Source organism: Rhodoferax sp. ZS1R25 (assembly GCF_056521335.1).
In genome coordinates this window covers 56,455-171,797 of sequence record NZ_JBWMAZ010000001.1, presented here as the reverse complement: position 1 = coordinate 171,797, position 115,343 = coordinate 56,455, and the positions used below count along the sequence as shown (strand labels likewise).

Below are 115,343 nucleotides of genomic sequence, written 5' to 3'. Positions count from 1 at the left end.
CGTGGGAAACACGTCGCCGGGGCCGGGGTTGCTGGCGTGGGTGTGGCCACCCAGGTGGTGGACGATGCCCCACACCGCGTTCAGCGAGGTTTGCACCGCGCCCTCCACCCAAGCGGGCGTCCATGACACATCGTCGCCGGCAATGAACAGGCCTTTCTGTTCGGCGGGAAACGCGTCCTGCATGAAGTGCGCATACATGCGCTGGTTGTAGCGATAGTGACCGGGCAGCGCACCCTTGAAGGCACCCAGAAAAAACGGGTCGGCCTCCCACGACACGCAAATGGGGTCGCCAATGATGTGGCCGGCAATGTCCACCTTGGGGTAGATCTTCTTGAGTGCCTGCAGGGCAAGCTTCACGCGCTTCTCAGGTGACTGCGGCAGCATCTTGAGCGCGTCGCCCATCCAGGCGTACGACAGGCAGATCACCGCAGGCTGGTCTGGGCCGTTGTCAAACAGGTAGGTGCCACGCGTGAGCCGGTCGGTCAGCGTCATGCTCATCACATCGCGGCCGGTCTCGGGGTCTTTGTCTTTCCAGAACGGGCGGTCCACCATCACAAAGGTTTTGCTGGATTGCATGTAGCGCGTGCGGTCCAGCGCCATCCACATCTTTTGCGAGAACAGCGACTCCTCCACCGCAATCTGCGTGGTCAGCAGCCAGCTTTGGCAGGTGGTCAACACGGCGCTGTAGTGGCGTGTGTCGCCCCAGCAGTCGGTCACGGCCAGGCGGCCATCTGCGGCGCGTGCAATGCTGGCCACCCCGGCGCGCGTAGCTCCGGCGTGCAGGCTTTCCAGCGTAGTGCCATGCGGCCAGTGCGCCAGCTGGGTCGGCGCGTGGCGCCACAGCCCGTGCGGCACCTGGTCCGCACCGCCCACAATGAGGCGTTGCGCATCGTCGCAGTTGGTCAGCACCACGCGCAAGATTTCAAGCATGGAGTTGGGGAAGTCCGAGTCCCAACCGCCCGTGCCAAAGCCAACCTGGCCAAAGACCTCGCGGTGCCGGAACGACAAACTGGAAAACGCTTGGGAACTGGCAATGAAGTCGTAAAACGTGCGGTCGTCCCACAGCGGCACCAGCGTGTTCCACAGGCGTTTGAGTGTGGGCACATCGCGTGTGCGAATGGCGTCCTGCATGTCGGCAAAGCGGGCATCGTCTTCCAGCGCCTGGGTCCAGGCCTCGGCCACCTCGCGGAACACGGCGGGCAGGTCGGCCAGCGATTGGGCGTAGTGCGTCTCGCCCTCCAGATCAATCACCGTGCTACCCGATGCGGGTGTCAGCGGGTTGGGGAAGGGGCGCGTCTGCAGGCCCAGTTGATGGACGTAGTGGTAGAAGGCCGTGCCCGAGACCGGAAAGCGCATGCCCCCCAGCTCCGCCACGGTGGCTTTTGTGCCCTCAAAAATTTGCGAGCGCAGGCGGCCACCCATTTTGGAGGCCTCGTAGATCACCGGCTTGAGACCCAGCTTCATAAGTTCGTAGGCCGCGACCATGCCCGCCATGCCGGCGCCCACAATGGCCACTTCTTCGCCCAGGCGCGCGGCGGGCAACTGGCCCAGGCCCGCAGGGTGGGCAATCCAGTCGTCAAACGCGAAGGGAAAATCCGGCCCAAAAATGGTCACCGGTGGGCGCGTGCCGGGCGCGGTGGCGGAGGTGGTGTGACCCATGGCAAGAAGCCCCGAAACAAAAACACACTATGGCATAGGCATGCGTGAATCGCAAGATAGTCGATTGGATGTCTTGGTTAAAGCCATGCGCACAGGAGGATTAAAAATGCAACGCACGCATACCTGGGTGCAAAAGCCTTGATTGTGTGAACGGGGCTCACGGGCTACCATAGCCATCCCGATTACCGCTTGGAGCCCTCTCATGCCGCACGCCGCATTCAACTGGCAAGACCCCTTTTTGCTGGACAGCCAGCTCAGCGACGACGAGCGCATGGTGCGCGATGCCGCGGCGGCCTACTGTCAGGACAAGCTGTTGCCGCGTGTGACCCAGGCTTTCCGTGAAGGCAGCACCGATCCCGCGATCTTTCGGGAGATGGGCGAACTCGGTCTGCTGGGCCCGACGATTCCCGAGCAGTACGGCGGTCCCGGCCTGAACTACGTGGCCTACGGCCTGATTGCGCGCGAAGTGGAGCGCGTGGACAGCGGCTACCGCAGCATGATGAGTGTGCAGAGCAGTCTGGTGATGGTGCCCATCTTTGAATTTGGCACCGAGGCACAAAAACAGAAGTACCTGCCCAAGCTGGCCACGGGCGAATACATCGGCTGCTTTGGGCTGACCGAACCTGACCACGGTTCCGACCCCGGCAGCATGGCCACACGCGCCCACAAAGTGGCGGGCGGCTACAAGCTGAGTGGCAGCAAGATGTGGATCAGCAACAGCCCCATTGCCGACGTGTTTGTGGTCTGGGCCAAAGAGGTGAGCGAGGGTGGCAAGGTCGGCCCCATCCGCGGTTTTGTGCTGGAAAAAGGCATGGCTGGCTTGAGTGCCCCCGCCATCCACGGCAAGGTGGGCCTGCGCGCATCCATCACCGGTGAGATCGTGATGGACGGTGTGTTCTGCCCCGAAGACAACGCCTTCCCTGAGGTGCAGGGCCTCAAAGGCCCCTTCACCTGCCTGAACAGCGCACGCTACGGCATCGCCTGGGGTGCGCTGGGTGCGGCCGAAGACTGCTGGTTCCGCTCGCGCCAGTACACGATGGACCGCAAGCAGTTTGGTCGCCCCCTCGCGGCCAACCAGCTGATCCAGAAGAAGCTGGCCGACATGCAAACCGAAATTGCATTGGGCTTGCAGGGCTGCCTGCGCCTGGGTCGCATGAAGGACGAAGGCACAGCGTCGGTGGAGATTACCTCCATCCTGAAGCGCAACAGCTGCGGCAAGGCGCTGGACATTGCGCGCCTGGCGCGCGACATGATGGGCGGCAACGGCATCAGCGACGAGTTTGGTGTGGCGCGCCACCTGGTGAACCTGGAAGTGGTGAACACCTACGAGGGCACGCACGACATCCACGCACTGATTTTGGGCCGCGCGCAGACCGGCATTGCCGCCTTCGCCAACTGAGGTTTCTGGCCTGCCGCAGCGCAGGGGCATCGCATAAACTCGTTGGGGTAATGGCATCCCCCACAGACACACCCACACCCACCGGGCCAGTCACCCTGGTCGATGTGGCGCGCGCGGCAGGGGTGTCAGCCAGCACGGTGTCGCGCATTCTGAACGGCACAGCCAAGGTAGCGCCAGAGAAACGCGAGGCGGTGGAAGAGGCCATTCGCCGCCTCCATTTCAAACCCAATCTGTTTGCACGCAGCCTGAAGACCGGCATCACCATGACGGTGGGCGTGCTCACGCAGGCGATTGAAAGCCAGTTTTATTCCCGCGCCCTCAAGGGCATCGAGATGGGCCTGCAGAACAGTGGCCATTCCCCCATCATCGTGAGCGGCCACTGGAACGCCGAGGCCGACGTGGCCAGTCTGAAGCTGCTGGCCTCACGGCGTGTGGATGGCCTCATCATCCTGACCGGCAACATTGCCGACAGCGAGGTGTTGGCCGTGTCACAACAGCGCCCTGTGGTTATCACCGAGCGGCAGCTGGAAGGCCCGAACGTGCGCTCCATCAACCTGGACCAGAAGCGGGGTGGCTACCTGGCCACACAGCACCTGCTGGCCCTGGGCCACACGCGCATTGCCCACATGGCGGGTGCCGAAGATCGGCCCGATGCGCGGCAGCGCTACCTGGGCTATTTGCAGGCGCACGAAGAAGCCGGCGTGGTACCCAACCCGCGCTGCGTGGTGCGGGGCAACTTCACGGACCAAGGCGGCTACCTGGCCGCACAAAAGTTGCTGGACAGCGGCGAGCCGTTCACCGCGATCTTTTGTGCCAATGACGAGTCGGCTGTCGGTGCGCGCCTGGCGCTGTACCAGCGCGGAATTCGCGTGCCCGAAGACGTATCGCTGGTGGGCTTTGACGACCTGCCCCTGTGCAGCTATACAACGCCGCCGCTGACCAGCGTGCGCCAACCGGTGTACGAAGTGGGCCTGTACGCGGCCCACACCTTGCTGGAGATGATGGGCTACCCCAGTGAGGCCGTGCAGGTGCCACCGTTGCAGTTCATGGTGCGCCAGACCACGCAGGCGCCGCCCACTGCCTAGCGGGCAGGTTGCTGTGCGATGAAGTCGCGCAGCCACAGCGCGCTGCTTTTGGGAATGCGCTGCTGTGTGGCGTAGTCCACATAGCAAATGCCAAAGCGGCGCGTGTAGCCGTGGCCCCACTCGTAGTTGTCCAGCAGTGACCAGGCCAGGTAGGCACTGATCGGCACTCCGGCCTCGCGCGCCTGGGCCACAGCGGCAATGTGGGACTGGAGGTAGTCGCGCCGTACCGGGTCATGCACCTGGCCGTTCTCCAGCACATCGTCCATGGCGGTGCCGTTCTCGGCAATGTAGATGTCGGGCACGCGGTAGTCTTGGTGGATGCGTACCAGCATCTCGCGCAGGCCGTCGGGCCAGATCTCCCAGCCCATGTCCGAGAACGCAGACGTGGCGCAGCGCACTTCGGCCGCATGGGGGAACGCCTTGGCATCGCTGTGCTCCACATGGCCGCGCGAGTAATAGTTGATGCCCAAGGAATCAATGGGCTGGCAGATGGTGGCCAGGTCGCCTTCGTGCACCACGGGCACGGCGGCGCCATATCCGTTCCAGATGTCTTGCGGGTAGTGGCCCAGAAACATCGGGTCCATGAACCAGCGGTTGAACACACCGTAGGCGTTGTGCGCTGCCTGGCGGGAGGCGGCGGTGTCATCCGCCGTGTGATACGGCTTCACGTCCAGCACTACGCCTAGTCGGGCTTTGCTGGTGTTGGCGCGCAGGGCCTGCATGCCCAAGCCATGGGCCAGCATCAGGTGGTGGGCGACCTGCAGGGCCTTGGCCTGGTCCATCTCGCCGGGCGCGTGGCGGCCTTCGAGGTAGCCCACGGTGGCGGAGCAGCGGGGTTCATTGAAGGTGGCGTAGCCATAGACACGGTCGCCCAGGCGATGGGCCACGACGGCAGCGTAGTCGGCAAAGGCGTGGCAGGTGTCGCGGTTCAGCCATCCGCCTTGGGTGTGCAGGCCCATGGGCAGATCCCAGTGGTAGAGCGTGGCATAGGGCGCAATGCCGTTTTCCAGCAGGCGGTCCACCAGGCGGTCGTAAAAGTCCAGGCCCTTGGCATTCACGGCACCGCGGCCCTGGGGTATCACGCGCGGCCAGGCAATCGAGAAACGGTAGGCGTTGTGGCCCAGCGCGTGGATCAGGTCCACATCCTCGCGCCAGCGGTGGTAGTGGTCACAGGCCACATCACCATTGCTGCCGTCCTTGATACGCCCGCTCTTGTGGGCAAACTCGTCCCAAATGCTGGGCAGGCGGCCGTCCTCGTTGACGGCGCCTTCAATTTGGTAGGCCGAGGTGGAGGCGCCGAAGTGGAAGTGGGATGGAAATTTCATGGGGGTTATTGAGGGGACGGGCTACAGCGCCGCAATGAGCGGTGCTGGCCGTTCGCAGGTGGTGGTGAGTTGCAAGGTTTGGCCGGCGTGTGCAGCATCGAGAGCGCGCTCCATGACTTCCAGCACATGCAGCGCCAGTTCTGCGCTACAGCGGTGGGGCCGTCCGGCCTGCATGGATTGAGCCATGTCGATGAGCCCCACACCGCGCACATTGGTGGTGTAAGGGCGCTTGCCAATGGCGCGCAGCCACGGGCCTTCGCGCTGGGCCGACTTGACGGTGCCGCCGAAGCGGTTGGGGTCGGGCAACAGGATGCTGCCCTCATCTCCATAGAACTCCATGGGCTGGTGGGCGTGCTTCCAGACGTCGAAGCTGCTGGTCAGCACCACCTGGGTACCGCTGGTAAATGCGAGCTGGGTGACGATGTGGGTGGGCACTTCCACGCGCAGCGTTTTGCCGGCATTGGGGCCCGAGGCAATCCGCCGCTCGGTGTGGGTGGTGTGGGCCGTGCCGCTGACCTGCGCCACCGGACCCAAGTGATGCACCAGATGCGTGAGGTAGTACACGCCCACATCCAGCAACGGTCCTGCGCCAGGCTGGTAGAAGAACGCGGGGCTGGGGTGCCATTCGTCGGGTCCGGCCGCCATGAAATGGGCCGTACCGTGGCGAATGCGCCCGACGGTGCCTGCGTCGACCAACGCACGCACCGTCTGCGCCGCAGCGCCAAAAAACGTGTCGGGCGCGCTGCCCAGGCGCAGCTGCTGCCGGGCGGCCAGTGCCGCCAGTTCTTGCCCCTCGGCAAACGTGGCAGCCAGTGGTTTCTCGGTGTAGAAATGTTTGCCCGCCTGCAGCGCCCGCATGCCGATGGCATGGTGGGCCACGGGTGGCGTCAGGCTGAGGATGATGTCGGCCTCGCTCTCCAGCAGCGCATCCAGTGACATGGCGCGCAGGCCAAACTCCTGGGCCCGGCGCTGCGCGTTTGCTCCGGAGCCGCCATCGGCTAAGCCCACGAGGCGGAATTGCCGACTGCGCTGCAGGGTGCGCAGGTAGGCCGGGAAGATATTCCCGACGCCCACTATGCCAAGTGCCAGGGTCATGGGGTGCTCAGCCGCGGACTACCGTGGTCAAGTCCAGCGGCCGGTGCGGCCCGGGGCCGACCGATGCGCGCCACACCACGTGGGCCGCAAAGTCGCGCTCCACCGGCAAGTTCAGCGCGTAGCACATGTTCAGCAAAAAGCGGCAGGCATTGGTGGTGACCTTGTCCATCGGAATGCGCACCGTGGTTAGCGTCGGCGCGGTGTAGGCCGCAATGTCGGTGTCGTCGTAACCGACCACGGACACATCATGCGGCACCTTGCGACCCGCCTGCAGAAAGCGCGAAATTGCGGCCATGGCCATCACATCGTTGGCGCAGAACACGGCGGTGTAACTTTGGTCGTGCTGCGACAGCAACTGCTCTGCACCCGCGTAGCCAGACACAAAGCTGAAGGTGCCGTCCACCAGATGCTGGGGCCTGACCTGTACGCCATGCCGTGCCAGTTCTGCATGGAAACCGCGCATGCGGTCGTGGTTGTCGGGGGCATCGCGGTGGCCCTGAATGACGGCAATCTCGCGGTGCCCATGGGACAGCAGGGCCATGGCGGCCAGGCGCCCCGCATGTTCGTGGTCGGCGCTGAAGGCGTGCGCGCCCAGCGTTGGGCTGTTGCGGTTGAGCAAGACCAGGCGCGGATGGCGCCGGTACAGGTCGGCCAGATCGCTCTCCAGCAAGTCGTTGCTGAGAATGAACACGCCATCGCACTGGCGCTGCATCAGGAAGTCCACGCCTTGCAGCGCCTTCTGCCGCTCGTCACCCTGGCCGCAGGCGTTGGCGGCCACCATGTGCCGGTCTACCGCACGCAGTTCGCGGTCAATCGCCTGCAGGATGGGAGAGTAGAACGAGCCTTCAAACAAGGGCACATACACGCCCAGCATGCCCAGACTTTTGAGCGACAGCGCGCGCGCCACATTGGACGGGCGAAAGCCCAGTTGCTGGATGGCCTTTTGCACCCGGCCCAAGGCGTCAGGGGACACGCCACCGCGGCCAGAAATGGCGCGGGACGCGGTACCTACGCCAACCTGAGCCAGTTTGGCGACGTCTTTGATGGTTGCCATCGCGTGTGCGGTGGATGTCCCTTACTGCCCTTACAGGCGGCTCTCTCCGTCACCCTGGAAGATGGACGCACGGGCGCAGTCCACAGACAGGTTCAGGGCGCCGCCGACCTGGTACTGCGTGGAACTTTCGGTATGGATGCTGAGCGTCTGGCCATGGCAATCCACCCACAGGATCTGGTGGGCACCCATGGGCTCGACCAGTTTGACCTTGCCGGTGACTGCACCCGCAGTGCCGTCAGACACGAGCTGGATGTGCTCGGGGCGGATACCCAAGATGACGTCCTGACCATGCTGCGAGGCGGCCTTGAAAGGGTAGGCTGACACGTCCAAGGCAAAGTCGCCGGCGCGCACGGTGGTGCGGCCACCTGCGACATCCAGGCTGCCCTTGATGAAGTTCATGCTGGGGGAGCCCAAGAAGCCCGCCACAAACACGTTGGTAGGCTGGCCATAGACCATGGCAGGCGTGTCGATCTGTTGGATCTTGCCAAAGCGCATCACCGCGATGCGGTCGGCCAGGGTCATGGCCTCGACCTGGTCGTGGGTCACGTAAATCATCGTGGCGCTCAGGTTCTGGTGCAGTTCCTTGAGTTCACGGCGCAGTTCGGCGCGCAGCTTGGCGTCCAGGTTCGACAGGGGCTCGTCAAACAAAAACACCTTGGCGTCGCGCACCAAGGCTCGGCCAATCGCCACGCGCTGACGCTGACCCCCGGAGAGCTGCGAGGGGCGGCGCTTGAGCAGGTCTTTGAGCTGCAGCATCTCGGCAGCGCGGTTCACGCGTTTTTCAATTTCTGCCTTGTCCACACGTGCCACGCGCAGCCCGAAGGACATATTGCGTTCCACGTTCATGGTGGGGTAGAGCGCGTAAGACTGAAACACCATGCCGATGTCGCGGTCCTTGGGATCGGCCCAGGTGACGTCTTTGTCGCCAATGATGATCTGGCCATCGTTGACGTCGTAAAAGCCGGCAACCGAGTGCAGCAGGGTGGACTTGCCACAGCCCGAGGGGCCAAGCAGTACGAGGAATTCGCCTTCCTTGACTTCCAGGTTCATGGATTTGAGGATGCTGTTGCCCCCCAAGACGATATCGAGATCTTTGATATGGACGCTGGCCATGATGAGTTCTTTATTTTGGTGGAATGGAAGAGAAGGTCAGCCCTTGACGGCGCCGGCGGCAATGCCACGGACGAACCAGCGGCCAGAGAAGAAGTAGATGGCCAGGGGTACCAGCGACGTCAGGATGGTGGCCGCCATATCGATGTGGTAGCGGCGCTCGCCAAACGTGGTGTTCACCAGGTTGTTGAGTTGCACCGTCATCGGGTAGTTGTCCTTGCCCGCGAAGATCAGGCCGAACAGGTAGTCGTTCCAGATGCCGGTCACTTGCAGGATGGTTGCCACGATCAACATGGGTGTGGCCATGGGCAACATCAGCTGCAAAAAGATGCGCCAGAAACCGCCGCCATCAATGCGCGCTGCCTTGAACAACTCTTGCGGAACCGAGACGTAGTAGTTGCGAAACAGCAAGGTCAGCACAGGCATGCCGAAGATGCAGTGCACCAGCAAAATGGCCCAGTAGGTGTTGTAGAAGCCCCCCATGCGGAACCAGGACACCAGCGGATAGATCATGACCTGGAAGGGCACGAACGCACCGAGCATCAAGATCGCGAACAGCAGGTCGCCCCACTTGGAGCGCCAGAAGCTGAGGGCGTAGCCGTTGAGGGCCCCCAGAAATACGGACAGGATCGTTGCGGGTACGGCTAGCCGCACCGAGTTCCAAAAGCCGCCCTGGATACCTTCGCAGGCCACAGAGATACAGGCGGTGGACCAGGCTTCCACCCAGTTGCCGAACTGGGGATCACGGGGCCAGGCGAAGAGGAGGGCCTCGCGGACTTCAGGCCCGGTTTTGAGGGACGTGATGACCATCACGTACAGGGGCAGCAGAAAAAAGGCGGATACGCTGATCAGGAAGGCATATACCCCCAGGCGGGCAGGCGTGAAGGCACTGCGGCGGGGACGTGCCGCCTTGGGCGGCAGAGAGACGGTTGAATTCATGGAGAGTGGTCTTTCGTTGGCCGGCGTCAATGGCCTGCGTTCAGGCGGGCCTGGACTTTGGAGCGCCAGTACAGCATCGGTGTCAGCACGGTGAACACCGTGATCAGCATGACCACAGAAGCGGCCGACGCCAAGGCAATGTTGTTGCGTTCAAACAAATGGTCAATGATGAACTTGGCGGGCACCTCGCTGGCGTCACCTGGGCCACCGTGGGTCATGATGGCCACGATGTCGAAGGTCCGAACCAGCGCTACCGCCAGCAGCACAAAGGAGGTGGCAAAGGCAGGGCCAATTTGCGGCAGCACGATGCTGAAGTAATAGCGGGGCTTGGATACGCCTTCGAGCTGGGCGGCTTTCCATTGCTCTTCGTCCACGCCGCGCAGGGCGGCCAGGATGATGGCCATGGTGGTGCCAGAGCCTTGCCAGACCATGGCCACGCCAACCGCGTAGATCACTAGGTCTTGCCGGGTGGTCCAGTCAAAGGTGAAGGATTCCCATCCCAACTCGCGAAAGGCGTGCTGCAAGCCCAGACCGGGGTTGAACAGCCATTGCCAGATCAAGCCGGTGACCACAAAGCTCATGGCGAAGGGGTACAGAAAAATCGTGCGGAACCAGCTTTCGGCCTTGACGCGCTGGTCAATGAAGATGGCCATCAAGGTGCCCAGCACGATGACGCCGCCGATGTAGACCACGGCGAGAATGCCCATGTGCTGCAGGGACACCATCCAGCGGTCGGTATTGAATAAGCGTTCGAATTGCGCGAAGCCGGCCCAGTCGTCCTTGGGCAGCATTCTGGACGTGGAAAACGAAATCCGGATACTCCACAGCACTGAGCCAATGTAGGCCAACAGGGTGGTAATGGCCAGCGGCAACAGGGCGGCATTCAAAGCCAGGTTGATGCGTCGTGGGCGTGAACTTCGTGCCATGGTGTAAATCTCTAGTCAAGCAACAGTTCAGCCAGGCAAACACTGCCCACCCGGCCGAACTTTATCGAAAAAGGAAAAGATCGGGGTCATTGCACGCCAGTGTGCAGCGCCCCGATCACAGGCACCTTACAGCTTCAGAGCCGCTGCAACGGACTTGACGGCGTCTTCAGCGGACTGGTTGGAGTTCCAGAACTTGCTGATGGCGTCTTCAAATGCACCCTTGACGTCAGGCGACAGCAGGTCGTCAATGCCTTCGATCAGACGGTTTTCTTTCACGGCCTTCACACCACCCGCAGCGCAGATGTCCACACCACTCAGGTCAACGTCTGTACGGATGGGGATGGAGCCCTTCTTGTTGTTGAACGCCACTTGAATCGCTGGAGAGATCATCATCTCAGCCAGTTTCTTCTGGGTTTCAGCACTGCCCGCAGCCTTGTTGCGTGGGAACACGAACACGTCGCCACCAATGGAGTAAGGGCTATTGGCGCCACCAGCCATGAAGCAACCGAATTCCTTGCCGGCGGTCTTGTTGGCGTTGATGAACTCGCCCTTGGCCCAGTCACCCATCAGCTGGAAGCCAGCCTTGCCGTCGATCACCATGCCGGTGGCCAAGTTCCAATCGCGGCCAGGAGAACCTGGATCGATGTAGGACTTCAGCTTCTTGAAGTTTTCCACAGCCTTGAGGAAGCCGGGGCCGGACACGTCCTTGTTTTTCAAGGTCTTCAGGTACAGGTCCTTGCCGCCGGTGGCGATCAGGATGGAGCGGAAAGCGATGTTTTCTTGCCAGCCTTGTCCACCCAGTGCCAGTGCGGTCACGCCCGTGGCCTTGACCTTGTCCATGGCAGCAAAGATTTCATCCAGGTTTGCTGGGTCTTTGGTCACGCCGGCTTTGGCCAACACGGCCTTGTTGTACCAGATCCAGTTTTCGTTGTGCAAGTTCACGGGCACAGCGTAGTAGTGGCCGTTCACCTTCACCTGGCTCTTGATCTTCTCGGGCAGGATCTTGTCCCAGTTGCCCTTGGCAGCCACGTCATCGAGGTTGTTCAGCAGACCTTCCTTGATGATTTCTTCGTATTGCTTGCCGTAGTTGAACTGGGCAGTCATCGGGGGATCGCCACCGATGGTGCGGTTAATGATCACGGTACGGGCTGCTGCGCCGCCGCCGCCAGCAATGGGGGTGTCCACCCAAGTGCCGCCAGCCTTGGTGTAGGCCGCTGCGAATTCCTTGATAGCGGCAGCTTCACCACCGGAAGTCCACCAGTGAATCACTTCAGCTTTTTGAGCGTGTGCAACGCCCACCAGACCCATGGTGGCTACGCAAGCTGCCAGGGCATGTTTTTTCCAAATACTCATTCTCGTCTCCTCTGATGTTGGGCAACATGCCCGTTTAAAACTCGGCCAGATGAACGCTATTGATCAGCTGGTCCGGATCAAGACCCCCTACGGAGGGCCAGGAACGCTTTGAAAGCCTGGGCGCTGTGCTTCAGCGTCCGGACTTGGGTTTTGTAATCCACATGCACGATGCCAAATCGGCGCTCATAGCCGAAGGCCCATTCGAAGTTGTCCATCAGGGACCACGCAAAGTAGCCCCGCACGTCCACACCGGCGTCGATCGCGCGGCTCACCGCCGCAAAGTGGGACTTCATGAAGCGCATGCGCTGCTCGTCCACCACTTCACCGTTGATGACTTGGTCATCCGAGGCCATGCCGTTTTCGGTGATGTAGATGGGAGGCAGGCGGTCGTACTGGTCTTTGAAGCGGCACAGCAGCTCTTCCAGGCCCTGGGGGTAGACCTCCCAGCCCATCTGGGTGCGTTCCACGCCTTCGAGTGGAACGTCGACAAAACCGGTTCCACCATCGCTGTGCAAATTGCAGCGGAAGTAGTAGTTGATGCCCAGGAAGTCCAGGGGGCGGCTGATGATCTCCATGTCGCCGTCCAGCACCAGGGGTTCTGTGCCGGGCCAGAGCTTGAACAGCTCTTCGGGGTAGCTGCCCTTGAGCAGCGGCTGCAGGATCCAGTCGTTGTGCTGCACTTCGTAGCGGCGTGCGGCGGTGATGTCGGCTTCTTTGCTGCTGTCGGTGGTGCCGCGGCCCACGTTGGCAACGATGCCGCGTTTGGCAGCGGGGTCGTTGGCTTGCAGGACGGGCAGTGCCAGGCCATGGGCCAGCAGCAGGTGGTGCAAGGCCTGGGTGGCGTAGCGGCCATTGGACAGGCCGGGGGCGTGGTGGCCATTGCCATAGCCCAGGTAGGCGGAGCACCAGGGTTCGTTCAGCGTGGCCCAGCCGGTGACCAGGCCCTTGAATTCACGGCTGACCAGGTCGGCGTATTCGGCAAAACGGTAGGCGGTGTCGCGGTTCAACCAGCCGCCACGGTCTTCCAGGTGCTGGGGCAGGTCCCAGTGGTAGAGGGTGACAAAGCGCTGGATGCCCTTGTCGGCCAGGCGCTGGAGCAGGCGCTTGTAAAAGTCCAGACCCTTGCGGTTGGGCGTGCCGTCGGCATGCATGACGCGGGGCCAGGCGATGGAGAGGCGGTAGGCGTCCACGCCCAGCGACTCGATCAGGTCCACGTCTTCGGCCCAGCGGTGGTAGTGGTCGCAGGCGCCGTCACCGGTGTCGCCGTGCAGAACTTTGCCGGGGGTGGCGGAGAAGGTGTCCCAGATGCTGGGCAGGCGGCCGTCTTCGGCGATGGCGCCTTCGATTTGGTAGGACGCCGTGGCAACCCCCCAGACGAATTCGGGGCGGGACATAAGGGACGCAGAAGGGGGCGCTACTTGCGCGGCCAGCGCGGACGCAGTGGGGGCGGGGCTGGTCTGGATGCTTGACATGGTCGAATGGGCTCCGGTGTTAATGCGCGGAATCGGTGCTGGCCGGGCGTTTTTTCCCTTGGGCAGCAGAATTTGGAACCGGTTCCGCGGTGGAGCTGAATTTGAGCACCTTCCGGTAGGGAAGCTCATCCGAACTAACCCTTAGTAACTCCACGTAACGCAGTTCACATGGCAAAACGCGTTGCAGGGTTTCAGCGGCTTCGCCCTGGATACGGCGCAGCAGGAAGTCGCACAGGGTGCTGGCCACGGTGCGAATGTCCAGGAATAGCGTGGGCAACGGGGGGAACAGGTAGTCGCTGATATAGGCGCCGTCACGGGATACCAGCTCCACATCCTTCCCTGGCGTGCGGCCAGCATCGCGCAGGCCGGCCATCACACCCAGCGTGGCCACCTCATTGGCGCAGACAAACCCCGTGGGGGCGTCCGCCGCACTGGCCAACTGCCGGGCCATGGTGCGCGCCAGGCGGGCGTCTTGCCCGCCTTCGCACAGCAGGGCAGGGTCAGCGGGAAGCCCGGCCTGCTGCAGCGCGGCCCAGTAGCCGCGCCGACGCTGCAACGCGTAGGTGTAGGCCAGCGGCGGGCTGATCAGGGCAATACGCCGGTGGCCGCGCTCAATCAGGTACTGTGTGGCCACAAAGGCGGCTTGCTCGTTGTCGGCGTCCACATAGGGGTGTTCAGACACCAGCTCGGTGCGGCCGAAAGTGACAAACGGGAAGTTGTGCTCCAGCAGGTAGCGCACGCGCGGGTCCTGCGGTTGTGTGGTGTCCAGCACGATGCCATCGGCCAGCCGGCCTTCGACGATACGGCGGATGGCGGGCAACGGGTCCTCGGTGGCCGTGTTCCAGGGAACGATTTGCAACTGGTAGGGCGTGCTTGCGAGGCAGCTGGCAATGGTTTCGATCTGGGCCGCCACGATGGCATCGGGCACATCCTGCATGGGGGCCACGGCCTTTTGGTAGTACAGCAGGAAGGTGCGGCCGGTGCGCAGCTTGACGCCGCGCAGGTCGGGCTCGTACCCCGCGGCCTTGGCAGCCTGACGCACGGTCGCGATGGTCTGGGCGCCGACGTCGGAGGCCCCCTTTAGCGCCTTGGACACGGTGGACACCGACAGGCCCAAGCCCAGCGCAAGGCTTTTGAGGGTGGGGCGGTGTTTGAGCGAAACCATGGTTAAAAAGCAGAAAGGTTTTCCGAAAACGTTATCGTATATGAGAGCTTGTGAGGTAATCGAATGGAATCATTAACGGAATATTAATCGCATATTCCAAGAAATTCCAAGGCATGCCAATGCTGGATTACCCTCGTAACTTGCTTGTTATTGACTACGAAAACGTTTTAGTTTTATAGTCATTCGGACTATCCGACCCCAGAAAAACACACCATGACACGTTCTGACACTCCCCAGGCGGGCTCCCCGCAGCACTGCGCCGTACACACCCTGGACTTGGCAGGCCGCTGGCAACTGCAAGACGCCGCGGGTGGCCACGCCTGTGAGATCACCATTCCCGGCGACGTCCATTCGGCGCTACTCGTCCACGGCGCCATCCCGGACCCCTACTTTGGTGCCAACGAACACGTGGTGCAGTGGGTGGCCCACCGTGACTGGACGTTGCGCCGTACGTTTGAAGTGCCCGCCGACGCAGTGGGCCGCTGGGTGCTGACCCTGGACCAGGTGGACTGCCTGGCCAGCGTCTTTATCAATGGCGAAAAGGTGGCCGCGCTGGAAAACCAGTTCCGCCGCCACCGGCTGGACGTGACAGCCCAGTTACGCAGCGGCGCCAATGAGTTACAGATCGTGCTGCACGATGCCTTTGCCGAGGCGAACAAACGCCACGACGAACACCGCTTCCCCCTGCCCTGGGACTTTCAGGGCGACCGCCACGCACCCATCAACCTGCTGCGCAAAACCCAGTGCGCTGCGGGCTGGGACTGGAACCTGAGCCTCATGCCGCTGGGCCTGTATGGCGAGGTGCAGCTGCAATGCGTGCCCGTGGCGCAGGTGGACCACATTGCCGTGCACCAGACCCATGGTGCCCAGGGCGTGGAAGTGGTGGTGGAGGTCAACGCCCACGTGGTCCAGGCCGGCGTGGCAAATGTGGTCGTGCGCTTCAACGGCGAAGAACGGGTGACCCAAGTCACCCTGGCCGCGGGCCAGACGCAGCACCGCGAGACCTTTGTGGTGAAGGCCCCGCGCCTGTGGTGGCCCGCCGGGCAGGGCGATCAGGCGCTGTACCCGCTGGAGGTGGTGCTGGACGGCGTGGTGCACACGCGCCGCATTGGCCTGCGCACCGTGGAGCTGGTGACCGAGCCCGATGCCGTGGGCACCACCATGAAGCTGCGCGTGAATGGCCGCGACGTGTTTGCCAAGGGCGCGAACTGGATTCCGGCCGACGCGCTGCCGGGCCGCATCACCGAAGCCGCAGTGCGCCCGCTGCTGCAGTCGGCACGCGATGCCCACATGAACATGATTCGCGTCTGGGGCGGTGGCAACTACGAAACCGAGTTCTTCTACGACCTGTGCGACGAGCTGGGCCTCATGGTCTGGCAGGACTTCATGTTCTCCTGCATGCACTACCCGTCCACGCGCGACTTCCTGGCCGAGGTGAAGCAGGAGGCCGCCTACCAGGTACGCCGCCTGCAGCACCGCGCCAGCGTGGCGCTGTGGTGTGGCGACAATGAAATCATTGGCGCCCTGGGCTGGTACGAGGCCGCCAAGGCCAACCGCGACCGCTACCTGGTGAACTACGACCGCCTGAACCGCCTACTGGGCGAGGCCGTGGAAGAGCACGACCCCGCGCGCCGATTCTGGCCCTCATCACCCTCGTTGGGCGAGCTGGACTTTGCGGACGGCTGGCACTGCGACACGCGCGGCGACCTGCACTTCTGGGACGTATGGCACTCTGCCAAGCCCTTCGAGCACTACCGCACCGTCAAGCCACGCTTTGCCAGCGAATTTGGTTTCCAGTCCTTTCCGTCGTCGTACACCGTGGAGAGCTTTACCGAGCCGGCAGACCGCAATGTGTCCTCCCGCGTGATGGAGGTGCACCAGCGCAACAAGGGGGGCAATGCGCGCATTGTGGAAACGCTGACGCGCTACTTCCGCTTCCCGCGCGACTTTGACCAACTCACCTACGTCTCGCAAATTCAGCAGGGGCTGGCCATGCAGACTGCGATCGACTCCTGGCGCTCGCTGAAACCGCGCTGCATGGGCACGCTCTACTGGCAGCTCAACGACACCTGGCCCGTGGCCTCGTGGTCCAGCATCGAGTACGGCGGCCGCTGGAAGGTGCTGCAGTACCTGGCCCGTAACTTCTACGCGCCGGTGAGCGTGGTGGCCGTGCCGCAGGATGGCGAAGGTCGTTTTGCGGTGGTGGCGGTGAGCGACGAGCCTGTGTCCCAAGCCCTGCAGGTGCAAGTGGTGGCAGTCCACGTGCACACGGGCACCGCGCGCACGCTGTGGAGCGGCGCCGTGGCGCTGACGCACGAGGCCGCGCAAACGCTGACCGTGCAGGACGACGCCCAGGTAGGTGCGGACGAGTTTGTGCAGATCCGCTGGACCACCGCGAGCGGCCAGCACACCGGCTGCCGCGACCACCTGGTGCGCCCCTACAAGGACACGCCGATGGACGCCGCCCCGGTAACGGTCACGCTGGTGGACAGCCACACCGTGCGCCTGCAAAGCCCGCAGACCAGCTTTTTTGTCTGGCTGGAGACCCCCGCGGCCGGCCGTTTTGAGGACAATGCCCTCACCCTGCTGCCCGGCCAGGTGCGCGAGTTGCGCTGGCTGGGGGCCGAGGCGCTGGACCTGAACACCCTGCGGGTGCGGCATCTGGCACAAAGTTATTAAGCAAATAGGCCTGTAGCCCCCGAAAACAGGGCGCTGGCCGCTCCTGTTTTTGAAGCGAGCACCCCATGGCCCCTGTGCACAGCACGCTGGAAATTTATGACCTGGCGCAGCGCCAGCGCCGTATCCTTTTGAGCGCACCGCGCCACCTGGAGGCGCCCAACTGGAGCCGCGACGGGCAGTTTCTGGTGGTCAACGGCGATGGCTTGCTGTACCGCGTACCGCTGGACCAGCCTGTGCCAGCGCTCATCGACACCGGCTGGGCGCGGCGCTGTAACAACGACCACGGCATCTCGCCCGACGGGCAGACGCTGGTCATCAGCCACCACGACACCGAGGAGGGGGATTCCATCCTCAGCCTGCTGCCGCTGGCCGGTGGCACGCCCGAGCGGGTGACCGCGCAGGCGCCGTCGTACTGGCATGGCTGGTCGCCCGACGGGCGCATGCTGGCCTTTGTGGCCGGGCGCGCCGCGCATGCCGACTACAAGATCTACCAGCTGGACCTGCAGACCCGAGAAGAGAAGCAGCTGAGCTTTGGCGCCGGGCTGGACGACGGGCCCGACTACTCGCCCTGCGGCCGCTATCTCTACTTCAACGCCTTCCGTGCCGGCAAGATGCAGATCTGGCGCATGGACGCCGATGGTGGCAATCCGCAGCAGCTGGTGCAGTCTAGTGGCTCCGACTGGTTTCCGCATCCTTCGCCCGACGGCCAGCACCTGCTGTTCCTGCGCTACCTGCAGGACCAGGGGGCGGGCCACCCGTTTGGCCAAACCGTGCAGCTGATGCTGCTGGACTTGCACAGCGGCGCACTGGCGGAGCTGACCGAGCCCTTCTACGGCGGACAAGGTACCCTCAACGTACCCTGCTGGGCGCCCGACAGCCGCGCCTTTGCCTTTGTGTCCTACCGCAACCCGGATTCCCAACCATGACCACCCCGTCTGCTCCCATTCCCGGCGCCACCCCTGGTGCTTTGGGCCACCTCAAGGTGCTGGACCTGTCCCGCGTGCTGGCCGGACCCTGGTGCACGCAAATGCTGGCCGACCTGGGGGCCGATGTGGTCAAGGTGGAACGGCCCGAGGTGGGTGATGACACGCGCCACTGGGGGCCTCCGTTTTTGCAAGACGCACGCGGCCACGACACGGCGCACGCCAGCTACTTCACGGCCTGCAACCGCAACAAACGCTCCATCACCATCGACATCGCCAAGCCGCAGGGCCAGGCGCTGATTCGCCAGATGGCGCTGCAGAGCGACATCCTGGTGGAGAACTTCAAGGTGGGCGGCCTGGCGCACTACGGGCTGGACTACGCGAGCCTGAAGGACCTGAACCCACGCCTGATCTACTGCTCGATCACCGGCTTTGGACAGACCGGCCCCTACGCCGAACGCGCGGGCTACGACCTCATGGTGCAGGCCATGAGCGGCATGATGAGCATCACCGGCCGGCCCGATGGCGAGCCCGGGGGCGGCCCGCAGCGCGCGGGGGTGGCGATCACCGATGTGTTCACCGGCATCTACGCCACCAGCGCCATCCTCGCCGCGGTGGAAATGCGCCACCGCACGGGGCAAGGCCAGCACATCGACATGGCGCTCTTGGACGTGGGCATGGCCATTTTGGCCAACCAGGCGGCGGGCTTCTTGAACACCGGCAAGGTGCCGCAGCGCATGGGCAACGCCCACCCCAGCCTGGTGCCCTACCAGGACTTCCCCACGGCGGACGGCGCCATGCTGCTGGCCGTGGGCAACGACGGGCAGTTCGCCCGTTTCAGTGCGGCGGCTGGCCACCCCGAGTGGGCGCAGGACCCGCGCTTTGGCACCAACACCGAACGCGTGGCCCACCGCACCACGCTGATCCCGCTCATGAGCGAGGTCACGCGCACACGCACGACGGCCGAGTGGATTGCCTTGTTGGAGCACCGCGCCGTGCCCTGCGGCCCCATCAACACCATGGACCAGGCCTTTGCCGATGCGCAGGTGCAGGCCCGGGGTTTGGTGCAAAAACAGGCGCTAGCCCCCGTCGCCACTGCGCAAACAGCTATTGAAAGCATAGCAACCGTGGCCAGCCCGCTGCGCCTGGCGGACGCGCCCGTGCAGCTGCGTCATGCGCCACCCGCGCTGGGTGAACACACCGACGAAGTGCTGGCGGGGCTGGGGCTGGACGCCGCGGCCATTGCCGCACTGCGGGCGGCCAAGGTGGTGTAACCGACCCTGGCGCTGAAACAGCTTCAGGCCTTGCCCAGCACTTCCCAACGCTCCAGCGCGTTCATCAGTTCCTCGTCAATCTGCGCATTGCGCTCTGACAGGGCAATGGCACGCGCGTTATCACTGGCGTACAGGCTGCCGTCGGCCAGGGCCTCGGTGATGTCCTTTTGCTCGGCTTCCAGCGCGGCAATCTGCTCGGGCAAGGCATCCAGCTCGCGCTGTTCCTTGAAGCTGAGCTTCTTGGCCTTGGCGGGGGCGGGCGCCACGGGGGCCTGGGCACTGACCTGGGTGCTAGCTTGCTCCTGTTTTTGTAGCTGCTCGCGCTCGTAATTAAAGGGCTTGGCCGTGGTTTTACCTTGCGCCGCGTTAATGGCGTTGGCGCGTTTGGTCTGGATCAGCCAGTCGCTCACACCACCTTCGTATTCGCGCCACTTGGCATCACCCTCGTAGGCAATCGTGCTGGTCACCACGTTGTCAAGGAAGGTCCGGTCATGGCTGACCAGGAACACCGTGCCGTCGTAGTTCTGCAGCAGGTCTTCCAACAATTCCAGTGTGTCGATGTCCAAGTCATTGGTCGGCTCGTCCAGCACCAGCACGTTGGCGGGGCGGGCAAACAGGCGGGCCAGCAACAGGCGGTTGCGCTCGCCACCGCTCAAGCTGCGAACCGGCGACGTGGCACGGGCCGGCGAGAACAGGAAATCGCCCAGGTAGCTCTTGCGGTGTTTCTTCTGGTTGCCAATCTCGATCCACTCGGAGCCAGGGCTGATGAAGTCTTCCAGCGTCGCGTCCAGGTCCAGCGCATTGCGCATCTGGTCGAAGTAGGCCACGGTGATGTTCGCACCCTGGCGCACGGTGCCCCAGGGGCTATGGCCGGGTTCGGGCTTGGGAGAATTGGCAGGTGCCGGGTCAGCCTTGTGATCGCCCAGGATCAATTTCAAGAGCGTGGTCTTGCCGGCACCGTTCGGACCCAGCAGGCCAATTTTGTCGCCGCGCAAAATGGTGGCGGTGAAGTCGTCGACGATCTTGCGGTCGCCAAAGGTCTTGCTGACGTGGGTGAGCTCGGCCACCAGCTTGCCGCTCTTGTCGCCGGTGTTCACATCCATGTTGACGCTGCCGACCACATCGCGGCGGGCTTCGCGTTTGCTGCGCAGCTCGTCCAGGCGCACGATGCGCGCCGTGGCACGCGTGCGGCGGGCTTCCACGCCCTTGCGAATCCACACTTCTTCTTGCGCCAGCAACTTGTCGGCCTTGGCGTTGATCACAGCCTCTTGCGCCAGCTGCTCTTCCTTCTGCAGTAGGTAGGCCGCAAAGTTGCCGGGGTAGCTCATCAGCTTGCCGCGGTCCAGTTCAACGATGCGGGTCGCCACGTTGTCCAGGAACGAACGGTCGTGGGTGATGGTGATGATGGAGCCCTTGAAGTCGACCAGCAGGCCTTCCAGCCATTCGATGGAGTCCAAATCCAGGTGGTTGGTCGGCTCGTCGAGCAGCAGCACGTCGGGCTGGGCAACCAAGGCCTGGGCCAGGGCCACGCGCTTCTTGGTTCCGCCGGACAAGGTGCTCACCACGGCATCGGGGTTCAGGTGCAGGCGCTGCAGGGTTTCGTTGACGCGTTGCTCCCAGTTCCAGCCGTCCAGGGTTTCGATCTCGCTTTGCATCGCGTCCAGGTCGCCGTGGCCCAGGCAATACTCTTCAATCAGGCCAATAACCCGCTCCAGACCTGTGCGAACAGCTATGAAAACCGTAGCATCGCCGTCGAGCTGCGGCTCTTGGGCCACGTAGGAGATACGCGTACCGCCCTGCACCTGCAGCGTGCCGTCATCCGGCCGCTCCATGCCGCCCAAAATCTTGAGCATGGAGGATTTGCCCGCGCCATTGCGGCCAATCAGGCCCACGCGCTCCTGGGTTTCAAGGGAAAAGTCAGCGTGGTCGAGAAGCGGGACGTGCCCAAATGCCAGCTGGGCGTCGAGAAGGGTAATAAGTGCCATAAGGATCCGGTGTAGCCCCCGATTATCCCCCGCCCTGGCTAAACGACTCTGTTCCTGCCCCGTTGCTTGGCCAGGTACAGGGCCTTGTCTGCCTCGGTGTAGAGCGTGTCGAAGTCGCGTTTCTCTTCCACCGTGGTGTTGGCCAGGCCAAAGCTGGCGGTGACCGCGATGGTGGTCTTCTCCCACTGCACGGGCGTGCTTTCCAGCCGGTAGCGCAGCTTTTCGGCCAGCTTGCGCCCAGCCTCGGCCGAGGTGTTGGGCAGCAGCACGATGAATTCCTCGCCCCCCAGGCGGCCCACCAGGTCGGTGCTGCGCACGGTGGTGCTGGCCAGCGTGGCCACATGGCGCAGCACGGCGTCGCCCGCGGGGTGGCCCCAGGTGTCGTTGATGCGTTTGAAGTGGTCCAGGTCCAGCAGCAGGATGGTGGTGGAGCTGCCCTGGCGCTGGGCACGGTCCAGCTCGCGCCGGCTCAGTTCCACAAAGGTGTTGCGGTTGAACAGGCCGGTCAGGCCGTCCTGCCGCGTCAGGCGCTCCAGATCCCGCTGCTTCTGGCTGAGCTCGGCGTTGGCTTTTTCCAGCTGCCGCTGTTGCAGGGTGATGGTGCAGAACTGGCGCCACATGAAGCAGGAGCACAGGCAACCCAGAACGCAGGCCGCAAACCCGTTGATGCGGTTGGACAGCACCAGCTCGGGGTTGAGCTGGGTCCATCCCATCACCTTGAAAAAGACCAGGTAGGACAGGACATACACCGCCCCTGCCACGCGCGGCCGCAGGTAGACTGCACCGCCCGCCACCAGACACGCGAGCAGGTAGGCGGTGATGTTGGGCGTGATGGGCTGGTCCACCGCCACCAGAATGAGGCCGATCAGCATGATGAGCACGGCATTGCCCGTGGCCAGCCCGCTGGCCATGCGTGCGTGGCGGGTTTGCCCGGCCCGGTGCACCAACCAGCCCAGTGCCAGCGCGGCACTGACAATGAATGTGTGGGCCCAGATGAGCCGCAGGTTCCACTCCGCCACGGCCGGTGGGAGCGATGCACCCAGCAGGCGCCACAGGAATCCGATGAGGAACAGCCCGTTGAATACGGCAGCCACGGGCCACAGCATGCGCAGACGGAACAGATTGACACCCGTGGCGTCGTCTGCCACCAAGGCATCTTCGGCACGCCAACGCGCGGTCGTCTTTCGCAGGGAATGTAGGAAGATTTGGTCCATAGCTGAACCAAAGACTGTAGCAGCCACGGTGTGACAAAACCGCGTCCATCCCCCCCCCAGGATTGGTAGGATGCCTGCATCCCACAAACAGCAAGGATGACCATGACGGAACGCATCACCCCCCGCGCCCACGATCTGGGCGGCGGCTTCACCGTGCGGCGCGTGCTGCCCGCCATGCAACGCCAGGCCATTGGCCCCTTTGTGTTCTTTGACCACTTCGGGCCGGTGACCGCACAGCCCACCGACAACCACGATGTGCGCCCACACCCCCATATCGGCTTGGCCACCGTGACTTATTTGTTAGAGGGTGCCATGATGCACCGCGACTCCACAGGCGTGGTGCAGCGCATTGAGCCCGGCGCCATCAACTGGATGACCGCAGGCCGTGGCATCGCGCACTCCGAGCGCACGCCGGATGATTTGCGCAGCGTCACCCGTCGCAGCCATGGCTTTCAGCTCTGGTCGGCATTGCCGGCTGAGCATGAAGACGATGCGCCGTCATTCGCCCACACACCGGGCAGCGCGATCCCCGAAGTGCAACTGCCCGGTGCTACGGTGCGTGTGCTCATCGGTACCGCGTTTGGCACCACCTCGCCGGTGGCGACGCTATCGCCCACGCTGTATTTGGCGCTGGAACTTGAAGCTGGCGCCCTGATCACCATCCCCGATGCGGCGCAGGAACGTGGCATCTACAGTGTGGACGGCCCGCTGGAGGTCGACGGCGAACTGCTGGAGCCCGGTGAGATGCTGGTGTTGCCCGAAGGCAGCACACCCACGCTGTGCGCCCGTGAGACGACCCGGGTGATGGTGTTGGGCGGTGCGCCGCTGGGGCACCGCCACATGGTGTGGAACTTTGTCTCCAGCCGCAAGGAGCGCATCGTGCAGGCACAGGACGACTGGGAGGCCCAGCGCTTCCCCACCGTGCCGGGCGAGACCGAATTTATTCCGTTGCCAGCGCGGCGCCCCTAGCCGCGTCGGCCTGCGCATCCTTGAGTGCCTGGGCCGCAATGTCCAGCGAGCGCAGGCGCAGCGCGGGGTCGTACACATCGCAGACCAGCATCAGTTCGTCCGCCTGCGTGGCCTGCGCCATGGCAACCAGGCCGTCGCGCACCGTGTCGGGCCCACCAATCACGGCTTCGCCCAGAAAGTCGGCAATCGCGGCACGTGCATCGCCCGGGCACTGGGCCAAGAAGTTCGGCACCGGCGCGGGCAAGGCCTTGCGTTGCCCGGTCAGGATGCCCAGTACACGCTGGTAAATGCTGCTGGCCAGTAGCTCGGCCTCGTCGTCTGTAGGCGCGGCCACCAGCGGCACACCCACCATCACATAGGGCTTGGCCAGCGTGGCCGAGGGTTTGAACAGGCTGCGGTACAGGTCCACCGCCTGGTGCAGAAACCGCGGCGCAAAGTGCGAGGCAAAGGCATAGGGCAGGCCCATGTGGGCGGCCAGCTGGGCGGAGTACAAACTGGAGCCGAGCAACCAGATCGGCACGTTGGTGTCCGCACCGGGCATGGCCACCAGCTTTTGCCCCGGCTGCAGGGGCCCCAGCAGGGTTTGCAGCTCGATGACATCGCGCGGAAAGTCTTCCTCGCTCTCCACCTTGCTGCGGCGCAGGGCGCGCATGGTGGCCTGGTCCGTGCCGGGCGCGCGGCCCAGGCCCAGGTCGATGCGGCCGGGGTACAGCTCGGCCAGCGTGCCAAAGGCCTCGGCCACTACCAGCGGCGCATGGTTGGGCAGCATGATGCCGCCAGACCCCACGCGGATGCGCTCGGTGCCACCCGCAATGTGGCCCACCAGCACGGCCGTGGCCGAGCTGGCAATGCCCGGCATATTGTGGTGTTCGGCCAGCCAGTAGCGGCTAAAGCCCAGCTTTTCAGCGTGTTGCGCGGTGCGCAGGGCAATCTGCAGCGCCTCGGCTACCGTGCCGCCCTCGCGCACAGCCACCAGGTCCAGCAGCGACAAACGGGTGTTTTTTTGAGCATTCATGTGCGCAATTGTCATAAGAAGCCAAAAACCTTGCCCCAGTAGTCCCATCGGACTATTGTTGCGCTGCAATAAATTTACGAAACTACTCGGAGTCTACATACGGGAGCAATTTGTGAATCTATCCATTCTGAAAAAGGCCGCCATCGCTGTGACGATTGCCGCCTCCGCTTTTGCCGCACACGCAACTCCCTTTTTGATTGGGTCCCTGACGGATACCTACACCAATACGGTCGATGTGAGCGGGTCGTTTGACGACCTGTACACCTTCACGTTGCCTGCAAACTTTACGGGCGTGAGTGGTTCTTACCTTGGTGTGGACTTTGCCGGTACTGGCCTCATCACCAATTTCAGCATTGGCGTTGGCTCCAATTCTTCCCCCGTTTACTCCTTGCCTCTCAACGGAAGTGTCAATGGGTTTGATGTGGCTAGCTATAGCAGCTCGTTCACCTTAGCACCAGGCCTTAACTACTGGTTCAAATTGAGCGGATCGGGTGATTTCGCCAATTACACCGTCACCTTGGCACCTGTGCCCGAGCCTGAATCCTATGCCCTCCTGTTGGCAGGTTTGGGCCTCATGGGTTTTATCGCTCGCGGTCGCAAAGCCAAGTAAAAAGGGAGCCATCATGAAAAAATACGTTCAAGCACTCGCTACAACTTTGATTTTGGGTGCCGCAGTCAGTGCCCAAGCGGCCAATACGTCTGTGACATTCCATGAGGGCAGCAATGGCTCTTTCACGGAGTCATTTTTTGTGACACCTGATGCAGCCAATACTTTGCTGTTGCGCGTGTCCGGTGCTGCATTTCAGTTTTCCGGGTTGACCTTCTCCTTGTGGGACGGTGCAACTTCCCTGATCAGCGTCAATGGTTCTGTTCTGGGCGGAAATCAGATCGCGATTTTCAGTGACCTGAAAACTACGTCCTTCAATTTGGTGGGCGGCAAGGCTTACACCTTGAAGGTCGCGGGTACCAGCATCGGCGCGCCAAATACCTCTGTGGGTACGGTCTACGCCACCAACGGCTTGGTCAGTGCAGTGCCTGAGCCTGAGTCCTATGCACTGTTGCTGGCCGGCTTGGGGCTGATTGGTACGGTGGCGAAGCGTCGCATTCGCAAGACGGCTGCCTGAGCTTTTCTCGCTCTCTAAAGCAAGGGCTTGCATATGCAAGCCCTTTCTTTGTTCAGAACTGCCCCTCAAAGCGCTGCCTAGTCCATATGAGCTATTGCTGCAATGCAGCACAGGGTTAATACTGGCATTGCGTCTTCAACACAACGGGGGTATTCCATGAAATTCAAGTCCATTCTCGGCACCACAGCAGTGGCTGCAGTGCTTGCTACAGCGTCCATCGGTGCCAACGCGGCAACAGGGACCATTTATGCGCCACCTGCGGGTGCCTCGTTTTCTGATCTCGAGGTCGGAAGCATCTACATTGCCAGCCTGTCTGATCTGGTGGGCAACTTCTTTGGTGCAAGCTCTGTCGCCTACGGTCCCATCACCCTGACACTGGGCTCGGTGACCTTTACAAGCGGAAGCGTGGGTGCTTTGGCGGGCGATTTGGATCCCACCGCAGCAGGCTTCTCCTTCAAGAATGTTGCTATTGGCAACTACATTGTGAAAGCCTCCGGCTACGTGACAGGCGGACAGCTGCCTGGTGTTTCGCTGGTAGCTGCCAACTACACCATTACGCCCGTTCCGGAACCCGAGTCCTACGCCATGCTGCTGGCTGGCTTGGGGCTGGTGGGCACCATTGCACGCCGCCGTATGAAGAAAGTGTCCGAAGTCGCCTGAGTTTCTTCGGTTTTTTTGTAAAAGGGCTTGCCGATCGGCAAGCCCTTTTGTTTTGTATGCCTGCTGTCAGCGGCTGCTGGGGAAGCTGAACACCGCACCTTCGCGCACGCCCGCACTCGGCCAGCGCTGCGTGATCGTCTTGCGCTTGGTGTAGAAACGCACCGCGTCCGGGCCGTAGGCGTGCAGGTCGCCAAACAGGCTGCGCTTCCAGCCACCGAACGAGTGGTAGGCCACGGGTACGGGCAGGGGCACGTTGACGCCCACCATGCCAACCAGGATGTTGTCGGTGAAGTAACGGGCTGCTTCCCCATCGCGCGTGAAGATGCAGGTGCCGTTGCCGTACTCGTGCGCATCGATCAGGTCCATGGCCTCTTGCAGCGTCTTCACGCGCACCACGCCCAGCACGGGGCCAAAAATCTCTTCCTGGTAGATCACCATGCCAGGCTTGACGTTGTCAAACAGGCAGGGGCCCAGGTAGTAGCCGTCTTCATGGCCGGACACTGTGAGGCCGCGGCCGTCCACCACCAGCGTGGCGCCTTCTTTCACACCCTGGTCCACATAGCCTTTCACCTTCTCGAAGTGCGGCTTGGTCACCAGCGGGCCCATGTCCATGCCGGGGGCGGTGCCGGGGCCTACCTTCATCTTGGCGATCTCAACCTTCAGGCCAGCAATCACGGCGTCCGCCGTGGCATCGCCCACTGCCACCACCAGCGGAATCGCCATGCAGCGCTCGCCGCACGAGCCATAGGCTGCGCCCATGAGCGCACTGACCGCATTGGCCACATCGGCATCGGGCATGACCACGGCGTGGTTTTTGGCGCCGCCCAGCGCCTGTACACGCTTGCCGTGTGCGCAGCCGGTGGCGTAGATGTATTCAGCAATGGGCGTGGAGCCCACAAAGCTCACAGCCTTCACGCGCGGGTCGGTCAGCAGGGTGTCCACGGCTTCCTTGTCGCCGTTCACCACGTTGAGCACGCCGGGTGGCAGGCCGGCTTCCAGAGCCAGCTCGGCAATGCGCAGCGTACTGCTGGGGTCGCGCTCCGAAGGCTTCAGGATGAAGGTGTTGCCACAGGCCACGGCCATGGGCCACATCCACAGCGGCACCATGGCGGGGAAGTTGAAGGGCGTGATGCCCGCGGTCACGCCCAGCGCCTGGAATTCGGACCAGCTGTCGATGGCCGGGCCCACGTTCTTGCTGTGCTCGCCTTTGAGCAGCTCGGGCGCGTAACTCGCGTACTCCACGTTTTCAATGCCGCGTTGCAACTCGCCCAGCGCGTCGCTCAGCACCTTGCCGTGCTCCGCGGTGATGAGGACGCAGAGTTCTTCGGCGTGTTTTTCCAGCAGCACCTTCAGGTTGCCCATCACGCGGGCGCGCTTCAGGGGCGGTGTGTTGCGCCAGGCAGGGAAGGCGGCTTGCGCGTTGGCAATGGCATCTTCCACCGTAGTCTTGGAGGCCAGCAGCACGCGCTTTTCGGCGCGGCCGGTGGCGGGGTTGAAGACGTCTTGCGTGCGCTCGCCGGTGGTGGTGAGTTTGCCGCCAATGAGGTGGCCGACAGTAGGGAGTTGGGACATGGGTGCTTTATAAAGAAAATGGGCTGTCAGCCCCCGTGGAGCGTGCGCTGGCAGCTATGAATTTAATAGTAGACGCGGCTGCTTACGCAGTTTCGTGGATGGCTTCACCCAGCGCGTTGACCAGGCTGTCGATCTCGGCCTCGGTGGTGATGAAGGGGGGCGCCAGCGCAATGCAGTCGCCGGCGTAGCGCACGTAAACGCCCTTGTCCAGGCAGCGCATGGCCACCTCGTAGGGCCGCTTGGCGGGCTCACCTGGAAAGGCGGCCAGCGTGAAGCCGGCCGACAAACCGAGGTTGCGGATGTCGGTGATGTGCTTGGTGCCGCGCAGGCTGTGCACCGCCTTCTCAAAGTAAGGGGCCAGGGCCGCCACGCGCTCCACCATGTTTTCTTTGACCAGAATGTCCAGCGCCGCAATACCGGCAGCGCAGGCCACGGGGTGGGCGGAGTAGGTGTAGCCGTGGGGGAATTCCAGCATGTAGTCCGGGCCGCCCTGCGCCATGAAAGTGTCGTAGATCTCTTTCTTGGCCACCGTCACGCCCAAAGGCTGCGCGCCGTTGGTGATCTGCTTCGCAGCGTTCAGGATGTCGGGCACCACGCCAAAGTAGGCCGCGCCGGTGTAAGCGCCCAGCCGGCCAAAGCCGGTGATCACTTCATCAAAAATCAGCAGGATGTTGTTCTGGGTGCAGATCTCGCGCAGGCGCTGCAGGTAGCCCACGGGCGGCACCACGATGCCGGCCGAGCCGGACATGGGCTCCACGATCACGGCGGCAATGTTGGACGCGTCGTGCAGGGCGATCAGGCGCAACAGCTCGTCGGCCATGTCACCGCCTTTTTCAGGCAGGCCCTTGCTGAAGGCGTTGGACGCCAGCTGAGTGTGGGCCAGGTGGTCGGCCTCAATGCCCTGGCCGAAGGTCTTGCGGTTGGCGGGTAGGCCGCCCACCGAGATGCCACCGAAGTTCACACCGTGGTAACCCTTTTCGCGGCCGATCAGGCGGGTCTTGGTGCCCATGCCTTTGGCGCGCCAGTAGGCGCGGGCCATTTTGAGCGCCGTGTCGGCCGATTCGGAGCCGGAGCCGGTGTAGAACACATAGTCCAAGCCTTCGGGGGTCAATTCCACAATCTTGTTGGCCAGCTCAAACGACAGCGGGTGGCCAAACTGGAAGGCGGGCGAGTAGTCCATGGTCGCCATTTGCTTGCTCACCGCCTCGGTGATTTCGCGGCGGCCATGGCCCAGGCCCGCGCACCACAGGCCCGACAGGCCGTCAAAAATCTTCTTGCCGTTGGAGTCGGTGAAGTAGGCGCCCTGGGCGCCGACCATCATGCGCGGATTGGCTTTGAAATCGCGGTTGCCGGTGAAGGCCATCCAGTGCGACTCCATCCATTCGCGACTCATGGGGAAGGGGGATGCGCTGGTGATGGCTTCACCGGTGGCGGGGCTGTTGGTGTCATTGAGTTTCATGGGGAACTCCAGTGGGTGGGGTGGATAAGCCTGGTGGGGCGATGGTGCATTGTGGGCAGCTCTGTTACTCTTATAAAGTCACAAATATCACTATTTACTTGCCAAATAATGAAAGTAAAAAACAAGGCCGTCCTGGGTCAAATTGGCGACATGGACTTGCGCCTGCTGCGCGTGTTCAAGGCCGTGGTCGACTGCGGAGGCATGGCCGCGGCCGAGCTGGAACTCAATATAGGCACTTCCACCGTCAGCCGCCACATCAAAGATCTGGAAACCCGGCTGGGCCTGACCCTGTGCCGGCGCGGCCGGGCTGGCTTTGCGCTGACGCCCGAGGGTGAAAAAATCTACGCCCAGACCAGCCAGCTGCTGGCCGCTACCGATGCGTTTCGCAGCAGCGTGGACGAAATTCACCAGCGCATGGGCGGGCAACTGCAAGTAGCGGTGTTCGACAAAACCGCCAGCAACCCCGCAAGCCACATCGCCGAAGCCATCGCTCACTTTCATGCAGAGGCCCCCGATGTAGGGTTGAACTTGCACGTAGCCACGCTCACAGCGATTGAGCGTGGCGTGCTCGACGGCCAGTTCCACGTGGGCATCATCCCTGGCCACCGCAGCTCCGACGTGCTGGACTACACCCCGCTGTTTGACGAAGCCATGCTGCTCTACTGCGGCACGCGCCACGCGCTGTGGAATGCCGACCACAGCGCCCTGGACTGGGACACGCTGCAGCGCCACGAATTCGCCGGGTTGGGCTACCACTCGCCCAACATGGAGCTGAGCCAGCGCATGCGCCTGCCGCGCCGCGCCACGGGCTTCGACCAGGAGTCGATTGCCACGCTGATCCTCTCGGGCCAGTTCTTAGGCTTTCTGCCCGACCACTATGCCGAAAGCTTTGTGCGTCGCGGCCTCATGCAGGCCGTACGGCCGGATCTGCTCAACTACGCCTGCCAGTTTTTTGCCATCACGCGCAAGTCACCGCAGCCGAGCCGGGCGACGCGGGCGTTTCAGGAGTGTTTGATGCGGGCGCATGGGGTGGACGCTTGCGCTCGTGTCCCCCGCCCAGGGCCGCGCAGCGGCCAGGGGGACGCGGAGCAGAACGCTACCCCGCTGATCCCCCCAACACCGTAGCTCCACCCAGATTTACATGCCGTAAAACCTGAAATCCATCTCCGGCTTCTCGCCGTGGATCAGCTCGGCAATCGCCTTGCCCGACCCCGCGCCGTGCGTCCAGCCCAGCGTGCCATGCCCAGCATTGACCCACAACCCGCGCACCGGGCTTTGGCCGATGTAGGGGATGTTGGTCGGGGTGGCGGGGCGCAGGCCGGTCCAGTAGTTGGGCTGGCCGCCTTCGGCCTCACTGCGGGTGTCGCACACGCCGGGCAGCACTTCTTCGATGCGGCGCGCCAGCATGTTGCAGCGGGCCTGGGCGACTGGGGTGTCCAGTGACAGGTCGAAGCCGCCTACTTCGATGGTGCCGGCCACGCGCAGCTGGTCGCCCAGGCGGCTGATGGCGATCTTCTTGGAATCGTCGATGGTGGAGACCAGGGGTGCCAGCTCCGGTTTGAGGATCTTGAAGGTGGCGCTGTAGCCCTTGCCCGGATAAATGGGCAGGTCAACACCCACGGTGCGCAGCAGTGGCGCGGTGTACGAGCCCGCGGCCACCACAATATGGTCGGCCTTCAGCGTGTGCAGCGATCCGGCAACATTTCGGCCTCTGGCCCCCGTAGACAGTGCGCGAACAGCTACGGATTTGATAGCGCCAATGCTGACGTTCAATCCCTCCACGCTGTGCTCGTACAGAAACTCGGCCCCACGTGCCGCGCACAGCTTGGCCAGCTCCTGGGTGAACACGCGGCAGTCGCCCGACTCGTCGCTGGGGGTGATGGTGCCGCCCACGATGTGGTTGGCAAAGGATGTGAACGCGGGCTCGATCTTCAGCAGCGCTTCCTTGCTGATGACCTGGCGGTTCACGCCGTACTTGCGCATGAGCGCAGCGGCGTCGCCCGCGGTGTCAAAGGATTGTTGGTCGCAGTAGTAGTGGGCAATGCCGCGCTCTAGCCGGTTGTATTCAATGCCGGTGGCGGCCACCACGTCTTTGAGGGCCGCGTGGCTGTAGGCGCCCAGGGCGACGAGCTGCTGCACATTGCGCTCAAAGGCCGTGTCGTTGCAGTTGGCCAGGAACTTCAGGCCCCAGGTGTACTGGTGCAGGCCCGGGCCAAAGGGGTTTTGCGGGCGGAACAGCAGGGGTGCTTCCTTGCTCAGCATCCACTTCAGGGCTTTCAGGGGGGCCTCCTTGTTGGCCCAGGGCTCGCAGTAGCTCACCGAGATCTGCGCGCCGTTGGCAAAGCTGGTTTCCATGGCGGCGTCGGGTTGGCGCTCCACCACGGTCACCTCGTGGCCCAGCTCCAGCAAATGCCAGGCGGTGCAAATGCCGATGGTGCCGGCGCCGAGAACAATAATTTTCATGGTGCCAGTGTGATGCAAGGGGCGCGCCTGCAAAAGCGAAATGAAAGTGTTTGCGAAAACATTAGGTGCGCTAATAATCTCGCCCATGCGAACTTTTGACACCGATGCCCTGGAATGCCTGGCCGCCATTGTGGAAGAGGGCGGTTTCGAGCGCGCCGCCGTGCGCCTGTCCATCACCCAGTCGGCCGTTTCCCAGCGCCTGCGCGCGCTGGAAGCCCAGGTGGGCACCGTGCTGCTGGTGCGCAGCCGCCCGGTCAAGGCCACCAGCGCGGGGCGCCTGCTGATCAAACACGCCATGCAAATGCGCCTGCTGCGGGCCGACCTGGAGGGCGACCTGAAAGAGCTGGCGCCCAATACCGGTGCGGTGCGCGAGGACGAGCGCATCTCCATCGCCGTGAACGCCGACAGCATTGCCACCTGGGCGCTCTCGGCGCTGGACCCGCTGGTGCACGCCGGGCTGCCACTGGAAATCATCACCGATGACCAGGATTTCACCCACGAATGGCTGCGCGAAGGCCAGGTGCTGGGCTGCGTGACCACGCTGAAGCAGGCGCTGCGCGGCTGCAAGGTGCTGCCACTGGGCGCCATGCACTACGTGGCGGTGGTGAGCCAGGACTATGCGCAGGCCCACTGCCCGCAGGGCCTGACGCCGCACAACTTCCGCAGCATCCCGTTTGTAGCCTTCAACCGCAAAGACGATTTGCCGTCAGAGTTCGTGGGCAAGGCGCTGAGCCTGCGCCGTGTGTCGGTGGGCCAGCGCTTTGTGCCCAGCTCTGAGGGCATGGTGCGCGCCGTGCTGGCTGGCTGGGGCGCCAGCGTGGTGCCCGAGCTATTGGTGCGTGGCCTCATCGACAGCGGGCAGCTGGTGAACCTGGTGCCCACGGTCACCCTGCCGGTGAACCTGTACTGGCACTGCTGGAACCTCAACTCTGAGGTGATAGACCGGCTGACCAACGCGCTGTCGCAGGCCGCGGCCCGCCTGCTGGACAGCAAAAACTAGCCAGTCACAAATTGGCCGACCCCTCCACGCTTTGACGGCCGTGAATAGAATGGGGCCATGAACACCGTCGCCCCCGTCAAAATTTCCTTCAAACAGCAGATGCTGCAGGCGCGGGAAGACGCCATCATCCGCGCGGTGAACCAGTTGCTGGCCGAAAAAGGCTTTGAAGCCATGACGGTGGACGAGGTGGCGGCCCAGGTGGGCATTGCCAAGGCCAGCCTGTACAAGCACTTTCCCAGCAAGGAAGACCTGGCCGCTGCGGCCATGGCCCACCTGATGGGCCAAGCCCAAGCCTTTCTGGACACCGTGCTACTGGCGCTGAGCCCCCTGGACAAGCTGCGCGCGGTGGTGCGCTGGACCATGGGTTTGAAGCTGGGCGGAGAAATGCCCTCGCTGCCCAGCCAAAACTCCACGCTGCGCGCCACGTTGATGAACAACCGCGCCTACATGGACGGCCTGATGGACGTGAGCGACCGGCTGGGCGGCTGGATCGAGGCGGCCCAGGCGCAGGGCGTGATCAACCCGAAGCTCCCGGCCATTGCCGTGCTCTACACGCTGTACGCGCGTGCCTGCGACCCGGTGCTGGAGTTCCTCAAGATGAGCGAACTGCACACCGACGAAGAGATCATCGACCTCGTGTTGTCCACCTGCTTTGACGGCCTGAATGCCCGCTAGCCCCCGTGGGGCATGCGCAGGCAGCTCCTGAAACCATAGCGGTCTAGTTCAGGGCTTCAATTCAGCGCCTCGAAGCGCCATTCCACGCGCTGGCTCAGCGTCTGCCCGGTGCTGAGCACTTGCAGGCCCGGCTGGCCGTCCACATGGAAGGCGTCGATGGGGTGGGTCACTGGTTCGAAGCAGAAGTGCGATCCCTGGGGCGGGCGGTACAGCAGGCAAAACCCGTCGTCCACGCCGCGTGCCAGCACCGCGGGGTCGCGCATGTGCAGGCGCAGGCCATGCTCGGGCCAGTCGATATGGGCCTGGCCGCTCCACCCCGTGTAGGCGTTGTCGATCAGGCTGCCATTCACCGGCATGCCGGTGCGCGGGTCCCAGCTGGGGGGAAATTCGGTGCTGTGGGCGGTGGGCATGGGGTCGTCCCCACTGAGCCACACGCCTTGCACGGCGGCTTGCAGCTGCGCTTGCGGCGTGCGCACAAACGCGGGGTGCTGGCCCAGGCCATAGGGCAGGCTGCCGGGACCCAGGTGGGTCACTTCCAACAGCTGGTCCATGCCGTCGTCGCGCAGCACAAAGCGCTGCAGCGCGCGGTAGTGGTAGGGGCTGCCGTCAAAGTGGGCGGACTCCAGCACCATCTCCAGCGCATCGGCCGTGGGCTGGCGAATCTCCCAGGGCTGCAGCCAGCCGTTGCCGTGGATGGGGTAGGCCTCGCCCGCGCGGTTGGGGCGCATGGGGTAGGTCACGCCGTGGTGCGCAAAGCCGCCATGGCCAATGCGGTTGGACCAGGGCACGAGCGGAAAAGACGCCGTGGTGTAGAGGTCGTTGCCCGCGCCATCCCAGGGGCGCCACAGGTCCACCACGCCCTGCGCTGCCGTGCGCTGCCAGGCGGCCACGCTGCCACCCAGGGCGGGCAGCAAGCCCAGGCGTTGGCCAGCGTGGTGTAGCCAGTGGATGGTGTGGGGGGCAGAAGACATGGGCACTTTCAGGGGCGCGGAGGCGCCGTTCGTGGGTTCGAAAACGTGCAGGATGCTACGGCGGTTCCGCCATAAACAAAAATCAAAATATGGCCGCCTGGCATATCCAATTGGATATGTATCAAGACGAAGATTCGCAGCGCCCGATTTGGCCAAAAATTCGGATTTACAAGGGATTTCGCGGTACCTAGGGTTTTCCTGAATTTGAAATTCAGTATGAGTAATACCTAAAACTCTATTGGTTCTGCGTGTTTTTGATACGTATCATCCGCCCACTTCTTGACGTAACCGACGGCGTGAAATCGTTGTCGAGACCGCAGGGGGTTGAACACCCTTATCCACTGATAGACACAAAGAGGAGACACCCATGACAAACAATCGCCGTACCCTGCTGGCCTCGCTGCTGGCCGCTTCCTTCGCCGTGGCCGCCCCCATGAGCGCATTCGCACAAAAGAAAATTGTGGTCGGTTTCAGCCAAATTGGTGCTGAGAGCGAATGGCGCACTGCCAACACCAACTCCATGAAAACTGCTGCCGCTGCTGCCGGCATTGAGCTGAAGTTCTCGGACGCTCAGCAAAAGCAAGAAAACCAAATCAAGGCTCTGCGCTCCTTCATCGCCCAAAAGGTGGACGTGATCGCGCTGACACCCGTCGTTGAATCCGGCTGGGACACTGTGCTGAAGGAAATCAAGGATGCCAAGATTCCTCTGATCTTGATGGACCGTTCGGTGGACTCCAAAGACACCTCCTTGTACGCAACGCACATCGGCTTTGACTTCGTCAAGGAAGGCGAAATGGCCGGTCAGTGGCTGGTTGAGCGCGCCAAGACCATGAAGGGCGATATCAATGTCGTCGAATTGCAAGGCACCGTGGGCTCCGCGCCAGCGATTGACCGCAAGAAGGGCTTTGAAGCTGCCATCAAGGCCGAGCCGCGTATCAAGATCATCCGCTCGCAAACCGGTGACTTCACCCGCGCCAAGGGCAAGGAAGTCATGGAAGCCTTCCTGAAGGCTGAAGGCAAGAAGATCAATGTGCTCTACGCACACAACGACGATATGGGCATTGGTGCGATCCAGGCCATTGAGGAAGCTGGTTTCAAGCCCGCCAAGGACATCTTGGTGATCTCGGTGGACGGTGTGAAGGGCGCTTTCGAAGCCATGATCGCTGGCAAGCTGAATGTCACTGTGGAATGCAGCCCCTTGCTCGGACCTCTGGTCATGTCGACCGCCAAAGACCTCGCAGCTGGCAAGACCGTGCCTCGCAGCCTGATTGGCAAAGATGGTGTGTACCCCATGGAAACTGCGGCCAAAGAGTTCCCAAGCCGCCAATACTGATCCCTGTTTCGCTTTTAGGTCACTAAGGTTTGGCCCGCGGCTTCTGGCTGCGGGCCTTTTTTACAAGACACCATGACACACACACAACAGGCCCCCGGCGCGGCCACCCCGGTGTTGGAGCTCTCTGGCGTGGCCAAACAATTTGGCACCGTGCGGGCCCTCTCGGGTGTGAATCTGCGTCTCTTTGCGGGCGAAGTGCATGCCCTGATGGGGCAAAACGGGGCTGGCAAGTCCACCCTGATCAAAGTGCTGACGGGTGTGTACCCGGCCGACCAGGGTGATATGCGCTTGGGTGGCAAGTCCATTCGCGCCACTTCCACGCTGGACGCCCAGCGCCTGGGCATCAGCACCGTGTACCAAGAAGTCAATCTCTGCCCCAACCTGTCGGTGGCGGAGAACATTTTTGCTGGCCGCTACCCGCGCAAGGGGCTGGCTGGTGCCTGGGGCATCGACTGGGCGCGTATGCAACGCGAAGCGCGTGTGCTGTTGGCACGGCTCAATTTGGATATTGATGTCACGCAGACGCTCGCCAGCTACTCCGTAGCGGTGCAGCAGATGGTGGCGATTGCCCGTGGCCTGAGCATCTCGGCACAAGTATTGATCTTGGACGAACCCACATCGAGTCTGGACGACGAAGAGGTGGAGCGCCTCTACGGCGTGCTGCGCCAGCTGCGCGACCAGGGCATGGCGATTTTGTTTGTCACCCACTTTCTGGACCAGGTCTATGCCCTGTGCGATCGCATCACCGTGCTGCGCAATGGCGAGCTGGTGGGCGAGTACCCCGCAGCCGAGTTGGGTCACAACGCACTGATCGCTGCGATGGTCGGGCGCGAGATGGTGGCCAATCCTGCACAAGCGGCCGGCGCTAGCGCTGATGTGAAAAAAGAGCAGCCCGTGGTACTGCAAGCGCGGGGCCTTGCCCGTGCGGGCAGTGTCAAGCCGCTGGACCTGACGCTGCACCGCGGTGAGGTGGTGGGCTTGGGCGGCTTGTTGGGCTCAGGCCGAACGGAACTGGCGCGCGTGTTGTTTGGGTTGGACCAAAGCGATGCCGGCGAACTCGTCATCAACGGTAGCCCGGTAAAAATGGATTCGCCCGCAGAGGCGATTCGTTTGGGCTTGGGTTTGTGCCCCGAGGACCGCAAGGCCGAGGGCATCATCGGTGAACTCTCGGTGCGCGAAAACATCGCGCTCGCACTGCAGGCACGACAAGGGCTGTGGCCCTGTATTTCGCGGGCCAAGCAAGTCGAAATGGCGGAGTACTACGTCAAGACCCTGGGCATCAAAACCAGCAATATCGAAACCCCAATGGGCCAGCTCTCGGGGGGCAACCAGCAAAAGGCAGTGTTGGGCCGCTGGTTGGCGACCAAGCCCAGCTTGTTGATTCTGGACGAACCTACTCGCGGCATTGACATTGCGGCCAAGCAGGAAATCATGAACGAAATATTGGTGTTGGCAAAAGAGGGAATGGCCGTGTTGTTTATCTCTTCAGAAATGGAAGAAGTGGTGCGCCTGTCAGATCGCATCGTGGTGATGCGCGACCGTGCGAAAGTGGGCGAGTTGCCCGGTGGAACCGATGACCATGCGGTCTACGCCATGATTGCGGGGCAAGCATGAGCACAGTCGATCAACCCTCTTGGGTGCAACGGGTGCAGACGCACCACCTGCTGTGGCCGCTGGTCACCTTGACCCTGATTTTGATGGTGAATGCCAGTCTGAATCCCGGCTTCTGGATGCTGCAATGGCGTGACGGTCACCTTTACGGCAGTGTCATCGATATCTTGAACCGTGCCTCGCCGTTGATGCTGGTAGCGCTGGGCATGACCCTGGTCATCGCCACACGGGGCATCGACATTTCGGTGGGCGCCACGGTGGCGATCAGTGCGGCGGTAGCGGCATTGATGGTGGGCGGAAAACTGGTGATTACCGATGGTGTGGCCCAGCATGTCAGCCGCTTTCCGATGTGGTTGGCGATTGGGTGTGCACTGCTCACGGCGCTCGCCTGCGGGCTGTGGAATGGCGTGTTGGTCGCCAAAATTGGCCTGCAGCCCATCATCGCGACGCTGATCCTGATGGTGGCGGGTCGCGGTGTGGCCCAGCTCCTGACGGACGGACAAATCGTCACCGTGTACTACGCACCCTATTTTTTCATCGGCAGTGGTTATCTGTGGGGTCTGCCGTTTGCCTTGTTCATTGCCGGGTTTGTGTACGTGGTAATGCATTTGGCGGTTACCCGCACAGCGCTGGGTCTTTTCATCCAGGCCATCGGTATCAATCCTGCGGCTGCGCGGCTGGCCGGTGTGCGTGAACGGTTGATCAGCATCTGCGTGTACGCGTTTTGCGGCCTGACGGCGGGCATTGCGGGCCTCATCATCAGCTCCAACGTGAAGAGTGCGGACGGCAATAACGCGGGCAACTTGTTGGAGCTTGATGCCATTCTGGCGGTGACGTTGGGCGGCACTCTGCTGACCGGCGGGCGATTCAGCCTGGCCGGCAGCCTGATTGGGGCACTGATCATTCAGACACTGACCTCTACGATTTATTCCATTGGCGTACCGCCTGAAATCAACCTCGTGGTGAAGGCCGCCGTCGTGTTTGTCGTCATGTTGATGCAGTCGGCGGAATTTCGCCGCGCTGTGCGCGGATGGGTGATGCGCCCCAGCGCAGGGAGCAAAGCATGAAATTGGCGACCAAATACATTCCCTTGGCGGCTACCGTGTCGCTGTTCGCTGTGATGTCAGCGTTTGGTTCGTTGTCCTACAACGGATTTTTTTCGGCACAGGTGTTTTTGAACCTGCTCGTCGACAACGCGTTTTTGGTTGTCGTTGCGGTGGGTATGACCTTTGTCATTCTGTCCGGGGGCATCGATCTCTCGGTGGGTTCGGTGGTGGCACTCAGCACTATCGTGCTGGCGAAGCTGGTGGAGCATTGGCACTGGCATCTTGCGGTGGCCATACCGCTGGTGCTGTGCATGGGAGCGCTCTTTGGTGCCTTTATGGGCTGGCTCATTCAACGTTTTCGCCTGCAGCCCTTCATTGTCACGTTGGCGGGCATGTTCTTGGCGCGTGGGTTGTGCTACCTGATCAGCATTGATTCGATCAGCATCACCGACGCAGCCTATACGGTGCTGGCGCAAACGCGGATCCACTTGTGGGCGGACGGCCCCATGCTGTCCATCAGTGCCATCCTGGCGCTGGTGGTGTTGGCTGTGGCTGTGTTCCTGGCGCACTGCACCCAGTTTGGCCGCACCGTGTACGCCATTGGTGGTTCCGAGCACTCGGCGGTGCTGATGGGGCTTCCCGTGGCACGCACCAATGTGGCGGTATATGCGCTGAGCGGGTTCTGTGCTGCCTTGGGGGGCGTCGTTTTCACCTTCTACATGCTGTCGGGTTATGGCTTGCATGCCGTGGGCCTGGAGCTTGATGCGATTGCGGCCGTGGTCATCGGTGGCACTTTGCTGAGTGGCGGTGTGGGGTACATGTTGGGCACCCTGTTTGGTGTGTTGACATTGGGGATCATCCAAACCCTCATCATGTTTGATGGGTCACTCAGTTCCTGGTGGACGCGCATCGTGATTGGTGCACTGCTGTTTGTGTTCTGCGTGCTGCAGCGTGTGTTTGAAGCCAGGAAGAAATAACCATGCGTTTGCCCGTTCTCTGGTTTCTGCGTTTGCCGCTGGGTGCCAAGATTGGGTTGCCGCCTGCGTTCGCGACCCTCTGTCTGCTGGTGATCTCGGGCATCGCCTGGTTTGCCAACAGCGGTCTGTCGCGCGAGCTGCACCAGGTGGCCGACAAGGGCATGGTCAACATCGACCAGGCGCATCGCTACGAATCGGCCCTTCAAGAGTTGCAGCTGGGTGCGACCCAGGTGGTGGCCGCGTTAGCCCTGCAACGCGACGCCCCTATCCTGGACTCCATGAAGACCCGGTTGGGCGGCAAGCTGGTGGAGTTTGAAAAAACTATCGCCGCGGCCACCCAGGCTGTGGGCACCCCTGCGCCGGACTCTGCGGAGAGCGAACTGGCGGATGACCTGCAAGCCATCACTGATGCCGTGGCTGCTTACCGCGCCAGCTACGACAAGGTGTTTGCCGTGCCCGCGGGCGATGCCACTGCGGCCGGCAATGCGCTGTCCATGCTCAACGATGCGCACCGTGTCGCTGCGGACAAGGTGAGCATTTTGCTGAGCCGCGAGGCCAATGCAGCCCAGCAGTCGTTGGAAAAAGGCGATGCCCTGGCCACCCTGAATACCCGGTTGATCGTCGGGTGTGTGGTGCTGTCCGTGCTGTTGTCCACGTTGATCAGCTGGCTCTGCAGCCGCTACCTCACGCAGCTGCTGCGCCAGGGCGGCGCCATTGCCGCCGCTTTGGAACGCGGCAACCTGACGCTGCGCTCTGACGTGGAGCCGCACGACGTGGCGGGCCATACGGTGCGCGCACTGTCCGATGTGTCCACCAACCTGAGCCGCCTGGTGACCGAGGTGCGCGACGCGGCCATGCAGGTGGAGCTGGCGTCCAAGGAGATTGAGGCCGGCAACCACGACCTGTCGCACCGCACCGAGCAGCAGGCCAGCATTCTGGAAGAAACGGCCGCTTCCATGGAAGACCTGAGCGCTACGGTCACCCGCAATGCGGGGAATGTGCAGCAGGCCAACCAGTTGGCGATGACGGCCTCGACCGTGGCCACCCGGGGCGGTGAGGTGGTGCACCAGGTGGTGCAGACCATGCGAGGCATCAACGAGGCCAGCCGCAAGATCGGCGACATCATCAGCGTCATCGACGGCATTGCGTTCCAGACCAACATCCTGGCGCTGAATGCGGCCGTGGAGGCGGCGCGCGCCGGTGAGCAGGGACGTGGCTTTGCGGTGGTCGCGTCAGAGGTGCGGTCACTGGCTGGCCGCAGCGCCGAGGCCGCCAAGGAAATCAAACAGCTGATCAGCACAAGTGTGGAACGCGTGGACGCCGGCTCGGCGCTGGTAGACCAGGCCGGTGCCACGATGACGGAGGTGGTCAGCGCCATCCGCCGCGCGTCTGACATCATGGGCGAGATCAGCGCCGCCAGCGCAGAGCAGAATGACGGCGTGCGGCAGGTGGGTGAGGCGGTGGCCGAAATGGACCGCACCACGCAGCAAAATGCCGCACTGGTGGAACAAATGGCCGCTGCGGCCAGCGGCCTGAAAAGCCAGGCCACGGGCTTGGTGCAGATGGTGGCGGTATTCAAGCTGGCCTGACATTGCACGCAAAATAGGCCTCTGGCCCCCGTATCCATTGCGCAAGCAGCTCCTGAAAACATAGCAAACTCAACTGGAACCTTACATGCAATACCGTCCCCTAGGCCGTACTGGCTGGAACATTTCAACCGTGAGCTTCGGCGCCTGGGCCATTGGTGGCACCTGGGGCGCGGTGGACGACAACGACTCCATGGCCGCGCTGCACCGCGCCCTCGACCTGGGCGTGAACTTCTTTGACACCGCCGATGTGTATGGCGATGGCCGCAGCGAACGCCTGCTGGCGCGCCTGCGCAAGGAGCGCAGCGAGCCGTTTTACGTGGCCACCAAGGCTGGCCGCCGGCTCGACCCGCATGTGGCCGCGGGCTTCACGCGCGCCAACCTGACGGCGTTTGTCGAGCGCAGCCTGCAAAACCTGAACACCGAAGCCATTGACCTGCTGCAGCTGCACTGCCCGCCCACCGAGGTGTTCTACATGCCCGAAGTGTTTGGCGTGCTGGACGACCTGGTGCAAGCCGGCAAGCTGCGCCACTATGGTGTGAGCGTAGAGAAGGTGGAAGAGGCGCTCAAGGCCATCGAATACCCCGGCGTACAGAGCGTGCAGATCATTTACAACCTGTTCCGGCAGCGCCCGGCCGATCTGCTGTTTGAGCAGACGCAAAAGCGCGGCGTGGGCATCCTGGCGCGCCTGCCGCTGTCCAGCGGCTTGCTCAGCGGCAAGATGACCGCGCAAAGCACCTTTGGTGCGGACGACCACCGCGGCTTCAACCGCGAAGGCGCCGCCTTCGACAAGGGCGAGACGTTTTCGGGGCTGGATTACAACGTCGGTCTGGAAGCCGTGGAGGCCATGCGCCCACTCGTGCCCGCGGGCCAGAGCATGGCGCAAATGGCGCTGCGCTGGATCCAGATGCACCCGGCCGTGACGTGCACCATCCCCGGTGGCAAGAACCCCGCCCAGGTGGCCGACAACGTGGCCGCTGCGGACTTGCCGCCGCTGAGCGACGCCACCATGCAGGCACTGGCCGACGTGTACGCACGCTACGCCAAGCCGCTGGTGCACCAGCGCTGGTAAGCCCACATGGAGCATTCACGCGACACCATCGGCTTCATCGGCCTGGGCCTCATGGGCCATGGCATGGCCAAGAATATTGTGGACAAGGGCTATGCCCTGACCGTGTGTGCCCGCAAGCCCTCGGCGGCGCTGGACGACTTGTTGCAGCGTGGCGCTGGGCGGGTAGACACGCCGCAGGCGGTGGCGGAACGCGCCACTGTGGTGTTTCTGTGCGTGACCGGCTCCCCGGATGTGGAGGCCATCGTGCGCGGCCCGCAGGGGCTGGCGAAGGGCTTGCGCTCGGGATCGGTGGTGGTGGATTGCTCCACCTCGGACCCGACCTCTACGGTGGCACTGGCGGCTGAGCTGGCCGCCATCGGCGTGACGCTGGTGGACGCACCCCTGAGCCGCACCCCCAAAGAGGCCTGGGAAGGCACGCTGGACACCATGGTGGGCGCAGATGCCGCAACGATGGAGCGCATTCGCCCCATCCTGGCCACCTGGGCCGCGCGCATTGTCCACATCGGTGGACCGGGCGATGGACACCGTATGAAGCTGGTCAACAACTTCATCTCTCTGGGGTACGCGGCTTTGTATTCCGAGGCGCTGACGCTGGCACAGTCCGTGGGCATTGGCCCGCACCGGGTGGATGCGGTCCTGCGCAACGGCCGCATGGACTGCGGCTTCTATCAAACCTTCATGGGCTACACGCTGGAAGGCAACCGGGAGGCGCACAAGTTCACGCTGAAAAATGCCTTCAAGGACCTGCGCTACCTGGAGTCCATGGCCGACGCTGCCGGTATTTCCAACAGCCTGGGCAACGCCGTGAAAAACTCGTTTGCCATGGCGCTGGCCACTGGCGGAGCGGAGGCGTACCTCCCCATGCTCCCCGAGTATGTCGCGCGGTTGAGCGGCGTGGACCTCGCGCCTGCCATGCCCACGCCTGCAGACCCACCTGCTCCGCTTTAGCGCACCAGCAGCACTGGCACCTTGCAGTGGGCCAGTACCTCGGTGGTGACGGAGCCCATCACCAGGTTGGCCAGCGCGCTGTGGCCATGGGTGCCCATGACCAGCAGGTCAAACTTGCCACTGTCGGCTGTCTTGGCAATCAGGGTGCCGACGGGGCCCACTTTCCAGCTGGTCTTGGCGTCTATGCCGTGGCGCAGTAAAAACTTGGCAATCGGTGCCAACACCTTCTCGCTCTCTTCTGCGTAGTAGCTTTCCACCGTGTCTTTGCCCACCATGCTGCGGGCCCGCGCGGGCAGGGCGTTGGCGGCGGTGAATACGGTGTAGTCGTGGTCCGCCGAGAGCAGGGCCTCGTGGGTACTCAGGTAGGCGAGCATTTTTTTGCTGTAGCTGCTGCCGTCTACGGCCAATAAGATCTTCATGGACCCACTCCTCGGTGTAAAAACGCCAATGTAGTGCGGTCTTTTGGCAGCTGTCTGTGCTACATCAAACGTTATAAAAATAGAGGGAGGAATCGCTATGTCATCACCGATGGATCTGCGCCGTCGCCACATCGTCTGCGCTCTGGGCGTCTTGGCCTTGCCATGGGTGGCCCCCGCGGCCCGTGGCAGCACCGCACCGCCGCTGATGCTGGCCAAGTCCTACGACGGCCATAGCGACCCGACCGGCTTCTGGGTCAGCGAGAAGTACGACGGCGTGCGCGGCTATTGGGATGGCCAGCGCCTGCTCACGCGTGCGGGCCATCCGATTGCTGCGCCGGCGTGGTTTACCACCGGTTGGCCCGCTACCGCCATGGAGGGCGAGTTGTGGGCCGGGCGTGGCCAGTTCAGCCAGGCCGTGTCCACGGTGCGCCAGCAAACGCCGGATGACGCCGCTTGGCGCGCAGTGCGCTTCATGGTGTTTGACCTGCCCGCACAGCGCGGCACGTTTGATGAGCGCCTGCCGGTGTTGCGGGCGCGCGTGGCGCAACTGGGCCAGGCCTGGGTGCAGGCCGTGGAGCAAACACCCGCCACCACCGTGCGGGCACTGCAAGCGCGGCTGACCGAGACTGTGCGCGCTGGTGGTGAGGGCCTGGTGCTGCACCGGGGCGGTGCCCACTATGTGGCCCAGCGCAGCGACGACCTGCGCAAGTTCAAACCCTTTGACGATGCCGAGGCGCGCGTGGTCGGCCATGTGGCCGGCACCGGCAAGCACACGGGGCGTCTGGGCGCGCTGTGGCTGGAGCAACCGGCTGCCGAGGGCCAAGCTGCCAAGCGCTTCAAGCTGGGTACGGGCTTTAGCGATGCCCAGCGCCAAGACCCGCCGCCCGTGGGCAGTTGGGTCACGTTCCGCTACCGTGGTGTGACGGACAAGGGCGTGCCGCGTTTTGCCAGCTTTCTGCGTGTGGCCGCAGACCCGGCGTTATGAAAATCAATCACTATGAATTTGATAGCTATTGGTGCAATGGTTGCGGGGGCTAGCGGCCAATTTCAATCAGAAGATCGGGTCGGTAGCCCACCTGCTCGTTCTTGCGCGCATAACCCAACGGGTTGGCCACCACACGGCAGTTACCCACGGTGTAGTCGCTGGGCGCGTGCAGGTGGCCGTGCAGCCAAAGCTGCGCTTGCGGCAGCAGCTCATCCAGCGCATTGCAAAAGCCAGCCGTGCCGGGCACCAGGCCATAGCGCGGGTCGGCGCTGTGCAGGCTGGGCGCAAAGTGGGTGATGGCTACGGTGGGCCCGTCAAACGGCGTGGCCAGCGCTTCGCGCAGCCAGGCTTGGCAGACCAGCGCCTGGGCACGCACGCCCTCGGCCAACCAGGGCTCGCCATCGCGCGTGGTCAGGGTCTTCTTCAGGTAGTAGTTGGCGGCGCGAAAGGCCTTGTCGCGTGCCTTGAGCTGCTGCGCCTCGGGGGCGTGCATGGCCAGCGCGTCAAAGTCGGTCCACAGCGTGGTACCCAGCAGGCGCACGCCCTCCATCACCAGCGTTTCACGCTCCAACCAGAGAATGCCCAGCCGCTCGCAGGTGGCGCGCAGGCGGGCATGGGCATCGTCGAAGTCAAAGCTGTCGTACTCGTGGTTGCCGGGCACAAACACCACGGGCGTGGGCCAGCCCTGCAGCGGGGAAAAGCGGGCCAGGCCAAAGTCGTCGTCCGTCAACTGCGAGCCGGTTTGGTACGAGCCCACGTCGCCCGCCAGCACCAGCAGGTCGGCGCCGGGCGTGGGGGTGGGTACCCAGTGGGGATGCACCTCCAGGTGCAGGTCAGACAGCAGTTGGATCTTCATGCAGAAAACAGGCGGTCGCTCAGCAAGGTAATTTGTTGACGCAGCCAGGCGTGGGGGGCGGCCGCGTCCAGGCGCTGGTGCCACAGGGCGTCTACCTGGATCGGCGGCACGGTAAAGGGCAGTTCGCGGATCACCAACTGGTCGGCATAGCCGGTCACGTTGACAAAGTGGCGCGGCAGCACGGTCAGCAGGTCCGAGTGCACCACCACGCGCCCGGCGGTGAAAAACTGGTTCACAGTCAGCACCACGCGGCGCGTGCGTTGGAGGCTGCCCAGCGATTCGTCGATGAAGCCAAACGCGCGGCCCGAGAAGCTCACCAGCATGTGGCTGGCCTCGCAGAACCGGTCCAGCGTGAGCGTGCCCTTGGTGAGCGGGTGGTCCTTGCGCATCACGCACACATAGTCGCCCACAAACAGGCGGTGGTGACGGAAGGACTCGGCCGCACCCGCCTGCGCGCGCGCGGTGAGGTCCGTCAGCACGGCCGGGAAGTGGCCGATGGCCAGGTCGGCGGCGCCCTCGTCGAGCACGCGGCGCGGATCGCGTGTGGTCAGCGGCACCACACGCAGCGACACGCCGGGGGCCTCGCGTGCCAGCACCTCCACCAGGTCGGGCATCAGCTCGGCCGCGGTGGCATCGGCCATGGTGAGCACAAACGTGGTGGTGGCCGTGGCCGGCTCAAACACGCTGGGCGCCAGGGAGGTTTGCAACCTTTGCAGGGTTTCCCGCACGGCGGGCCAGAGTTCCTGGCCGCGCGGCGTGGGCTCCAGCGTGCGGCCTTTGCGCACCAGCAGCTCGTCACCCAGCGCATCGCGCAGGCGGCGCAGCGCATTGCTTACTGCGGGCTGGGTCAGCGCCAGCTGCTCTGCGGCCTTGGTCAGGCTGCGCTCCGCCATCACGGTGTCAAACACCTTCAGCAGGTTCAGGTCAAAGGTACGCAGGTTGAGCGGTGGGGTGGCCATGGTCAATCATAACTTTGGTGAATACTAAACATCACCAACCAAAAGTTGAGTCGCATGAGGGAAAACCCTATGATTCATCCATCCGAAAGATTTAACCCCAGTGAGCATCAACCTTTTCAAGGAGTTGACCATGACACAAGTACTCTCTTCTACCTATTTTGCCTCTGCCCCCGTGGCGCAGTCTGTTTCCGTCCGCACATCCGGCAAGACCGAAGGTTCCCGTACCCTGGCTGGCATGTTGCTGGCTGCTGTGCTGGCCGCCCTGTTGGTGGTGGCTGACCAAGTAATCGACACCTGGGCCGACGGCCACCTGTTGGCTGGCTGGGTTGCCCTGTGGACCGTGGCATTTGCTGCACTGGCCCTGCTGGCGCCTCCCTTGCGCAAGGTGTCTTCCTTCGCTTCCGCCGTGATCACGCGCTGGGTGCGTGCTGCACAAGAACGCAGCATGGAAGAAAAAATGTGGGAATACGCCCACCGCGACCCCCGCATCATGGCTGAGCTGCAACACGCTGTCATGCGCAGCCGCAACGAAGCCTAAGCTTCACCGCGCCATAAAAAAAGCCACCGGTTCGGTGGCTTTTTTCGTTTCGGGGCCTGGTCGGGGTACCGACTGGCCCGTCTTTCTTGGTTCGCCCTTCAGGCAGCCAAACGCTGCGCCAGTTGGGCTTGGGTCTCTTCGAGTTCCTTCGGCAAATGGTAGGCCAGCTGGGTAAACAGCTCGGTGTGCAAGGCAAATTCAGCCTTCCAGTCGGCTTTGTTCAGGCTGGTGACGGAGTCAAACTGGGCTTGGCTGAAGTCCAGGCCGGTCCAGTTGATTTCAGAATACTGGGGCGCGACGCCAAAGCCGGTCTCGGTGCCGGTGGCCTTGCCCTCCAGACGGTCGATCATCCACTTCAGCACGCGCATATTTTCACCGTAGCCGGGCCAGACGAACTTGCCGTCCTCACCCTTGCGGAACCAGTTGGTCGTGAAGATTTTGGGTTGCTTGGCGCCGGAGCTGGCCAGCTTGGCGCCGATGTTCAGCCAGTGCTGGAAGTAGTCGCTCATGTTGTAGCCCATGAAGGGCAGCATGGCGAACGGGTCGCGGCGCACCACGCCTTGTTGGCCTACAGCCGCGGCGGTGGTCTCAGAACCCATGGTGGCGGCCATGTAGACGCCCTCGGTCCAGCTGCGGGCCTCGGTCACCAGCGGCACGGTGGTGGAGCGGCGGCCACCGAAGATGAAGGCGTCAATCGGCACACCATTGGCGTCATCCCACTGGCTGTCCAGTGCGGGGTTGTTGCCGGCAGCGACGGTAAAGCGGGCATTGGGGTGGGCGGCCTTGGCGCCCGTCTCCTTGGCAATCGCGGGCGTCCAGTTCTTGCCTTGCCAGTCAATCAGGTGCTCGGGCAGGCCGCCCGTGTCTTTCTCCATGCCTTCCCACCACACGTCGCCGTCATCGGTCAGGGCCACGTTCGTGAAGATCACGTTCTTGTCCAGGCTGGCCATGCAATTGGGGTTGGTGTGAAAGTTGGTGCCGGGGGCCACGCCGAAGTAACCCGCTTCGGGGTTGATGGCGTATAGCTTGCCGTCGGTGCCGGGCTTGATCCAGGCGATGTCGTCACCAATCGTGGTGACCTTCCAGCCCTCAAAACCAGTGGGAGGCACCAGCATGGAGAAGTTGGTCTTGCCGCAGGCGCTGGGGAAAGCAGCGGCCACGTGGTACTTCTTGCCCTCAGGGTTCGTCACGCCCAGAATCAGCATGTGTTCGGCCAGCCAGCCTTGGTCGCGGCCCATGTTGGAGGCAATACGCAGGGCAAAACACTTCTTGCCCAGCAGCGCGTTGCCGCCGTAGCCGGAGCCGTAGCTCCAGATTTCGCGCGTCTCGGGGTAGTGCACGATGTATTTTGTTGTATTACAGGGCCACTTCACATCGGCTTGGCCCGCTTCCAACGGCGCCCCCACGGTGTGTACGCAGGGCACGAACGCACCCTCCATACCCAATACGTCATACACAGCCTTGCCCATGCGGGTCATGATGCGCTGGTTCACCGCCACGTAGGCGCTGTCAGACAGTTCAATGCCGATGTGCGCGATGTGCGAGCCCAGCGGACCCATGGAGAACGGCACCACGTACATGGTGCGCCCCTTCATGCAGCCGTCAAACAAGGCTTGGTTGCCATCCTTGCCGGTTTGCAGCAGAGCGCGCATCTCGGCTGGGGCCATCCAGTTGTTGGTGGGGCCGGCGTTTTCCTTTTTCTCGGAGCAGATGTAGGTGCGGTCTTCTACGCGGGCCACGTCGCTGGGGTCGGAGCAGGCCAGAAAGCTGTTGGGGCGCTTGGCGGGGTTGAGCTTTTTGAAGGTGCCGGCGTTGACCAACTGCTGGCACAGGCGCTGGTATTCCTCTTCGGAGCCATCGCACCAGTAGACGTCCTTCGGCTTGCACAGGACCACCATGTCGGCGACCCACGCGATGAGTTTGGCGTTCTTGACGTAACTGGGGGTGTTGAGGGCCAGGCCCTGCATCACGGGTGCGTTCATGAAATAGCTCCTAAGTTTGAAAATCGTCTTTTCAAAACCAAGGGCAGAGAACAGGGCGCCACGAACTTTGAGAAGACGGCTGACAGGGGTGGTTCAGACCGAGATCTGAAGCGCCCATGCCGAATTCTAAGAACGCGTACTGGAGTTACATGGTGATTACACGAAATAACTATGCCTAATTTGCATTGAAATATGCACAATGTTTCGGCCGGAGTCTGTGCCAGATGGCGTGCGAACACGTGCACGGATGCCTGAACTGAGGCAATCAGAGGAGAGGAAATCGGGGGGAGGCAGCGGCCCGCGGCGCGGCAGGGGCTGAGAAAGACAGGCCATGCGGGCGCAGTGCCGACATGGCAGGCCCGGAATGCGCAGCGCGGCCCGGGCGGAAACGCTATCAGGCCATGGACACGGCGATGAAAGCCAACAAGAACATCAGCACGCCGCCCACGAGGGGGAGCACGATAGGCATCATGGGGACTACAGCGTCCACGGGATCGGCAGCGTGGTCGTCAGAGTGGTTGTCTGGTGCAGACATGGGCAATCCTTGTGTTCTTCGTTAGGGGAGCCTGAATTTTACCCACAAGGCGCCGCGCAGACGAGCCTGGAGCTGACGCGTGGAAATTTCTGCCCAAGGCTTCCATCTTGGCCCGGACTGCGCTATCGTCATTTCAGCACGTCGCTGTGCTGGAGGCGGTTGATGGCCAAGCGTTCGCTGTTCCAGCCCCTAGGTGGGCATCTCATTCCCTCGCCGGGCCTGCAAGAAGCGCCGGTGTTGGATTTGATGTGCTCACACTTTGTGCTCACCCTTGCAGCGCGCCAGGGGGCCAGTTTCAATGTGCGCCGCGATTTCAATGGCGTGGTGGGGCTGGCCGGGCGCCATCTGGTCTGGCCAGTGTCCGTGCTAGGTCGCTTGCGCGAGTTTCTCGCGCGCCGCTGCCAAGGCAACGAGCTCTGGCGCGGCCATGAAGCGCTGGATGCCAGCGAGTTTCTGGCCCGCTACGGCGTCTGGTGCGGCCCCTACGACGAAGCCACGGTGTTTTTCTTTCTGGATGAATACGCCAAGGACCAGCCCAAAGACCTCATCACCGTGCTGTCGGTCACCGGCGAGTGGCTGAGCCATGCGCTCAAAAAGCAATCCACGCTGGTGGAAAAAAACATCAATGCGCTGGCCGGTTTGCTGCAGCTCAACAAGGCCGAGCGCGCACTGCTGCTGTACGGCACGCTGGCACGCTACCAGCGCGACATGCGCAGCATCCTGGTCGAGTTCAAGGTGAACAACGCGCCCGAAGCCTATGCCGCCATTGCCGAGGTGGCCGGCGTGAGCGCGCAGGAGCTGGGCGAGGCGCTGCGGGCCGGCTCGCGCCTGGAGCGCATTGGCTTGGTGGAGAACCTGATTTCCGAGCACAACATCACCGACCTGGCCGATTTGATGAAGGTCAGCGAGAAGCTGCCCCCGGTGTTGATGCGCCATTACCGTGACCAAGCCGAGCTGATGGCAGTGTTCACCCGGCTTTCCACCAAAAGCACGCTGTGCCTGCAAGACTTCAATTTCGTCAGCGAAGACGCTTCCGTCATGTGCAACCTGCTGGCCAACGCCGTGGCGCGCAAGGAGGTGGGCATCAACGTGCTGCTGTATGGCCCGCCTGGCACCGGCAAGACCGAGCTGGCCAAGGTGGTGGCGCAGCATGCGGGGCTAGAACTGTTTGAGGTGGAATATGCCGACCGCGACGGCAATTCGCTGAGCGGGCGCGACCGCTATCGCTCGCTGCAGATCGCCCAGGTATTCCTGAAAGGCAGCGCCCAGGCGGCGTTGCTGTTTGACGAGGTGGAAGATGTGTTCCCCCCGCTGTCCAACGAGGCGGCCCATTTGATTGCGCGGGCCGATGCCTCGGCCGCGCCGGCCAGTGGCAGTGTGAGCGGCAAGGCCTGGGTGAACCAGATATTGGAGTCCAACGTGGTGCCCACGCTGTGGGTAACCAACCGCATCGAGCAGATCGACCCCGCGTTTCGCCGCCGCTTTGCCTACCACCTGGAGCTGAAATCGCCACCGCCCGGCGCACGCGAAGGCTTGGTGCGCAAGACGCTGGAAGGCGTGCAGGTGTCCGATGCGTTTGTGGCCCGGCTTACCAGCCGCAAGGGTCTCACCCCAGCGCAAATCCGCACCGCGGTGCGTTTTGCAGGCCTGGCCCGCAGCCCGGAGGCTGCGCACCCCGTGGCCGAGGCGGATTCTGCAGGGCTGGAGGCCCTGATTGAACGCCAGCTCAAAAATGCCGATCTCGCGCTGGGCAACCCGGCCGCGGTGGCGGCTGTGCCCACCGCTCTAAGCCAGTACCAGCTAAGCCACCTCCACGTGGAATCGCGCTTCGAGGTGCCGCGCATTGTCCAGGCCCTGCACACCCGGGGCCATGGCACGCTGTGTTTCTACGGACCGCCTGGCACGGGCAAGACGGCGCTGGCGGAGCACCTGGCCCAGGCGCTGAACAAGCCGCTCCTGATGCGTCAGGCCAGCGACCTGATGAGCAAGTACATCGGGGAAACCGAGCACAACATGGCCGCCATGTTCCGCGAGGCGGAGTCTGAGGGCGCGATCTTGCTGCTGGACGAGGCCGACAGTTTTCTGCAGGACCGGCGCGGCGCCCAGCGCAGCTACGAGGTGACCGAGGTGAATGAAATGCTGCAGGGGATGGAGCGGTTTCGGGGCATTTTTGTCTGCACCACCAACCTCATGGACCGGATTGACCAGGCCGCGCTGCGGCGCTTCACCTTCAAGATCCAGTTCAAGCCCCTGTCTGCGGCGCAGCGGGTCACCGTGTTTGTAACGGAAGCCTGCGCGGGGGATGCCCAACGCCTGACGCCGGCCCTGGCCAGTCGCCTGGCCGGGCTGGACCAGCTGTGCCTGGGGGACTTTGCGGCGGTCAAGCGCCAGGCCATGATTCTGGACGCCAATCTGAGCCCGGAAGAGTTCCTGGAGCAGCTGGAGGCCGAGCACCGCATCAAGCCCGAGGTGCGAGAGCACCGGGGCATGGGCTTCTTGCCGTAACTCCTCTGTAATTTTTTTGTTCCACCTGTCAACCAGCCGATACGCTCGTGCGTAATAGGCACAGGCGGGTACTGAATTTCCCCAGTTCGTTGGAACATTGACTGGTGGCCAGTACTTATTTCTCTACCTTTGCACTGTATATATGCACAGAGATACGATTCAGGTACCTGAAAAAGGTACTTACAAGTGGCAGCTGTTTGACTACTGGTCTGGCGAATACCGCCAAACCCACGCGGACCACTCGGCGTACATTGCTCTGAACTTCGCCGGCGCGCTCGAAGCCTGCCGCACCAAGTTTCAGGCTCTGATGCAGCACCACCGTGCCAAAGCGGCTGACGCCAGCTGCTCGGCCCGCCACATGCGAGCAATCGAGCGCCTGGAAAACACCATGTCCGGCGCCGCCATGGCGTACGAGAGCGGTTTCCGCCGCCACTAAGCCCTTGCGCTGGGCCGGCCCTGGGCTCATGCCCCGGTGCTGGCCTCTTTATTCCAGCGCCACCACCCGCAGCACATCGCTGGCATAGGCTTCCAGCTTTTTGGCGCCTATGCCGCTGATGCCCTGCAAGTCATCCAGGCTCTGGGGTGCCCGCTGCGCAATGGCCGCCAGCGTAGCATCGTGAAAAATCACATAGGCGGGCAGGTTGTGCTCCTTGGCCACCTCGGCCCGCCAGGCCTTCAGGGCCGAGTAGCGCAGCAGACCTTCGCTGTCCAGGTTGATGGGCGCCTTGACCACCGCACCCAGGCGCGGGTTGCGCCGGCTCTTGCGGTCGGCCGGGGCCGACACCGATTCCCGCAACATCACCGGCACCTCGCCTTTGAGCACCGCACGGGATTCGGCGGTGAGCTGCAGGGTGTTAAACGCCTGGGCATCCACGGCCACGGCGCCCATGGCAATCAGCTGGCGCAGCACGCCACGCAGCTGAAGTTCCGAAAAATCTGCGCCCACACCAAAGGTGCTCAGGTTGGCGTGGCCGTACTGGGTCACTTTTTCCGTCGTTTTGCCACGCACGATGTCCATCAAATGCCCCGCGCCAAAGCTCACCGCACTCATTTGCTGGATGCGGTAGATGGTGGACAGCAGCTTGCGTGCGGCATCGGTGCCGTCCCACACGGCAGGCGGGTTCAGGCAGTTGTCGCAATTGCCGCAAGGCTGGCTGGCTTCGCCAAAGTAGCCCAAAAGGCGCACGCGGCGGCAGTCGGTTGCTTCGGCCAGGCCGAGCAGGGCGTCGAGCTTGCCGCGCATCACCTGTTTGAATTCTTCGCTGGCCGGGCTTTCGTCAATCATGCGGCGCTGGTTCACCACGTCTTGCAGGCCATAGGCCATCCAGGCGTCGGCGGCTAGGCCGTCGCGCCCGGCGCGGCCGGTCTCCTGGTAGTAGCCCTCGATGTTCTTGGGCATGTCGCGGTGGGCCACAAAGCGCACGTCGGGTTTGTCGATGCCCATGCCAAACGCGATGGTGGCCACCATGACGATGCCTTCCTCGCGCAAAAACCGGTCCTGGTGGGTCTGGCGCACTTTTGCGTCCAGACCGGCGTGGTAGGGCAGGGCCTTGATGCCCGCGTCCACCAGCGTTTGGGCCATGTCTTCCACCTTTTTGCGGCTCTGGCAGTAGACGATGCCGGCCTCGCCCTCATGCTCGCGCTCGATAAAGCGCAGCAGCTGCAGCGTGGAATCTTTCTTCTCGACGATGGTGTAGCGGATATTGGGGCGGTCAAAGCTGCTGACGAAGGCGCGCGCGTCTTCCAGCTGCAGGCGCTCCAGAATGTCGGCGCGCGTCAGGTCGTCGGCCGTGGCGGTCAGCGCAATGCGGGGAATACCGGGGTAGCGCTCGTGCAGCACCGTGAGGTTGCGGTAATCGGGCCGGAAGTCGTGGCCCCACTGGCTTACGCAATGTGCTTCGTCGATGGCAAACAGGCTCAGCTTGCCGCGCTCGAATAGCGAATCCAGCAGCGCCAGAAAGCGCGCATTGTTGACCCGCTCTGGCGCGGCATAAAGCAGGGTGATCTCGCCGCGCAGCAGTTGCTGCTCGATCTGGTAGGCCTCGTCGCCGCTGAGGGTGGAGTTCAGGAAGGCGGCGCTGACACCCGCCTCGTGCAGCGCACCCACCTGGTCGTGCATCAGCGCGATCAGCGGCGAAATTACCAACGTGGCGCCCAGCCCTGCTTGTTGGCGGACGATGGCGGGAACTTGGTAGCACAGGCTTTTGCCGCCGCCCGTGGGCATGAGCACCAGCGCATCGCCGCCATCTGCCACGTGTTCCACGATGGCCTGCTGCGGGCCACGGAAGGCGTCGTAGCCGAACACGGTGCGCAGAATGTCGCTGCAAGCGTCCAGAGTGGTGCTGGAGGTGGAAGTGTCTGCTATCAAAATGGGAGCTCGCGGCGCAGTGGTTACGGGGGCTAGGGCACTAAAACATTCAAAACCCGGTGGTCGCCAGCGTGTGGCGTCGGGCTAAGGGTGATTCCCCTATTGTCGGGCAAGCCTGTCGCTACACTTGAACCCATGATTGCCCCGCCCATCGTGCTCGACACGCAGTCGCAAACCAAGGCCTTGTTGCAGTTGTGCAAACGGCTGGAGCGCGCCTGGACCCTGCCGGACATTTTGGCCGCCGTGGCACCTGTGGTGGAGGATGTGTTGGGCTATGCCCACGCGTGGCTGGCCCTGATGGGCGACCGGCCCGGATTTGTGTCCGTCATCAGTCAGGTCACTTCCGATGCGGACTACCGGCAACTGCATACCAAGGCGCAGACCATGGACATCCCCATTGCGGGCGACCGCATGCTGGAAGAAATCATGGCGGCCGACCACGTGGTGGTGGTGGAGGATGCCCGCACAGACCTGCGCACCAACAAAGAGGTGGTGGCCCAGCTGCTCAATCGCACCATCATCAACGTTCCCTTGCTGCTGGCCGATGAGCGTTTGGGCGTGATTGGCATCGGCACTTTTGGTGATGTGGAGGGCGTGCGCCCCCCGGTCGATTGGCAGCTCGACTTTATGCAGGCGCTGGCCAGCCATGTGGCCGTGGCACTGGACCGGGTGCGCTTCATGCAGGCACGCAAATTTGCCGAAGACGCGCTGTACCAAGAGAAAGAACGCCTGCAGGTCACCCTGCACTCCATCAGCGACGCGGTGATCACCACCAACGCCGACGGCGAGCTGCTCTATATCAACCCGGTGGCCGAAGCGCTCACCGGCTGGACGCTGGCTGGCGCCGTGGGGCGCCCCTACCAGACTGTGTTTCGCCTGGGCGACATGGGAGGGGGTGTCGCCGGCATCGACCTGGTGGCCGAGGCGATTGCGGCGGCGGAAACCCACCGCTACCCGCAGCTCAGCCTGGCGCACCGTCTGGAGGGCAGCCTGCTGGTGGAGGCGGCGGTGTCGCCCATCCGGGATGCGGACGGTGAGGTACAGGGCGCGGTGCTGGTGTTTCGCGATGTGACGGAGCAGCGCCGCCTGAACCAGGAGATGGCCTTTCAGGCCACGCACGACGAACTGACCGGCCTGGGTAACCGCCGCGCCTTTGAGCAGGCGCTGGCCGAGTGTTTTGACCGCACGCGCGACCAGGACCAGCGCCACGTGGTCTGCTACCTGGATCTGGACGAATTCAAGGTGGTCAACGATACCTGCGGCCACACCGCGGGCGACGAGCTGTTACGCCAGGTGGCCCAGCTGTTTTCCGAGGTGTTGCGCGAAGAAGACCACCTGTGCCGCATCGGTGGCGACGAGTTCGGCATCATCCTGACCCACCAGACCGTGGCCCAGGCCCTGCGCGTGGCCGAGCGCCTGCAGCTGAGCCTGGCGGCCTACCGCTTTGTGTGGCGCGACCAGAGTTTTGGCGTAGGCGTGAGCGTGGGCATGGTGATGCTGGACGCGCAGAGTGAAAGCGTGGGCGCGCTCTTGCAGGCCGCCGACAGCGCCTGCTACGTCGCCAAGGATTCGGGCCGTGGCCGCATCCATGTGTATGCGAGTGATGACCCGGCGTTGGCGCAGCGCTATGGCGTGATGGAGTGGGTGAGCCGCATCGAGCATGCGCTGCAAGAAGACCGCTTTGTGCTGTATGGCCAGCCCATCGTGCCGGTGAACCCCGGCCCGGCCGTAGGGCTGCACTGCGAATTTTTGCTGCGTATGCGGGACGAGGCGGGTGCGCTGGTGCTCCCGGGCCAGTTCATGCCCGCGGTGGAGCGCTACCACCTGGCCGCGCGCGTAGACCGCTGGGTGGTGACGCATGCGCTGCAGTGGATGGTGGCGCACCAGGACCATATCGACCAGTGCTCGATCAACCTGTCGGGCCAGTCGCTGGGGGACGAGGTGTTCATGGCCTTTGTGCTGGACACGCTGGCCCACACGCCCTTGCCATGCCGCAAGCTGTGCTTTGAGATCACCGAGACCGCAGCCATCAGCAACCTGCACACCGCCAAGCATTTCATTGACACCCTGCGCCAACTGGGCTGCAGGCTCTCGCTGGACGACTTTGGCAGCGGCCTGTCGTCCTTCGCCTATTTGCGCAACCTGCCCGTGGACGAGCTCAAGATCGACGGCCAGTTTGTGCGCGACATTGCCACCGACGCCATTAGCCTGGCCATGGTGAAGTCTATTCACGAGATTGGCTGCCTCATGGGCAAGAAAACCGTGGCCGAGTTTGTCGAGAGCCCGGCCATTCTGGAACTGCTGCGTGGCTTTGGCGTGCACTACGCCCAGGGGTATGCGGTGGGGCACCCCATGCCGCTGGACGCCTTGCTGGCGCTGCACCTGGGCCAGGCCTAAGACCATTTGGCCTTCACGGCCGCTGCGTTGTGAATTAAAATAATCAAATCCCAAGGGGCGCTGCAGCTGGCGCCTGCCTTCAATACAGGCAGGCCACCGGTCAGGCTTGGGACTCCCAACTGCGCTCACTTGTTTAAAACCACACAGTGAGCCGCACCATGAAGCCCATCACCTACACCCGCGCACAAGCCCTGCCAGGCATTCTGGAGAAGCGCATCGCCATTTTGGACGGCGCCATGGGCACCATGATCCAGCGCTTCAAGCTGGGCGAGGCGCAGTACCGTGGCGAGGGCTACTCCGGCCCCGGCAGCCAGGGCGACCGCTTCAAGGACTTCCACAAAGACGTCAAAGGCAACAACGAGTTGCTGAGCCTGACCCGGCCTGACGTGATCAGCGACATCCACGAGCGCTACCTGGCCGCGGGTGCCGACCTGATTGAGACCAATACTTTCGGAGCCACCACCGTGGCCCAGGCCGACTACGACATGGCCGATCTGGCCATCGAGATGAACCTGGTGTCCGCCAAGCTGGCCCGCGCCGCCTGTGACAAATACAGCACCCCCGACAAGCCCCGCTTCGTGGCCGGCGCCCTGGGCCCCACGCCCAAGACCGCCAGCATCAGCCCCGACGTGAACGACCCCGGCGCGCGCAACGTGACGTTTGAAGAATTGCGCGCCGCCTACTACGACCAGACCAAGGCGCTGGTGGAGGGCGGCAGCGATGTGATTCTGGTGGAAACCATTTTCGACACGCTGAACGCCAAGGCCGCGCTGTTTGCCGTGGACGAGTACTTCGAAGCCAGCGGCCAGCGCCTGCCCATCATCATCAGCGGCACGGTGACCGACGCGTCGGGCCGCATCTTGAGTGGTCAGACGGTGACCGCTTTCTGGCATAGCGTGCGCCACGCGCAGCCGCTGGCCATTGGCCTGAACTGCGCACTCGGTGCGGCGCTGATGCGTCCCTATATCCAGGAGCTGAACAAGGTCGCGCCCGACACCTTCATCAGCTGCTACCCCAACGCGGGCCTGCCCAACCCCATGAGCGACACCGGCTTTGACGAGACCCCCGACGTGACCAGCCGCCTGGTGCGCGAGTTTGCGGAAGAGGGCTTGGTCAACATCGTGGGTGGCTGCTGCGGCACCACGCCCGATCACATTGGCGCCATCGCCCATGCGGTGAACCCCATTGCTGCACGCAGTGTGCAGCGCAATTTCTTCTACAAAGAGGCAGCCTGAGATGAAAAAAGTCACCTGGGGCGTGTTGAGCACCGCCAAGATCGGCATGGAGAAGGTCACGCCAGCGCTCATGCGCAGCCAGTGGTGCGATGTGCAGGCGATTGCCTCGCGCAGCCTGCCTAGCGCGCAGGCTGCGGCGGACAAATTGGGTATTCCCAAGGCCTATGGTTCGTACGAAGAGTTGCTGGCCGACCCGGCCATCGAGGCGATCTACAACCCCTTGCCCAATGACCTGCATGTGCCCATGACGCTGGCTGCGGCGCGCGCCGGCAAGCATGTGCTGTGCGAGAAGCCGATTGCGCTGAACGCGAACGAAGCGGCGCAGCTGCGCGAAGTGGCGGGCAAGGTGCACATCATGGAAGCCTTCATGGTGCGCTTTCACCCGCAATGGCTGCGCACGCGCGAGCTGGTGCAGAGCGGCGCCCTGGGCGAGGTGCGCACTGTGCAGGTGTGGTTCTCGTACTTCAACCGCAATGCCGACAACATCCGCAACCAACCCGGCACGGGTGGGGGGGCGCTGTTTGACATTGGCTGCTACCCCATCGTGGCGGGGCGCTTTTTGTTTGGCGCCGAGCCGGTGCGCGTGATGGCGCTGGCCGACATGGACCCCGACTTTGGCGTGGACCGGACTTTCAGCGCGTTGTTGGATTTTGGCGGTGGCCGGCACCTGGACTTCACGGTGTCCACCCAGTCCGCGCCCTACCAGCGCGTACACGTCATGGGGACCGAGCAGCGCGTGGAGATCGAGATTCCGTTCAACGCGCCCCAGGGCCAAGAAACGCGCATATTCGTCGACGGCGGCAAACAGCTGGGCGGTGCCGGTGCGGTGACGGAGACCCTTGCCGCCTGCGACCAGTACAGCCTGGAAGGCGATGCGTTCTCGCTGGCCATCCGCGGCGAGCAGCCCCTGCATTACGGCGTGGAAGACGCCATCCAGAACATGCGCATCATCGACGCACTGTTTGCCTCGCAGCGCAGTGGCCGCTGGGAAGCGGTCTAGGCCGCCACACTCACAATTACAGGTCTTTTATGCCCCAAGCCCCCGCCAACACTGCGCAAGAAGCTATGAAAAATGTAGCGCCCATGATGCTCTCCGGTCTGGAGCCCATCCGGGTCGATGCGAGTTCGCTCTTCGTCAACATCGGCGAGCGCACCAACGTCACCGGTTCCAAGGCCTTTGCCCGCATGATCCTGAATGGTCAATTCGAGGAAGCCCTGGCTGTGGCGCGCCAGCAGGTGGAAAACGGCGCCCAGATCATCGACATCAACATGGACGAGGCCATGCTGGACAGCCAGGCCGCCATGGTGCGCTTCCTGAACCTGATCGCCTCCGAGCCCGATATTTCCCGCGTGCCCATCATGATCGACAGCTCCAAGTGGAGCGTCATTGAGGCCGGGTTGCGCTGCGTGCAAGGCAAGGCGGTGGTGAACTCCATCAGCATGAAAGAGGGCGTGGACGCCTTCAAGCACCAGGCCAAACTGCTGCGCCGCTATGGCGCGGCCGCCGTGGTCATGGCGTTTGATGAAAAGGGCCAAGCCGACACCTACGAGCGCAAGGTGGAGATTTGCGAACGCGCCTACCGCATCCTGGTGGACGAGGTGGACTTTCCGCCCGAAGACATCATCTTCGACCCGAACATCTTCGCCATCGCCACCGGCATCGAAGAGCACAACAACTACGCGGTGGACTTCATCAATGCCACGCGATGGATCAAGCAGAACCTGCCCGGCGCCAAGGTATCGGGCGGGGTGAGCAACGTGTCGTTCAGCTTCCGCGGTAACGATCCGGTGCGTGAGGCCATCCACACCGTGTTCCTGTACCACGCCATCCAGGCGGGCATGGACATGGGCATCGTCAACGCTGGCATGGTGGGCGTGTACGACGACCTGGAGCCCGCACTGCGCGAGCGCGTGGAAGACGTGGTGCTGAACCGCCGCCCCGACTCGGGTGAGCGCCTGGTGGAGATTGCCGAGACCGCCAAGAGCGGCGCCAAGGACGAAAGCAAGAAGCTGGAATGGCGAGGCACGCCGGAGGCGCCTGCGTCGGTGGGCCAGCGCCTGAGCCACGCGCTGGTCCACGGCATCACCGATTTCATTACCGTGGACACCGAAGAGGCCTACCAGGACGTGCTGGCCAAGGGCGGCCGCCCGCTGCACGTGATTGAAGGCCCACTCATGGACGGCATGAACGTCGTGGGCGACCTGTTTGGTCAAGGCAAGATGTTTCTGCCCCAGGTGGTGAAAAGCGCACGCGTGATGAAGAGCGCCGTGGCGCACTTGTTGCCCTACATCGAAGCAGAAAAGCTGGCGATGGTGGAGGCCGGTGGCGAAGCCAAGGCCAAGGGCAAGATCGTGATTGCCACGGTCAAAGGCGATGTGCACGACATTGGCAAGAACATCGTCACCGTGGTTCTGCAGTGCAACAACTTTGACGTGGTCAACATGGGCGTGATGGTGCCCTGCCACGAGATTCTGGCGCGCGCCAAGATCGAAGGCGCGGACATCATTGGCCTGTCTGGCCTGATCACGCCCAGCCTGGAAGAGATGCAGTACGTGGCTGGCGAGATGCAGAAGGACGACTACTTCCGCATCAAGAAAATCCCGCTGCTCATTGGCGGCGCTACCACCAGCCGCGTGCACACGGCCGTGAAGATTTCGCCGCACTACGAAGGCCCCGTGGTCTATGTGCCCGACGCCTCGCGCAGCGTGAGCGTGGCGCAAAGCCTGTTGAGCGAGAGCGCCACCAAGTACATCGACGAACTCAATTCCGATTACGACAAGGTGCGCCACCAGCACGCCAACAAGAAGCAGACGCCCATGTGGCCGCTGGCCAAGGCACGTGCCAACAAGACGCCGATCGACTGGGCAGCCCACCAGCCCACGGTGCCGAAGTTCATTGGCCGCCGCGTTTTCAAGAACTTTGACCTGGGCGAGTTGGCCAAGTACATCGACTGGGGCCCCTTCTTCCAGACCTGGGATCTGGCAGGCCCCTTCCCGGCCATCCTGAAGGACGAGGTGGTGGGCACCGAGGCCGTGCGCGTCTACGCCGACGGCCAGCGCATGCTCAAGCGCCTGATCGAAGGCCGTTGGCTGACGGCCAATGCCGTGGTGGCCCTGTACCCGGCCAACACGGTGAACGACGACGACATCGAGTTCTATACGGATGAGACTCGCTCTGAGGTCGCCATGACCTGGTACGGCCTGCGCCAGCAGACCGAGAAGCAGGAGATTGACGGCGTGATGCGCCCCAGCCGCTGCCTGGCCGACTTTGTGGCACCCAAGGGGGTGAAGGCCGACTACGCGGGTCTGTTCGCGGTAACCGCGGGCATTGGCGTGGACAAGAAGGAAAAATACTTCCTGGACGACCTGGATGACTACTCGGCCATCATGCTCAAGTCGATTGCCGACCGATTGGCCGAAGCCTTTGCCGAGGCCCTCCACCACCGCGTGCGCACCGACCTGTGGGGCTACGCGGCCGACGAGGCACTGAGCAACGAGGACCTGATTGCCGAGAAGTACAAGGGCATCCGCCCCGCACCGGGCTACCCGGCCTGCCCTGACCATAGTGTCAAGAAAGACATGTTCGACCTGCTGCAGTGCGAGGAGATCGGCATGGCGGTGACCGAAAGCCTGGCCATGACACCGGCGGCCAGCGTCAGCGGCTTCTACATTGGCCACCCGGACGCCACGTACTTCAACGTGGGCAAGATCAGCGACGACCAAGTGCAGGACCTGGCCCAGCGCCGCAACCTGAACCAGGCCGAGCTGCAGCGCCTGCTGGCGCCTAATTTGTAAGCAGTTGGTGCCGGCCCAAGACGCTGGCTTTACCCGATGTTACAAATCAGACACGCCGCAGCCGGTCGCGGTGTGTACCTTTGGCTTAACAGGCAACAAGCCCCTTTTGCTGGAGGAAAACCATGAGTACCGTCACCATTCCCGGCGTGCCGCAACCCGCCGCCCACCGGATGCTGTGGGCCATCATTGCGGCCCTCGGCGCGACCACATTGGCTTTGGGCGCCGCCCTTGTGCAGGTGAATCGCCAGAGCGCCGAAGAGGTCGCTCCGACCACGCCGCTGACACCCGTGGCCACCGTCGCGTCGGTGTTGGAGCCGGAGCTGGCCAAAAATGAAGAAATAGTGGCGGAAGCCCCCGTAAAACCTGCGCCAGTAGCTCCTAAAAAGATAGTGAAATTCCAGTCCGCCAGTGCCAAGGCGCACAGCACCGTGGCGGCCAAGCCCCCGGCCAGCGAGCCATGGGAAGTCATGGACACTGCACCCACCGGAGCAGGTGTGCCCGTGGCTTCCAGTACCCCGCACAAGGCCCTTTGCGCGGTGTGCGGCACGGTGGAGTCTGTTACCCCGGTGGAGCGTGAAGCCAAGCCCAGTGGTGCGGGGGCCGTGGCCGGGGCGGTACTCGGTGGTTTGGTGGGCAACCAGTTTGGTGGGGGTGACGGCAAGGCGCTGGCCACCATCGCCGGTGTCTTGGGTGGCGGCTGGGCCGGCAACACCGTAGAGAAGAAGATGAAAAAAGACCTGGTCTACCGGGTCGACGTTCGCATGGAAGACGGTTCGGTGCGCTCCATCGAACAGAGCAACCCTGCCACCGTGGGCGCCCGGGTGAAGGTGGAGGGCAATAGCATCAGCCCGGCCACCGAACCGGCACCCGCCGCCTGACCAGGAGCGCTTCCCGCGTGGTTCGCCCCCTTTGAAATTGCCTTGCGTGCTATTATTTTTGCAAACCGCAAAAGGAATAGCGCATGAATATGGCAACGGCAACGCCCGGTGCGCCCGACGGGCCTCGCCCGCCTCCGCCCCCAGGCCGCCCTGAAAAACTGCGGTTGGGCGATGTGCTGGTCCAGCAGCGCCTGATTTCCCAAGAGCAGCTCCAACAAACCTTGGAGCTGCAGCGCACCACCGGCAAAAAGGTAGGGCGCCTGTTGATTGAAACCGGTGTCATCACCGAAGAGTTGCTGGCCAACGGCCTGGCCCGCCAGCTCCGCATCCCCTTTGTGAACCTGAAGACGTTTCCGTTTCGTGCGGAAGTCACCAAGCTGCTGCCCGAGAGCGCGGCCCGGCGCTTTCGCGCGCTGGTGTTGGAAGACAAGGGCGATAGCCTGTTGGTGGCACTGGGCGACCCGCTGGATTTGTTTGCCTACGACGAACTGACCCGCCTGCTCAAGCGCAATATTGGCATCGCCGCGGTGCCGGAGAGCCAGCTGGCACTGGCATTTGACCGGTTGTACCGCCGCACCGAGGAAATCAGCGGACTGGCCCGTGCCTTGGAAAAAGACTTGGGCGACGCGGTGGACTTTGGCGAGCTGACCGCCACCGTGGGCATTGAGGGCGCGCCCGTAGTGCGCCTGCTGCAGTCCTTGTTTGAAGATGCCACGCAGGTGGGCGCGTCGGACGTGCACATCGAGCCGCAAGAAGGATTTCTGCAAATCCGCGTGCGCGTGGACGGCGTATTGCAAACGCAGACCCAGGCGGACAAACGCATTGGCGGTGCGCTGGCCCAGCGCCTGAAGCTCATGGCCGGGTTGGATATTTCCGAAAAGCGCCTGCCGCAGGACGGTCGCTTCAGCGTGCGCCTGAAGGACAACACCATCGATGTGCGGCTCTCCACGCTGCCGACTACCTACGGTGAGTCCGCGGTCATGCGGCTGTTGAACCAGGGCGCCGGCATGCGGCGGCTGGACACCATCGGCATGCCACCGGACATGCTGAAGCGCTTTCGCGAAGTGCTCTCGCGCAGCTCGGGCATGGTGCTGGTCACCGGGCCCACGGGTTCTGGCAAGACCACCACGCTGTACGCCGCGCTGGCCGAAATCAATGCGGCCGAGCTCAAGGTCATCACAGTGGAAGACCCAGTGGAATACCGCCTGCCCGCCATCACCCAGGTGCAGGTGAACGACAAGATCGAGCTGACCTTTGCCCGTGTGCTACGCGCCTGCCTGCGCCAGGACCCGGACGTGATTCTGGTGGGGGAAATGCGCGACGCGGAAACTGCAGAAATTGGTCTGCGCGCTGCCATCACCGGGCACCTGGTGCTCTCTACCTTGCACACGCGCGACGCCATCAGCACGCCGTTCCGTTTGCTCGACATGGGCGTGCCGCCGTTTATGGTGGCCACCTCGTTGCAGGCTGTGATTGCCCAGCGTTTGGTGCGCATGAACTGCCCCGAATGCTCGGCGCCGCATGCCCCCACACCGCAGGAGCAATCTTGGCTAGACACCATGCTGGCGCCCGGCACCACGTTGACCCCCAAGCGCGGGCTGGGGTGTTCATCGTGCAATGGCACGGGCTACACCGGTCGGCAGGGGGTTTATGAGCTGTTGGAGATGGATGCCGTATTGACCCATGCCGCCTCCCACTCAGACCCTGCGAACTTCATGCGCGCTGCGCGTGAGCGCATGAAGGGCCGCACCATGGCTCACCATGCGCTGGAAATGGTGCGCCAAGGGCGCACCTCGCTGGCGGAGGCGCTGCGTATTGGCTTTGATGCCGACGACGACTTAGATCCTGAGGCTGCCTGATGGCGGTCTACACCTGGCGCGGCCGCAACAATCGGGGCGAAGCCGTCACTGGCCAGTTGGAGGCGTTGACGGAAGGCGGCGTGGCCGACCAACTTTTGTCGATTGGGGTGGCGCCGGTGCACATCGCGCTGGCCGAGGCCAAGGTCGAAAAATCCACCGAAGGGCTTCTGGCGCGGCTGAACCGGAAACCCGTCGTGGTGGAAGACTTGTTGATCTTCTCGCGCCAGATGTACACGCTGAACAAGGCGGGGGTGCCCATCTTGCGCGCCTTTGCGGGGCTGGAAGCCTCGGCCACCAAGCCGGCCATGGTGGACATGCTGAAAGACATACGCGCCAGCTTGGACCAGGGGCGGGAGCTGTCCGCTGCCTTGGCGCGCCACGGCGCGCTGTTTGGTGGGTTCTACATTTCTATGATCCGCGTCGGCGAGATGACCGGGCGGCTGACCGAGGTGTTTTTGCGGCTGACCGAGCACATGGAATTTGAACGCGATGTGCGGGAGCGCATCAAGCAAGCCACGCGGTATCCCACGTTTGTGATGATTGCGATGGCGATCGCCATCGTGATCCTGAACGTGTTTGTTATCCCGGTGTTTGCCAAGGTGTTTGCGGGGTTCAACACCCAGCTGCCCCTGATCACCCGCGGTCTGCTGGCATTTTCTGGCTGGATGATTGCCTGGTGGCCTCTGCTGCTGGCGCTGGTGTTTGTGGGGACTGTGGCGGTGCGGGCCTATGTGCGCACGCCTGAAGGGCGTTATCGCTGGGACTCGCGCAAGCTCAAGCTGCCCATCATTGGTGACATCATCCTGAAAGCGACGTTAGCGCGGTTTGCCCGCAGTTTTGCGCTGTCCAGCCAAAGCGGCGTGCCCTTGGTGCAGGCGCTGACTGTGGTGGCACAAACCGTGGACAACGCCTTCATTGGCAGCCGTATTGAGCAAATGCGCGACGGCATTGAACGCGGTGAAAGCATCTCGCGCTGCGCGGCGGCCACTGGGGTGTTCACGCCGGTGGTGCTGCAAATGATCAATGTGGGCGAAGAAACCGGCGAGTTGGATAACCTGTTGTTTGAAATCGCCGCCATGTATGAGCGCGACACCGACTACAGCATCAAGGGCCTCTCCGCCTCCATTGAGCCGATTTTGCTGGCGGTGATTGGCGTGCTGGTGCTGCTGTTGGCGCTTGGCGTGTTTTTGCCACTGTGGAACATGGGCCAGGCTGCCATGGGTAAGGGCGGCGGATAGGCTATGGCTGCGCTGCGGCCCGCCGCACAGCCGTCACCTGTGTGGGGTGGGCGGTTGGCGGAATGGGGTGTACTCGTCTTGCTGGTGTTGGTGATGGCCACTGTCTTTGTGTGGCAGCTGCGTGACGTGCGCGGCCAAGCCGAATTGGCACAAATCAAAAGGACCCTGGGCGCCCTGCGCACAGCACTTGTGGTCGCGCATCTAGAGACAGCGGTGGCCGGAAATCGCAGCAAAGCGGAGCCATCCGCAGCGCTGGCCCAACGCAACCCGTTTTTGGCGTTGGCCGCACTGCCTGCCAATTACGCAGGGTTGGCCGACGCCGAAGTGCTGGCCGCATTGCCGGGAGGCAATTGGGTGTTTGACCCTGCCTGTGCATGCGTGGGCTACCACCCGATGGAAACAAATAGGTTGGAATCGCCCCCGGGAGCACAAGCCCTCTGGTTCCAAGTCAGCAAGCCCCCGGGACCCTTGCAGATCACCCCGCAACTGTCTTACGTGTGGATGGGCCAAGTGGTGGATTAAGGCAGATGTAACAAAACCACGAAATAAGGGTAAATGGTGATGCAGATCACGTACTTAGCCCCCAAACTTGATGCACAACAATAGTTCATTGCAATAGAATTAAATTGCAATGCGTCTATCCATAGGACGTTGGAGCCCGTTTCAGGACGGAGCAAGAAGTTTTTTCAAACGAAAGGCGGACAACATGAAACAAGTACAACGCGGCTTTACGCTGATTGAGTTGGTGATGGTCATCGTAATCTTGGGCATTCTTGCCGCCGTCGCAATTCCCAAGTTTGTGGATTTGTCATCGGACGCGCGGAGTGCGGCTGTGGCGGGCGTGGCAGGGGCTCTATCCTCAGGCACCGCCATCAACTATGCTGTTTATTCGGGCAACAACTCCAGCTCTTCCAAGGTGACAGTGGACTCATGCACCAACGCCAGCCGTACCTTGCAAGGTAGTGCATTCCCAACCAGCGGCGGTACTTATTCCGCCGCCGGGACCTTTGTAACTACTGCAGGTACCTCGAATGCTTGCGTACTGACCCTGACCCCTTCTGGCGGCACTGCGGTCACGGCAGCTTTCACCGCTATCGCGGTTCCTTGACCGGTTTCTCAAGCTAGTCGTGCACACACGACTTCTGCAAAAGCCAGTGAGGGCAACTTCACTGGCTTTTGTTTTGGGTGCCAGCAATGGCTGGCCCATGGACTTTGACTGCAGCACGCAATGAGGGTGCGGACGCGAGCAGTGCCGCCTGTTGCTTTCTTTCTTCCGGCCAGCCTTTCGCCCAGTAGCTAAAGGCCTGCACCGCCAGGGATTCATCTTGGTGTTCGAGACCGATAGCCAGGGCAAACTGGACCAGATCGTATTCCAGCAAACCTTTGGCGAAATAGGTGCGCAATATCGTTGCGGCTTCCTCGTCGTGCCCTGCGCGCCGCTGCAGGAGAACGCCCAGTGCACGTGTGCGCGGAGCGTCTGGTTGCAGGCGTTGGAGTTGTTTTAGCGCCTCCGTTGCCTGCTCCTGTTGTCCGCGTTCTGTATAAAGAATGGTCAAGTTAGCCTGGATGTCCGGCACATTAGGGCGTGATGTGGCCACCGACTGAAGTGCCCACAAGGCGCCGGCACGGTCACCACTTGCGGCCATTTGGTCTGCTGCGAGAGAGGTGAGTTTCCGGTAGTGCGGGTTTATCGCAACGCCCTGCTGGAGCATGGCAAGTGCCCGGGTGTGCTCAGCTTCTCGTTCCTCCACCGGCATGTTCGTATTTCTCTGCAAGGCGTTGGTGGCGTGGATGCTTCCAACGATTAAACGCTCAGCCTGTATCGCTTCCCAACTGATGACTGCAGTCAACGCACTCGTTAGTAGTAGCGCAACCGCACCCAGTCGCAGCGCCAACGGACCGACAGGTTGTTGGCGCCTCTTTGCCTTCTTGTTCCGATGGGATAGGGGAATAGTGCATGCGAGCATGCCCAATACCACCATCCAAAGCGCGCCTGTGCTTGCAAGCCGCCAGGGAAAACCTGCGTTGCTGACGATCAGTAAAGCCAAAATGCTGCTCAGGGCGAACCCATTGAACGCAGCCTTGCGACCTGCCACTCCGTTTCGACCCCACTGCAATGTGTTTTGCACACACATCAGAAGGTAAGCCAGTAGAACTGCCAAACAACCGCCACCAATGATCACTCCATATTCACTCAGCAGTTGCAGGTATTCGTTGTGCGCGTAGAAATCAGTTTCTACTGAATTGTTCCAGCCTTGGTAAAGCGGAATATGAACTTCCCATGCCCCCGCCCCTACGCCAGTCCAGGGGCGATCCATCAGCATGCGTGCTGTCGACTTCCACATGCTTGCGCGTACGGAAAACGACCCTGCCGTGTACTCGGTGGCTCGCGCGAGGGACGCGGTGCGAAGCACACCGCGCTGAAGAGCCGTGTCGCCACTGCCTTCTTGTTGAATGCGGACGCTCTGGCTAGGTAGGCTTCCCAATACGAACACGGCCAAGGCGAATACCAGTACGACGGATAGTTTTGACCCAACGCTCCATCGCCGGATGGCTAGGGCGTCGTGGTAGCGCCAAACCATCCATGACAGCAGTGGCGTCAATACCCAGAGCGCTAGCAGTGCCGAGCGGGTGCCGGTCATCATCAAGACCACGATATTGAATGCCAACGATAAGGTCATCAACTGGCGCCAGTGGGTGCTCCGCAATTGCACCAAGGCCAACACTGAGAAAGGAAAGGTGCAAACGAGGTATTCGGCAAAGAAATTGCGGTTGACGAAGGTGGACGCGGGAGGTGCGGCTTGTGGAAACCAGGCAAGGTCTCCCCAGAACTGCGCTGCGGCCCACACACTTGCGCCCAGTGCGCCCGCATGGATACCCCATACCAGCATGGATAGGGTTGCGCGCCGAGCGATGTTCAGGGTTATCCAGAGCAGCAGTCCCAATACAGCCCATCGGGCGGCCTCCACTGCTGCTAGATAGGTGTGTGACCACAGCATGCTACCCAGCGCGTATAGGCCCAACACCGTGGGAAACGCCAGCAAGCCATGCCAACGCAAAGCTGGCCCCTTGCCGGTCTTGCACTGTTGCTGATACATCATGAAAATCCAGGTCATCGCCGCCATCAGCGTGCCGCCGGCAACGAGGATCGACTTCAAGGTGTCTTGCAGTACCAGTTCACTCGGAATCCCTGCTGCGGGCACCAAGGCAAGCATAGTGGCCAGAATCCAGGCGACCACATGCTCTGGGGGAGCTGTAAAAGCGAGGAGAAGGTGACTAGATGCGGGTTTTTTGGCCTTCGGCAAAGTCATATTCTTGGTAAGCTCAGACAGAGTTGATGGCGCGGATCTTTGCAATTGGAAATGCCCCAACCCTTGTGAATAGGGTGCAATTAGCTCCTAAAAAAATAGCAAATGTAAACCATTCATGCAACAGCGACCTCAGTATCCCTTCGCTAGTAGGGCCGCAACATGCGGTGCGCGTGGCTTCACGCTGGTGGAACTGATCATGGTTATTGTGCTGCTGGGTGTGCTGGCGGTATATGCAGTCCCCCGGATGTTGAACACAGGCGATTTTTATGCCCGTGGGTTTCATGACCAGTCGCTGGCGTACCTGCGGTATGCGCAAAAGACCGCCATTGCCCAAAGGCGCACGGTGTGCGTGGACTTGTCGGCCAATGGTATCGCGTTGAAAATTGCGTCTGCCGAGGCAATAACAACCTGCACCGCCACGTTATTGGGTCCTTCTGGAGAAGCAGGGTTGACTGCCCGAGGTACCGTGGCATTTAGCGCATTGCCGACGGACTTTGTATTCGATGGGTTGGGCCAACCACTAACGACCGGTGGTGTGGCGATGACGACAACCCAGGTGCTTCAGGTGACCGACGTCGCCAAGACCATCACGATTGAGCCCGCTACAGGGTTTGTGCATGAATAAGCGGCAACAAATCGGTTTCACCTTGATTGAACTGATCATCTTTATAGTGGTGGTGGGAGCGGGCCTGGCCGGCATTTTGTCGGTGATGAACACGGTGGTGAAGTCCAGTGCCGACCCCATGGTACGCAAGCAGGCGATTGCGCTGGCTGACTCTGTCATGGAGGAGGTTCTGCAAAAGGCGTATGACGACCCCGACGGAACTCAAGGCAATGAAACCACCCGTGACACCATGGACGATGTGGACGATTTCAACGGGAAAACTCAAACCTTGTTTTCTCTACCTACTGAGCTGAGTGGCTACACCATTGCCATCACCGTTGCAGCAGACTCCACCACCTTGTCCATCGCAGCCAAAAAAATCACCGTGACGGTTGCCAAAGGTGCCGAGTCCGTCACGATGACTGGCTATCGCACCAACTATTGACCATGCGTTCACACATCTGCACACAGCGTGGCTTCACCCTCATCGAGTTGGTGATGGTCATCGTCATCATGGGGGTTATTGGAGGGGTGGTGGCGGTGTTTATGCGAGCGCCCATTAATGCTTACTTTGACAGCGGACGTCGCGCGGCGCTGACCGATATCGCGGATACGGCGGTGCGTCGCATGTCCAGGGATATTCGAAAGGCCCTGCCGAATAGTATTCGCGTACCCAATGCGCAGTGCTTGGAGTTCATTCCCACGCGCACCGGGGGACGGTACAGAGCGGCCGACAGCACAGCGGGAGACGGCACTGCCCTTGACTTCACCGCCCCAGATAGTCAATTCAATATGCTGGGGAGCAATACTGCTTGGCCTACAGATCAACAGATCCGGATCAATGACGTGATTGCGGTCTACAACCTGGGAATTACTGGGTCCGATGCGTATGTTGGTGACAACACATCGACCGTCACTGGCGTGACCGACGGTACAGAGACCGTGATCAAGATTACTGCCAAGCAATTTCCATTGGAATCTGGAAGCCACCGGTTTCACGTGATCCCTTTAGATGAAAAGGTGGTGGCGTATGTATGTGCCTCTGACAATACATTGCGCAGGACGGTCACTTCGGCTAACTTCACCAGTGCTTGTCCATCGACAGGCCCTATTCTAGCCAGCAACGTATCGTCATGCTCCTTTGTCTACAACGGCAGTGACTTGCAGCGCAATGCCTTGGTGCAGATAGGCATCAACATGACATCCAACAACGAAACTGTGAGCCTGTATCACGAGGTACATGTAAACAATACGCCATGAACTCCGTCCCGTTGCCCCAGCGTGGATTTGCAGCCATTGCAGCCATTTTTTTAGTGGTGATTCTGGCCGCCTTGGGCGGCTTTATGGTGACGTTTTCAAATACGCAGCAGATCACCTCTGCACAGGATGTGCAAGGCTCGAGAGCATATTGGGCGGCGCGTGCAGGTCTTGCATGGAGTATTGCGAGTTTGACGGCATCTTCTGCAAGTTGCCCAACACCTCCATCCCCATTCACGATTGACGGATTTGCAGTGGCAATCGGCTGTGTTAAAGCCACCTATAGCGAAGCTGGAGCGACAGTGGTGATTTATAGACTGGAGGTACGGGCTAGCCAGGGGGCAGGTGTTTCTACCGTTGAACGCAGCGTATCCGCATCCATGGAAATTTCAGTCCCTTAAGTATCGGATGAACTCATCATGAACAATCGCTTTTTCCTGCGTTTGGCCTACGTGTTGCTGGTGTTTCTAAGCATTACCACCAGCTTGCTGTCCAGCGCCGCGACGGTGACTTTTTTGGCTTCCGGGAATTGGACCGCGCCCACAGGAGTGACTTCAGCAACTGTGGAGGCATGGGGCGGCGGCGGAGGGGGAGGGGCGGCAACGGGTAATCCCGCCAAAGGCGGTGGAGGTGCAGGCGGTCAATATGCGAAGAAGGTAGTGGGGGTGACGCCGGGAAACGTTTATGCGATTGTGGTGGGGGGGGGCGGAGCAGGGGGGGGCACTACTGATGGGAGTGGGGGCGTTGCCACCACTTTTGCCGGGACTAGTCTTGTTGCCATGGGCGGAGCCGGGGGGGGGCTGGCCTCAGCCAACAATTCTGGTGGAGCAGCCGGAGCTGGCACTACTACGAGCGGGATTGGGGACACTGTTTTTGCCGGCGGCAATGGTTCTGCTGGCGCTGCCGGTGGGGCCGGCGGAGCTGGCGGCGGCGGGGCGGGCAGTAGTGGGGCGGGAGGTAACGCCACTGGCAATACTGGTGGTACGGGTACTGCAACCGGCGGTGGCGCCGGGGCCGCAGGCGTAGCCGGTGGCACGGGAGCAAACTGTGCCAATGCCGCCGTGGTGGCTGGCGGCGGCGGATGTGGCGGCAATGCTACCAATGGGAATGATCGTGCGGGTGGCGCGGGTGCGGCGGGCAAAATAATCATTACTTATGTAGCTCTGCCCACAGTTGCCACCAACCCCGCAACGCTTGTTTCAGCTCTGGGTGCTACCTTGAACGGTACGGTCACCAGTGACAGTGCTACTACTACGGTGGTGTTTGAGTACGGATTGACCACGGCGTATGGCAGTAGCGTGACAGCGACGCAAAGCCCGGTTGCCGCCAATGCAAGCTCGGTGGCCGTGTCGGTTGCCGTCACCGGTCTGGCGGCCGGGTCCACTTATCATTACCGGGTCAAGGGGACGAACAGCACCGGTACTGTCAATGGCGCGGATGCCACTTTCACTACGCTTCCGGCCTTGAGCAAAGTGGCCAGTGCGGCCTCGGCGTCCGTGGGGGACGTAGTCACATTTACCATCACCTTTTCAAACTCAACTGCGATTGCTTTTGCCAGTAAAACTGTAACCGACACGCTTCCTACGGGAATGAGTTACGGCTCACACGTCGTGTCCGGCGGTTCAGTTGCCGTCGCAGGACAAGTCGTCACTTGGACCACGCCAGTCCTTCCTGCCAACAGTAGCGCGACGATGACTTTGGCCGTAGGCCTGTCGCAGCAGGGAACCTTGACCAATTCGGTTGCATCCACTGGCTTCACCACGGCCACTGCTTCTGTGCTGGTATTGGCGAACGCGGTAACTCACTTTCGTATGGATGAGCCCGTGGGTTCCTGGACAGGTGCTGCGGGTGAAGTGTTGGACAGTGGAGGCACCGGTTTGCACGGGCGTCGTATCACTACAACATCGCCTACAACGACCAATGAAATAGCGCCGACCTCGACTATTGCTTCCCAGTTCTCCTCGGTTATTGGGGGGTTTTGCAACGCGGCAAGTTTTGACGGCAATGCGGTAGTGCAGGTTGCCTCCAGCGCACAATTTAGCTACACGACCACGTTGTCCGCGTCGGCCTGGATCTATCCCACAAGCTACAGCAGCGACCTCTCATCCATTCTTTCAAACGACCAGAACTACGAATTTCACCTGAACTCCACTGGCAAGCTGTACTGGTGGTGGGGCGGCCCTTCGTTGACCAGTGCAGCCACCATTCCGCTCAACCAATGGACCCATGTAGCCATCACGTTTGACTCTTCTCCCACAGGAGGGCGTCAGCGCATTTATATCAATGGCGTACAGGACGCGAACACCAACAATTGGAAAGGGACTCTCAGTTCAAACCCTTGCAATTTCTATATCGGAGGGGATGTGGCAACGGGATCTTGCGCAGTACTCACTGCACGCAACTTCAAAGGCAATATTGATGAAGTGAAGCTGTATGCTAAAGAATTGTCCGCAGCAGAGGTTCAGGCGGACATGACGCTCGGTCGCTCCTGCTCGGGGACTTACGATCATATTCAAATTGAACATGATGGCGCAGCATCGATATGTACCCCAGAGGCCGTAACGGTGAAGGCTTGTTTGAATGCCAGTTGTTCCACGCTGTATACAGGGGCTGTCACGGTTCAGTTGTCGCCTGCTGGTTGGGTGGGGAGCAATACCTTCACATTCTCTGGTGGTATTGGCAGCCGACAGTTGAGCAATGGAACGCCTGGCGATGTCACGTTGGGCACGGTCAGCGCTTCGCCGCTTCCCGCTTCAGCTACGCGGTGTTTTAACGGCGCCAGTGAAACCTGCACGATGAATTTTGCCAATGCTTCATGCACATTTGATGCGGTGGAGACGAATGCGGCACCACAGACGAGGCTCTTCACCAAGCTGGCCAGTACTGCTTTCAGTGTGGATGTGCTTGCCCTTAGCAGTAGCACCACGATCAATACCGGTTTCACCGGTGCCGTAGACGTTGATTTGGTAGATACCTCTAGTGTGGCCTGCCCTAGCGGGACGGGGTTAAATACTGCGACTAGCATTACCTTTGCCGGAGCAGATGGCGGCCGCAAGCCCGTTTCATTTACCTACAACGCGGCGGCGCCCAATGTTCGCGTACGGATGCGAGTTGGAGCATCCGCACCCGCGTGTTCCACGGACAACTTCGCCATTCGTCCGGCTGCTGGGCAGTTAAATACCACTGCGTTAGCCACGCCCCCTTCCGCGACCGCTTCACCGTCCTTCAAAGCGGGGGCAATTTTCGGTTTGAGTGCCACCACCAACGTTAGTTCGAGTTATGGTGGAACCTGGACGCTAGACAGTACCAAACTCACTGCGCAAACCACAACGCAAGACACAACTCAGCAAACGGGGGGGGTAATCGGAACTCTGACACCAGGTTCTTTGGTCGCCAACGCGAGTGCTGCGAATGCCACCTACAGCGAGGTCGGATACCTGTATTTGGCCCCCGGTGCGTTTATTGACAGCAGTTTCACTGCGGTGGACAGAGCTGCCGGCGATTGCGTTACCAGTACAACGGGAGGGGCCAACCTGTCGGATGTTCTATCTGGAGGCAAGTATGGCTGCGACATTGGCAATCGCAGTACTGTGTCTCTGGGCCGGTTTTATCCGGACCATTTCACATTAACTGCGCCTGTTGTAACGCCATTTTGTGCGGCTGCTGCGCCAGCGGTCCCGTTTACGTACTTTGGCCAAGATGGCTTTGCGACTGCATTTACTATGGCAGCGCAAAATTCGGCAAATGCGACGACCCAAAACTACCGAGGCGTCTTTGCTAAATTTGTGCCGACGACGCATGCAAATTACGCCTTTAGTGCGACCGTGTTGCCCGCAGGTTCGGCTTTGCAAGCCAGTGCAACGGCTCCCACAGGTACTTGGGTCGATGGTGTGGCTGCCGTCACTGCACGTCACCAAATTGGCCGCCCCACTAACGCTTCCGCTGACTTGCTGATTACCGTAAGCGCGACCCCTACGGATGGGGAAGCTAGTGCGTCGGCCACTGCTGTTGGCAGCAATGTGCGCCTACGCTATGGCCGCTTGCGCATGCAAAACGCGTATGGGTCTGAGTTGTTGGCGCTTCCGATGTCCTTGGAGGCGCAGTACTGGAACGGCATTTACTACGCGACCAATACGGATGACAGCTGCACAACCCTGCCCATGAGCAGCATCGTTATGTCCAACTTCACTGGCAACCTGGCAGCGTGCGAGACCCACATGACGCCGACGGGCACCCAAACATTGGCAAATGGAAAATTGGCAGGGTTCACGCTCACCAAGCCGGGGACGGGCAACAGTGGAAGTGTCGATCTGGCAGTCAATGTAACGGGTACAGGTAGCGGAAATACCTGTGTAGCCGCCACGTCCAGTGCTGCCACGGCCGCCAATCGGCCCTGGTTTGGGCCCAATATAGGAGGTCGTGCCACCTTTGGTATTTACCGCAGTCCTTTGATTTATTTGCGGGAAAACTATTGACCACCGGATTTTGGATTTGCCAATAGAGTGAAAACTACCTCAAAAGGCTGTCATGATTGCACCATCAGCTATTAAAATGAGAGCAAACCACTTTGCCAGCCGCCGTACATGATTGACGCACCGACCCTCTGCACTGCCAGCGTGCTTCCAGGACGGGCCCGCTAACCATGCGCTGGCCCTGGAAACGCAAGTCTTCTGGCGACCTGCTCATTGTTTCGTGGGCTGACCAAGCCCTAGCCTATGTGCTGGCACGTCCCAACGCAAAAGGCCACACTATCGTACGCACAGGTGTAGAGCGGCAGGTGGGAGACAACCGTGATGATCTGGTGCGCCGGCTCCAGGGCCTGGGCCTCAAAGGCATGCGCACCCACATCATGCTGCGTCCGGAGCAGTACCAATTCCTGCAAATTGATGCCCCCTCGGTACCCCCGGAGGAGCTGCGTTCGGCGGCACGGTACCAAGTGCGGGAGTTGGTGGACGTGCATCTGGACGACATTACGCTTGACGTGATGCAGCTGGGCGATGGCAATGAGAAGGGGCAGGCGCACTTGTTTGTGATCGCCGCCAAAAGCGTCTTGGTGCGCGAAGCCATTGCGTTGGCGGATGCCTTGGATTGGGATGTCAGCGTGATTGACGTGCAGGAAACAGCGCAACGCAATTTGCAAAGTGTGTTGGCCCGACATGAGGGGCGGCTTGACCGGGCGACTGCGGCTTTGTTGCTGTGCGATGGCAAGCAAGCGATGTTGACCATCAGTGCTAACGAGGAGCTGTATTACACGCGTCGCCTTGAATTGCCCGAGGGTTTTCTCTCGATGGCCTGGAGTCAGAGTGAGGTGGTTGCTGAGACGGAAGGCTATATGCCCGTGAGTGAGTACGTGCCCGACTACAGTGTCGGTGGTGTGGCCCATGGCAACGACTATTCCGATGCGCGTGGCAGCGTAGCCGCATCCGCCGGTGCTGGTCAGGCCGACACGGAGCGAACCCAGCGATTCTTGGTGGAGGTGCAGCGGTCACTGGATTTGTGGGATCGAACTTGGAGCCAGTTGCCATTGGCCGGTTTGCGGGTTTTTGCTGGGGAGCGGTCAGAAGAGCTTGCTGCTTGGCTCACCCGCGAGATTGGGCAAACAGTGGGGGTGCTGGATATGACGCCCCATTTCTCCGGCTTGAACGCGGCCGATGGAGCGGATGCGACCTACTGTTTACCTCTGGTTGGTGTGCTGCTTCGCACCGAAGACCGTAAGTTCTGAGCGCACCATGCCCCAGCAAATCAATCTCTGCACGCCGATCCTGCTCAAGCCCAAGCGCTATTTTTCGGCGCAGACCATGGTGCAGGCGCTGGCAGTGTTTGTTGTCGTAGGTGGCGGCCTGTGCGGTACGTGGGTTTGGAGCCTCGAGCAGGCCTCAAATGGATTGCGGCAGGTCATGGAAACCCAACGGCAGGAAATGGACCGCCTGAAGGCTGCGATGGCCGCGAATGCAGCCAGTGCCGCCCCGCTGGACCCCGCCTTGCAAACACAATTGCAAGATCTGCGAGTTCAAATGTTGACACAGGAGAAAGTGTTGAAGGCCTTGCAGCAAGGCCGTATGGTGCCTGGCGCAGCCCATTCAGACCGTCTGATTTTGGTGTCTCGCAGTATCCCTGCGCAGGTCTGGGTCACGGGCGTGGATGCAGACAGCAGCCGGTTAGAGGTGACGGGTTACACCCTGGAACCGTCTGCCCTGAACGACTGGGTGGGCCGACTAGGGGCAAGCCCATTGATGCAAGGTTTGAAGCTCGCTACGGTCAAGGTGCAAAACGCGCGTCTGGCAAATTCCGTGGTCGCCGGAGCCGCAGCACCGGCAGGCCGGGAGGCCTGGTCGTTCAACCTGGTTAGTGCACAGCCACTCGCTCCTGCTGCACCGTCCGCCAATGGGAGGACGCCATGAAAGCGTGGTGGTTGCAACAAGCGGCCCGTATTGATGCGTTGAGTCTGCGTGAGCGCGGGGTCTTGTTTTTTTCGCTGATCGTCACTTGTTTGGCGCTGGCAGACGTGTTGTGGCTCTCTCCGGCCATGGATGCGCACACCAAACTGACGCGCCAGGTTGGGACCCAAAGTACTGAGGTGCAACGTTTGCGGGCGGAGTTACAGGCTACCCCCACGCCTGTGGATGTCAACAAACCGGCCCGTGCCGAATTGGCGCAGCTGCAGTTGCAGCTACAAACGACCAAACAAAATATCAGTACAGAGTCGGGCAGTGGCAGCCCATCCTTGGAGCCAGTGCTCGTAGAGTTCTTGCGGCGTCGAGACGACTTGGTCCTAGTGTCGACCGCAACACTGAAGCCTGACGTAGCGGCAGGAAATGACACAGCTGCCGTCCCCGGAGTGGCGCGGCGTGGGGTGGAGTTGAAGGTAACCGGCCCCTATGCCGAACTGGTGAAATATGTCAAAAGTCTGGAGCAGGCCTTGCCGAATCTGCGTTGGGGCTTGATGCAATTACGCAGCGAAAAGCAGCCACCAGAGCTGACCCTGCAGGTCTACGTGCTGGAGGTGCAGCCATGACGATGCGCCAGTGCCAGTATCTGGGAATTGTGGTGGGTGTTTGCCTGCAGATGGCAGTGTGCGCGGCGATGGCGCAAGAGGCCCGAGACCCCACATTGGCGCCTGCAGATGCTGTGGGAATGTCGGGCTCATCCAGCAGCACAGCGCCTACGCAAAGCACCACCGTGATCGTGCAAAACGGCAAACCGTTTCTCGTTGTAGGTACTCGTTTGGTGGCCGTGGGGCAAAAAGTGGGTACCGCAACGCTGGAGCGTGTCACGGAAACTGAGATCTGGTTGCGCGATGGCAAGCAACTCACCCAGGTATCGCGATTTAGCGGCATCCAGCGCAGCGTGGCCAAGAGCACGCCCGTTTGCGCCCCAGTGGCACGCAAGAAGCGCTCGGACAAAGTGGTTCGCGCCCCCGCTCGCGCCGTGGCATCTGGCACCACACCTCCTCCCTCTACAGCCCGTTCCGCCGCTCCCTGCCTGGGAGGCCAACCGTGAAGTCTAGATCCATGAAACAGCTACTCGCACCCTCGCACTGTCTTTGGCGTGGCCCCGTGGACAACGCACCCTATATTCTGTTGTTGGGGGCCTTTCTGCTAGCGGGCTGCGCCAACGACCGCCCGCTGCGCACCCCCGATGTCAGCGCCGCAGTGCGTGCGGAGCTGCCGCCCGAGTTAGTCAAACCTGCAGGGGGCGTGCCCCAAAAGGTGAGCGATGCGCTGGCAGAACCTGCGCCGCCGGCCGTCGCCCTGCCACCGGAGCCGCGTCTGGACTTGCTGGTGAACAACGCGCAGGCGCGCGAGGTGTTCCTCGCCATCGTCGCCGATACCCGCTACAGCATGCTGATGCACCCCGATGTCGCGGGCACCTTGTCGGTCACCCTGCGCGGTGTGACGGTTACCGAGGCGCTAGAGGCCATTCGCGATGTGTATGGTTACGATTTCAAGATCGAAGGCCGCCGCATCACGGTCTACGCCCCCACATTGCAGACGCGGGTGTTCACGATCAATTACCCCACCTCACAGCGCACGGGTAACAGCGAGCTGCGTGTATCGTCGGGTGCAACCCAAAGCACCAGTACCGGCACCGGTGCTTCAGGATCCAACTCCACGGGGACTACTGCCACGCAGCTGGAAAACAGCAGGGTGTCCACCACATCGCGCTCCGACTTCTGGGGGGAGATGACGGGTGCCATCAAGAGCCTGGTGGGCAGTGGAGAGGGCCGCAGCGTGGTGTCCAGCCCGCAGGCCGGTATTTTGGCGGTGCGTGCCATGCCTGAAGAATTGCGCCAAGTCGACAAGTTCCTCAAAGCTACGCAGGCATCGGTGGAGCGCCAGGTTATGCTGGAGGCCAAAGTGGTGGAAGTGGAACTACGCGATGGCTACCAGAGTGGTGTGAACTGGGGCGCATTCGGTAGCGACGTGAATGGTCAAGCAGCAGCTGGCGTAATTGGCAGTGGTGTTACCAGTACCAATCCATTTGTGCAAGGTACGACCACCATCAATGGTGCCGTCGCGTTCCCGGCGATAGCGACAGGCGGCGGCCTGTTTGGCCTGGCCTTGGCCACCAGCCAGTTTGGCGCAGTGCTGGGCTTTCTGGAAACGCAGGGGGATGTGCAAACTTTGTCCAGCCCCCGTGTGGCCACGCTGAACAACCAAAAAGCTGTGCTCAAGGTCGGATCGGATGAATTCTTTGTGACCGGGGTAACTGGCGGTACCACGAACACCGGCAGCACCAGCACTACCAGCACCAGCACTACCCTGCCGACGATCACGCTGACCCCGTTCTTTTCGGGCATTTCGTTGGATGTAACCCCGCAGATTGACGACGGTGTGAACGTCACCCTGCATGTGCATCCTTCGCTGACCTCGGTGACGGAAAAGACCAAGCAGGTGGACCTGGGCAGTGTGGGCAACTTCCGCCTGCCTCTGGCCTCTAGCAGTGTGAACGAAACCGACACGCTGGTACGCATCCAGGATGGCACCATTGTGGCCATTGGTGGGCTGATGCAGCTGGAATCCAGCCGCAATGCATCGGGCCTTCCAGGCACCACCAGCATGCCGGGCTTGGGCGCGCTATTTGGCAACCGCGCTAGCCAGGGCCGCAAGAAGGAAGTGATTGTGCTGATCAAACCCACCATCATCCGCACCGCTGCCGACTGGGAGGCTCAGGCCCGCCGGGCCCGCGCCTCTCTGGACGACATGGATGCCGCCCGCGCCCGGGTGATCCAGATCGACGGCGGCTCGGCCAAATAATGTACTTGGGGCACTTTTCACTGCGAGAGGCCCCGTTTTCGATCACGCCGGATACGGACTTCTTTTTTGCCCATGAGGGCGCGCAGGCTTCGCTCAACATGTTGTTGGTGGCGCTGCGCAGCGGAGAGGGGTTCTTGAAAGTGGTGGGCGAGTTGGGCTGCGGCAAGACGGTGCTGTGCCGCCAGTTGCTCAAGACCTTGCAGGGCGAGTGCGTGACTGCCTACATACCCAACCCGAACATGGGGCCCGACGACTTGCTGCTGGCGCTGGTGACTGAGCTGCGGCTCACCATTGCCACGCCACCGCACCGGCACCAGATCATGGCGGCGCTCAACCAGTGCCTGTTGGAGCATGCGGCCCAGGGGCGGCGCGTGGTGGTGTGCATTGACGAGGCCCAGGCCATTCCCATGCGCACGGTCGAAAGCCTGCGCCTGCTCTCCAACCTGGAGACCGAGAAGCGCAAGTTGCTGCAACTGGTGTTGCTGGGCCAGCCGGACCTGGACGACAAGCTGGCGCGCCCGGAAATTCGCCAGCTGCTGCAGCGCATCACCTTCAGCGAATACCTGGGGCCCATGCAAAAGCAGCGCGTGCCGGCTTACCTGGTGCACCGCCTGCGCCACGCCGCATTGAATGCCAATACGGATACGGCGCTGTTCACCCCCGCCGCTGCGCGTGCCATTGCGCAAGCCAGCGGTGGCGTGCCACGGTTGGTGAACATCCTGGCCCACAAGTGCCTGATGTTGGCGTATGGCGAAGACACACACCGCGTCACCCGCGCCCATGTGCGCCTGGCCACGCGCGATACCCCGGGCGTAGTAGCGCGCATGCCGTGGTGGCGCCGGGCGCTATCGCTTGTGCTGCCGCCATGGCGCCAGGGACAAGGGGAAGCCCCATGAGTGTGATCAACAAAATGCTCCGGGATCTGGACCACCGCCAATCGCCCGCCGATGCGGCAGGCGCGCCTGGCGCTGTGGACGCCTTGCGCCAGCAAGGTGTGGCTAGCGTACCTTTGCACAGGCTTGGCACGCGCCGAGGTGCACGCTGGGGCTGGGTGCTGCTATTGGTGCTGGTCGCCACCGGGGCCGGATGGTGGCAGTGGCAGCAAATGCAGACCGTGGTGTCTGCACCTCCTTCGCCCCCAGCCGTGGTTGTAGCTCCACCCGTGACGCCGCCCCTGCCAGTGGTCGCCGCGCCCCCATTGCCGGCTGTGCCCGAAGAGGTTGTGGAAGCACCGCCACCACCGCCAGCGGTTTTGCCACCGTCAGGTTTGCGAATGGAGACTACGTTGTCCAGCAGCGCGACCCAAGCGGCAGAGGCCATCAGCACGGCCCCGACCAAGGCGGCAGTGGTACCGCCGGCCAAGACGTCACCACCGACTCCTGCGGTCGCCGTGGTGGAAGCGCCGAAGAAGTCGCCCGCCGCTGCGGCTGCGACACCGCCCGTGGCAACCTTGACGCCAGCGCTCCCCGCCGCCGATGCTGCAGGTCTGGCCCAGCGCCAACAGCAGGCCGCACGCGAGACCCTGGCGCAGGCGCAGGCGCTGTGGAACAGCGGCGCGCGTGACAACGCGATTGCGCTCTTACAAGACGCCGTGGCTGCCGCCGAGCGCGCCGCGCAAACCAACGCCAGTGCCGCGAACAGCCAAACCCTGGTGTCCATGCTGCGCGAACTGGCCCGCATGGAGCTGGCCGAAGGCCGCGCCAGTGCGGTGTGGGACCTGCTGACCCGGCTGGAGCCTCTGATGGCGAATCAGCCCGAACTCTGGGCACTGCGCGCCAATGCGGCGCAACGCCTGGGGCGCCACCAGGACAGCGTGCAGGCTTACACCACGGCCCTACAGTCCCGGCCCAACGAGCAGCGTTGGCTGCTGGGTGCTTCCGTTTCTCTGGCTGCGTTGGGTCAAACCACCGCGGCCGGTGAGATGGCCGACAAAGCCCGCGCGGTGGGCCCGGTGAGCAAAGAGGTGCAAACCTATTTGCGCCAGCAGGGTGTTCCGCTGGCGGACCGATAGCCAAACCGGGTTCTAGCCCCCGTGCTATATGCGCGGATAGCTATCAAAAATGTAGCAAGATCGACAAATTCAGGTGCTTGCTCGCAGCACCCGGCGGTACTGCATGGCCTCGGCCACATGGGCCAACCCGGTCTGGCTGGCACCCGCCAGATCGGCAATGGTGCGGGCAATCTTCAGGGTGCGATGGGTGCTGCGCGCTGACCAACCCAACTGGGCCGCGGCGGCCTGCAGAAATTTGGTGGCGGCCGCATCGAGCTGCGTGTGGGTGTCAATGTCCTGGCCGTTCAGTGCCTGGTTGGGCACGCCTTGGCGCTCCACCGCCAATGCGCGTGCAGTGCTGCAGCGCGTGCGGATGCTGTCGGTGGATTCGCCAGCGGGGCTGTCCAGCAGCTCGCGGGCGGGCAGGGCGGGTACTTCTATGTGCAGGTCAATGCGGTCCATCAGCGGGCCGCTGAGTTTGGACTGGTAGCGGTGCTGTAGGTACTCAAAGTTGCTGGACATTTATCCCCAACAAAATCAACGATCTGTGCAACAACTATGAAACGGCAGTTCACTGCCCTGAGCATAGTTGGTGCGAAAAACCTACAAACTACTCATAGTTACTGAACATGGCATCCGCAGAGTAGGAAGTTACCGTCGACGTGTGTAGGGGCGGACGTAAGTCCCGTCTTTCCTGTAGTACCCACGAACTTGGACCGGGCCGCAATAGGAACTCACACAAGGCGCGGGGCTTGACTCTCCTATGGCTACGCGGTACGTGGATACAGCCGCCGGGGTCTTGCAACGTAAGAAAGGGCCAACGGAAGTGCCGTCGCGCCTTACATAAGACGCCACAAAACTGCAGCCAGGACTTGATATGTAGCCTGAAGAGCCAGCGGATTTCGATGCTAAAAAGGGCGTGCAGTAGTAGCCAGACTCCATGACTGCACCATCCGCCGTGGCATGCTCAGCCTCGTATTTGCATACATCTGATCCAGTTGAGCCCTGTTGATCGTAAGCAGGATTCGGCTGTTGCGGCTTTGAAGCGCATGCGGCAAAGATCAATAAAGTTGCGATCGCGAGGGCAAGTCTCAGCATAGGCAGGAGAAAAAGTCGATTTTTGATCTTGCGGCACGCCTCTGTACATCCCCCATTCGGGTGATATGAGGGGGCGGCATACTTCCTGTCTTTGAGAGGGAGACCGGCGTTGTCATCGGCGCAGGTATCAAGCTGTTGATTCGAGCTCGGCCAGTTTTCAAGGCGCAGTACGGATTTAGCCTTGATATTGATGCCATTGATCCAGAGTACACCTTGGGAGATCTTGAGGCTCGAAAGAGAGAGATTCGGGTTCGACTTCAGCAAGAAGGACTTCTTGAAAAGAACAAGCGATTGACTTCACCTTGGGACTTCCAATCGGTATTGGTGATCGCCCCAGAAGACGGTGCCGGCCTCGGGGACTTCCAGAAAGAGGCAAAACGCCTAAGTGAGTTTGGTGTTTGTGACTTTGTATACGCATATAGCCGGTTTCAAGGGGATGGCGCATCAAAGGAGATCGTAGAGGCAATTAGCAGTGGGTTGGCACGAATGGGGAGAGCTTCCCGACCGGACGTGATTGTGATCAGTCGCGGTGGTGGTGCGACCAACGATCTTGCTTGGTTGAATGACTATGAGCTGGTGAGATTCATTTGTATGCAAGACATCCCCGTGTTTACGGGCATAGGACATGAGCGAGATTCGACCCTGCCGGATGAGGTCGCGAATGCTTGTTTTGATACACCCAGCAAAGTGATTGCGGGAATTGAGCAGAAGATCGCACGACGGACGAGAGAAGCCGGTTTGGCAGCTCATGAGATTTTTGCTCATGCTGATAGATCTATCCGTGAAGCTAGAACAAGCATACAGAGAGATGTTGTTCAAGTCGGGACCAGCGCAAACGCCGAAATTGCCCGTGCGCGTCACGGAAGCGCGCAAGGGATGAACAAAATTAGCCTCGCTTCGGTGCGCATGGTCAATATGAGCTCACGGAATGGTCTATCGTTGCTGACGGAGGTCCGCTCAACCGCTGTAGATCATCTGGCGTGGGCAGCGCAAAAAACACCTCAACTCATGTCGAGTATCCGTTCGTTTGCCCTGTCAGCGCTCGGCGAAGCACGGGCAAATTCAACCGTGGCGGCAAATGCGGTACTAGATCGCACTGGCGCCTCAGTAAGAGCTTGGGACTCAGCCGTCCGAGAGCAAATGCACCGTCTAGTAGAGCGCTCCGAGGGCTCCTTACGGCAAGCAAAGCGTAGTTCTCAGGCCTTAATGCGTGAAGTTGCAGGTCAGGGGCCTGAAAAAACGCTTAAGCGTGGTTTCGCAATTGCGCGCACTAAAGAGGGTGAGCCCATCACTTCTAAACTGCAAGCAAGTCAAGCATCCACAGTCAAAATGCAATTTTGGGACGGTGCCATCATCGCGCAAGTACAGACGACAAGGGAGGAAAATTAAATGACAGCTAGTTTCCGTGAAGCTTATGGTGTGCTCCAGGAGCACGCTGAAACCTTACGAAATCAGGATGAGCCGAACATTGACGATTTGTTGAAAATAGTCACTGAGTCCGTTGCGGCCTACAACGTTTGCAAAGAGCGTATTGATGCAGTTGAAGCGGCACTTAAGGCCGCATTAGACCAAGCAAATTTTGACTCTTCAGCAGGGACGGCTCCGGCGCACAGTTCGGAAGGCGCAGCTGGGGCCCGCGGGTCGAGACCTGTACCGCAGCGATTCGAAGATATGGACGACGACACACCGTTCTAAATTTTCGCGTGGCTTTAATCAACTTTGCCAGGCTGCCAGTAGTCAGCAGCCGCACGATTCCAATTGGGTGCGGATCTGGTGCTTGTCCCAAAGCCGGCTCAGCTTTGAGACGTTCACCATCTGGGAGTCCGACTTCGGTTATGCGGCCGAGAACTGCATAGTCTTCGCTTTCAATGAAAACGAACTCCCCAACTTGCCCACCAGGTACGCCGTAGCCACCCTCGGCAAGCTGCTGAAGAACTAGTTTGGTGGGTCTGGGTAGATCAAGGTCCTGCAGTTTCTTCGAAATTTTGGGCCTGGAGAAGACGGCCAGAAGAACACGCACTCCATCCCACCAAAGATGGCTGTGACTGAGCGGAACTGGAAAAACAATTGCACTGTTGCTCGAGGATCCACCTCGTAGCCAGACCCCTTTCTTCACCTTTGTTGCCTTGGGCGTAACCCCTAACAGGCAGGATTGGCAAGACGCGCACTCGGTAAGTGCGGCCTTTCTACTTCCATTTATGGTGAAAGGCTCGTGGCACCAGGGGCAAACATCCAAGAGCAGCGTCTTATGCTTGCTGCAAACAGTAGAAACGGAAAGTCGCCAGTGAGCTCTCCAATACGGGATCTCGTCTGTCACCAAGCAAGCCGGGCAGAGCATGAATCGAGGGCCTTTCACTGCCTTGCTGGCGCAGGCATTTAGTATCCAGCGACTGTTCTCTATTGGAGTAGAGACTGAAAGAAAAGTCATGTCTGCCTGCAAGGTGTGGAACTCAAGATCCTCCTCCGGGTAAAGAGACAAACGATGCAGCGCAGCTATCAAGTTCCATCGCGAAGGTTCAATGTCAATGGTGGCACGATGTGGAATCATCGTTCCCATGGGTGAGGTAGAGACGTACCCAGTATGGTCATCTGTCCACACAGGTTGTCTTCGAGTACCTAAGGCTTCGTTTTGGCAAGCAAGTTGATGGCTTGGTCTTTCCATCCGTGCAGACAGGCGAGCAGGGCAGCAACTTGGTCTTGTTTCCTGAGGCCAGTGTCATCAGTCCCAAGCAGTACGAACCGCAAAATGAAATGGATCTGGTCTTCAAAGACAAGCCACCAGTAGTCTTTGAGCCGCATGAAAAGCTTGCTGTCATCAGTGGCTCGATTCGCTTCCACAAGGTCAAGGCTATAAAAACTGAGGCCATCACATACCGCAGGCTTAACGATCTCTACATGAGCGATGAAGTTCGCAATCGGTTTGGTCTTGGTCTAAACCCCGCAGTTGATGAGCCGTGAGGTATTCCACAGGCTCAACGTCCATGGAAAGGCTCATTAACTTCGCACAATTTGGCTCAGTAACCTTGATCAAGGCGCAGTAACTATGAAAACCCACAGGTGCACCTGGTCCGGCGTACAACGACAGCTGTGCGTGGGTGAGCCCTGGTAACCACAGGGGCAGGGGTTCATGGCGGCTACCAGCTGGAAGCGCGCAGGGAACTCGGCGCGGCGTGCGGCGCGGGCAATCGTGATGCTGCCAGTCTCCAGCGGTTCGCGCAGGGCCTCCAAAGCGGCCCTTGCAAATTCTGGAAATTCATCTAGAAAAAGAACACCGTGGTGGGCCAGAGAAATTTCTCCCGGGCGCGGAGGTGACCCGCCTCCCACCAGAGCCACCGCACTGGCCGAGTGGTGCGGGCTGCAGGTAGGGCGCTGCCCCCAACGCTCCAGATCAAAGCGACCGCACAGGCTGCCAATGGCCGCGCTCTGCAGTGCTTCGTCGGTGTTCATGTCGGGCAGCAACCCGGCAAAGCGCTGCGCCAGCATGGACTTGCCAGACCCCGGTGGCCCCACCAAAAGCAGTGAATGCCCGCCCGCCGCCGCAATTTCCAGCGCGCGCTTGGCGCCGGCTTGGCCTTTCACGTCGGCCATGTCGGCGCCGCGCAGACGCAAACCGGGTGGGTTGCCGAGCACGCGCACCCAGCCGTCCGGGTCTTCGGGGGTGGGGGCGATCTCGGCGCCGCCGGGCGCAGGGGGCGGTGCAAAGTGGCGCACCACGTCCAGCAAATGTCGCGCCCGCACCACATGGGAGTCCGGCACCAGCGCGGCTTCTTCGGCGCTGTCGGGGGGGAGCACCAAACGGGTGCTGACTTGGGCGGTGCGCAAGGCCAGCGCCATGGCCAAAGCACCACGCACCGGACGCAAGGCACCCGACAAAGACAGCTCCCCGGCAAACTCATACTGCGCCAACGCGGCGCCGTCGATCTGCCCGCTGGCCGCCAAAATACCCAGCGCAATCGGCAAATCCAGCCGTCCAGAGTCCTTGGGCAGGTCGGCGGGGGCCAAATTGACGGTGATTCGCTTGTTATGGGGGAATTCCAGCCCGCTGTTCTGGATGGCGCAGCGCACCCGCTCGCGGGCCTCTTTCACCTCCACGTCGGCCAGGCCGACCAGGCTGAAGCTGGGCAAGCCGTTGGCCAGATGCACTTCGACGGTGACCTTGGCTGCTTCCAGCCCCAGCAGAGCACGACTCTGCACCAAAGACAAGCTCATAGCCCTATGCTCCCAAAACGGTGCGCCGCAAGGCAGTGCATGCGCACAGATTGCACCAGTTAAGTGCATGCTGTATTTATGTACAGTTATGTTACTCCAGTCCACGCTGCTTGGGGCGTAGCCTTGCGAAATACAGGGCTTTTTAACTTGGCATGGCTTCTGCTTTAGGGGTGTTATCTCCAGACCCGTGGAGAAGCAGACCAGCCAGACCCGGTGTCTGTATTCAACTGTTATCAAGCTGAGGTGAACACATGAAACTCGTAACGGCCATCATTAAACCGTTCAAGCTCGATGAGGTGCGAGAAGCCTTGTCTGGCATTGGTGTGCAAGGTATTACCGTCACCGAAGTCAAAGGCTTCGGACGTCAAAAAGGCCACACAGAGCTGTACCGCGGTGCGGAATACGTGGTGGACTTTCTGCCCAAGGTGAAGATCGAAGCGGCGATTGACGACGCTTTGGTGGACCGCGTGATCGAAGCCATCGAAGGTGCTGCCCGCACCGGCAAGATCGGCGACGGCAAGATTTTTGTCTACAACCTGGAACAGGTTGTGCGCATTCGTACCGGCGAAACCGGCAAAGAAGCGCTGTAACCCGAAAGAGAGCCAACAACATGAAAAAACTGCTTGCTTCCCTGGCCCTGGGCCTGAGCCTGCTGACAGCCGGGTCGTTCGCCCTGGCCGAAGACGCCAAACCCGCCGACGCACCTGTTGCTGCTGCACCCGCTGCAGAAGCCAAACCTGCTGACGCAGCTGCGGCCCCCGCCGCTGCAGCCGCCGCGCCTGCTGCTGCAGAGGCTGCCCCCGCTCCTGTGCCCAACAAGGGCGACACATCCTGGATGATGGTCTCCACCCTGCTGGTGATCTTGATGACGGTTCCTGGCCTGGCCTTGTTCTACGGTGGCCTGGTGCGCAGCAAAAACATGCTGTCCGTGCTGATGCAGGTCATGGTCACGTTCTCGTTGATCGTGGTGCTGTGGTTCATCTACGGTTACAGCCTGGCCTTCACGGAAGGCAACGCCTACTTCGGTGGACTGGATCGCCTGTTCATGAAGGGCATTTGGGACAACGCGGCTGGCACCTTTGCCAACGCGGCGACCTTCAGCAAGGGCGTGGTCATTCCTGAGATCGTGTTTGCCGCGTTCCAGGCGACCTTCGCCGGTATCACCTGCTGCCTGATCGTTGGCGCCTTTGCCGAACGTATCAAGTTCGCTGCGGTGCTGATGTTCATGGTGCTGTGGTTCACCTTCTCTTACGCTCCCATCGCCCACATGGTGTGGTTCTGGGCCGGCCCTGATGCATACACCAGCAAAGACGTGGTGGACAAGGTCAATGCCACTGCCGGTTACATCTGGCAATCCGGCGCGCTGGACTTCGCAGGCGGTACCGTGGTGCACATCAACGCTGCTGTGGCTGGCTTGGTCGGCGCGTTCATGGTGGGCAAGCGCATTGGTTACGGCAAGGAAGCCATGGCGCCTCACAGCCTGACATTGACCATGGTCGGTGCTTCTCTGCTGTGGGTGGGTTGGTTCGGTTTCAACGCCGGCTCCGCTCTGGAAGCCAATGGTTTCGCTGCTCTGGCCTTCATCAACACTTTCGCCGCCACTGCTGCTGCCGTGTTGTCCTGGTCTCTGGGTGAAGCCCTGCACAAAGGCAAGGCCTCCATGCTCGGTGCTGCCTCCGGTGCTGTGGCGGGTCTGGTTGCCATCACACCTGCTGCCGGCAACGTCGGTATCGGTGGTGCTTTGATCATCGGTCTGCTGGCTGGCTTCATCTGTCTGTGGGGTGTGACGGGTCTGAAGAAAATGCTGGGCGCTGACGACACGCTGGACGTGTTTGGCGTGCACGGCGTGGGCGGTATCTTGGGTGCGCTGCTGACCGGCGTGTTCAACTCGCCTTCCCTGGGTGGCCCCGGTTTCGTGGCTGACTGGGTGACAGCGACTGGCATCACGGCCGCTGACTACTCCATCGCTTCGCAAGTGTGGATCCAGACCAAGGCTGTGCTGATCACCATCGTGTGGTCCGGCGTGGTATCCGTGATCGCCTTCAAGCTGGTGGACCTGACCATCGGTCTGCGTGTCAGCGAAGAAGACGAACGCGAAGGCCTGGACATCACGTCCCACGGCGAAACCGCTTACAGCCGCTAATCCTCAGGATTCGGTTACGAACCAGTTTCAATTCTTCTTGAGACTTCGGCCCAGCAGGATTCCGGTCCCGCTGGGCCGTTTTTTTGGTACCTGCCGGTGCACAATGCCGCCATGAATTCCACACTCACTCTGCGCCACGGCGACCTGCTGTGCGACATCAAACCCGAACTGGGCGGCAGCATTGCCGGCCTCTGGCTGGGCTCAGACCCGGTGCTGACCTCTCTGCCTGGCGACCAGATGCAGACGGTGCGCCAGTCGGCCAGCTACCCGCTGGTGCCGTTCTCCAACCGCATTGGCCACGGCCAGCTGCAATGGGCGGGCACCAGCCATCCCTTGATCAAAAATTTCGAGCCCGAGCCGCACACCATCCACGGTGTGGGATGGCAGCGGCCCTGGGCGGTGCTGGAGTCCACCGAACAATTTGCGCTGCTGTCGTTCGAGCACAAGGCTGATGCGTCCTGGCCGTTTGACTTTGACTGCTCCCAGGCCTTCAAGCTGGAGGCGGGTGCGCTGGAGATGACGCTTTCCATCACCAACCAGTCGCCCGTGGCCGCGCCCGTGGGCCTGGGCTGGCATCCCTACTTTCCCAAACGCCTGGGCACGGTGGTGCAGTTCTCGGCTACAGGCCGCTGGGAGATGGGGTCGGACAAACTCCCCACCCACCGCGAGGCCCACCCCGGCCTGCACCAGACGCTGGAATCGCTCACCGTGGACCATTGCTTTGACGGCTGGGGCGGCGTGCTGACGCTGCACGACAGCGTGCTGCGCGTGCGCGTGTCGTCAGCGCTGAGCCGCTTGGTGGTCTACACCAACCCGCAGCGCGACAACATTGCGGTGGAGCCGGTCAGTCATGTGAACAACGCGCTGAACCTGATGGCCCAGACCGGCGCTGCCGGAGGGGACCTGGGCGTGGTGGTGCTGCAACCTGGCCACACCTATTCCTGCGAAATGCGGATCGACGTGGAGCGTGCGTTATGAGCTGGCAAGCCCTGAGTCAAGACACGTTCGAACTCGGAGAGTCGCCGTTCTGGCACCCGACCGAGCAACAGCTGTACTGGGTCGACATTCCCGGCAAAAAGCTGCTGCGGGCCAATGTCTACATGGGCAGCGTGCAGGCCTGGGACATGCCCACCGAACCCGGCTGCATTGCGCCTTCCGCGTCCGGCGGTCTGGTCATCGCGCTGCGCCACGGCGTGTTCCGTGCGCGCGAGTGGGGTGGGGCGCTGGAGCACATCGTCACGCTGCCATATGACACGGCCGTGGTACGCGCCAACGACGGCAAGTGCGACGCGCTGGGCCGCTTCTGGGTGGGCACGATTGACGAGCCCAAGGCCCGCCGCGCGGCAGCGCTGTTCTCCATCGACTGCCGCCGTGGCGTGCCCGAGGTGGTGCAGCACGCAGCCGGGGCCCTCACGGGCAACGGCCTGGCCTGGAGCCCGGACAACCAGACCATTTACTGGTCCGACACGCCCAACCATGTGGTGCACGCCTGGGACTATGACCTGCAGACCAACACCCTGGACGGGCAGCGCAGCTTCCAGCAGTGCGCGCCCAAGCCAGCGGACTGGACCTTTGAAACCACCAGCTACGCAGGCCGCCCCGACGGCGCGGCGGTGGACGTGCAGGGCAATTACTACGCGGCCATGTTCGAAGGCCGGCGCATTTGCAAGTTCGCACCCGATGGCACGCTCTTGGCAGAATACCCCGTGCCCGCGCAGTCTCCCACCATGCCCTGCTTTGGTGGTGAAGACCTCAAGACCTTATATGTGACCACTGCGCGCCATGGCCGCAGCGCGGCCGAGCTGGCGGCCATGCCACTCTCGGGTGCTGTGTTCTCCATGCGGGTGGACGTGCCGGGCCTGCCCGTCAACTTCTTCGTCGACTAAGTGCTAGTGCCTGGCCACCAAATTTTTGGTGGCGCAGGCGCCAAAAAATTCACGCCCGTTGGCAGGGCCGCGCCTTACCATCGGCGCCATGCCCGACACTCCTGCCCTTACCCATTTGTTGGACCAGGTCCGCACGGCCGTGGCCGAGCACACCCCGCTGCAGATCCGCGGCGGGGGCAGCAAAGACTTTGTCGGCAGCATCCAGCCCGCGCAGTTGCTGGACACGCGGGACCACAAAGGCATTCTGGATTACGCGCCCAGCGAACTGGTGGTCACCGTGGCTGCCGGTACTCCGCTGGTAGAGCTGGAAGCCGCGTTGGCCGAAAAGGACCAATGCCTGCCGTTTGAACCTCCGCATTTCGTCTGGTCCAGCGGTGTCGACACACCGTCGCCCGCCACCGTCGGTGGTTTGGTGGCCAGCGGCCTGGCCGGCCCGGCGCGCGCCAGTTTGGGCAGCGTACGTGACTATGTGCTGGGCCTGCAGTGCATCAACGGCCAGGGCGAGCACCTCACCTTCGGTGGCCAGGTCATGAAGAATGTGGCGGGCTACGACGTTTCGCGCCTCATGGTGGGTGCCATGGGCACACTGGGCGTGATGACCCAGGTCTCGCTCAAGGTATTGCCTGTGGCCCCAGCCGAGGCCACGCTGGTGTTTGGTCTGGACCAAGTCACCGCGCTGGAGCAGTTGCACCGCTGGGGCGGCCAGCCACTTCCTCTGAACGCCAGCTGTTGGGTGCATGACGATACGGCGCCCGGTGGTGGGCAAGACCTGCTGTTTGTGCGCCTGCGTGGCGCGGTCGCCGCGGTAGAAGCGGCCAGCCAGAAAATGCGGATGGACGTGCCCGGCCAACGCATGGACACGGCCCAGGCCGCTGCCGACTGGGCGCTGTGCCGCGACCAACGTTTGCCGTTCTTCGCGCCCCCTGCGCCCGACCTGGTGCTGTGGCGCCTGTCTGTCGCGCCCACGGCCCCCGTGCTGGACTTGCCCTGGCCGCAGCTGGTGGAGTGGCACGGCGGCTTGCGCTGGCTCTGGGCACCGCTCCAGGCCGGTGTCCAGCTGCAGGCAGTAGCCCGCCATGCAGCGGGAAATGCTACTGTTTTTGTAGCTGCCCGCACAGATTCCACGAGGGCTGGATGCCAATTTGAAACCAAAGAGCCGGCCAAAGATGCCATCACCCGCAGGCTCAAGGCGGCGTTTGATCCGCTGGGCCTGTTCAACCCGGGGCGCCTCTGCGCCGATCTTTAGGCCCCCGCTCGCTCCATGCAAACCCAACTCGCCCCCGAATACCAAAACACTGCCGACGGCCAGGCCGCCGAGGCCATTTTGCGCAAGTGTGTGCACTGTGGTTTCTGCACGGCCACCTGCCCCACCTACCAGCTGCTGGGGGACGAGTTGGACGGCCCACGCGGTCGCATCTACCTGATGAAGCAGGTGCTGGAGGGCCAGACGCCCACCCGCGCCACCCAGCTGCACCTGGACCGCTGCCTGACCTGCCGCAACTGCGAGACCACCTGCCCCAGCGGCGTGGACTACGGCCACCTGGTGGACATAGGCCGCAAGCTGGTGGACGCCAAGGTGCCGCGCCCCGCGGGCGAGCGCGCGCTGCGCTGGGTGCTGAAAGAAGGCCTGACCTCCAAGCTGTTCGCACCGGCCATGCAGCTGGGCCAGCTGGTACGCCCGCTGCTGCCGCGGGGCCTGAAGAACAAGGTGCCTGTGCCGCAGCAAGCCGGCGCTTGGCCCACGCGCAGCCATGGGCGCAAGGTGCTGATGCTGGCCGGCTGCGTGCAGCCTGCCATGGCACCCAACATCAATAGCGCTACGGCGCGCGTGCTGGACGCGGCCGGCGTGCAAGTGCTGCTGGCGCCCCAGGCGGGTTGCTGCGGCGCCGTGAAGTTCCACCTGAACGACCAGGACGGCGGCATGGCCCAGATGCGCACCAACATCGACGCCTGGTGGCCCTATGTGGAACAGGGAATGGAGCAGGGCGTGGAGGCGTTGGTGATGAATGCCTCAGGCTGCGGCGTCACCGTCAAGGAGTACGGCCACATCCTGCGCGATGACCCGCTGTACGCCGCCAAGGCCGCGCGCATCAGCGCACTCACGCGTGACCTGAGCGAGATGCTGCCCGACCTGATGCCCGCGTTGCGCGAACGGCTGGGTGCTCACGGTGCGGCCGGCCAACCAGCTTTGGTATTCCACCCACCCTGCACGCTGCAGCACGGCCAAAAGCTCAAGGGTGGCGTGGAGACGCACTTGGCCGCGCTAGGCTTTGCCGTGCGCGTGGCGACCAATGAGGCCCACCTGTGCTGTGGCTCGGCCGGTACCTACTCGGTGTTGCAGCCCGAGCTGGCCTACCCGCTGCGCGACCGCAAACTGAACAACCTGCAGCCGCAGGCCGATGAGGTGATCATCAGCGCCAACATCGGTTGCATCACCCACCTGCAAAGCGGCACGGCAACAAAGGTGCGGCACTGGGTGGAGGTGTTGGACGCTGCATTGCTGGCCTAAACGGGCACGTTCGCCGCATAATCTTGGGGTTATTACAAGGTGTACAGGGGAGCCCATGCATTCATCCGACGAGATTGACGATCCACGCCGCCAATGGCTGATCCAGGCGCTGGCCGCCGGCGTGTTTGGCAGCGCATTCACCCAGGCGCAGGCCCAGGGTTTCAGCATCTTTGGCAGCAAGCCCAGCAAACTGCCCCCAAGCCAGTCCATCTACGGCATCTCGGGCGATGTGAAGGTGAACGACAAGCCAGCCTCCCTGAGCACCCCCATCAAGCCCGGCGACACGCTGGAGACCGCCAAGAACAGCGAAGTCATCTTTGTGGTGAACACCCACTCGATGATCCTGCGTGGTGACAGCAAGCTGGTGATTGAGGCCCCGGCTGAAGCACCTGCCGATACTTCGGTGACGGGTTACATCATTGGCGGCTTGCGCATGGTCACCGGTAAGCTGCTGTCGGTGTCGCGCAACTCGCCCATGCGCGTCACCACCTCCACCTCCACCATCGGCATTCGCGGCACCGGCTTCTATGTGGAGGCGGACCCAGAGCAGACCTACTTCTGCACCTGCTACGGCGCGACCGAGGTGCAAGCCAACGACGACCCCGAAAGCCGCGAACAGGTAGTGGCGTCGCACCACGACCGCCCGCTCTACATCGTCAAGGACGGCGGCACCGGCAAGAACATTCGCAACGCCCCGTTTGTGAACCACACCGACCAGGAGCTTGCCTTGATCGAAACTCTGGTGGGGCGCAGAACTCCGTTCGTGTTCTCCAAAGATTCGTACAGCGGCCCGCGCCGCAGCTATTGATGCTGCTATGAAAAAAGGGAGCCTCTGGCTCCCTTTTTTGTTGGTGCAGTTGCCGAGCTATTCGGGTGCGCCGTTCAGGATCCAGCCCAGGATCTTGTCGTAATCAGACCGCCCCGCCGCACCAGGCGTGAGGGCTGCATTGAAGCCGGTGACCAGCCCGCCGTTGTGGTGGTTCCCGGACGGCTTGCGCAGCAAGGGGCTGGCTGCAATGTCTGTGAAATTGACGCGACCGCGCAGTTCTTTGTAGAACCAGTGGTTGTCGTCGGTGGACTTGTCATTGGTGACCTCCACGCCGCCCACGCCATTGCGATCGATGTCTGAGTACCAAATGGGCGGTGTCACCGTGCCATTGCCTCCCGACTTGTGGCATTGCGTGCATTGGCCCGCGACCTGACCACCGGTCTGAAGAATGGCTTTGATGTCCGAGAAGCGCAGCAGCGAGGGGTCATAGGCCAGCGCTGTATCCACGACCAGCGTGAGCGTTTTTGCCGTACTGCTGGTGCTGCCATTGCCAGTCACCAGCTGCACCTGGTACGTTCCTGATGCGCTCACGGTCAGCGTGGGGTTGCTCGCGGTGGACGAAGACAGTAGGGCCGTTTGCCCGCCCGGTACCGATGTAACGGTCCAGGCGTAAGTGCTGGAGTACAAGCTCATGGCTGCAGACAACGTGGGCGTGAGCGTCTTCACCACACGGTCTGGCCCAGGGTCGGCCACGGGGCGGCCGGGCTGCTTGCTGGCATCGGCGCTGTACGCCGTGCCCGTCAAGTATGTCGCCATCTCTGCGTTCATGGCACTGGTCGTCCAGAACTTGTCGTAAACCAGTTTGGCCAACGGCATGTTGCCGCGGTCAATCACGTGGGCCTTGATGCGATCCGCAAAGCCGTCAAATTTGGTGAACGATTCAAAGTCGATGTCAGATTGGTTGCCTGTGCCTCGCAGGCTGTGGCACACGCGGCATGACTCGGACACGGTCGTGGAATACAGCGTTCCGCGTCCCAAGCTTTGCCAATCCCCAGGACTGTAGGTGTTGGTGGTTTCGCTCAACACATTGGGCAGGTTATTGCCGCCATACATGTGCTTGATGTGCGCTGCTGCCGTGCCCTGGTATTCATTTTGAGTGGCCGCGCGCCTGCATCCATCAAATGTGCCGGCGGTCTCGCTGGCAGGGATGGGATAGGTGCACAGCACCATCTTGTTCAAGGTTTTGATGTTCGCTTCCAGAACGGCGCGGGTATAGCCGCCGATGGTGGAGAAATCAAAGGATGCCGGCTCGAAAGCATGGGTTTGCGCACCAATGTCCCCGCGCTCACCGGACACCGAGTTCATCAATTTGGGGAACAAGCCTGTGGGCGTGAGCGGGTCACCCCGGCCGCCGTGGCAGCTGATGCAAACGGTGGGCATGGCCTTGCTGCCTCGGCCATCCAGATTGGCCACGGTAAGCCGCTGTTGGGTGACGGGATCGAAGGTGTAGAACTTGACGAACTTGGTTCCAGCCAGTGGCCCTGGGCTGAATTCAATGCCGTTGGTGCCAATGTGCCAGCGAGCCTCACTCCGAACCGCGGCTTCCACGTTCAACGGCGTGTAGGCGCCGTAGCCACCTACCAGGTAGTTTTCGACAACGAAGGCAATGCTGCCATCCGCATTCTGGCGACCCGTCATCTTGCGGCCATAGCCCAAGTCGCGTTGGTCGCCGATGACGATGCTCACCTCGTTGCCACCTGTGCCGAACTGGTTTTTGGTTTTGAAGTCGGCAAGTGTGGTGCGCTCGTTGGCAGGGTCGACGGCCTGGTAGTAGCCCGTGGCGTAAGCCACGGCATTGACTTCCAGGCTGGAGTCATCTTGCTTTTGCGGGTTGGGGAAAAGCAAGAAGCTGTTGGGCCCCGCTGGGCCTTCGGTGTTTGCGGTGCTGGACGAGCTGCCTCCGCCGCCGCCACCCCCGCCGCAAGCGGAGAGCAAGGCCAGCACTGCCGCAACGGCACCGGTTGTCAAAAAGGAAGAGAGTTTCATGGCAAGCGCTTCCTTAGAACCGCATCAGGTAGCTGGCAGACAGCTGGTTGGTGATGTAGCTGTTGGGCGAGGTGGCCCAGGCCGGCCGCATGCCGGGGGTGGACTCGACACGGCGCCAGGCAATGTCGATCGAGTCGCGTGCGCCCAAGCCCACGTTGTAGCCCAGTGTGGTCAGCACCGTGGTGCCGCCAAACCGGTAGCTGAAGAACTGGCCGCCCGCATACGCGTCGTCCAGTACCAGCACTTTGGCCACGGTCACGTTCTCCAGCGACGAACGGCCGGTAGACACGATGTCGCCATCCCGGTACTCCGCGCTCATGTACAGCGTAGCATTGCTGCGTAGAGCGTAGTCTAGGTTCATGCGCAGCGAGGTGTCTGCCGTTTGGAACACTGTGCTGTTGGCGCTTCGACCGTTGTAGCCTAGTGCACCAAACACGTTGATGCGATCAGTCAGCGGTTGCGACACTGACGCGCCAACCGCGTAGCGGTAACCATCGCGCAGGCTGGATTGGTGTTTGAGTGCCGTGGCCCGACCAAACAGTCCAAAGGTGGGGGCATCGAATTCGGAGGATTCCCGGTACTGGTACACCGCTTCCCCAGTCAGACTGATATTGCTGAGGCCGTTGTACGTCTGGAAGCGTTCTCCCCCCACGCTGCCGGTGAGCAGCAGGCGGCTGGTGCCACTGATCGAAATGGAGCGGGTTTGCCCCGCATTGAATGTATAGACGCTGTCGCCCCGGATATCCGAGCTCAATTTTGAACGGGTAATGTTGTCATCCCACATGTAGCCCGCATCCACCTGGATGTCGTTGCTGTCATTGAAGTCAAGCTCCACGCCCTTGAGCAAGTCGGGCAGGCCCTTGGCGCCCAATTCCTTGACGAGTTTGAGTCGCAGCGCGTAGCTGGATTCCTGGGCCGATACCTGGGTCAGTTGGTAGTCCACCCCGAAGGCCCAGCCATCGCGGAACAGGAACTCGCTGCCAATGCCGAATACCAGGGCGCTTTGCAGGCTGCCCGAGGGTGCGATGGAGTAGCGCGTGCCGCCGATCTGGTCGGCATAAGAAATGGCGGCCTCGCTCTTGTTTTGCAGGTCCTGGCGTACTTCCACGCGAGCGCGCGGAATGGCCCAGCCAAACGGGGTGGAGTGGATGCTCTCGCCACGCAGGCCCAGCACGCCCTGTAGCGCGGTGTTGGTTTGCGTGTAGTAGTTCAGGGCAAAGGCACCTGCGCCAGTTTCGGTGGCCTCATTGAGCTGGTCCATCGAAAAATCCAACCGACCGTAGGGCGAGATCATGTTCGTCTTGTCACGGAACTCCAACCCGCCACCCAACGAGCCGAACAGCTGGTAACCCTTGCGGTTGGCGTTGGCAAAGGCGCTGGCCGCTGTGACATAGCGCTTGGAATCAAAGTCTACCGAGCCCACGCCCAGCATGCCTTCCAGGAAGCCTTTGGTACCCACTTGGCGGCTGGCATAGACCGCCAGCGAATAGCCGCGGGATTCGTTGCGGGTGCCGTCGGTGCCAATGTTGGTGGTGTCTTGGGCATAGCCCACGCCCATGCCCACCGTGAGCTTGTCGTCCCAGGCCAGGTCCACACCCATGCTGACACCATTGGAGCTGAAGTCCGAACCGCTCAGGCCACCGCTGGCGTCACGCGCGCCAAAGCTCACCACACCCTCCACCCAGACCTTGGGGCCGGGCAGGGCGGTGGCACCGGTATTGGTATTGCCACCCAGGCTTGCTGACATCCGACCCAGATCAACCGACTGGTTTTGCACCAGCCCAGTGACCAGCCCGTAAAGCGGGTTCTGGCTCAGTCCGGTGTCATTGGCCACTTGGCTGACAGCCGACGCCACGGGCAGGGAGGCCGGAGCAGTACCCACCGGCAGCTGGGTGGCCGAGTTGGTGCCCAGACTGTTGAGTTGGGCGCTGGTTCTGGCCGCCGAAGGAGCGGTCACGGTGGCCTCGCCAAAGCGCGCAGTGGGCTGGCCGGTACCTAGGCCGGTACCGCGGCTGCGCAGGCCTTCCATGTGGCGGCCATAGTTAGCAATCTGCGTGCGCGAGAAGCGCAGGGCGGCCTCGTTCTGCGCGGTCACTGTGCCAACGACGGCTTTGTCTTGTGTGGGGTCGGAGCGCCCCGTCACCGTCACCGTCACGATGCCGGCGGTGGAGGTGGCGCCGCCGGTGAAATGGGCGATGGCCGAGAAAGAGTCGGTGCCGAAGAAGTTGGCCGCTGGCGTATAGGTGGCGGTGACGCCACTGATGGTTAACGTGCCGTGGGCCGGCTGCATGGAGACCGACATGCCCGTGGGGCTCAGGGCCGGGAACATGCAGGTACTGAGGTTCAGCGTTGCGGCGGTGTTGGCCGCGGTCGTCAGGGTGCAAGCCGCGGGGGTTGGAACGCCCACGGAAAAATTGACGGTGATTGCTGCGCTGGTGCCTGCGGCATTGGTGGCGGTCAGCGTGACGGCACTGCTGGCCGACGGCACGGTGGGTGTCCCTGATATCACGCCCGTGCCGGTGTTCAAGGACACGCCTGTTGGTAGCGTGCCGCTGGCGAGTGCGAACGCGGTCAGCGGCGGGTTGCTAGCCGTGATGGTGATCGGACTCATGGCCGCGCCGAGCGCCAATGCCGTGGTGGTGCCGTTGGTCGGGCTGCTGATCACGGGCACGGCATTGGGCGTGATGGTGAAGGTCACCGCGAGGGAGCCTGTCACCCCGCCCGAGTTAACGGCCCCCAGTGTCACCGTGGATACGCCACTGGCCGTAGGCGTGCCCGATACCACCCCGGTACTGGTGTTCAGGGTCAGACCCGCGGGCAGGCTACCCGATACGACGGAGTAGCTGGTGATGGGGCCGTTGGTGCCACTGGTGGTGATGCTGTAGGCCGTGCCCGCAGCACCCACGGTGCCAGAGCCTGTAGCACCACTGCTAATCACGGGTGCTGCGGTGGCATGGACGCGCATGATCACATTCAATGTGCCCGCGCCGGAAGCATTGCTCGCGCCCAGTGCCACGGTGTAGTCACCGCTGACAGAGGGTGTGCCGGTGATGGCTCCGGTGGAGGCATTCACCGCCAGGCCCGTTGGTAGCCCGCTTGCGGTGTAACTGGCCGCTGTGATCGGCGGGTTGGTCGCGTTGATCTGGTAGCCAGCGATGGCCGTGCCTACAGTTCCGACTACGGACACAGTAGGCGAGGCGGAGAGTGACGGCGTGGTAGTGATCACAGGCACCCCGGCTGATGCCACGTTGATGGTAAGCGTCTGGCTCACGGCACCGGCCGTTGTGGTGGCCTGCAGCGTTACCGGGTAGCTACCCGCTATGGTCGGCGTGCCGCTGATCTGTCCCGAGCCGCTGGCGAAACTCAGCCCGCTGGGCAGGCTGCCCGTGACCCCGTAAGCGCTGGGGCTGGCCGGGTAGGTAGTAATTTGGAAGGTGGAGATCGCGGAGTTTTGCGTGTAGCTGGCTGTGGCGCCGTTGGTAATGCCCGCAATGTCCATAGTCAGCGTTTTGCTTACCGTGCCGTCGTTGATGGAACCGTTGATCTGGGCACCGATAGTGACCGAGAAGGAGCCCGTGGCCGTGGTGGTGCCGGTGATCTTGCCGTTGGTGCTGTCGATGGACAGGCCGGTAGGCAGGCCCGTGGCCGTGAAGTTGGAAGCCGTTCCGTCGTTGGATGTGACCGTGTAGACCGGCGCGCCTGCGGTATAGGTCTGTCCTTTGAAACCTGTGACGGTGGCCGCGCTGGTGATGCCGAGCACCGTGATCTGGATGGTGCGCGTGTCGTTCCCTGTGGGGTTACGCACCTCGACGTCGAACGAATCCGAACCTGTATAGCCGGCCGTTGACGTGTAGTCGAAGTTGTAGTGCATGGTGGTCGTGGCACCCACCGGAGCATTGGCCGCAGCACTGCCATGGCTGGCTGCTGCAGTGACATTGAGACCACCGCTGTCTTGGGCTGCGCCGCCGGTTCCGGTGGTCAGCAGCGTGTAGATGTCTTTGGTGGCCAGGGCGCCGGACCGCACGGCAATGGCCAGCGAGCCGCTGCCGTTGGCGACCGTGAACGATGGGGCCTTGAACTGTCCGATGTACAGTGCCAGGGACATGATCTGCGCCTGCGTGGGTAGAGCCGGCGCACCACCGAAGTTGACGTACATATTTCCGCCGGGCGAGAGTTCGGTGTGCAGGTAGTTGTAGGCATTGGATGCCATTAGGTGCGCGCTGGACGAACCCGCACCAGAGTGGCAGTTGGTACAGGCTGTGTAGCCACCAGCGCCACCGGTGTAGAGGCCGGAGCCTGCCGTCACCGATTGGCCCCAGGCGCTGGCGGAGCCTAAGGCCCCGAGCAGCACAGTTGTCCCCGCCAACCGAGCCGCCCAGCGCCACACGCCGCGGGCCACCCTTGTGCAAGCAGTCAGGCCAATAGCGGGACCCGTTACGGGTTGCCACAAAAAGGGCGGGCGTGGAGTCTCTATGTCGGGCATTTCCATGGACCAAACGGCGGGGCGCACAGCGGCCCCAGACAAGGCAATTTGTAGTGGGCTGCGGAGGAGACGGCCTGCTAGCACAAATCACAGAAAATCAGTGTAACGAATTGCCTTTGGATCTCTAAGGGCAATTGGCACCCAAGCCTGAAGTGATCTGCGCTTTTGTTGTATTTGGGAGAAATTTCCGAGGTGGTTTCAGTTCGTGGCGGCTGAAACCAGGGTTTGCCAGTCTTGTAGCGAGATGCGGGCCACGGGTTCAGGGCGCTGCAGAACGCCAGCGCGGAACACAATCACCTCAGCAAATGCCAGTTGCATTTGGTCTTGTGGCAGTTGCGCGGACTGCACGTGGGCCACCAGCACGGTGTTTTGGCCGGGTGCTGGCGCAGCCAACAGAAGCCGAGTGCGTGCCGCATCCCGTTCGACCTGGAGGTCGCCACCAGCAGGGTTCAGGTCTAGGGTGGTCTGTACTGTGCCGAGGTTCAGCAACTGGGCGGTGTGCTCGGTTCTGCATGTTTGGGAGCTCCATACCGCACCCACCGGAATTTTTAGCGTACGCATAGCCGTGCCCACAGTCAGCGCCTGTGTTTCCCCCTCGGGGGTCAGCCCGCTTTGAGGCTTGCAGTGCTCGGTGGGCGGGCCGCTTTCCGCATGCCGCATGTAGAGCACATAGCCGCCCTGGCGCAGCTGCGCCAACAGGGCCGCCCCTTGTAAGGCCTTGGCAGGGTCCACCAAAGGAAACGCCTGTGCCAGAGCGCCCGTGCAGGCGCAGCACAGTCCGAGCAGCGCGAGCAGCCGACGCATACGGTCAGGCGGCTAGCGCTGCCTCAATGTCCTTGGCCAAACTAGCTGGCGTATCCGTAGGCGCATACCGCTTGAGCACCTGGCCGTCTTTGCCGATAAGGAACTTGGTGAAATTCCATTTGATGGCCTTGGTTCCCAGAAAGCCTGGAGCCTCCTTGACCAGCCATTGGTACAGCGGGTGAGCCTCGCCGCCGTTCACGTCGATCTTGGCCATCATGGGGAAGCTCACGCCGTAGTTCAGCTGGCAGAACTCGGAGATTTCGTCGTTGCTGCCCTTGTCCTGCGCGCCGAACTGGTTGCACGGAAAGCCCAGCACCACCAGGCCCTTGTCGCCATAGGTCTTGTGCAACTCCTCCAGTCCGGCAAACTGGGGCGTGAAGCCGCAAGCGCTGGCCGTGTTCACGATCAGCAGGGACTTGCCCTCAAACTGCCGCAACGCGACTGGCTTGCCGGAAATTTGCAGGGCTTCAAAGTCGTACACGGTCGCCATGGCGGAATCCTTTGCAGATGTGAGGTATGTCACCTTAACAGGTGGAGAGAAAGCGCTTGTAAGAGTCGGATTTTGCTGGGAAGATTCCATGCAAAGAGGAGGCGCGGTGAACTACACACCCTGGTACCACCGAAGTGTGCAATGGATGCGGTCCAAGAAAAAGGAATACGACCTGGTGCAGGGTGAGGGCACGCTGGAGTCGTTGCGGCGCTATCGCTGGGTGGCGGTGCTGACGGCCCCTCTGCATGCGGGGCTGGCGCTGTTCCTGCTGCACTATGTGGCGCCGCCGGACCACCCGGAGATGGCGGTCTGGGCCGCTAACGTGATGTGGGCCCACGTCGTTGTTTGCGTATTTGTGGTCGTCACCGGCGGGCTGGCCCACATGACCTTGAAGCATCCCAGACGCGCCACCGTCTCCGCCGTCGTGCTGCAGACCGCCGTTTCCGCGGGTTATTTCTATTTTGGGGCGACCATCACCATTGCTGATCTCGTGGCCAACGCAGGTGCCGGGTTGTCCAGTTTCATGATGATCTGCATCATGTTCGGTGTGATCGGACTCATGCGTCCGGGCATCTCGGTGCCACTGTACTTGGGCACTTGCCTGGTGTTCTCCTTCATGCTGGGCCGTGCGCCCATTGACCCACTGCACCTGCCCAGTCTGAACATCATTGCCTTCATCGCCCCAGGGTTGGCGCTGCTGGCCTCCGTCATGGTTTGGAGCCAGTATTCGCATGCGGTGTTGTTGCGCCGAGAGTTGAGCCGAAGCAATACCGCGCTCATGGCACAGCAGCAAGAGTTGGCCTTTCTGGCGGACCACGACACGCTGACCGGCCTGTACAACCGCCGCGAATTCATGCGCATGGCGAATATGGAGCTGGCCCGCGTGGCGCGTGCGCCCTGCGACACCCAGCTCATCATGGTGGACCTGGATTTTTTCAAGAAAATCAACGACCAGTATGGTCACCCCGTCGGTGACGCCGTGCTCAAGCAGGTGGCAGCGCTGCTGCGCGGCGGCATCCGCATCACCGACACGGTGGCCCGTTTGGGCGGCGAAGAGTTCATCGTGTTGCTGCCCGACACCTCGCGCGACGGCGCGCTGGCCGTGGCCGAGAAGCTGCGCGCCCTGTTGCGTTCGGCGCCGCTGGTGATTGAGGATCTGCGGGTGCCGGTGACGGCCAGCTTTGGGGTTAGCGGTCTGGTGCGCGACCAGCACGGCACGGTAGACAGTATTTATGCCGCCGCCGACCGGGCCCTGTACGTGGCCAAACAGCTGGGTCGGGATCGGGTGGAATATGCCGCGCCAGAGTCGTCCGAACTCAGCGCCCGGGTCGGCTTGCGCGCCTAGCGTCTAGCCGTGCAGGTTGTCGTTGCGGGCAATGGCCAGCAGGTGCTCCAGCACCGCAGCATGGTCGCGGCAGTTGCGCGCATGCCAGCGTTTGATCCACCACATGAAGCCCGCCACCACCACACCAAACACGGTGATGGCGCCAAAGGCCGACAGGCCCATGCCGGTGGACAGGCTGTAAAACGCGCCCAGACCCAAAATGCAGGCCTGTTCGTTGAAGTTTTGTACGGCAATGGAGCGGCCCGCGCCCATCAGATTGTGGCCACGGTGCTGCAGTAGCGCATTCATGGGTACGACCAAAAAGCCGCCCAGGCCACCCAGCAAAATCAGGAAGGGCGCGGCCACCCATACATTGGTGATGAAGTTCAGGAACAGAATCAGCAGGCCCATGGCAATGCCCAGGGGAATCACATTGGTGGCGTGCTCCAACCGCATGCGCATGGAGGCGGCTACCGCCCCCGCGGCGGTACCTATGGCCACCACGCCCACTAGCGCCGACGCCTGCGTGACGCTGTAGCCCAGCGCCGCCGAGGCCCAGGCCAGCACGATGTAGCGCAGATTGCCGCTCACACCCCAAAACAGCGTGGTGGTGCTCAGCGAGATTTGGCCCAGGCGGTCTTTCCACAGTTTGGCGTTGCATTTCCAGAAATCGGGCAACAGCGTTAGCAGGTTCTTGGGCAAGGCACGCATGCTGGCGCCAGTCAATGGGATGCGGGTGTTGAACCAGGCCGCGGCCAGGTAGACAAAGATCAGCACCGAGATTGCAGCTTCGGGCGGGGTGTCGATGCTGGTGTTGACCAGCGGAAAGTCAAACGACAGCAGTGCCGTGGAAATGCCGGGGCTGACCAGCTGGCCGCCCAGCAGCACGCCCAGGATGATGGAAGAAATCGTCAGCCCCTCGATCCAGCCATTGGCCTTGACCAATTGGGAGGCGGGCAGCAACTCGGTCAGGATGCCGTATTTGGCCGGCGAATAGGCCGCGGCGCCCAGGCCTACGATGGCGTAGGACATGAGCGGGTGCGTGCCAAACAACATCATCAGGCAGCCCACCACCTTGATGCCATTGCTGATCAGCATCACCTTGCCCTTGGGCATGGAATCGGCAAATGCGCCCACAAAAGGCGCCAACACCACATAAAACAGTGCAAACATGGGCACCAGCGCCGCTTGCTGCCACTCGGGGGCGCCTGCACTGCGTAGCAACTGCACCGCACCCACAAACAAAGCATTGTCGGCCAGCGAGCTGAAAAACTGCGCTGACATGATGGTGTAAAAACCGCGTTTCATGGGTGGGGAGTAGGGCACATTAGCGTGGCTAATGCGTCAGGTATTGTTGTAGGTCTCCAAACGTGCTGCGGTTATAGCACGGCGGCCAATGTCAAAATCTTCGCACTCCCTCTCTCTGCCACTGCCATGCCACGCCCCATACACGCCACCATCCACACCCAGGCGCTGCGCCACAACCTGGAAACCGCCCGCCGCGCCGCGCCCGATGCGCGGGTCTGGGCGGTGGTCAAGGCCAATGCCTATGGCCACGGCATCGAGCGTGCGTTTGACGGCCTGCGCGGCGCCGATGGCATTGCCCTGCTGGACCTGGACGAGGCCCAGCGCGTGCGCAACCTGGGCTGGCGCGGCCCCATCCTCTTATTAGAGGGCGTGTTCGACCAGCGCGACCTAGAGCTTTGCTCCCGTCTGGGCCTGTGGCATACAGTGCACTGCGAAGAGCAGATCAACATGCTGGCCATCCACAAGACCAACGAGCCGCACCGGGTCTTCCTCAAGATGAACTCGGGCATGAACCGCCTGGGCTTTGCGCCCGAGCAATACCGCTCGGCCTGGACGCGGTTGAACGCCCTGCCGCAGGTGGACGAGATTTCGCTGATGACCCACTTCAGCGACGCCGACGGCGCCAAGGGCATTGCTGCGCAGATGGCCGTTTTCAAGGCCGCCACCGATGACCTGCCGGGCGAGCGCACGGTGAGCAACAGCGCGGCCACGCTGCGCCATTCCGCCCCGGGCCTGGTGTCTGACTGGGTGCGCCCCGGCATTGCGGTCTACGGCAGCGCACCCGACTACCCCGAGCACACCGCCGCCCAGTGGGATTTGCAGCCCAGCATGACGCTTGCTGCAAAAATCATAGCTGCCCGCGCAATAAATACGGGGGCTAGCGTCGGATACGGCTCTACATTTGTGGCCGACAAGCCGATGCGCATTGGCGTGGTGGCCTGCGGCTACGCCGATGGCTACCCGCGCCTGTGCCCCACCGGCACGCCTGTGCTGGTGGACGGCGTGCGCACCCGCACCGTGGGCCGGGTCAGCATGGACATGATCACCGTGGACCTGGACCCTGTGCCCGAGGCGCACATGGGCAGCGAGGTCACGCTCTGGGGCCGCGCGGCCAATGGCGCGGTGTTGTCGATTGACGAGGTGGCGGCTTGTGCCGGCACCGTGGGTTACGAGTTGATGTGCGGGCTGGCGCCGCGCGTGCCGGTGGTGGTGGCCGATTGAACAAAAATACCATCCCTATTCCCATCTCCATGCTGGAGGTGGGCAAACCTTTGCCCGTGGACGTATGGAGTGGCACCACCGGCCAGTTGTTGCTGCGCAAGGGGCAACCCATCTTGTCCGCCCAACACCGCGACAAGTTGCATGACCATGAAGCCTGCTCCACGGCAGTTGAGGGCATGGCCTGGCAACAAGCCTATGAGCGCATGGTGCACCAGATGCTGCGCGATGGGGTGGACATCCTCACCATTGCCACCGCGTCCATGCCCAGCACCATTCTGGAGCGCGACTACGTGGTCGGGCAGCAGTTCAGTGGCGGCTGGCTGGATATTCAGGAAGTGCTGCGCGGCGTGCTCTACCAGGGTGGACTGGGGATCAACCCGCTGCCACGCCTGGCCGGGCTGGAACGCAAATGCCAGGCCCTGCTGCAGGCCGATGTCGATGACAGCCTGTTTTGCCTGTTCCAGGCGCTGGCCGACAGCAGCCTGGGTTACTGCGCCACCAATGCGCTGCTGTGTGGTGTGGTCTGTGAACTGGCGGGACAGAAACTGGGACTGGACCCGTTGCAGCGCCAGACGCTGCGTCGCGCCGCGCTGACCATGAACATTGGCATGGCGCGCGAGCAGGATTCGCTCACACGCCAGAGCGAGCCTTTGACGCCGGAGCAGCGCACGCTGATTGCCGACCATCCCTGGCGCAGCGTGGACATTCTGGTCGGCCTTGGGGTGGATGACGACGACGTGCTGGACATCGTGCGTTGGCACCATGCCCCGGATTCGCCCAAGGCCATGGCGCGCAACTTCGCCAGTCGCCGTTTGCTGCACCTGGCCGACGGCTTTGTGGCACGCATGGCGGCGCGCAAGACACGCATGTCGTTTGCGCCGGTCAAGGCGGTGAAGTCCATGGTCATGGGCGCCGAGGGTGAAATCGTGGGGGTGAGCTCGGCCATGGCGCAGGCCGTGGGGTTTTACCCGCCGGGCAGTTATATGCAGTTGGCCAATGGCGAGACGGCGGTGTCGGTGCAGCGCGGCGAGCGCGCCAATACGCCCTGGGTTGTGCCCATTCTCGACAAGGACGGTATGCCGCTCGTCAAATACGTAGGGCACAACACCGCCACCGAGCCTGCCTACGCCATCGCCACCGCGGTGAACTTCGAGAAGGTGCGCGTCACCATCAATGGCGACAAAGTGCGCCAAGCGCGAGAGCGGATCCGGGTTTAGCGGCCGGAGCCCCTGGCCCATTGTTTTGGCATGAAAACAACCTCTAGCCCCCGTAGATAGTGCGCGAGCAGCTCCTAAATCAGGAGCAATTTGAGTCGGGGTTGCTGCTTGGTATCTGTGAATATATACAGTATTATCCCGCCATGGCCAAAGAAAAAACTGTCTTCTCTTGCAACGAATGTGGTGGCACCAGCCCCAAATGGCTGGGCAAATGCCCGCACTGCAACGCCTGGAACACGCTGATCGAATCCGTGGCGCAGAGCGACGCGCCGGCCAAAAACCGCTTTGCCTCGCTGGCCAAGACGGCCGAGGTGGCGGTGCTGTCCGACATCGAGGCGTCTGACGTGGAGCGCACCCCTACGGGCCACGAGGAACTGGACCGCGTGCTGGGCGGCGGCATGGTGGAGGGCGGTGTGGTGCTCATCGGTGGAGACCCCGGCATTGGCAAGTCCACGCTCTTGCTGCAGGCACTGGATTCGCTGCAGCGCTCGGGCAAAAACACCTTGTATGTCACCGGCGAAGAGAGCGGGGCGCAGGTGGCGCTGCGCTCGCGCCGCCTGGGGCTGGACCACAGCCAGGTGCGGGTGCTGGCCGAAATCCAGCTCGAAAAAATCCTCGCCACGCTCGAGGCCCACCGCCCCGATGTCGCGGTGATTGACTCCATCCAGACCGTCTATTCCGAACAGCTCACCAGCGCGCCGGGCTCGGTGGCCCAGGTGCGCGAGTGCGCGGCCCACCTGACACGCGCCGCCAAGGCCAGTGGGACGGCCATCGTGCTGGTCGGCCACGTCACCAAAGAAGGCGCCTTGGCCGGCCCCCGCGTGCTGGAGCACATGGTCGACACGGTGCTCTACTTCGAGGGCGACACGCACAGCCAGTTCCGCCTGGTGCGCGCCATCAAGAACCGCTTTGGCGCGGTGAACGAGATTGGCGTCTTCGCCATGACCGAAAAAGGCCTCAAGGGCGTGAGCAACCCCAGCGCCATCTTCCTGAGCCAGCACGCCGAACCCGTGCCCGGCAGCTGCGTGATGGTGACGCTGGAAGGCACGCGCCCGCTGCTGGTGGAGATCCAGGCACTGGTGGACAGTGGTGGCCCGTCGCCGCGCCGCTTGTCGGTGGGCCTCGACAAAGACCGCCTGGCCATGCTGCTGGCCGTGCTGCACCGCCACGCCGGCGTGGCGTGTATGGACCAGGACGTGTTCATCAACGCTGTGGGCGGTGTGCGCATTGGCGAGCCCGCAGCCGACTTGGCGGTCATGCTGTCCATCACCTCGTCCTTGCGCGGCAAGCCGCTGCCCAAGGGCTTTATCGCGTTTGGCGAAGTGGGGCTGGCCGGCGAGGTGCGCCCCGCGCCGCGCGGGCAGGAGCGCCTGAAAGAAGCCGCCAAACTGGGCTTCAGCGTGGCCGTGGTGCCCAAGGCCAACGCACCCAAGAAGCCCATCGAAGGCATGACCATCCACGCCGTGGACCGGGTGGAGGAGGCCATGAACGTGGTGCGTGGGCTGGGCTGAGTCCGCACCGCGGATTTCCCTGCACAGGGGGCGGCAGGGTGGATAAGATGCAAGGCTGCAACAACGAGGGAACTCTGCATGAAATCCACCCACCTGACCTTGGGCGCAAAACTCTGGGTTTTCGTCGCACTTGTGATGGCCTTGCTGGTGTTCACTCTGATGTTTGCTACGGGCCGCTCCACTGCCTTGCAGGCACGCGCGGACACCGCTTTTGCGGCCCAGAACGAGAAAATCAATTTGGCCCTGCAGTGGTCGGGCCAGGTGGAAACCCAGCTCACCCGCATCATCGCAACCGCCTCCACCGCCGACCCCGCGGTAGACGAGCTGTTCAAAACCCAAATCCCCACGGCCAGCGCACGCATCACCGAGATTCAGAAGCAGGTGGAAGCCAGTGGCCTGAGCGCGGCGGAGAAAACCCTGTTTGACCGCATTGGCGAAGAGCGCAAAGTTGCCTTGGTGTCTTTGGCCAAGATTCGCGATCTCAAGACCGCAGGCGACCAGCCCGGAGCAGCTGCCGAACTGAAGACCAACCTGCAGCCTGGAGTCGACAAGTATGTGAAGTCCTTGCAGGAATTCAGCGATCTGCAAAAAGGCAAAACCGCAATCTTGAACGAAGGTTTTCAGGCGGAGCGGGAAGTCAATGCCTGGGTCTCGCGGGGTCTGGTCGCGTGCTTGCTGGTGCTGCTGGTGGTGGGCACGCTGGTGCTGATCCGCCAGATTCGCCAACCCCTAAAAGACGCCATCGCCGTGGCCGAAAAAATTGCTTCCGGTGATTTGAGTGTGAAGGTGCCTGTAGACCGTGGCGACGAGTTTGGCGAGATGATGCGTGCCATTGCACACATGCAGGACCAGCTGGTGCACCTGGTGTCCGATGTGCGCCGTGGCACCGACAGCATTGCGCTGGCCAGCGAAGAAATCGCCACCGGCAACCAGGACCTGGCCAACCGCACCGAGCAGACTGCCTCCAACCTGGAGAAGACCGCCTCCAGCATGCAGCAGCTCACCTCCACGGTGAAACAGTCCGCCGAATCGGCGCGCCAGGCCAACCAGCTGGCCGCGTCGGCCGCCCAGGTGGCGCAGCGCGGCGGTGCGGTGGTCAGCCAGGTGGTCTCCACCATGGACGACATCAACGCCAGCTCCCGCAAGATCAGCGACATCATCAGCGTGATCGACGGCATCGCCTTCCAGACCAACATCCTGGCGCTGAATGCGGCGGTAGAGGCTGCGCGGGCCGGTGAACAGGGCCGCGGCTTTGCCGTGGTGGCCAGCGAAGTGCGCAGCCTGGCGGGCCGCAGTGCGGATGCGGCCAAGGAAATCAAAACCCTCATCAACACCAGTGTCGAGAAGGTGGACGGTGGCGCCACGCTGGTGGCCCAGGCCGGTCAGACCATGACCGAAATCGTGAGCTCGGTGCAGCGCGTGACCGACATCATGGGCGAGATCACCGCGGCCGCGTCCGAACAGTCCGACGGCATTGCCGAAGTGAACCTGGCCGTGGGCCAGCTGGACCAGATGACACAGCAAAACGCCGCTCTGGTGGAGCAGTCCGCGGCAGCGGCCAGCAGCATGAAGGACCAGGCCCAGCGCCTGGCCCAGGTGGTGGCGGCCTTCAAGCTGGACCACCAGCTGGCCGCGCCCCGCGTGGCTGCCCCTATTCCCAGGGCGCCGCACAAGGCGCCGCCGCGCATCGCCCCGGCCCTGAAGCGCCCCGTGCCTGCCTTGGCTCCCCGCGCTGCTGCCCCCGCGTTGGCGGCCAAACCCAAAGCGCTGGCGCCCAAGCCACGCCCTGCCTTGCAGGTGGCCGCGCCCAAACCCGCCAAAGCCACGACACCCGCCGGTGGTGACGACGACTGGGAAACGTTCTGATCTGCAGTGTCCGTAGGTCACGGCCGCGCTGAGCCTGCGGGCTGCGAAAATCCGCGTATGAACTTTCAATCCATTCTGCTGCCCCTGGGCTGCCTTGCGCTGGCCGTGGCGGGTTACCGCGCCTGGGGCTGGCCCGGCCTGGCGCTGGCACTCGGCGCCCTGGTCATGTGGCAGCTGCTGCATTTCACCCGCATGCTGCAGGTGCTCAAGCGCGCGGCCAACCGCCCCATCGGCTATGTGGCCAGCGCCGTCATGCTGCATTCCAAGCTGCGCCCTGGCCTGCCGCTGCTGCACGTGGTGGCCATGACGCGTGCGCTGGGCCAGCTGGAGTCGCCCCAAGACACGCAGCCCGAGCGCTTTCGCTGGACCGATGGCTCGCAGGCCAGCGTGCTGTGCGTGTTTCTGGGCGGCAAGCTGCAAAGCTGGGAGCTAACCCGACCGTAAAATCAACGGTTTGCAATCTTTGCGACCCACCCCTTACAAGGACACCCACGATGAGCGTACTTCCTTCCTCCATGTCTGACCGCGACGGAAAAATCTGGATGGATGGCCAGATGGTGGAGTGGCGCGACGCCAAGATCCACGTGCTGAGCCACACGCTGCACTACGGCTGCGGCGCTTTCGAGGGCGTGCGTGCCTACAACACCGTGAATGGCCCGGCCATCTTCCGCCTGCAGGAGCACACCGAGCGCCTGTTCAACAGCGCCAAGATCCTGCGCATGAAGATCCCCTTCACCCAAGAGCAAGTCAACGAAGCGCAATGCGCCGTGATCCGCGAGAACAAGCTGGAGTCCGGCTACCTGCGCCCGCTGACCTGGATCGGCGACAAGAAACTGGGCGTCTCGCCCAAGGGCAACACCATCCACCTGATGGTGGCCGCCTGGCCCTGGGGCGCCTACCTGGGCGAAGAAGGCCTGAAGCGCGGCATCCGCGTGAAGACCAGCAGCTACACCCGCCACCACGTCAACATCACCATGACGCAGGCCAAGGCGGTGAGCAACTACACCAATTCCATCCTGGCCAACATGGAAGCCACCGACGACGGTTACGACGAAGCGCTGCTGCTGGACAGCTCGGGCTTTGTGTCCGAAGGCGCGGGTGAGAACATTTTTGTGATCAAGAACGGCGTGATCTACACGCCCGACCTCTCGGCCGGTGCGCTGAACGGCATCACCCGCAACACCGTGTTCCATATCGCCAAGGACCTGGGCCTGGAGATCGTGCAAAAGCGCATCACGCGTGACGAGGTGTACATCTCCGACGAAGCCTTCTTCACCGGCACGGCTGCTGAAGTGACGCCTATCCGCGAGCTGGACCGCATTGAACTCGGCAGCGGCTCGCGCGGCCCGATCACCGAAAAAATCCAGACGGCGTTCTTTGACATCGTCAACGGCCGCAATCCGAAATACGCCCACTGGCTCACGAAAGTCTGAGACCCATGACAAACGCAAAAATTGAACTGCTGGCCAAAGACCTGAACCACCAGGGCGGCGTGTTCTGCCCCAGCCCGCTGGCCGACATGAAGACCTGGAACACCCACCCCAAGGTCTACCTGGACGTGGCGCACACCGGTGAAGCCAAGTGCCCCTATTGCGGCACGGTGTACAAGCTGAAAGACGGCGAACACTTCGGCGGTGGCCACTAGCGCCCTGGTCATCGCGCCCCAATGGATTGGGGACGCGGTGATGACCGAGCCGCTCATGCGCCGCCTGGCGGCGCGTGGTGAGCGACTCACCGTTGGGGCCTTGCCCTGGGTGGCGCCGGTGTACCGCGCCATGCCCCAGGTGGCCGAGGTCATTGAATTTCCGTTTGCCCACGGTGGCCTGCAATGGACCGCCCGCCGCGCAATGGCCAAGGCGCTGCAGGGCCGTTTTGACACCGCCTACGTCTGCCCCAACTCCCTCAAAAGCGCCCTGATCCCCTGGTGGGCTGGTACGCCGAAGCGCGTGGGCTATTCCGGCGAGACCCGCTGGGGCCTGCTGAACCAGCGCCTGCCGAATCCGCCCGAGGGCGAACGCCCGCCCATGGTGGCGTTCTACTCCGCACTGAGCGGTGAAGCGGGTCTGGACACGGACCAACCCCATTTGCAACTGGCTCCCGGCGCAGCAAATAGCGCGCTGGCCGCGCAGGGCCTGCTGGCCCAGGGTTTTTATGTGCTGGCACCTGGTGCTGAATACGGCCCGGCCAAGCGCTGGCCGGCCGCCCACTTTGCCGCGCTGGCAAGCCAATTGGCGCTGCCCGTGCTGCTGCTGGGTTCGGGCAAAGATGCCGAGGTGTGCGCTGAGATCGCCAGTGCGGTGAACGCCAAGCAGCCCGGGCATTGCCGCGACCAGGCGGGCAAAACCACGCTGGACCAGGCGATTGCGCTGATTGCCTCGGCCAAAGCCATGGTCAGCAACGACTCCGGCCTCATGCACGTGGCCGCCGCCTTTGGCGTGCCACAGGTGGCGGTGTTTGGCTCGTCCAGCCCGCTGCACACGCCTCCGCTCAGCGAGCGGGCTACCGTGCTCTGGCTCAAGAATGACCCCAGCTACCAGCCCCCGCTGGACTGTGCGCCGTGCTTTGCCCGCGAGTGCCCGCTGGGCCACACGCGTTGCCTGGTGGACATTGCACCGGCCAAAGTGCTATCGTATTTGTAGCTTCTCGCGCAATGGTTACGGGGACTAGAGCCTGTTTAGATAGGTAAATGCTCGGACATTCTTGAGGGCCAGTTTTTGTGCCAATCTAAGGGTTTGTATTAATTAAAACCTATTGATTTACTTTTCCGTCGAACTACACTTTCCCGCAGATTCCCGAGGCCGGCGTGCTTTGGGACCCGTTGGCAACCGTATTCGGACGGAAAGACATGCACTACAAAACACTCTGCCTGCTGGCCGTTCTGGCGCTGGCAACGGCACCAGCCCAACCGCAAACCCCGGTTCTCATCGGCCTCATCACCAAAACCGACACCAACCCCTTCTTCGTGAAGATGAAAGAGGGCGCCAAGGCCGAGGCCCGCAAGCTCGACGCCCGCCTGCTGGTGGCCGCGGGCACGCAGGACGGTGACACCGCCAGCCAGATTGCTGCCATCCACCGCATGGCGCTGGCCGGGGTCAAGACCATCCTGATCGCCTCCAACGGCGATGCGGTCATTCCGGCCATCAAAAAGGTGCAGGCCAGTGGCGTGCAGGTGATCGCGCTGGACAGCCCGATTGACGGGGCCGATGCGCTGTTTGCCACCGACAACTACCAGGCTGGCGTGCTGATTGGGCAATACGCCAAGGCCGCGCTGGGCGCCACGCCCGCGCGCATTGCGACGCTGGACCTGTTTCCCGGCCACCCGGTGGGCGCGCAGCGGCACAACGGCTTTATGCGCGGGTTTGGCCTGCCGGCGCCTGACGCGGTGAGCCTGGAGCTGGGCACCGACAAGGCCGTGGTCTGCCAGGCCGATAGTTTTGCCGACCAGGGCAAGGCGCGCGCGGCGATGCAAGCCTGCTTGCAAAAGTACCCCGACATCAACGTGGTCTACACCATCAACGAGCCTGCCGCTGCCGGCGCCCATGAGGCGCTGGTGTCGCGCGGCAAGGCACAGGGCGTGCTGGTGGTGTCGGTCGACGGCGGCTGCAGCGGCGTGGCCGATGTGGCGCTGGGCCATATTGCGGCCACCTCGCAGCAGTACCCGCTGCGCATGGCGGCCAAAGGCGTAAATGCCGGCGTGGAGTACGCCCGCACCGGGCGGCGCACCACGGGCTATGTGGACACCGGCGTCAACCTGATCACACGCACAGCCGTGCCGGGTGTGGAAAGCAAGGACGTCGCAGCGGGCACACAACTTTGCTGGGGGAAAAAATGATGCGCCACCCAATTGTTTCGACCGTCGCGCTCGCCGTGTTGACAGGCACTGTTTCGCTGGCCGCCTGGGCCAAGTGCGACAAAAAGCCCACGAAGCCCGACACGCTGTACCAGGAGGTGGCGGGCAGCCAGGGGGCGGAGGTCAAAGACCCCGGTTCGCACTTGGTGTGGCAGCGCTGCCTGGTTGGCAAGCAGTGGGATGCTGCCGCCCAGCAGTGCACGGGGGCCGCCAAAAAGATGAGCTGGCAGGCGGCCATGACCCCGCCCCCCTCTTCGGGGCAGGGCGCGGCGTCACGCTGGCGCCTGCCCAGCTATATCGAGCTACTGACCCTGGTGGACTTGAACTGCAGTGGTCCCGCGGTCAATGCGCGCTGGTTTGGCGACAACGACGCGAGCTACCTGTGGTCCAGCTCCAGCTACGAGCAACTGGCCGACTACGCCTGGGGCCTGAAATACGCCCGCGGTGAAATCATCTATGACAGCAAGGTCGAGGAATTCCAGGCCCGGCTGGTGCGCTTTGCC

General features: G+C 62.2%; 93 protein-coding genes, 4 pseudogenes and 1 riboswitch (2 of these 98 only partly in view). Of the genes and pseudogenes, 65 read left to right on the top strand and 32 right to left on the bottom strand.

Annotated elements, in window-relative coordinates:
• Nucleotides 1-1,659 carry the 5' portion of a flavin monoamine oxidase family protein gene (locus AC097R_RS00745; protein ID WP_479595670.1) on the bottom strand. The gene continues 27 nt to the left of window position 1, outside the view, so only the first 1,659 of its 1,686 coding nucleotides appear in the window; the start codon lies at nt 1,657-1,659; its stop codon lies off the left edge, out of view.
• 202 nt (nt 1,660-1,861) lie between these two features.
• On the opposite strand from AC097R_RS00745, the gene AC097R_RS00740 reads away from it, so the two are divergent.
• Nucleotides 1,862-3,058 carry an acyl-CoA dehydrogenase gene (locus AC097R_RS00740; protein ID WP_479595668.1) on the top strand — a complete coding sequence of 399 codons (1,197 nt, stop codon included), beginning with the start codon at nt 1,862-1,864 and terminating at the stop codon, nt 3,056-3,058.
• 50 nt (nt 3,059-3,108) lie between these two features.
• The gene (locus AC097R_RS00735; RefSeq protein WP_479595666.1) at nt 3,109-4,143 is read left to right on the top strand and encodes a LacI family DNA-binding transcriptional regulator; all 1,035 of its coding nucleotides are present in this window, start codon (nt 3,109-3,111) and stop codon (nt 4,141-4,143) included.
• On the opposite strand, the gene AC097R_RS00730 is transcribed toward AC097R_RS00735, so the two are convergent.
• From AC097R_RS00730 to AC097R_RS00690, 9 genes are all read right to left on the bottom strand, one after another.
• Nucleotides 4,140-5,468 carry a GH1 family beta-glucosidase gene (locus AC097R_RS00730; protein WP_479595663.1) on the bottom strand — a complete coding sequence of 443 codons (1,329 nt, stop codon included), beginning with the start codon at nt 5,466-5,468 and terminating at the stop codon, nt 4,140-4,142. The genes AC097R_RS00735 and AC097R_RS00730 overlap by 4 nt on opposite strands.
• A 21-nt stretch (nt 5,469-5,489) precedes the next feature.
• On the bottom strand, nt 5,490-6,563 hold the full coding sequence (locus AC097R_RS00725) for a Gfo/Idh/MocA family protein (protein WP_479595661.1): 1,074 nt from the start codon (nt 6,561-6,563) through the stop codon (nt 5,490-5,492).
• Between the two features lie 7 nt (nt 6,564-6,570).
• On the bottom strand, nt 6,571-7,617 hold the full coding sequence (locus tag AC097R_RS00720) for a LacI family DNA-binding transcriptional regulator (protein WP_479595659.1): 1,047 nt from the start codon (nt 7,615-7,617) through the stop codon (nt 6,571-6,573).
• Between the two features lie 30 nt (nt 7,618-7,647).
• Entirely contained in the window at nt 7,648-8,730 is a 1,083-nt protein-coding gene (locus tag AC097R_RS00715; protein ID WP_479595657.1) for an ABC transporter ATP-binding protein, read from the bottom strand.
• Nucleotides 8,731-8,766: 36 nt separating this feature from the next.
• Nucleotides 8,767-9,666, bottom strand: a complete 900-nt coding sequence (locus AC097R_RS00710) for a carbohydrate ABC transporter permease (RefSeq protein ID WP_479595656.1) — start codon at nt 9,664-9,666, stop codon at nt 8,767-8,769.
• A gap of 26 nt (nt 9,667-9,692) precedes the next feature.
• Nucleotides 9,693-10,592, bottom strand: coding sequence for a carbohydrate ABC transporter permease (locus AC097R_RS00705; RefSeq protein WP_479595654.1), 900 nt, complete (start codon nt 10,590-10,592; stop codon nt 9,693-9,695).
• A 126-nt stretch (nt 10,593-10,718) separates the two neighbouring features.
• A complete protein-coding gene (locus tag AC097R_RS00700) occupies nt 10,719-11,945 on the bottom strand; it encodes an ABC transporter substrate-binding protein (protein ID WP_479595652.1) in 1,227 nt (408 codons plus the stop codon).
• Between the two features lie 77 nt (nt 11,946-12,022).
• The gene (locus tag AC097R_RS00695; RefSeq protein ID WP_479595649.1) at nt 12,023-13,417 is read right to left on the bottom strand and encodes a GH1 family beta-glucosidase; all 1,395 of its coding nucleotides are present in this window, start codon (nt 13,415-13,417) and stop codon (nt 12,023-12,025) included.
• Between the two features lie 19 nt (nt 13,418-13,436).
• Nucleotides 13,437-14,582, bottom strand: a complete 1,146-nt coding sequence (locus AC097R_RS00690) for a LacI family DNA-binding transcriptional regulator (RefSeq protein ID WP_479595646.1) — start codon at nt 14,580-14,582, stop codon at nt 13,437-13,439.
• Between the two features lie 213 nt (nt 14,583-14,795).
• On the opposite strand from AC097R_RS00690, the gene AC097R_RS00685 reads away from it, so the two are divergent.
• The 3 genes from AC097R_RS00685 (at nt 14,796) to AC097R_RS00675 (ending at nt 19,458) form a co-directional block, all read left to right on the top strand.
• Nucleotides 14,796-17,261, top strand: a complete 2,466-nt coding sequence (locus tag AC097R_RS00685) for a beta-mannosidase (protein ID WP_479595643.1) — start codon at nt 14,796-14,798, stop codon at nt 17,259-17,261.
• A 65-nt stretch (nt 17,262-17,326) separates the two neighbouring features.
• Nucleotides 17,327-18,187 carry a TolB family protein gene (locus AC097R_RS00680; RefSeq protein ID WP_479595641.1) on the top strand — a complete coding sequence of 287 codons (861 nt, stop codon included), beginning with the start codon at nt 17,327-17,329 and terminating at the stop codon, nt 18,185-18,187.
• Entirely contained in the window at nt 18,184-19,458 is a 1,275-nt protein-coding gene (locus AC097R_RS00675) for a CaiB/BaiF CoA transferase family protein (RefSeq protein WP_479595638.1), read from the top strand. The genes AC097R_RS00680 and AC097R_RS00675 overlap by 4 nt, the downstream gene beginning before the upstream one ends.
• A 23-nt stretch (nt 19,459-19,481) precedes the next feature.
• Here AC097R_RS00675 and AC097R_RS00670 read toward each other — a convergent pair whose 3' ends face one another.
• Both AC097R_RS00670 and AC097R_RS00665 read right to left on the bottom strand, forming a co-directional pair.
• The gene (locus tag AC097R_RS00670) at nt 19,482-21,443 is read right to left on the bottom strand and encodes an ATP-binding cassette domain-containing protein (protein WP_479595636.1); all 1,962 of its coding nucleotides are present in this window, start codon (nt 21,441-21,443) and stop codon (nt 19,482-19,484) included.
• Nucleotides 21,444-21,481: 38 nt separating this feature from the next.
• Nucleotides 21,482-22,657, bottom strand: a complete 1,176-nt coding sequence (locus AC097R_RS00665; RefSeq protein ID WP_479595634.1) for a GGDEF domain-containing protein — start codon at nt 22,655-22,657, stop codon at nt 21,482-21,484.
• Between the two features lie 96 nt (nt 22,658-22,753).
• On the opposite strand from AC097R_RS00665, the gene AC097R_RS00660 reads away from it, so the two are divergent.
• Nucleotides 22,754-23,626, top strand: a complete 873-nt coding sequence (locus AC097R_RS00660; RefSeq protein WP_479595631.1) for a pirin family protein — start codon at nt 22,754-22,756, stop codon at nt 23,624-23,626.
• Here the strand turns inward: AC097R_RS00660 and AC097R_RS00655 are convergent.
• Nucleotides 23,598-24,641, bottom strand: coding sequence for an LLM class flavin-dependent oxidoreductase (locus tag AC097R_RS00655; protein WP_479595629.1), 1,044 nt, complete (start codon nt 24,639-24,641; stop codon nt 23,598-23,600). The two genes, AC097R_RS00660 and AC097R_RS00655, sit on opposite strands and share 29 nt — an antisense overlap.
• Before the next feature lie 151 nt (nt 24,642-24,792).
• Between AC097R_RS00655 and AC097R_RS00650 the strand changes: the two are divergent.
• The 3 genes and pseudogenes from AC097R_RS00650 to AC097R_RS00640 all read left to right on the top strand — a co-directional run.
• A pseudogene (locus AC097R_RS00650) lies at nt 24,793-25,251 on the top strand (FxDxF family PEP-CTERM protein); the annotation flags it as partial.
• A 13-nt stretch (nt 25,252-25,264) separates the two neighbouring features.
• On the top strand, nt 25,265-25,765 hold the full coding sequence (locus tag AC097R_RS00645; protein WP_479595627.1) for an FxDxF family PEP-CTERM protein: 501 nt from the start codon (nt 25,265-25,267) through the stop codon (nt 25,763-25,765).
• 156 nt (nt 25,766-25,921) lie between these two features.
• Complete coding sequence (locus tag AC097R_RS00640; RefSeq protein WP_479595625.1) at nt 25,922-26,425, top strand: FxDxF family PEP-CTERM protein; 504 nt, start codon at nt 25,922-25,924, stop codon at nt 26,423-26,425.
• 66 nt (nt 26,426-26,491) lie between these two features.
• On the opposite strand, the gene AC097R_RS00635 is transcribed toward AC097R_RS00640, so the two are convergent.
• Both AC097R_RS00635 and aptA read right to left on the bottom strand, forming a co-directional pair.
• Complete coding sequence (locus tag AC097R_RS00635; protein WP_479595622.1) at nt 26,492-27,997, bottom strand: CoA-acylating methylmalonate-semialdehyde dehydrogenase; 1,506 nt, start codon at nt 27,995-27,997, stop codon at nt 26,492-26,494.
• 82 nt (nt 27,998-28,079) lie between these two features.
• Nucleotides 28,080-29,456 (bottom strand): omega-aminotransferase AptA, encoded by a 1,377-nt coding sequence (gene aptA, locus AC097R_RS00630; protein ID WP_479595620.1) that lies wholly within the window; start codon nt 29,454-29,456, stop codon nt 28,080-28,082.
• Between the two features lie 108 nt (nt 29,457-29,564).
• Here aptA and AC097R_RS00625 point away from each other — a divergent pair, with 108 nt between their 5' ends.
• Nucleotides 29,565-30,581, top strand: coding sequence for a LysR family transcriptional regulator (locus AC097R_RS00625; RefSeq protein WP_479595618.1), 1,017 nt, complete (start codon nt 29,565-29,567; stop codon nt 30,579-30,581).
• A 12-nt stretch (nt 30,582-30,593) separates the two neighbouring features.
• Here AC097R_RS00625 and AC097R_RS00620 read toward each other — a convergent pair whose 3' ends face one another.
• Nucleotides 30,594-31,919: a D-amino acid dehydrogenase gene (locus tag AC097R_RS00620; RefSeq protein ID WP_479595617.1), complete on the bottom strand. Its 1,326-nt coding sequence runs from the start codon at nt 31,917-31,919 to the stop codon at nt 30,594-30,596.
• Nucleotides 31,920-32,004: 85 nt separating this feature from the next.
• On the opposite strand from AC097R_RS00620, the gene AC097R_RS00615 reads away from it, so the two are divergent.
• Nucleotides 32,005-32,919, top strand: a complete 915-nt coding sequence (locus AC097R_RS00615; protein ID WP_479595615.1) for a LysR family transcriptional regulator ArgP — start codon at nt 32,005-32,007, stop codon at nt 32,917-32,919.
• 57 nt (nt 32,920-32,976) lie between these two features.
• Nucleotides 32,977-33,594 (top strand): TetR/AcrR family transcriptional regulator, encoded by a 618-nt coding sequence (locus tag AC097R_RS00610; protein WP_479595613.1) that lies wholly within the window; start codon nt 32,977-32,979, stop codon nt 33,592-33,594.
• Between the two features lie 56 nt (nt 33,595-33,650).
• Here the strand turns inward: AC097R_RS00610 and AC097R_RS00605 are convergent, their stop codons facing one another.
• Nucleotides 33,651-34,565: an aldose 1-epimerase gene (locus AC097R_RS00605; RefSeq protein ID WP_479595611.1), complete on the bottom strand. Its 915-nt coding sequence runs from the start codon at nt 34,563-34,565 to the stop codon at nt 33,651-33,653.
• A gap of 367 nt (nt 34,566-34,932) precedes the next feature.
• Here AC097R_RS00605 and AC097R_RS00600 point away from each other — a divergent pair, with 367 nt between their 5' ends.
• The 7 genes from AC097R_RS00600 (at nt 34,933) to AC097R_RS00570 (ending at nt 43,138) form a co-directional block, all read left to right on the top strand.
• Nucleotides 34,933-35,898 (top strand): ABC transporter substrate-binding protein, encoded by a 966-nt coding sequence (locus AC097R_RS00600; RefSeq protein ID WP_479595610.1) that lies wholly within the window; start codon nt 34,933-34,935, stop codon nt 35,896-35,898.
• Between the two features lie 72 nt (nt 35,899-35,970).
• Nucleotides 35,971-37,512: a sugar ABC transporter ATP-binding protein gene (locus tag AC097R_RS00595; protein ID WP_479595608.1), complete on the top strand. Its 1,542-nt coding sequence runs from the start codon at nt 35,971-35,973 to the stop codon at nt 37,510-37,512.
• Nucleotides 37,509-38,576 (top strand): ABC transporter permease, encoded by a 1,068-nt coding sequence (locus AC097R_RS00590; RefSeq protein ID WP_479595606.1) that lies wholly within the window; start codon nt 37,509-37,511, stop codon nt 38,574-38,576. The genes AC097R_RS00595 and AC097R_RS00590 overlap by 4 nt, the downstream gene beginning before the upstream one ends.
• Nucleotides 38,573-39,532, top strand: coding sequence for a galactofuranose ABC transporter, permease protein YjfF (gene yjfF / locus AC097R_RS00585; protein WP_310342789.1), 960 nt, complete (start codon nt 38,573-38,575; stop codon nt 39,530-39,532). Before AC097R_RS00590 ends, yjfF begins: the two co-directional genes overlap by 4 nt.
• A 2-nt stretch (nt 39,533-39,534) precedes the next feature.
• On the top strand, nt 39,535-41,121 hold the full coding sequence (locus AC097R_RS00580) for a methyl-accepting chemotaxis protein (RefSeq protein ID WP_479595603.1): 1,587 nt from the start codon (nt 39,535-39,537) through the stop codon (nt 41,119-41,121).
• Nucleotides 41,122-41,206: 85 nt separating this feature from the next.
• Nucleotides 41,207-42,190 (top strand): aldo/keto reductase, encoded by a 984-nt coding sequence (locus tag AC097R_RS00575; protein ID WP_479595601.1) that lies wholly within the window; start codon nt 41,207-41,209, stop codon nt 42,188-42,190.
• A gap of 6 nt (nt 42,191-42,196) precedes the next feature.
• Nucleotides 42,197-43,138: an NAD(P)-dependent oxidoreductase gene (locus tag AC097R_RS00570; protein ID WP_479595599.1), complete on the top strand. Its 942-nt coding sequence runs from the start codon at nt 42,197-42,199 to the stop codon at nt 43,136-43,138.
• Here AC097R_RS00570 and AC097R_RS00565 read toward each other — a convergent pair.
• Entirely contained in the window at nt 43,135-43,557 is a 423-nt protein-coding gene (locus AC097R_RS00565) for a universal stress protein (protein WP_479595596.1), read from the bottom strand. The genes AC097R_RS00570 and AC097R_RS00565 overlap by 4 nt on opposite strands.
• A gap of 97 nt (nt 43,558-43,654) precedes the next feature.
• On the opposite strand from AC097R_RS00565, the gene AC097R_RS00560 reads away from it, so the two are divergent.
• Nucleotides 43,655-44,542 carry a DNA ligase gene (locus AC097R_RS00560; protein ID WP_479595593.1) on the top strand — a complete coding sequence of 296 codons (888 nt, stop codon included), beginning with the start codon at nt 43,655-43,657 and terminating at the stop codon, nt 44,540-44,542.
• Nucleotides 44,543-44,591: 49 nt separating this feature from the next.
• Here the strand turns inward: AC097R_RS00560 and AC097R_RS00555 are convergent, their stop codons facing one another.
• Nucleotides 44,592-45,398: a metallophosphoesterase gene (locus AC097R_RS00555; RefSeq protein ID WP_479595590.1), complete on the bottom strand. Its 807-nt coding sequence runs from the start codon at nt 45,396-45,398 to the stop codon at nt 44,592-44,594.
• Nucleotides 45,395-46,357: a LysR family transcriptional regulator gene (locus AC097R_RS00550; RefSeq protein ID WP_479595588.1), complete on the bottom strand. Its 963-nt coding sequence runs from the start codon at nt 46,355-46,357 to the stop codon at nt 45,395-45,397. Before AC097R_RS00550 ends, AC097R_RS00555 begins: the two co-directional genes overlap by 4 nt.
• Before the next feature lie 130 nt (nt 46,358-46,487).
• Here AC097R_RS00550 and AC097R_RS00545 point away from each other — a divergent pair, with 130 nt between their 5' ends.
• Nucleotides 46,488-46,895 carry a hypothetical protein gene (locus AC097R_RS00545; protein ID WP_479595586.1) on the top strand — a complete coding sequence of 136 codons (408 nt, stop codon included), beginning with the start codon at nt 46,488-46,490 and terminating at the stop codon, nt 46,893-46,895.
• Between the two features lie 98 nt (nt 46,896-46,993).
• Here AC097R_RS00545 and AC097R_RS00540 read toward each other — a convergent pair whose 3' ends face one another.
• Both AC097R_RS00540 and AC097R_RS00535 read right to left on the bottom strand, forming a co-directional pair.
• Nucleotides 46,994-48,877 (bottom strand): phosphoenolpyruvate carboxykinase (GTP), encoded by a 1,884-nt coding sequence (locus AC097R_RS00540; protein WP_479595584.1) that lies wholly within the window; start codon nt 48,875-48,877, stop codon nt 46,994-46,996.
• A 394-nt stretch (nt 48,878-49,271) separates the two neighbouring features.
• On the bottom strand, nt 49,272-49,412 hold the full coding sequence (locus AC097R_RS00535) for a hypothetical protein (RefSeq protein ID WP_477886905.1): 141 nt from the start codon (nt 49,410-49,412) through the stop codon (nt 49,272-49,274).
• A 162-nt stretch (nt 49,413-49,574) separates the two neighbouring features.
• Between AC097R_RS00535 and AC097R_RS00530 the strand changes: the two genes are divergently transcribed.
• Together AC097R_RS00530 and AC097R_RS00525 are read left to right on the top strand one after the other, a co-directional pair.
• Complete coding sequence (locus AC097R_RS00530; protein WP_479595582.1) at nt 49,575-51,917, top strand: AAA family ATPase; 2,343 nt, start codon at nt 49,575-49,577, stop codon at nt 51,915-51,917.
• Between the two features lie 142 nt (nt 51,918-52,059).
• Entirely contained in the window at nt 52,060-52,353 is a 294-nt protein-coding gene (locus AC097R_RS00525; RefSeq protein WP_479595580.1) for a hypothetical protein, read from the top strand.
• Nucleotides 52,354-52,401: 48 nt separating this feature from the next.
• On the opposite strand, the gene recQ is transcribed toward AC097R_RS00525, so the two are convergent.
• Entirely contained in the window at nt 52,402-54,285 is a 1,884-nt protein-coding gene (recQ, locus tag AC097R_RS00520) for a DNA helicase RecQ (protein ID WP_479595578.1), read from the bottom strand.
• Nucleotides 54,286-54,420: 135 nt separating this feature from the next.
• Between recQ and AC097R_RS00515 the strand changes: the two genes are divergently transcribed.
• From AC097R_RS00515 to AC097R_RS00475, 9 genes are all read left to right on the top strand, one after another.
• Nucleotides 54,421-56,682: an EAL domain-containing protein gene (locus tag AC097R_RS00515; RefSeq protein ID WP_479595576.1), complete on the top strand. Its 2,262-nt coding sequence runs from the start codon at nt 54,421-54,423 to the stop codon at nt 56,680-56,682.
• 46 nt (nt 56,683-56,728) lie between these two features.
• A riboswitch (S-adenosyl-L-homocysteine riboswitch) is annotated at nt 56,729-56,816 on the top strand.
• Between the two features lie 24 nt (nt 56,817-56,840).
• Nucleotides 56,841-57,917 carry a homocysteine S-methyltransferase family protein gene (locus tag AC097R_RS00510; protein ID WP_479595574.1) on the top strand — a complete coding sequence of 359 codons (1,077 nt, stop codon included), beginning with the start codon at nt 56,841-56,843 and terminating at the stop codon, nt 57,915-57,917.
• 1 nt (nt 57,918) lies between these two features.
• Nucleotides 57,919-58,917 (top strand): Gfo/Idh/MocA family protein, encoded by a 999-nt coding sequence (locus tag AC097R_RS00505; protein WP_479595572.1) that lies wholly within the window; start codon nt 57,919-57,921, stop codon nt 58,915-58,917.
• A gap of 29 nt (nt 58,918-58,946) precedes the next feature.
• Nucleotides 58,947-61,712 (top strand): methionine synthase, encoded by a 2,766-nt coding sequence (gene metH / locus AC097R_RS00500; RefSeq protein ID WP_479595570.1) that lies wholly within the window; start codon nt 58,947-58,949, stop codon nt 61,710-61,712.
• 122 nt (nt 61,713-61,834) lie between these two features.
• On the top strand, nt 61,835-62,590 hold the full coding sequence (locus AC097R_RS00495; protein WP_479595568.1) for a glycine zipper 2TM domain-containing protein: 756 nt from the start codon (nt 61,835-61,837) through the stop codon (nt 62,588-62,590).
• 89 nt (nt 62,591-62,679) lie between these two features.
• Nucleotides 62,680-64,449, top strand: a complete 1,770-nt coding sequence (locus AC097R_RS00490) for a GspE/PulE family protein (protein ID WP_479598077.1) — start codon at nt 62,680-62,682, stop codon at nt 64,447-64,449.
• Nucleotides 64,449-65,687 (top strand): type II secretion system F family protein, encoded by a 1,239-nt coding sequence (locus AC097R_RS00485; RefSeq protein ID WP_479595566.1) that lies wholly within the window; start codon nt 64,449-64,451, stop codon nt 65,685-65,687. The genes AC097R_RS00490 and AC097R_RS00485 overlap by 1 nt, the downstream gene beginning before the upstream one ends.
• 93 nt (nt 65,688-65,780) lie before the next feature.
• A complete protein-coding gene (locus tag AC097R_RS00480) occupies nt 65,781-66,209 on the top strand; it encodes a hypothetical protein (RefSeq protein ID WP_479595564.1) in 429 nt (142 codons plus the stop codon).
• Between the two features lie 184 nt (nt 66,210-66,393).
• Entirely contained in the window at nt 66,394-66,795 is a 402-nt protein-coding gene (locus AC097R_RS00475; protein WP_479595562.1) for a pilin, read from the top strand.
• 58 nt (nt 66,796-66,853) lie between these two features.
• Here AC097R_RS00475 and AC097R_RS00470 read toward each other — a convergent pair whose 3' ends face one another.
• Nucleotides 66,854-68,998: an O-antigen ligase family protein gene (locus AC097R_RS00470; RefSeq protein ID WP_479595560.1), complete on the bottom strand. Its 2,145-nt coding sequence runs from the start codon at nt 68,996-68,998 to the stop codon at nt 66,854-66,856.
• 115 nt (nt 68,999-69,113) lie between these two features.
• On the opposite strand from AC097R_RS00470, the gene AC097R_RS00465 reads away from it, so the two are divergent.
• The 12 genes from AC097R_RS00465 (at nt 69,114) to AC097R_RS00410 (ending at nt 82,127) form a co-directional block, all read left to right on the top strand.
• Nucleotides 69,114-69,623 carry a pilus assembly FimT family protein gene (locus AC097R_RS00465; protein ID WP_479595558.1) on the top strand — a complete coding sequence of 170 codons (510 nt, stop codon included), beginning with the start codon at nt 69,114-69,116 and terminating at the stop codon, nt 69,621-69,623.
• Nucleotides 69,616-70,047 (top strand): type IV pilus modification PilV family protein, encoded by a 432-nt coding sequence (locus AC097R_RS00460; RefSeq protein WP_479595557.1) that lies wholly within the window; start codon nt 69,616-69,618, stop codon nt 70,045-70,047. The genes AC097R_RS00465 and AC097R_RS00460 overlap by 8 nt, the downstream gene beginning before the upstream one ends.
• 2 nt (nt 70,048-70,049) lie before the next feature.
• A complete protein-coding gene (locus tag AC097R_RS00455; RefSeq protein ID WP_479595556.1) occupies nt 70,050-70,862 on the top strand; it encodes a prepilin-type N-terminal cleavage/methylation domain-containing protein in 813 nt (270 codons plus the stop codon).
• Nucleotides 70,859-71,260 (top strand): hypothetical protein, encoded by a 402-nt coding sequence (locus AC097R_RS00450; protein ID WP_479595555.1) that lies wholly within the window; start codon nt 70,859-70,861, stop codon nt 71,258-71,260. The genes AC097R_RS00455 and AC097R_RS00450 overlap by 4 nt, the downstream gene beginning before the upstream one ends.
• An 18-nt stretch (nt 71,261-71,278) precedes the next feature.
• Nucleotides 71,279-75,334 (top strand): DUF6701 domain-containing protein, encoded by a 4,056-nt coding sequence (locus AC097R_RS00445; protein ID WP_479595554.1) that lies wholly within the window; start codon nt 71,279-71,281, stop codon nt 75,332-75,334.
• Nucleotides 75,335-75,501: 167 nt separating this feature from the next.
• Nucleotides 75,502-76,581 carry a hypothetical protein gene (locus tag AC097R_RS00440; RefSeq protein WP_479595553.1) on the top strand — a complete coding sequence of 360 codons (1,080 nt, stop codon included), beginning with the start codon at nt 75,502-75,504 and terminating at the stop codon, nt 76,579-76,581.
• 7 nt (nt 76,582-76,588) lie between these two features.
• Nucleotides 76,589-77,260: a PilN domain-containing protein gene (locus AC097R_RS00435; protein WP_479595552.1), complete on the top strand. Its 672-nt coding sequence runs from the start codon at nt 76,589-76,591 to the stop codon at nt 77,258-77,260.
• Entirely contained in the window at nt 77,257-77,874 is a 618-nt protein-coding gene (locus AC097R_RS00430; RefSeq protein ID WP_479595551.1) for a hypothetical protein, read from the top strand. The genes AC097R_RS00435 and AC097R_RS00430 overlap by 4 nt, the downstream gene beginning before the upstream one ends.
• Nucleotides 77,871-78,359: a hypothetical protein gene (locus AC097R_RS00425; protein ID WP_479595550.1), complete on the top strand. Its 489-nt coding sequence runs from the start codon at nt 77,871-77,873 to the stop codon at nt 78,357-78,359. Before AC097R_RS00430 ends, AC097R_RS00425 begins: the two co-directional genes overlap by 4 nt.
• Before the next feature lie 11 nt (nt 78,360-78,370).
• Nucleotides 78,371-80,116: a secretin N-terminal domain-containing protein gene (locus AC097R_RS00420; RefSeq protein ID WP_479595549.1), complete on the top strand. Its 1,746-nt coding sequence runs from the start codon at nt 78,371-78,373 to the stop codon at nt 80,114-80,116.
• Nucleotides 80,116-81,012: an ExeA family protein gene (locus AC097R_RS00415; RefSeq protein ID WP_479595548.1), complete on the top strand. Its 897-nt coding sequence runs from the start codon at nt 80,116-80,118 to the stop codon at nt 81,010-81,012. The genes AC097R_RS00420 and AC097R_RS00415 overlap by 1 nt, the downstream gene beginning before the upstream one ends.
• The gene (locus AC097R_RS00410; protein WP_479595547.1) at nt 81,009-82,127 is read left to right on the top strand and encodes a RodZ family helix-turn-helix domain-containing protein; all 1,119 of its coding nucleotides are present in this window, start codon (nt 81,009-81,011) and stop codon (nt 82,125-82,127) included. The genes AC097R_RS00415 and AC097R_RS00410 overlap by 4 nt, the downstream gene beginning before the upstream one ends.
• 69 nt (nt 82,128-82,196) lie before the next feature.
• Here AC097R_RS00410 and AC097R_RS00405 read toward each other — a convergent pair.
• Nucleotides 82,197-82,598: pseudogene (locus AC097R_RS00405) on the bottom strand (magnesium chelatase subunit ChlI family protein); the annotation flags it as partial.
• 684 nt (nt 82,599-83,282) lie between these two features.
• Between AC097R_RS00405 and xseA the strand changes: the two are divergent.
• On the top strand, nt 83,283-84,593 hold the full coding sequence (gene xseA, locus AC097R_RS00400) for an exodeoxyribonuclease VII large subunit (protein WP_479598076.1): 1,311 nt from the start codon (nt 83,283-83,285) through the stop codon (nt 84,591-84,593).
• Nucleotides 84,594-84,899, top strand: a complete 306-nt coding sequence (xseB, locus tag AC097R_RS00395; RefSeq protein ID WP_479595545.1) for an exodeoxyribonuclease VII small subunit — start codon at nt 84,594-84,596, stop codon at nt 84,897-84,899.
• Between the two features lie 553 nt (nt 84,900-85,452).
• Here the strand turns inward: xseB and AC097R_RS00390 are convergent.
• A pseudogene (locus AC097R_RS00390) lies at nt 85,453-85,761 on the bottom strand (TniQ family protein); the annotation flags it as partial.
• Nucleotides 85,762-85,853: 92 nt separating this feature from the next.
• On the opposite strand from AC097R_RS00390, the gene AC097R_RS00385 reads away from it, so the two are divergent.
• Nucleotides 85,854-86,162, top strand: a complete 309-nt coding sequence (locus AC097R_RS00385; protein ID WP_479595544.1) for a hypothetical protein — start codon at nt 85,854-85,856, stop codon at nt 86,160-86,162.
• Nucleotides 86,163-86,234: 72 nt separating this feature from the next.
• Here the strand turns inward: AC097R_RS00385 and AC097R_RS00380 are convergent.
• A pseudogene (locus AC097R_RS00380) lies at nt 86,235-87,413 on the bottom strand (YifB family Mg chelatase-like AAA ATPase); the annotation flags it as partial.
• A 251-nt stretch (nt 87,414-87,664) separates the two neighbouring features.
• Between AC097R_RS00380 and glnK the strand changes: the two are divergent.
• The 7 genes from glnK to AC097R_RS00345 all read left to right on the top strand — a co-directional run bounded on the left by glnK (nt 87,665) and on the right by AC097R_RS00345 (nt 94,759).
• Entirely contained in the window at nt 87,665-88,003 is a 339-nt protein-coding gene (glnK, locus tag AC097R_RS00375; RefSeq protein ID WP_094476942.1) for a P-II family nitrogen regulator, read from the top strand.
• A gap of 20 nt (nt 88,004-88,023) precedes the next feature.
• On the top strand, nt 88,024-89,556 hold the full coding sequence (locus AC097R_RS00370) for an ammonium transporter (protein WP_479595543.1): 1,533 nt from the start codon (nt 88,024-88,026) through the stop codon (nt 89,554-89,556).
• 111 nt (nt 89,557-89,667) lie between these two features.
• Nucleotides 89,668-90,534 (top strand): aldose 1-epimerase, encoded by an 867-nt coding sequence (locus AC097R_RS00365; protein WP_479595542.1) that lies wholly within the window; start codon nt 89,668-89,670, stop codon nt 90,532-90,534.
• Nucleotides 90,531-91,442 (top strand): SMP-30/gluconolactonase/LRE family protein, encoded by a 912-nt coding sequence (locus AC097R_RS00360; protein ID WP_479595541.1) that lies wholly within the window; start codon nt 90,531-90,533, stop codon nt 91,440-91,442. The genes AC097R_RS00365 and AC097R_RS00360 overlap by 4 nt, the downstream gene beginning before the upstream one ends.
• Before the next feature lie 88 nt (nt 91,443-91,530).
• On the top strand, nt 91,531-92,688 hold the full coding sequence (gene glcE, locus AC097R_RS00355; protein WP_479595540.1) for a glycolate oxidase subunit GlcE: 1,158 nt from the start codon (nt 91,531-91,533) through the stop codon (nt 92,686-92,688).
• A gap of 15 nt (nt 92,689-92,703) precedes the next feature.
• On the top strand, nt 92,704-93,951 hold the full coding sequence (glcF, locus tag AC097R_RS00350) for a glycolate oxidase subunit GlcF (RefSeq protein WP_479595539.1): 1,248 nt from the start codon (nt 92,704-92,706) through the stop codon (nt 93,949-93,951).
• A 55-nt stretch (nt 93,952-94,006) separates the two neighbouring features.
• Nucleotides 94,007-94,759 (top strand): FecR family protein, encoded by a 753-nt coding sequence (locus tag AC097R_RS00345; protein WP_479595538.1) that lies wholly within the window; start codon nt 94,007-94,009, stop codon nt 94,757-94,759.
• A gap of 57 nt (nt 94,760-94,816) precedes the next feature.
• On the opposite strand, the gene AC097R_RS00340 is transcribed toward AC097R_RS00345, so the two are convergent.
• The 4 genes from AC097R_RS00340 to AC097R_RS00325 all read right to left on the bottom strand — a co-directional run bounded on the left by AC097R_RS00340 (nt 94,817) and on the right by AC097R_RS00325 (nt 102,543).
• Complete coding sequence (locus tag AC097R_RS00340; RefSeq protein WP_479595537.1) at nt 94,817-96,766, bottom strand: hypothetical protein; 1,950 nt, start codon at nt 96,764-96,766, stop codon at nt 94,817-94,819.
• A gap of 13 nt (nt 96,767-96,779) precedes the next feature.
• The gene (locus tag AC097R_RS00335) at nt 96,780-101,117 is read right to left on the bottom strand and encodes an autotransporter domain-containing protein (protein WP_479595536.1); all 4,338 of its coding nucleotides are present in this window, start codon (nt 101,115-101,117) and stop codon (nt 96,780-96,782) included.
• A 330-nt stretch (nt 101,118-101,447) separates the two neighbouring features.
• A complete protein-coding gene (locus tag AC097R_RS00330; protein WP_479595535.1) occupies nt 101,448-102,053 on the bottom strand; it encodes a histidine phosphatase family protein in 606 nt (201 codons plus the stop codon).
• 4 nt (nt 102,054-102,057) lie between these two features.
• The gene (locus tag AC097R_RS00325; RefSeq protein WP_479595534.1) at nt 102,058-102,543 is read right to left on the bottom strand and encodes a glutathione peroxidase; all 486 of its coding nucleotides are present in this window, start codon (nt 102,541-102,543) and stop codon (nt 102,058-102,060) included.
• A 106-nt stretch (nt 102,544-102,649) separates the two neighbouring features.
• Here AC097R_RS00325 and AC097R_RS00320 point away from each other — a divergent pair, with 106 nt between their 5' ends.
• On the top strand, nt 102,650-103,888 hold the full coding sequence (locus AC097R_RS00320) for a GGDEF domain-containing protein (protein WP_479595533.1): 1,239 nt from the start codon (nt 102,650-102,652) through the stop codon (nt 103,886-103,888).
• A 3-nt stretch (nt 103,889-103,891) separates the two neighbouring features.
• Here AC097R_RS00320 and lplT read toward each other — a convergent pair whose 3' ends face one another.
• Nucleotides 103,892-105,175: a lysophospholipid transporter LplT gene (lplT, locus tag AC097R_RS00315; RefSeq protein ID WP_479595532.1), complete on the bottom strand. Its 1,284-nt coding sequence runs from the start codon at nt 105,173-105,175 to the stop codon at nt 103,892-103,894.
• A gap of 126 nt (nt 105,176-105,301) precedes the next feature.
• Here lplT and alr point away from each other — a divergent pair, with 126 nt between their 5' ends.
• From alr to AC097R_RS00265, 10 genes are all read left to right on the top strand, one after another.
• The gene (alr, locus tag AC097R_RS00310; protein ID WP_479595531.1) at nt 105,302-106,396 is read left to right on the top strand and encodes an alanine racemase; all 1,095 of its coding nucleotides are present in this window, start codon (nt 105,302-105,304) and stop codon (nt 106,394-106,396) included.
• A complete protein-coding gene (locus AC097R_RS00305) occupies nt 106,393-107,613 on the top strand; it encodes an HD-GYP domain-containing protein (RefSeq protein WP_479595530.1) in 1,221 nt (406 codons plus the stop codon). The genes alr and AC097R_RS00305 overlap by 4 nt, the downstream gene beginning before the upstream one ends.
• Before the next feature lie 143 nt (nt 107,614-107,756).
• Nucleotides 107,757-109,124 (top strand): DNA repair protein RadA, encoded by a 1,368-nt coding sequence (gene radA / locus AC097R_RS00300; RefSeq protein ID WP_310342686.1) that lies wholly within the window; start codon nt 107,757-107,759, stop codon nt 109,122-109,124.
• A 78-nt stretch (nt 109,125-109,202) separates the two neighbouring features.
• Nucleotides 109,203-110,990, top strand: a complete 1,788-nt coding sequence (locus tag AC097R_RS00295) for a methyl-accepting chemotaxis protein (protein WP_479595529.1) — start codon at nt 109,203-109,205, stop codon at nt 110,988-110,990.
• Nucleotides 110,991-111,047: 57 nt separating this feature from the next.
• Nucleotides 111,048-111,434, top strand: coding sequence for a glycerate kinase (locus tag AC097R_RS00290; protein ID WP_479595528.1), 387 nt, complete (start codon nt 111,048-111,050; stop codon nt 111,432-111,434).
• A 50-nt stretch (nt 111,435-111,484) separates the two neighbouring features.
• Nucleotides 111,485-112,423 (top strand): branched-chain amino acid transaminase, encoded by a 939-nt coding sequence (locus AC097R_RS00285; protein ID WP_479595527.1) that lies wholly within the window; start codon nt 111,485-111,487, stop codon nt 112,421-112,423.
• A gap of 5 nt (nt 112,424-112,428) precedes the next feature.
• Nucleotides 112,429-112,635, top strand: coding sequence for a zinc-finger domain-containing protein (locus tag AC097R_RS00280; protein WP_479595526.1), 207 nt, complete (start codon nt 112,429-112,431; stop codon nt 112,633-112,635).
• Nucleotides 112,625-113,629 (top strand): lipopolysaccharide heptosyltransferase II, encoded by a 1,005-nt coding sequence (waaF, locus tag AC097R_RS00275; protein ID WP_479595525.1) that lies wholly within the window; start codon nt 112,625-112,627, stop codon nt 113,627-113,629. Before AC097R_RS00280 ends, waaF begins: the two co-directional genes overlap by 11 nt.
• A gap of 206 nt (nt 113,630-113,835) precedes the next feature.
• Nucleotides 113,836-114,822 (top strand): substrate-binding domain-containing protein, encoded by a 987-nt coding sequence (locus tag AC097R_RS00270; protein WP_479595524.1) that lies wholly within the window; start codon nt 113,836-113,838, stop codon nt 114,820-114,822.
• A protein-coding gene (locus tag AC097R_RS00265; protein WP_479595523.1) for an Lcl C-terminal domain-containing protein crosses the window boundary here: on the top strand, nt 114,822-115,343 show its 5' portion. It continues 6 nt past the right edge of the window; 522 of the gene's 528 nt are visible here — the first part of the coding sequence; it begins with the start codon at nt 114,822-114,824; the stop codon falls past the right edge of the window. Before AC097R_RS00270 ends, AC097R_RS00265 begins: the two co-directional genes overlap by 1 nt.

What these genes read in the sequence shown, in the direction of transcription:
- AC097R_RS00740 (WP_479595668.1), top strand. Translation starts at nt 1,862, where the DNA reads ATGCCGCACGCCGCATTCAACTGGCAAGACCCCTTTTTGCTGGACAGC.
- AC097R_RS00735 (WP_479595666.1), top strand. Translation starts at nt 3,109, where the DNA reads ATGGCATCCCCCACAGACACACCCACACCCACCGGGCCAGTCACCCTG.
- AC097R_RS00730 (WP_479595663.1), bottom strand. Translation starts at nt 5,468, where the DNA reads ATGAAATTTCCATCCCACTTCCACTTCGGCGCCTCCACCTCGGCCTAC.
- AC097R_RS00725 (WP_479595661.1), bottom strand. Translation starts at nt 6,563, where the DNA reads ATGACCCTGGCACTTGGCATAGTGGGCGTCGGGAATATCTTCCCGGCC.
- AC097R_RS00720 (WP_479595659.1), bottom strand. Translation starts at nt 7,617, where the DNA reads ATGGCAACCATCAAAGACGTCGCCAAACTGGCTCAGGTTGGCGTAGGT.
- AC097R_RS00715 (WP_479595657.1), bottom strand. Translation starts at nt 8,730, where the DNA reads ATGGCCAGCGTCCATATCAAAGATCTCGATATCGTCTTGGGGGGCAAC.
- AC097R_RS00710 (WP_479595656.1), bottom strand. Translation starts at nt 9,666, where the DNA reads ATGAATTCAACCGTCTCTCTGCCGCCCAAGGCGGCACGTCCCCGCCGC.
- AC097R_RS00705 (WP_479595654.1), bottom strand. Translation starts at nt 10,592, where the DNA reads ATGGCACGAAGTTCACGCCCACGACGCATCAACCTGGCTTTGAATGCC.
- AC097R_RS00700 (WP_479595652.1), bottom strand. Translation starts at nt 11,945, where the DNA reads ATGAGTATTTGGAAAAAACATGCCCTGGCAGCTTGCGTAGCCACCATG.
- AC097R_RS00695 (WP_479595649.1), bottom strand. Translation starts at nt 13,417, where the DNA reads ATGTCAAGCATCCAGACCAGCCCCGCCCCCACTGCGTCCGCGCTGGCC.
- AC097R_RS00690 (WP_479595646.1), bottom strand. Translation starts at nt 14,582, where the DNA reads ATGGTTTCGCTCAAACACCGCCCCACCCTCAAAAGCCTTGCGCTGGGC.
- AC097R_RS00685 (WP_479595643.1), top strand. Translation starts at nt 14,796, where the DNA reads ATGACACGTTCTGACACTCCCCAGGCGGGCTCCCCGCAGCACTGCGCC.
- AC097R_RS00680 (WP_479595641.1), top strand. Translation starts at nt 17,327, where the DNA reads ATGGCCCCTGTGCACAGCACGCTGGAAATTTATGACCTGGCGCAGCGC.
- AC097R_RS00675 (WP_479595638.1), top strand. Translation starts at nt 18,184, where the DNA reads ATGACCACCCCGTCTGCTCCCATTCCCGGCGCCACCCCTGGTGCTTTG.
- AC097R_RS00670 (WP_479595636.1), bottom strand. Translation starts at nt 21,443, where the DNA reads ATGGCACTTATTACCCTTCTCGACGCCCAGCTGGCATTTGGGCACGTC.
- AC097R_RS00665 (WP_479595634.1), bottom strand. Translation starts at nt 22,657, where the DNA reads ATGGACCAAATCTTCCTACATTCCCTGCGAAAGACGACCGCGCGTTGG.
- AC097R_RS00660 (WP_479595631.1), top strand. Translation starts at nt 22,754, where the DNA reads ATGACCATGACGGAACGCATCACCCCCCGCGCCCACGATCTGGGCGGC.
- AC097R_RS00655 (WP_479595629.1), bottom strand. Translation starts at nt 24,641, where the DNA reads ATGAATGCTCAAAAAAACACCCGTTTGTCGCTGCTGGACCTGGTGGCT.
- AC097R_RS00645 (WP_479595627.1), top strand. Translation starts at nt 25,265, where the DNA reads ATGAAAAAATACGTTCAAGCACTCGCTACAACTTTGATTTTGGGTGCC.
- AC097R_RS00640 (WP_479595625.1), top strand. Translation starts at nt 25,922, where the DNA reads ATGAAATTCAAGTCCATTCTCGGCACCACAGCAGTGGCTGCAGTGCTT.
- AC097R_RS00635 (WP_479595622.1), bottom strand. Translation starts at nt 27,997, where the DNA reads ATGTCCCAACTCCCTACTGTCGGCCACCTCATTGGCGGCAAACTCACC.
- aptA (WP_479595620.1), bottom strand. Translation starts at nt 29,456, where the DNA reads ATGAAACTCAATGACACCAACAGCCCCGCCACCGGTGAAGCCATCACC.
- AC097R_RS00625 (WP_479595618.1), top strand. Translation starts at nt 29,565, where the DNA reads ATGAAAGTAAAAAACAAGGCCGTCCTGGGTCAAATTGGCGACATGGAC.
- AC097R_RS00620 (WP_479595617.1), bottom strand. Translation starts at nt 31,919, where the DNA reads ATGAAAATTATTGTTCTCGGCGCCGGCACCATCGGCATTTGCACCGCC.
- AC097R_RS00615 (WP_479595615.1), top strand. Translation starts at nt 32,005, where the DNA reads ATGCGAACTTTTGACACCGATGCCCTGGAATGCCTGGCCGCCATTGTG.
- AC097R_RS00610 (WP_479595613.1), top strand. Translation starts at nt 32,977, where the DNA reads ATGAACACCGTCGCCCCCGTCAAAATTTCCTTCAAACAGCAGATGCTG.
- AC097R_RS00605 (WP_479595611.1), bottom strand. Translation starts at nt 34,565, where the DNA reads ATGTCTTCTGCCCCCCACACCATCCACTGGCTACACCACGCTGGCCAA.
- AC097R_RS00600 (WP_479595610.1), top strand. Translation starts at nt 34,933, where the DNA reads ATGACAAACAATCGCCGTACCCTGCTGGCCTCGCTGCTGGCCGCTTCC.
- AC097R_RS00595 (WP_479595608.1), top strand. Translation starts at nt 35,971, where the DNA reads ATGACACACACACAACAGGCCCCCGGCGCGGCCACCCCGGTGTTGGAG.
- AC097R_RS00590 (WP_479595606.1), top strand. Translation starts at nt 37,509, where the DNA reads ATGAGCACAGTCGATCAACCCTCTTGGGTGCAACGGGTGCAGACGCAC.
- yjfF (WP_310342789.1), top strand. Translation starts at nt 38,573, where the DNA reads ATGAAATTGGCGACCAAATACATTCCCTTGGCGGCTACCGTGTCGCTG.
- AC097R_RS00580 (WP_479595603.1), top strand. Translation starts at nt 39,535, where the DNA reads ATGCGTTTGCCCGTTCTCTGGTTTCTGCGTTTGCCGCTGGGTGCCAAG.
- AC097R_RS00575 (WP_479595601.1), top strand. Translation starts at nt 41,207, where the DNA reads ATGCAATACCGTCCCCTAGGCCGTACTGGCTGGAACATTTCAACCGTG.
- AC097R_RS00570 (WP_479595599.1), top strand. Translation starts at nt 42,197, where the DNA reads ATGGAGCATTCACGCGACACCATCGGCTTCATCGGCCTGGGCCTCATG.
- AC097R_RS00565 (WP_479595596.1), bottom strand. Translation starts at nt 43,557, where the DNA reads ATGAAGATCTTATTGGCCGTAGACGGCAGCAGCTACAGCAAAAAAATG.
- AC097R_RS00560 (WP_479595593.1), top strand. Translation starts at nt 43,655, where the DNA reads ATGTCATCACCGATGGATCTGCGCCGTCGCCACATCGTCTGCGCTCTG.
- AC097R_RS00555 (WP_479595590.1), bottom strand. Translation starts at nt 45,398, where the DNA reads ATGAAGATCCAACTGCTGTCTGACCTGCACCTGGAGGTGCATCCCCAC.
- AC097R_RS00550 (WP_479595588.1), bottom strand. Translation starts at nt 46,357, where the DNA reads ATGGCCACCCCACCGCTCAACCTGCGTACCTTTGACCTGAACCTGCTG.
- AC097R_RS00545 (WP_479595586.1), top strand. Translation starts at nt 46,488, where the DNA reads ATGACACAAGTACTCTCTTCTACCTATTTTGCCTCTGCCCCCGTGGCG.
- AC097R_RS00540 (WP_479595584.1), bottom strand. Translation starts at nt 48,877, where the DNA reads ATGAACGCACCCGTGATGCAGGGCCTGGCCCTCAACACCCCCAGTTAC.
- AC097R_RS00535 (WP_477886905.1), bottom strand. Translation starts at nt 49,412, where the DNA reads ATGTCTGCACCAGACAACCACTCTGACGACCACGCTGCCGATCCCGTG.
- AC097R_RS00530 (WP_479595582.1), top strand. Translation starts at nt 49,575, where the DNA reads ATGGCCAAGCGTTCGCTGTTCCAGCCCCTAGGTGGGCATCTCATTCCC.
- AC097R_RS00525 (WP_479595580.1), top strand. Translation starts at nt 52,060, where the DNA reads ATGCACAGAGATACGATTCAGGTACCTGAAAAAGGTACTTACAAGTGG.
- AC097R_RS00515 (WP_479595576.1), top strand. Translation starts at nt 54,421, where the DNA reads ATGATTGCCCCGCCCATCGTGCTCGACACGCAGTCGCAAACCAAGGCC.
- AC097R_RS00510 (WP_479595574.1), top strand. Translation starts at nt 56,841, where the DNA reads ATGAAGCCCATCACCTACACCCGCGCACAAGCCCTGCCAGGCATTCTG.
- AC097R_RS00505 (WP_479595572.1), top strand. Translation starts at nt 57,919, where the DNA reads ATGAAAAAAGTCACCTGGGGCGTGTTGAGCACCGCCAAGATCGGCATG.
- metH (WP_479595570.1), top strand. Translation starts at nt 58,947, where the DNA reads ATGCCCCAAGCCCCCGCCAACACTGCGCAAGAAGCTATGAAAAATGTA.
- AC097R_RS00495 (WP_479595568.1), top strand. Translation starts at nt 61,835, where the DNA reads ATGAGTACCGTCACCATTCCCGGCGTGCCGCAACCCGCCGCCCACCGG.
- AC097R_RS00490 (WP_479598077.1), top strand. Translation starts at nt 62,680, where the DNA reads ATGGCAACGGCAACGCCCGGTGCGCCCGACGGGCCTCGCCCGCCTCCG.
- AC097R_RS00485 (WP_479595566.1), top strand. Translation starts at nt 64,449, where the DNA reads ATGGCGGTCTACACCTGGCGCGGCCGCAACAATCGGGGCGAAGCCGTC.
- AC097R_RS00480 (WP_479595564.1), top strand. Translation starts at nt 65,781, where the DNA reads ATGGCCACTGTCTTTGTGTGGCAGCTGCGTGACGTGCGCGGCCAAGCC.
- AC097R_RS00475 (WP_479595562.1), top strand. Translation starts at nt 66,394, where the DNA reads ATGAAACAAGTACAACGCGGCTTTACGCTGATTGAGTTGGTGATGGTC.
- AC097R_RS00470 (WP_479595560.1), bottom strand. Translation starts at nt 68,998, where the DNA reads ATGACTTTGCCGAAGGCCAAAAAACCCGCATCTAGTCACCTTCTCCTC.
- AC097R_RS00465 (WP_479595558.1), top strand. Translation starts at nt 69,114, where the DNA reads ATGCAACAGCGACCTCAGTATCCCTTCGCTAGTAGGGCCGCAACATGC.
- AC097R_RS00460 (WP_479595557.1), top strand. Translation starts at nt 69,616, where the DNA reads ATGAATAAGCGGCAACAAATCGGTTTCACCTTGATTGAACTGATCATC.
- AC097R_RS00455 (WP_479595556.1), top strand. Translation starts at nt 70,050, where the DNA reads ATGCGTTCACACATCTGCACACAGCGTGGCTTCACCCTCATCGAGTTG.
- AC097R_RS00450 (WP_479595555.1), top strand. Translation starts at nt 70,859, where the DNA reads ATGAACTCCGTCCCGTTGCCCCAGCGTGGATTTGCAGCCATTGCAGCC.
- AC097R_RS00445 (WP_479595554.1), top strand. Translation starts at nt 71,279, where the DNA reads ATGAACAATCGCTTTTTCCTGCGTTTGGCCTACGTGTTGCTGGTGTTT.
- AC097R_RS00440 (WP_479595553.1), top strand. Translation starts at nt 75,502, where the DNA reads ATGCGCTGGCCCTGGAAACGCAAGTCTTCTGGCGACCTGCTCATTGTT.
- AC097R_RS00435 (WP_479595552.1), top strand. Translation starts at nt 76,589, where the DNA reads ATGCCCCAGCAAATCAATCTCTGCACGCCGATCCTGCTCAAGCCCAAG.
- AC097R_RS00430 (WP_479595551.1), top strand. Translation starts at nt 77,257, where the DNA reads ATGAAAGCGTGGTGGTTGCAACAAGCGGCCCGTATTGATGCGTTGAGT.
- AC097R_RS00425 (WP_479595550.1), top strand. Translation starts at nt 77,871, where the DNA reads ATGACGATGCGCCAGTGCCAGTATCTGGGAATTGTGGTGGGTGTTTGC.
- AC097R_RS00420 (WP_479595549.1), top strand. Translation starts at nt 78,371, where the DNA reads ATGAAACAGCTACTCGCACCCTCGCACTGTCTTTGGCGTGGCCCCGTG.
- AC097R_RS00415 (WP_479595548.1), top strand. Translation starts at nt 80,116, where the DNA reads ATGTACTTGGGGCACTTTTCACTGCGAGAGGCCCCGTTTTCGATCACG.
- AC097R_RS00410 (WP_479595547.1), top strand. Translation starts at nt 81,009, where the DNA reads ATGAGTGTGATCAACAAAATGCTCCGGGATCTGGACCACCGCCAATCG.
- xseB (WP_479595545.1), top strand. Translation starts at nt 84,594, where the DNA reads ATGACAGCTAGTTTCCGTGAAGCTTATGGTGTGCTCCAGGAGCACGCT.
- glnK (WP_094476942.1), top strand. Translation starts at nt 87,665, where the DNA reads ATGAAACTCGTAACGGCCATCATTAAACCGTTCAAGCTCGATGAGGTG.
- AC097R_RS00370 (WP_479595543.1), top strand. Translation starts at nt 88,024, where the DNA reads ATGAAAAAACTGCTTGCTTCCCTGGCCCTGGGCCTGAGCCTGCTGACA.
- AC097R_RS00365 (WP_479595542.1), top strand. Translation starts at nt 89,668, where the DNA reads ATGAATTCCACACTCACTCTGCGCCACGGCGACCTGCTGTGCGACATC.
- AC097R_RS00360 (WP_479595541.1), top strand. Translation starts at nt 90,531, where the DNA reads ATGAGCTGGCAAGCCCTGAGTCAAGACACGTTCGAACTCGGAGAGTCG.
- glcE (WP_479595540.1), top strand. Translation starts at nt 91,531, where the DNA reads ATGCCCGACACTCCTGCCCTTACCCATTTGTTGGACCAGGTCCGCACG.
- glcF (WP_479595539.1), top strand. Translation starts at nt 92,704, where the DNA reads ATGCAAACCCAACTCGCCCCCGAATACCAAAACACTGCCGACGGCCAG.
- AC097R_RS00345 (WP_479595538.1), top strand. Translation starts at nt 94,007, where the DNA reads ATGCATTCATCCGACGAGATTGACGATCCACGCCGCCAATGGCTGATC.
- AC097R_RS00340 (WP_479595537.1), bottom strand. Translation starts at nt 96,766, where the DNA reads ATGAAACTCTCTTCCTTTTTGACAACCGGTGCCGTTGCGGCAGTGCTG.
- AC097R_RS00330 (WP_479595535.1), bottom strand. Translation starts at nt 102,053, where the DNA reads ATGCGTCGGCTGCTCGCGCTGCTCGGACTGTGCTGCGCCTGCACGGGC.
- AC097R_RS00325 (WP_479595534.1), bottom strand. Translation starts at nt 102,543, where the DNA reads ATGGCGACCGTGTACGACTTTGAAGCCCTGCAAATTTCCGGCAAGCCA.
- lplT (WP_479595532.1), bottom strand. Translation starts at nt 105,175, where the DNA reads ATGAAACGCGGTTTTTACACCATCATGTCAGCGCAGTTTTTCAGCTCG.
- alr (WP_479595531.1), top strand. Translation starts at nt 105,302, where the DNA reads ATGCCACGCCCCATACACGCCACCATCCACACCCAGGCGCTGCGCCAC.
- radA (WP_310342686.1), top strand. Translation starts at nt 107,757, where the DNA reads ATGGCCAAAGAAAAAACTGTCTTCTCTTGCAACGAATGTGGTGGCACC.
- AC097R_RS00295 (WP_479595529.1), top strand. Translation starts at nt 109,203, where the DNA reads ATGAAATCCACCCACCTGACCTTGGGCGCAAAACTCTGGGTTTTCGTC.
- AC097R_RS00290 (WP_479595528.1), top strand. Translation starts at nt 111,048, where the DNA reads ATGAACTTTCAATCCATTCTGCTGCCCCTGGGCTGCCTTGCGCTGGCC.
- AC097R_RS00285 (WP_479595527.1), top strand. Translation starts at nt 111,485, where the DNA reads ATGAGCGTACTTCCTTCCTCCATGTCTGACCGCGACGGAAAAATCTGG.
- AC097R_RS00280 (WP_479595526.1), top strand. Translation starts at nt 112,429, where the DNA reads ATGACAAACGCAAAAATTGAACTGCTGGCCAAAGACCTGAACCACCAG.
- AC097R_RS00270 (WP_479595524.1), top strand. Translation starts at nt 113,836, where the DNA reads ATGCACTACAAAACACTCTGCCTGCTGGCCGTTCTGGCGCTGGCAACG.